The sequence below is a fragment of the Actinoplanes sp. NPDC051859 genome (assembly GCF_044452725.1).
Lineage (GTDB): Bacteria > Actinomycetota > Actinomycetes > Mycobacteriales > Micromonosporaceae > Actinoplanes.
Genome location: NZ_JBITBX010000009.1, coordinates 1 through 112195, shown reverse-complemented (window position 1 = coordinate 112195; position 112195 = coordinate 1). Strand labels below are relative to the sequence as shown.

At 69.3% G+C, this 112195-nt stretch carries 111 protein-coding genes, 3 tRNA genes and 1 pseudogene (1 of these 115 cut by a window edge); 51 read left to right on the top strand and 64 right to left on the bottom strand.

The window, feature by feature from the left end:
* The 3 genes from ACIA1L_RS22905 to ACIA1L_RS22895 all read right to left on the bottom strand — a co-directional run.
* Window positions 1–103: the 5' portion of a hemolysin III family protein gene (locus ACIA1L_RS22905; protein ID WP_396074905.1), read on the bottom strand. Its footprint begins 575 nt before the window's first position; only the first 103 of its 678 coding nucleotides appear in the window; it begins with the start codon at window positions 101–103; its stop codon lies beyond the left edge, outside the window.
* 125 nt (window positions 104–228) lie between these two features.
* Window positions 229–2007 carry an NHL domain-containing thioredoxin family protein gene (locus ACIA1L_RS22900; protein ID WP_396075115.1) on the bottom strand — a complete coding sequence of 593 codons (1779 nt, stop codon included), beginning with the start codon at window positions 2005–2007 and terminating at the stop codon, window positions 229–231.
* 40 nt (window positions 2008–2047) lie between these two features.
* Window positions 2048–2782 (bottom strand): hypothetical protein, encoded by a 735-nt coding sequence (locus ACIA1L_RS22895; protein ID WP_396074904.1) that lies wholly within the window; start codon window positions 2780–2782, stop codon window positions 2048–2050.
* Window positions 2783–3362: 580 nt separating this feature from the next.
* On the opposite strand from ACIA1L_RS22895, the gene ACIA1L_RS22890 reads away from it, so the two are divergent.
* Entirely contained in the window at window positions 3363–3644 is a 282-nt protein-coding gene (locus ACIA1L_RS22890; protein WP_396074903.1) for a hypothetical protein, read from the top strand.
* Between the two features lie 162 nt (window positions 3645–3806).
* Complete coding sequence (locus tag ACIA1L_RS22885) at window positions 3807–4064, top strand: hypothetical protein (protein WP_396074902.1); 258 nt, start codon at window positions 3807–3809, stop codon at window positions 4062–4064.
* Window positions 4065–6251: 2187 nt separating this feature from the next.
* Here ACIA1L_RS22885 and ACIA1L_RS22880 read toward each other — a convergent pair.
* The 4 genes from ACIA1L_RS22880 to pdhA form a co-directional block, all read right to left on the bottom strand.
* A complete protein-coding gene (locus ACIA1L_RS22880) occupies window positions 6252–6389 on the bottom strand; it encodes a hypothetical protein (protein ID WP_396074901.1) in 138 nt (45 codons plus the stop codon).
* A 240-nt stretch (window positions 6390–6629) separates the two neighbouring features.
* Entirely contained in the window at window positions 6630–8144 is a 1515-nt protein-coding gene (locus ACIA1L_RS22875) for a dihydrolipoamide acetyltransferase family protein (protein ID WP_396075114.1), read from the bottom strand.
* Window positions 8145–8149: 5 nt separating this feature from the next.
* Window positions 8150–9136, bottom strand: coding sequence for an alpha-ketoacid dehydrogenase subunit beta (locus ACIA1L_RS22870; RefSeq protein ID WP_396074900.1), 987 nt, complete (start codon window positions 9134–9136; stop codon window positions 8150–8152).
* Window positions 9136–10275 carry a pyruvate dehydrogenase (acetyl-transferring) E1 component subunit alpha gene (gene pdhA, locus ACIA1L_RS22865; RefSeq protein ID WP_396074899.1) on the bottom strand — a complete coding sequence of 380 codons (1140 nt, stop codon included), beginning with the start codon at window positions 10273–10275 and terminating at the stop codon, window positions 9136–9138. Before pdhA ends, ACIA1L_RS22870 begins: the two co-directional genes overlap by 1 nt.
* Window positions 10276–10689: 414 nt before the next feature.
* Between pdhA and ACIA1L_RS22860 the strand changes: the two genes are divergently transcribed.
* A complete protein-coding gene (locus ACIA1L_RS22860) occupies window positions 10690–12327 on the top strand; it encodes a hypothetical protein (RefSeq protein WP_396074898.1) in 1638 nt (545 codons plus the stop codon).
* Window positions 12328–12411: 84 nt separating this feature from the next.
* Here the strand turns inward: ACIA1L_RS22860 and ACIA1L_RS22855 are convergent, their stop codons facing one another.
* The 3 genes from ACIA1L_RS22855 to ACIA1L_RS22845 are packed head-to-tail and all read right to left on the bottom strand — an operon-like array spanning window position 12412 to window position 16999.
* On the bottom strand, window positions 12412–13635 hold the full coding sequence (locus ACIA1L_RS22855; protein WP_396074897.1) for a hypothetical protein: 1224 nt from the start codon (window positions 13633–13635) through the stop codon (window positions 12412–12414).
* A gap of 35 nt (window positions 13636–13670) precedes the next feature.
* Window positions 13671–15365, bottom strand: a complete 1695-nt coding sequence (locus ACIA1L_RS22850; RefSeq protein WP_396074895.1) for a GTPase — start codon at window positions 15363–15365, stop codon at window positions 13671–13673.
* Window positions 15362–16999, bottom strand: a complete 1638-nt coding sequence (locus tag ACIA1L_RS22845; RefSeq protein WP_396075112.1) for an ABC transporter — start codon at window positions 16997–16999, stop codon at window positions 15362–15364. The genes ACIA1L_RS22850 and ACIA1L_RS22845 overlap by 4 nt, the downstream gene beginning before the upstream one ends.
* A gap of 1044 nt (window positions 17000–18043) precedes the next feature.
* Between ACIA1L_RS22845 and dnaK the strand changes: the two genes are divergently transcribed.
* The 4 genes from dnaK (at window position 18044) to ACIA1L_RS22825 (ending at window position 22301) form a co-directional block, all read left to right on the top strand.
* Window positions 18044–19942, top strand: coding sequence for a molecular chaperone DnaK (gene dnaK, locus ACIA1L_RS22840; RefSeq protein WP_396074894.1), 1899 nt, complete (start codon window positions 18044–18046; stop codon window positions 19940–19942).
* Window positions 19939–20565 carry a nucleotide exchange factor GrpE gene (gene grpE, locus ACIA1L_RS22835; protein ID WP_396074893.1) on the top strand — a complete coding sequence of 209 codons (627 nt, stop codon included), beginning with the start codon at window positions 19939–19941 and terminating at the stop codon, window positions 20563–20565. The genes dnaK and grpE overlap by 4 nt, the downstream gene beginning before the upstream one ends.
* Window positions 20566–20632: 67 nt before the next feature.
* Window positions 20633–21823, top strand: a complete 1191-nt coding sequence (gene dnaJ, locus ACIA1L_RS22830; protein ID WP_396074892.1) for a molecular chaperone DnaJ — start codon at window positions 20633–20635, stop codon at window positions 21821–21823.
* Window positions 21824–21857: 34 nt separating this feature from the next.
* On the top strand, window positions 21858–22301 hold the full coding sequence (locus tag ACIA1L_RS22825; RefSeq protein WP_396074891.1) for a heat shock protein transcriptional repressor HspR: 444 nt from the start codon (window positions 21858–21860) through the stop codon (window positions 22299–22301).
* Window positions 22302–22343: 42 nt separating this feature from the next.
* On the opposite strand, the gene ACIA1L_RS22820 is transcribed toward ACIA1L_RS22825, so the two are convergent.
* The 4 genes from ACIA1L_RS22820 to ACIA1L_RS22805 form a co-directional block, all read right to left on the bottom strand.
* On the bottom strand, window positions 22344–22790 hold the full coding sequence (locus tag ACIA1L_RS22820; protein WP_396074890.1) for a hypothetical protein: 447 nt from the start codon (window positions 22788–22790) through the stop codon (window positions 22344–22346).
* A gap of 220 nt (window positions 22791–23010) precedes the next feature.
* A complete protein-coding gene (locus ACIA1L_RS22815) occupies window positions 23011–24216 on the bottom strand; it encodes a cation:proton antiporter (RefSeq protein WP_396074889.1) in 1206 nt (401 codons plus the stop codon).
* A gap of 1 nt (window position 24217) precedes the next feature.
* A complete protein-coding gene (locus tag ACIA1L_RS22810; protein ID WP_396074888.1) occupies window positions 24218–24715 on the bottom strand; it encodes a cation:proton antiporter regulatory subunit in 498 nt (165 codons plus the stop codon).
* 4 nt (window positions 24716–24719) lie between these two features.
* Entirely contained in the window at window positions 24720–25913 is a 1194-nt protein-coding gene (locus ACIA1L_RS22805; protein WP_396074887.1) for a sugar efflux transporter, read from the bottom strand.
* 127 nt (window positions 25914–26040) lie between these two features.
* Between ACIA1L_RS22805 and clpB the strand changes: the two genes are divergently transcribed.
* Window positions 26041–28635 carry an ATP-dependent chaperone ClpB gene (clpB, locus tag ACIA1L_RS22800; RefSeq protein ID WP_396074886.1) on the top strand — a complete coding sequence of 865 codons (2595 nt, stop codon included), beginning with the start codon at window positions 26041–26043 and terminating at the stop codon, window positions 28633–28635.
* A gap of 38 nt (window positions 28636–28673) precedes the next feature.
* Here clpB and ACIA1L_RS22795 read toward each other — a convergent pair whose 3' ends face one another.
* Complete coding sequence (locus tag ACIA1L_RS22795) at window positions 28674–28853, bottom strand: hypothetical protein (protein WP_396074884.1); 180 nt, start codon at window positions 28851–28853, stop codon at window positions 28674–28676.
* 342 nt (window positions 28854–29195) lie between these two features.
* On the opposite strand from ACIA1L_RS22795, the gene ACIA1L_RS22790 reads away from it, so the two are divergent.
* The 5 genes from ACIA1L_RS22790 (at window position 29196) to ACIA1L_RS22770 (ending at window position 33983) form a co-directional block, all read left to right on the top strand.
* Window positions 29196–30275 (top strand): hypothetical protein, encoded by a 1080-nt coding sequence (locus ACIA1L_RS22790; protein WP_396074883.1) that lies wholly within the window; start codon window positions 29196–29198, stop codon window positions 30273–30275.
* Window positions 30276–30387: 112 nt separating this feature from the next.
* Window positions 30388–31509, top strand: a complete 1122-nt coding sequence (locus ACIA1L_RS22785) for a hypothetical protein (protein ID WP_396074882.1) — start codon at window positions 30388–30390, stop codon at window positions 31507–31509.
* 354 nt (window positions 31510–31863) lie between these two features.
* Window positions 31864–32256 (top strand): hypothetical protein, encoded by a 393-nt coding sequence (locus tag ACIA1L_RS22780; protein ID WP_396074881.1) that lies wholly within the window; start codon window positions 31864–31866, stop codon window positions 32254–32256.
* Window positions 32257–32313: 57 nt separating this feature from the next.
* Window positions 32314–32691: a helix-turn-helix transcriptional regulator gene (locus ACIA1L_RS22775; RefSeq protein WP_014440216.1), complete on the top strand. Its 378-nt coding sequence runs from the start codon at window positions 32314–32316 to the stop codon at window positions 32689–32691.
* Between the two features lie 620 nt (window positions 32692–33311).
* A complete protein-coding gene (locus tag ACIA1L_RS22770; RefSeq protein WP_396075111.1) occupies window positions 33312–33983 on the top strand; it encodes a class II aldolase/adducin family protein in 672 nt (223 codons plus the stop codon).
* A 100-nt stretch (window positions 33984–34083) separates the two neighbouring features.
* On the opposite strand, the gene ACIA1L_RS22765 is transcribed toward ACIA1L_RS22770, so the two are convergent.
* From ACIA1L_RS22765 to ACIA1L_RS22745, 5 genes are read right to left on the bottom strand one after another with little or no spacing between them, the layout of a single operon-like run.
* Entirely contained in the window at window positions 34084–35034 is a 951-nt protein-coding gene (locus ACIA1L_RS22765; RefSeq protein WP_396074880.1) for a DedA family protein, read from the bottom strand.
* A 54-nt stretch (window positions 35035–35088) separates the two neighbouring features.
* Window positions 35089–37566, bottom strand: a complete 2478-nt coding sequence (locus ACIA1L_RS22760; protein ID WP_396074879.1) for a polynucleotide kinase-phosphatase — start codon at window positions 37564–37566, stop codon at window positions 35089–35091.
* Window positions 37563–38975: a 3' terminal RNA ribose 2'-O-methyltransferase Hen1 gene (locus tag ACIA1L_RS22755; protein ID WP_396074878.1), complete on the bottom strand. Its 1413-nt coding sequence runs from the start codon at window positions 38973–38975 to the stop codon at window positions 37563–37565. Before ACIA1L_RS22755 ends, ACIA1L_RS22760 begins: the two co-directional genes overlap by 4 nt.
* A gap of 48 nt (window positions 38976–39023) precedes the next feature.
* Window positions 39024–40496: a hypothetical protein gene (locus ACIA1L_RS22750; protein ID WP_396074877.1), complete on the bottom strand. Its 1473-nt coding sequence runs from the start codon at window positions 40494–40496 to the stop codon at window positions 39024–39026.
* A gap of 42 nt (window positions 40497–40538) precedes the next feature.
* On the bottom strand, window positions 40539–40712 hold the full coding sequence (locus ACIA1L_RS22745) for a hypothetical protein (protein WP_396074876.1): 174 nt from the start codon (window positions 40710–40712) through the stop codon (window positions 40539–40541).
* A 157-nt stretch (window positions 40713–40869) separates the two neighbouring features.
* On the opposite strand from ACIA1L_RS22745, the gene fbaA reads away from it, so the two are divergent.
* Both fbaA and ACIA1L_RS22735 read left to right on the top strand, forming a co-directional pair.
* On the top strand, window positions 40870–41895 hold the full coding sequence (fbaA, locus tag ACIA1L_RS22740; RefSeq protein ID WP_396074875.1) for a class II fructose-bisphosphate aldolase: 1026 nt from the start codon (window positions 40870–40872) through the stop codon (window positions 41893–41895).
* Between the two features lie 102 nt (window positions 41896–41997).
* Window positions 41998–42528, top strand: coding sequence for a hypothetical protein (locus tag ACIA1L_RS22735; protein ID WP_396074874.1), 531 nt, complete (start codon window positions 41998–42000; stop codon window positions 42526–42528).
* Window positions 42529–42530: 2 nt separating this feature from the next.
* Here ACIA1L_RS22735 and ACIA1L_RS22730 read toward each other — a convergent pair whose 3' ends face one another.
* Entirely contained in the window at window positions 42531–42728 is a 198-nt protein-coding gene (locus ACIA1L_RS22730; protein WP_396074873.1) for a hypothetical protein, read from the bottom strand.
* Window positions 42729–42766: 38 nt separating this feature from the next.
* Entirely contained in the window at window positions 42767–43945 is a 1179-nt protein-coding gene (locus ACIA1L_RS22725; protein WP_396074872.1) for an LOG family protein, read from the bottom strand.
* Here ACIA1L_RS22725 and ACIA1L_RS22720 point away from each other — a divergent pair.
* Together ACIA1L_RS22720 and ACIA1L_RS22715 are read left to right on the top strand one after the other, a co-directional pair.
* Window positions 43925–44953, top strand: a complete 1029-nt coding sequence (locus ACIA1L_RS22720; protein ID WP_396074871.1) for an ADP-ribosylglycohydrolase family protein — start codon at window positions 43925–43927, stop codon at window positions 44951–44953. The genes ACIA1L_RS22725 and ACIA1L_RS22720 overlap by 21 nt on opposite strands.
* A 29-nt stretch (window positions 44954–44982) precedes the next feature.
* The gene (locus ACIA1L_RS22715; RefSeq protein WP_396074870.1) at window positions 44983–45405 is read left to right on the top strand and encodes a DUF3151 domain-containing protein; all 423 of its coding nucleotides are present in this window, start codon (window positions 44983–44985) and stop codon (window positions 45403–45405) included.
* 229 nt (window positions 45406–45634) lie between these two features.
* On the opposite strand, the gene ACIA1L_RS22710 is transcribed toward ACIA1L_RS22715, so the two are convergent.
* The 3 genes from ACIA1L_RS22710 to ACIA1L_RS22700 all read right to left on the bottom strand — a co-directional run bounded on the left by ACIA1L_RS22710 (window position 45635) and on the right by ACIA1L_RS22700 (window position 50480).
* Window positions 45635–47308: a chromosome partitioning protein gene (locus ACIA1L_RS22710; RefSeq protein WP_396075109.1), complete on the bottom strand. Its 1674-nt coding sequence runs from the start codon at window positions 47306–47308 to the stop codon at window positions 45635–45637.
* A 793-nt stretch (window positions 47309–48101) separates the two neighbouring features.
* A complete protein-coding gene (locus tag ACIA1L_RS22705) occupies window positions 48102–49184 on the bottom strand; it encodes a hypothetical protein (protein ID WP_396074869.1) in 1083 nt (360 codons plus the stop codon).
* A 3-nt stretch (window positions 49185–49187) separates the two neighbouring features.
* A complete protein-coding gene (locus ACIA1L_RS22700; protein ID WP_396074868.1) occupies window positions 49188–50480 on the bottom strand; it encodes an adenylosuccinate synthase in 1293 nt (430 codons plus the stop codon).
* A 227-nt stretch (window positions 50481–50707) separates the two neighbouring features.
* Here ACIA1L_RS22700 and purD point away from each other — a divergent pair, with 227 nt between their 5' ends.
* The gene (gene purD, locus ACIA1L_RS22695) at window positions 50708–51949 is read left to right on the top strand and encodes a phosphoribosylamine--glycine ligase (RefSeq protein WP_396074867.1); all 1242 of its coding nucleotides are present in this window, start codon (window positions 50708–50710) and stop codon (window positions 51947–51949) included.
* A 63-nt stretch (window positions 51950–52012) separates the two neighbouring features.
* Here the strand turns inward: purD and ACIA1L_RS22690 are convergent, their stop codons facing one another.
* Window positions 52013–52465 (bottom strand): SCP2 sterol-binding domain-containing protein, encoded by a 453-nt coding sequence (locus ACIA1L_RS22690; RefSeq protein ID WP_396074866.1) that lies wholly within the window; start codon window positions 52463–52465, stop codon window positions 52013–52015.
* Between the two features lie 131 nt (window positions 52466–52596).
* On the opposite strand from ACIA1L_RS22690, the gene ACIA1L_RS22685 reads away from it, so the two are divergent.
* The 3 genes from ACIA1L_RS22685 to purB are packed head-to-tail and all read left to right on the top strand — an operon-like array spanning window position 52597 to window position 55876.
* Entirely contained in the window at window positions 52597–53130 is a 534-nt protein-coding gene (locus tag ACIA1L_RS22685; RefSeq protein WP_396074865.1) for an ArsR/SmtB family transcription factor, read from the top strand.
* Window positions 53127–54458 (top strand): MFS transporter, encoded by a 1332-nt coding sequence (locus ACIA1L_RS22680; RefSeq protein ID WP_396074864.1) that lies wholly within the window; start codon window positions 53127–53129, stop codon window positions 54456–54458. The genes ACIA1L_RS22685 and ACIA1L_RS22680 overlap by 4 nt, the downstream gene beginning before the upstream one ends.
* Window positions 54455–55876, top strand: coding sequence for an adenylosuccinate lyase (purB, locus tag ACIA1L_RS22675; protein ID WP_396074863.1), 1422 nt, complete (start codon window positions 54455–54457; stop codon window positions 55874–55876). Before ACIA1L_RS22680 ends, purB begins: the two co-directional genes overlap by 4 nt.
* A gap of 83 nt (window positions 55877–55959) precedes the next feature.
* On the opposite strand, the gene ACIA1L_RS22670 is transcribed toward purB, so the two are convergent.
* Window positions 55960–56643: a S1 family peptidase gene (locus tag ACIA1L_RS22670; RefSeq protein WP_396074862.1), complete on the bottom strand. Its 684-nt coding sequence runs from the start codon at window positions 56641–56643 to the stop codon at window positions 55960–55962.
* A gap of 321 nt (window positions 56644–56964) precedes the next feature.
* Between ACIA1L_RS22670 and purS the strand changes: the two genes are divergently transcribed.
* The 3 genes and pseudogenes from purS to purL all read left to right on the top strand — a co-directional run.
* Window positions 56965–57231 (top strand): phosphoribosylformylglycinamidine synthase subunit PurS, encoded by a 267-nt coding sequence (purS, locus tag ACIA1L_RS22665; protein ID WP_396074861.1) that lies wholly within the window; start codon window positions 56965–56967, stop codon window positions 57229–57231.
* Window positions 57228–57941: a phosphoribosylformylglycinamidine synthase subunit PurQ gene (gene purQ, locus ACIA1L_RS22660; RefSeq protein WP_396074860.1), complete on the top strand. Its 714-nt coding sequence runs from the start codon at window positions 57228–57230 to the stop codon at window positions 57939–57941. The genes purS and purQ overlap by 4 nt, the downstream gene beginning before the upstream one ends.
* Window positions 57938–60475 (top strand): annotated as a pseudogene (gene purL / locus ACIA1L_RS22655) (phosphoribosylformylglycinamidine synthase subunit PurL); the annotation flags it as partial. The gene purQ and the pseudogene purL, both read left to right, overlap by 4 nt.
* A gap of 484 nt (window positions 60476–60959) precedes the next feature.
* Here purL and ACIA1L_RS22650 read toward each other — a convergent pair.
* Both ACIA1L_RS22650 and ACIA1L_RS22645 read right to left on the bottom strand, forming a co-directional pair.
* Window positions 60960–61742: an inositol monophosphatase family protein gene (locus ACIA1L_RS22650; protein WP_396074859.1), complete on the bottom strand. Its 783-nt coding sequence runs from the start codon at window positions 61740–61742 to the stop codon at window positions 60960–60962.
* Between the two features lie 67 nt (window positions 61743–61809).
* Window positions 61810–64026: a carboxypeptidase regulatory-like domain-containing protein gene (locus ACIA1L_RS22645; RefSeq protein WP_396074858.1), complete on the bottom strand. Its 2217-nt coding sequence runs from the start codon at window positions 64024–64026 to the stop codon at window positions 61810–61812.
* Between the two features lie 160 nt (window positions 64027–64186).
* On the opposite strand from ACIA1L_RS22645, the gene ACIA1L_RS22640 reads away from it, so the two are divergent.
* The 5 genes from ACIA1L_RS22640 to amcA all read left to right on the top strand — a co-directional run bounded on the left by ACIA1L_RS22640 (window position 64187) and on the right by amcA (window position 69052).
* The gene (locus tag ACIA1L_RS22640) at window positions 64187–64549 is read left to right on the top strand and encodes a sterol carrier family protein (protein WP_396074857.1); all 363 of its coding nucleotides are present in this window, start codon (window positions 64187–64189) and stop codon (window positions 64547–64549) included.
* 79 nt (window positions 64550–64628) lie between these two features.
* Window positions 64629–66239, top strand: a complete 1611-nt coding sequence (gene purF, locus ACIA1L_RS22635) for an amidophosphoribosyltransferase (RefSeq protein ID WP_396074856.1) — start codon at window positions 64629–64631, stop codon at window positions 66237–66239.
* A gap of 103 nt (window positions 66240–66342) precedes the next feature.
* Entirely contained in the window at window positions 66343–67494 is a 1152-nt protein-coding gene (gene purM / locus ACIA1L_RS22630) for a phosphoribosylformylglycinamidine cyclo-ligase (protein WP_396074855.1), read from the top strand.
* Between the two features lie 270 nt (window positions 67495–67764).
* Window positions 67765–68868, top strand: a complete 1104-nt coding sequence (gene amcB, locus ACIA1L_RS22625; protein WP_396075108.1) for a cyclophane-forming radical SAM peptide maturase AmcB — start codon at window positions 67765–67767, stop codon at window positions 68866–68868.
* Complete coding sequence (amcA, locus tag ACIA1L_RS22620) at window positions 68837–69052, top strand: multiple cyclophane-containing RiPP AmcA (RefSeq protein WP_396074853.1); 216 nt, start codon at window positions 68837–68839, stop codon at window positions 69050–69052. The genes amcB and amcA overlap by 32 nt, the downstream gene beginning before the upstream one ends.
* 827 nt (window positions 69053–69879) lie before the next feature.
* Here the strand turns inward: amcA and ACIA1L_RS22615 are convergent.
* Window positions 69880–70095, bottom strand: a complete 216-nt coding sequence (locus tag ACIA1L_RS22615) for a DUF3073 domain-containing protein (RefSeq protein ID WP_396074852.1) — start codon at window positions 70093–70095, stop codon at window positions 69880–69882.
* Between the two features lie 179 nt (window positions 70096–70274).
* Window positions 70275–71357: a Glu/Leu/Phe/Val dehydrogenase gene (locus ACIA1L_RS22610; RefSeq protein WP_396074851.1), complete on the bottom strand. Its 1083-nt coding sequence runs from the start codon at window positions 71355–71357 to the stop codon at window positions 70275–70277.
* Window positions 71358–71521: 164 nt separating this feature from the next.
* On the opposite strand from ACIA1L_RS22610, the gene ACIA1L_RS22605 reads away from it, so the two are divergent.
* Both ACIA1L_RS22605 and ACIA1L_RS22600 read left to right on the top strand, forming a co-directional pair.
* Complete coding sequence (locus ACIA1L_RS22605) at window positions 71522–72361, top strand: hypothetical protein (RefSeq protein WP_396074850.1); 840 nt, start codon at window positions 71522–71524, stop codon at window positions 72359–72361.
* 303 nt (window positions 72362–72664) lie between these two features.
* Window positions 72665–72874, top strand: coding sequence for a BldC family transcriptional regulator (locus ACIA1L_RS22600; RefSeq protein ID WP_014687221.1), 210 nt, complete (start codon window positions 72665–72667; stop codon window positions 72872–72874).
* 106 nt (window positions 72875–72980) lie between these two features.
* On the opposite strand, the gene ACIA1L_RS22595 is transcribed toward ACIA1L_RS22600, so the two are convergent.
* Complete coding sequence (locus tag ACIA1L_RS22595) at window positions 72981–73352, bottom strand: PPOX class F420-dependent oxidoreductase (RefSeq protein ID WP_396074849.1); 372 nt, start codon at window positions 73350–73352, stop codon at window positions 72981–72983.
* Between the two features lie 18 nt (window positions 73353–73370).
* On the opposite strand from ACIA1L_RS22595, the gene ACIA1L_RS22590 reads away from it, so the two are divergent.
* The 4 genes from ACIA1L_RS22590 (at window position 73371) to ACIA1L_RS22575 (ending at window position 76386) form a co-directional block, all read left to right on the top strand.
* A complete protein-coding gene (locus tag ACIA1L_RS22590; RefSeq protein ID WP_396074848.1) occupies window positions 73371–74147 on the top strand; it encodes a class I SAM-dependent methyltransferase in 777 nt (258 codons plus the stop codon).
* A 130-nt stretch (window positions 74148–74277) separates the two neighbouring features.
* On the top strand, window positions 74278–74847 hold the full coding sequence (locus ACIA1L_RS22585; protein WP_396074847.1) for a hypothetical protein: 570 nt from the start codon (window positions 74278–74280) through the stop codon (window positions 74845–74847).
* A gap of 52 nt (window positions 74848–74899) precedes the next feature.
* Window positions 74900–75094 carry a hypothetical protein gene (locus ACIA1L_RS22580; RefSeq protein WP_396074846.1) on the top strand — a complete coding sequence of 65 codons (195 nt, stop codon included), beginning with the start codon at window positions 74900–74902 and terminating at the stop codon, window positions 75092–75094.
* A complete protein-coding gene (locus tag ACIA1L_RS22575; protein WP_396074845.1) occupies window positions 75091–76386 on the top strand; it encodes a PrsW family intramembrane metalloprotease in 1296 nt (431 codons plus the stop codon). The genes ACIA1L_RS22580 and ACIA1L_RS22575 overlap by 4 nt, the downstream gene beginning before the upstream one ends.
* A gap of 3 nt (window positions 76387–76389) precedes the next feature.
* Here ACIA1L_RS22575 and ACIA1L_RS22570 read toward each other — a convergent pair whose 3' ends face one another.
* Complete coding sequence (locus ACIA1L_RS22570; RefSeq protein ID WP_396074844.1) at window positions 76390–76635, bottom strand: hypothetical protein; 246 nt, start codon at window positions 76633–76635, stop codon at window positions 76390–76392.
* 147 nt (window positions 76636–76782) lie between these two features.
* Between ACIA1L_RS22570 and ACIA1L_RS22565 the strand changes: the two genes are divergently transcribed.
* Genes ACIA1L_RS22565 through ACIA1L_RS22555 form a run of 3 tightly spaced genes read left to right on the top strand, consistent with a single transcriptional unit; the run spans window position 76783 to window position 78250 of the window.
* The gene (locus ACIA1L_RS22565; protein WP_396075107.1) at window positions 76783–77133 is read left to right on the top strand and encodes a hotdog fold thioesterase; all 351 of its coding nucleotides are present in this window, start codon (window positions 76783–76785) and stop codon (window positions 77131–77133) included.
* Window positions 77134–77169: 36 nt separating this feature from the next.
* Window positions 77170–77562, top strand: a complete 393-nt coding sequence (locus ACIA1L_RS22560) for a hypothetical protein (protein ID WP_396074843.1) — start codon at window positions 77170–77172, stop codon at window positions 77560–77562.
* Window positions 77563–77569: 7 nt separating this feature from the next.
* On the top strand, window positions 77570–78250 hold the full coding sequence (locus ACIA1L_RS22555) for a DUF2786 domain-containing protein (protein WP_396074842.1): 681 nt from the start codon (window positions 77570–77572) through the stop codon (window positions 78248–78250).
* Here the strand turns inward: ACIA1L_RS22555 and ACIA1L_RS22550 are convergent.
* The 4 genes from ACIA1L_RS22550 to ACIA1L_RS22535 all read right to left on the bottom strand — a co-directional run bounded on the left by ACIA1L_RS22550 (window position 78228) and on the right by ACIA1L_RS22535 (window position 81304).
* A complete protein-coding gene (locus ACIA1L_RS22550) occupies window positions 78228–78545 on the bottom strand; it encodes a hypothetical protein (protein ID WP_396074841.1) in 318 nt (105 codons plus the stop codon). The two genes, ACIA1L_RS22555 and ACIA1L_RS22550, sit on opposite strands and share 23 nt — an antisense overlap.
* 89 nt (window positions 78546–78634) lie before the next feature.
* Entirely contained in the window at window positions 78635–79651 is a 1017-nt protein-coding gene (locus ACIA1L_RS22545) for an SGNH/GDSL hydrolase family protein (protein ID WP_396074840.1), read from the bottom strand.
* A gap of 94 nt (window positions 79652–79745) precedes the next feature.
* Entirely contained in the window at window positions 79746–80939 is a 1194-nt protein-coding gene (locus ACIA1L_RS22540; protein WP_396075106.1) for an RNA polymerase sigma factor, read from the bottom strand.
* Window positions 80933–81304 carry a YciI family protein gene (locus tag ACIA1L_RS22535; protein WP_396074839.1) on the bottom strand — a complete coding sequence of 124 codons (372 nt, stop codon included), beginning with the start codon at window positions 81302–81304 and terminating at the stop codon, window positions 80933–80935. Before ACIA1L_RS22535 ends, ACIA1L_RS22540 begins: the two co-directional genes overlap by 7 nt.
* Before the next feature lie 86 nt (window positions 81305–81390).
* Between ACIA1L_RS22535 and ACIA1L_RS22530 the strand changes: the two genes are divergently transcribed.
* Window positions 81391–81807, top strand: coding sequence for a nuclear transport factor 2 family protein (locus ACIA1L_RS22530; RefSeq protein WP_396074838.1), 417 nt, complete (start codon window positions 81391–81393; stop codon window positions 81805–81807).
* A 6-nt stretch (window positions 81808–81813) separates the two neighbouring features.
* On the opposite strand, the gene ACIA1L_RS22525 is transcribed toward ACIA1L_RS22530, so the two are convergent.
* The 3 genes from ACIA1L_RS22525 to ACIA1L_RS22515 form a co-directional block, all read right to left on the bottom strand.
* A complete protein-coding gene (locus tag ACIA1L_RS22525; protein WP_396074837.1) occupies window positions 81814–82116 on the bottom strand; it encodes an STAS domain-containing protein in 303 nt (100 codons plus the stop codon).
* A gap of 11 nt (window positions 82117–82127) precedes the next feature.
* Window positions 82128–82556: an ATP-binding protein gene (locus ACIA1L_RS22520; RefSeq protein ID WP_396074836.1), complete on the bottom strand. Its 429-nt coding sequence runs from the start codon at window positions 82554–82556 to the stop codon at window positions 82128–82130.
* Between the two features lie 588 nt (window positions 82557–83144).
* A complete protein-coding gene (locus tag ACIA1L_RS22515; protein ID WP_396074835.1) occupies window positions 83145–83345 on the bottom strand; it encodes a hypothetical protein in 201 nt (66 codons plus the stop codon).
* A gap of 224 nt (window positions 83346–83569) precedes the next feature.
* On the opposite strand from ACIA1L_RS22515, the gene ACIA1L_RS22510 reads away from it, so the two are divergent.
* From ACIA1L_RS22510 to ACIA1L_RS22485, 6 genes are all read left to right on the top strand, one after another.
* Entirely contained in the window at window positions 83570–84337 is a 768-nt protein-coding gene (locus ACIA1L_RS22510) for a hypothetical protein (protein WP_396074834.1), read from the top strand.
* Window positions 84334–85194, top strand: a complete 861-nt coding sequence (locus ACIA1L_RS22505; RefSeq protein WP_396074833.1) for a tyrosine-type recombinase/integrase — start codon at window positions 84334–84336, stop codon at window positions 85192–85194. The genes ACIA1L_RS22510 and ACIA1L_RS22505 overlap by 4 nt, the downstream gene beginning before the upstream one ends.
* A gap of 303 nt (window positions 85195–85497) precedes the next feature.
* The gene (locus ACIA1L_RS22500; protein WP_396074832.1) at window positions 85498–86025 is read left to right on the top strand and encodes a hypothetical protein; all 528 of its coding nucleotides are present in this window, start codon (window positions 85498–85500) and stop codon (window positions 86023–86025) included.
* A 1107-nt stretch (window positions 86026–87132) separates the two neighbouring features.
* A complete protein-coding gene (locus tag ACIA1L_RS22495; RefSeq protein WP_396074831.1) occupies window positions 87133–87489 on the top strand; it encodes a hypothetical protein in 357 nt (118 codons plus the stop codon).
* 807 nt (window positions 87490–88296) lie between these two features.
* Window positions 88297–88959, top strand: a complete 663-nt coding sequence (locus ACIA1L_RS22490; protein WP_396074830.1) for a DUF433 domain-containing protein — start codon at window positions 88297–88299, stop codon at window positions 88957–88959.
* A 19-nt stretch (window positions 88960–88978) separates the two neighbouring features.
* Window positions 88979–89383 carry a hypothetical protein gene (locus ACIA1L_RS22485; protein WP_396074829.1) on the top strand — a complete coding sequence of 135 codons (405 nt, stop codon included), beginning with the start codon at window positions 88979–88981 and terminating at the stop codon, window positions 89381–89383.
* 68 nt (window positions 89384–89451) lie between these two features.
* Here the strand turns inward: ACIA1L_RS22485 and ACIA1L_RS22480 are convergent, their stop codons facing one another.
* From ACIA1L_RS22480 to ACIA1L_RS22415, 14 genes are all read right to left on the bottom strand, one after another.
* Window positions 89452–90087, bottom strand: a complete 636-nt coding sequence (locus ACIA1L_RS22480) for a hypothetical protein (RefSeq protein WP_396074828.1) — start codon at window positions 90085–90087, stop codon at window positions 89452–89454.
* Window positions 90084–90482: a hypothetical protein gene (locus tag ACIA1L_RS22475; protein WP_396074827.1), complete on the bottom strand. Its 399-nt coding sequence runs from the start codon at window positions 90480–90482 to the stop codon at window positions 90084–90086. The genes ACIA1L_RS22480 and ACIA1L_RS22475 overlap by 4 nt, the downstream gene beginning before the upstream one ends.
* Window positions 90469–90759, bottom strand: coding sequence for a hypothetical protein (locus ACIA1L_RS22470; RefSeq protein ID WP_396074826.1), 291 nt, complete (start codon window positions 90757–90759; stop codon window positions 90469–90471). The genes ACIA1L_RS22475 and ACIA1L_RS22470 overlap by 14 nt, the downstream gene beginning before the upstream one ends.
* A complete protein-coding gene (locus ACIA1L_RS22465) occupies window positions 90746–91156 on the bottom strand; it encodes a hypothetical protein (protein ID WP_396074825.1) in 411 nt (136 codons plus the stop codon). The genes ACIA1L_RS22470 and ACIA1L_RS22465 overlap by 14 nt, the downstream gene beginning before the upstream one ends.
* A gap of 140 nt (window positions 91157–91296) precedes the next feature.
* Complete coding sequence (locus ACIA1L_RS22460) at window positions 91297–91953, bottom strand: hypothetical protein (protein WP_396074824.1); 657 nt, start codon at window positions 91951–91953, stop codon at window positions 91297–91299.
* Window positions 91954–91962: 9 nt separating this feature from the next.
* A complete protein-coding gene (locus tag ACIA1L_RS22455) occupies window positions 91963–92133 on the bottom strand; it encodes a hypothetical protein (protein ID WP_396074823.1) in 171 nt (56 codons plus the stop codon).
* Between the two features lie 18 nt (window positions 92134–92151).
* Window positions 92152–92955, bottom strand: coding sequence for a hypothetical protein (locus ACIA1L_RS22450; protein ID WP_396074822.1), 804 nt, complete (start codon window positions 92953–92955; stop codon window positions 92152–92154).
* A complete protein-coding gene (locus ACIA1L_RS22445) occupies window positions 92952–93356 on the bottom strand; it encodes a hypothetical protein (RefSeq protein ID WP_396074821.1) in 405 nt (134 codons plus the stop codon). Before ACIA1L_RS22445 ends, ACIA1L_RS22450 begins: the two co-directional genes overlap by 4 nt.
* Window positions 93353–93955, bottom strand: a complete 603-nt coding sequence (locus tag ACIA1L_RS22440) for a hypothetical protein (protein ID WP_396074820.1) — start codon at window positions 93953–93955, stop codon at window positions 93353–93355. Before ACIA1L_RS22440 ends, ACIA1L_RS22445 begins: the two co-directional genes overlap by 4 nt.
* Window positions 93952–94239 (bottom strand): hypothetical protein, encoded by a 288-nt coding sequence (locus ACIA1L_RS22435; RefSeq protein ID WP_396074819.1) that lies wholly within the window; start codon window positions 94237–94239, stop codon window positions 93952–93954. The genes ACIA1L_RS22440 and ACIA1L_RS22435 overlap by 4 nt, the downstream gene beginning before the upstream one ends.
* Window positions 94236–95990, bottom strand: a complete 1755-nt coding sequence (locus ACIA1L_RS22430) for a hypothetical protein (RefSeq protein WP_396074818.1) — start codon at window positions 95988–95990, stop codon at window positions 94236–94238. The genes ACIA1L_RS22435 and ACIA1L_RS22430 overlap by 4 nt, the downstream gene beginning before the upstream one ends.
* On the bottom strand, window positions 95987–96484 hold the full coding sequence (locus tag ACIA1L_RS22425) for a hypothetical protein (protein WP_396074817.1): 498 nt from the start codon (window positions 96482–96484) through the stop codon (window positions 95987–95989). Before ACIA1L_RS22425 ends, ACIA1L_RS22430 begins: the two co-directional genes overlap by 4 nt.
* A gap of 411 nt (window positions 96485–96895) precedes the next feature.
* Window positions 96896–97102 (bottom strand): hypothetical protein, encoded by a 207-nt coding sequence (locus ACIA1L_RS22420; protein ID WP_396074816.1) that lies wholly within the window; start codon window positions 97100–97102, stop codon window positions 96896–96898.
* A complete protein-coding gene (locus ACIA1L_RS22415; RefSeq protein WP_396074815.1) occupies window positions 97099–97326 on the bottom strand; it encodes a DNA-binding protein in 228 nt (75 codons plus the stop codon). Before ACIA1L_RS22415 ends, ACIA1L_RS22420 begins: the two co-directional genes overlap by 4 nt.
* A gap of 89 nt (window positions 97327–97415) precedes the next feature.
* Here ACIA1L_RS22415 and ACIA1L_RS22410 point away from each other — a divergent pair, with 89 nt between their 5' ends.
* Entirely contained in the window at window positions 97416–98021 is a 606-nt protein-coding gene (locus ACIA1L_RS22410) for a helix-turn-helix domain-containing protein (RefSeq protein WP_396074813.1), read from the top strand.
* A gap of 24 nt (window positions 98022–98045) precedes the next feature.
* Window positions 98046–99380: a tyrosine-type recombinase/integrase gene (locus ACIA1L_RS22405; protein ID WP_396074812.1), complete on the top strand. Its 1335-nt coding sequence runs from the start codon at window positions 98046–98048 to the stop codon at window positions 99378–99380.
* A gap of 118 nt (window positions 99381–99498) precedes the next feature.
* Here the strand turns inward: ACIA1L_RS22405 and ACIA1L_RS22400 are convergent.
* The 7 genes from ACIA1L_RS22400 to ACIA1L_RS22370 form a co-directional block, all read right to left on the bottom strand.
* Window positions 99499–99575, bottom strand: a tRNA-Phe gene (locus ACIA1L_RS22400).
* Window positions 99576–99610: 35 nt separating this feature from the next.
* Window positions 99611–99684 (bottom strand) — tRNA-Asp (locus ACIA1L_RS22395).
* A 57-nt stretch (window positions 99685–99741) separates the two neighbouring features.
* A tRNA-Glu gene (locus ACIA1L_RS22390) sits at window positions 99742–99814 on the bottom strand.
* Between the two features lie 428 nt (window positions 99815–100242).
* Window positions 100243–101367, bottom strand: a complete 1125-nt coding sequence (locus tag ACIA1L_RS22385) for a MerR family transcriptional regulator (protein WP_396074811.1) — start codon at window positions 101365–101367, stop codon at window positions 100243–100245.
* The gene (gene idi / locus ACIA1L_RS22380) at window positions 101357–101929 is read right to left on the bottom strand and encodes an isopentenyl-diphosphate Delta-isomerase (RefSeq protein WP_396074810.1); all 573 of its coding nucleotides are present in this window, start codon (window positions 101927–101929) and stop codon (window positions 101357–101359) included. The genes ACIA1L_RS22385 and idi overlap by 11 nt, the downstream gene beginning before the upstream one ends.
* Window positions 101926–103440: a phytoene desaturase family protein gene (gene crtI, locus ACIA1L_RS22375; protein ID WP_396074809.1), complete on the bottom strand. Its 1515-nt coding sequence runs from the start codon at window positions 103438–103440 to the stop codon at window positions 101926–101928. The genes idi and crtI overlap by 4 nt, the downstream gene beginning before the upstream one ends.
* A gap of 45 nt (window positions 103441–103485) precedes the next feature.
* Entirely contained in the window at window positions 103486–104658 is a 1173-nt protein-coding gene (locus ACIA1L_RS22370; RefSeq protein ID WP_396074808.1) for a polyprenyl synthetase family protein, read from the bottom strand.
* A gap of 67 nt (window positions 104659–104725) precedes the next feature.
* Here ACIA1L_RS22370 and ACIA1L_RS22365 point away from each other — a divergent pair, with 67 nt between their 5' ends.
* Window positions 104726–105631 carry a phytoene/squalene synthase family protein gene (locus tag ACIA1L_RS22365; protein ID WP_396074807.1) on the top strand — a complete coding sequence of 302 codons (906 nt, stop codon included), beginning with the start codon at window positions 104726–104728 and terminating at the stop codon, window positions 105629–105631.
* A gap of 1 nt (window position 105632) precedes the next feature.
* Window positions 105633–106967 carry a cryptochrome/photolyase family protein gene (locus ACIA1L_RS22360; RefSeq protein WP_396074806.1) on the top strand — a complete coding sequence of 445 codons (1335 nt, stop codon included), beginning with the start codon at window positions 105633–105635 and terminating at the stop codon, window positions 106965–106967.
* Window positions 106968–107085: 118 nt separating this feature from the next.
* On the opposite strand, the gene ACIA1L_RS22355 is transcribed toward ACIA1L_RS22360, so the two are convergent.
* Window positions 107086–107919: a hypothetical protein gene (locus ACIA1L_RS22355; RefSeq protein ID WP_396074805.1), complete on the bottom strand. Its 834-nt coding sequence runs from the start codon at window positions 107917–107919 to the stop codon at window positions 107086–107088.
* Window positions 107920–108106: 187 nt separating this feature from the next.
* Between ACIA1L_RS22355 and ACIA1L_RS22350 the strand changes: the two genes are divergently transcribed.
* On the top strand, window positions 108107–109468 hold the full coding sequence (locus ACIA1L_RS22350) for a dihydrolipoyl dehydrogenase family protein (RefSeq protein ID WP_396074804.1): 1362 nt from the start codon (window positions 108107–108109) through the stop codon (window positions 109466–109468).
* On the opposite strand, the gene ACIA1L_RS22345 is transcribed toward ACIA1L_RS22350, so the two are convergent.
* Window positions 109465–109914 carry an ATP-binding protein gene (locus ACIA1L_RS22345; protein ID WP_396074803.1) on the bottom strand — a complete coding sequence of 150 codons (450 nt, stop codon included), beginning with the start codon at window positions 109912–109914 and terminating at the stop codon, window positions 109465–109467. The two genes, ACIA1L_RS22350 and ACIA1L_RS22345, sit on opposite strands and share 4 nt — an antisense overlap.
* Window positions 109904–110764, bottom strand: coding sequence for an MEDS domain-containing protein (locus ACIA1L_RS22340; RefSeq protein WP_396074802.1), 861 nt, complete (start codon window positions 110762–110764; stop codon window positions 109904–109906). The genes ACIA1L_RS22345 and ACIA1L_RS22340 overlap by 11 nt, the downstream gene beginning before the upstream one ends.
* A gap of 91 nt (window positions 110765–110855) precedes the next feature.
* Here ACIA1L_RS22340 and ACIA1L_RS22335 point away from each other — a divergent pair, with 91 nt between their 5' ends.
* Window positions 110856–111710 carry a Rieske 2Fe-2S domain-containing protein gene (locus ACIA1L_RS22335; protein WP_396074801.1) on the top strand — a complete coding sequence of 285 codons (855 nt, stop codon included), beginning with the start codon at window positions 110856–110858 and terminating at the stop codon, window positions 111708–111710.
* Window positions 111711–112195 lie beyond the last annotated feature (485 nt).

The window sequence follows — 112195 nt, the reverse complement described above, 5'->3', positions numbered from 1 at the left end:
CGCAGACCAGCGCGACGTAGAACGCGTACTGGTGTAACCGACCGCGCATCCGCGGCTTGCCGAGATCGGCCGGCTTCATCCGGAACGGGGTCGAGGTCGTCACGCGATCCAGGTTACGGCACCGTAGGTTACTAGCAAGTAATTCGATGGTCGCCGACTCGCGAACGCGGGGTGTTCCGGCCGCTTTGTCGGCGGCGGGCCTTGTGGCGAACCCGCCGCCGTCCCAGGTCAGGCGTCCAGACCGCGCAGGATCAAGGGCAGTCGGTCCGGGCCGCTCGGATCCAACACGATGGGCACGCCCCAATCCTGCCGAGTGAGATGGCAGGCCGCGTGCTCGACGTCGACATCGCAGGTCGCGGCCTGTGCCACGACCTGCAAAATCCCCTGGGGTACGGCCGGATTGAGCACCAGCCGCCGGCTGAGATCGGTGCCGGTGCCGGCGCCTTCGACCAACAACTCCGCCGGGGCCGCCGACACGACCAGGCGGGTGGACGGCCCGTACGTGGTGTCGAGCTTCTGGCCCGGCGCCGGTGTGAACACGATCTCCAGTGTCACCTCGCCCGGTGCCAGCGGCGACGCCGGCCGCTCGGTGCGGTGCCGCTCGCCCGCGACAGACTGCACCGCACCCGGCGAAAGTCGGACCAGCCGGTGCGCCGCAGACTCGACCACGAGCACGTCGCCGGAGCGGGTCACCAGCACATCACTCGGCTCGGCCAGACCGGAATCGACAGTGGACACCTCATCGCTCGCCGGGTCGTAGCGCCGGACCGCGCCGTTGTACGTGTCCGCGACCAGCACCGAACCATCGGGCAGTGCCGCAACACCGAGAGGGTGCTGCAACAGCGCGGTCTCGCCGACACCATCGACATGGCCGAAATCGAACAGGCCCTGCCCGACCGCCGTGTGCAGCTCGCCATTGGAGATCCAGCGCAGCGCGGATGTCTCGCTGTCGGCGATCCACAGCTTGCCCCCGTACGCGGAAAGGCCAGAAGGTTGCGCCATCCACACATCCGGAATCGGGCCGTCACGCAACGACTCGACTGTCGTGCCGGCGTAGACGCCCGTGCTGCCTTCGGCCGGGTCGAACCACCAGAGTTGGTGGATACCGGCCATCGCGATGATGACCCGGCCGTCGTACCAGGCGACGTCCCACGGCGAGGACAAAGCGATGCCGTCGTCCTCGGCGGACCGCCAGGGGCTGCCGGTGCCGACGAGCGTACGCACCACGCCGGACTCCAAGTCAACGCCGCGGAGCAGGTGATTGACGGTGTCCGCGACGACCACGGTCTGCTCATCGGGCAGCAGGCAGAGGCCCTGCGGTTCCGAAAAACTCGCTTGGTCGGCCGGCCCGTCGGCACGCCCGCGCGCACCGGACCCGATCCGACGAACGAGCACAGTGCCGTCCGGTGTCAGCTCGGCCAGCGAATGCCGCGCCGAATCGGACACCAGGAGGTTGCCGTTGGGCAGCTCAATGGCCTTGCCCGGGAACCGCAGCAGCGTGTCGTCCGCGGGCGGCGCCACGTACGGGCCGTCGCCGCGGCGCAACGTGCCCTTGGCCTCGTGCGTGACGATGAGCTCGTCGACCAGCCGGGCCAACCCCTCGGCGTGCCCCTCACCGGCCATCGACGCGACCACGTAACCCTCGGGGTCGATGACGCTCAGGGTCGGCCAGGCCTTCGCGGCGTACTGCTGCCACATCACCATGTCGGCGTCGTCCAGGACGGGGTGGTGCACGCCGTACCGCTCGACGGCCGCGGCCAGCGCAACCGGGTCACGCTCGTGCTCGAACTTCGGCGAATGCACCCCGATGATCACGAGCGCGTCACCGTACTTCTCCTCGAGCGGCCGCAGCTCGTCCAGCACGTGCAGGCAGTTGATGCAGCAGAAGGTCCAGAAGTCCAGGACACAGATCCGGCCCCGGAGGTCGGCCAGCGTCAGCTCCTTGCCGCCGGTGTTCAACCAGGCTCGGCCCCGCAGCTCGGGAGCCCGTACGCGCGCAGTCATGATCCCATCGTGCCTGACCGGACCCGCCCGCCCCGGCGGCGGGTCAGCGTTGCTTGAGGCAGAGCACCTTCGTCTTGTTGTCCGTCAGGACGTAGGGCTGGGCCGGATCGGTGCACTTCTCCTTCTTGTCCACCACCGCCGTCACCTCGAACGCCCCGGCGTCACCGCACTTGGCGGTCACCGCGGTCTTGCCGTCCTGCTTGACGCAATCGCCGACGCCTACCGAGAAGCCGCTGTCCGAACCACGGGCGATCAGCCAGGTGATACCGAACGTCAGGCCGACCAGCAGACCCGCGCCGAGAATCACACCCAACAACACCGGCAGCATCCGTACGTGCGGAGTCTCGGGCTTAGCCACCTCGGTGGCTACCTGCTCGGGCTGGAAGGAGTTGAACTGGTCCGACGTGCCGCCGTCCGGGCTGGCGGTGGCCGGCCAGCTCGCCGTCGACTCGTTGTCCGGCGGCGCGACCGTGGCCCGGCTGGCCGCATTCGGCCGTTCCCCGAACGGTTGGGTGCTGTCCGGCCGTTCCCCGAACGGCTGCGTGCTGTCGGGGCGTTCGCCAAAGGTCTGCATGCTGTCCGGCCGCCCACCGAAAGCCTGCGTGCTGTCGGGCCGGCTACCCAACGGCTGCGCGTTGCCTGCCCCGGTTTGCGGCCGCTCGCCGAACGTTTGCGTGGCGTCGTTGCTGGGCCGAGCGAACGGCGAGGTGGAACCCGGGTACTGCCCCTGCCCACGACCCGACACGTCGGTGGTGTGCTCGCTGTAGTCCGCCGGCATGTTCCGTGTCACCGGGCTGCCAGTGCCCGAATCACCGGGTTGTCCCGGCCGACCCCGACCGGCGATGTCCGTCGTGAACTCACTGAACGCTGCCGCAGCAGCCCCACCCCGTGCGGACGAACCGGGCGCAACCGATCCCGACGCGCCGGCGCCGCCGGGTCCCGAAACGGGCGCTCCAGAAGCCGGCGATGCCGCTCCGAATGCGCTCGGAGCAGCGCCGTGCGTGCCGGAGGCGGGCGAGCTAGGGCCTGAGCCGTAGGTGCCGCCGGAGGCTAGGGAACTCGGTGCCGAGCCGTAGGTGCCGGAGGCCGGAGAGCTGGGGGCCGAGCCGTAGGTGCTGGAGGCCGGGGAGCTGGGGGCCGAGCCGTAGGTGCCGCCGGAGGCGGGCGAGCTAGGAGCTGAGCCGTAGGTGCTGGAGGCTGGGGAGGCCGGGGCCGAGCCGTAGGAGCCGCTGGCCGAGCCGAAGGTGCCGGGAGTTGAGGCGGCCGAGCCGAGGGCCTCGGGGGCAGAGGCGGCTGATCCGAACGAGCCCGGGGCGGGTGAGGCCGGGACCGTTGACGCCGATCCGTAGGTGCCGGGAGTGGACGGTCCTTGGGCCGGGGACGACGGATCCGCCGAGGTCGAGCCGGGCGGGAACGGTGGGGCCGGCGGTGCTACCCGGGCGCTGGCCGAGGCGCGTCCCGCAGTGCGGCCGGACTCGTCGCCTTCTGCCGCTGGAGCCCCACGGAATGACGGGCTGCCTGCTGGCGACTCACCGTCCGGCGAACCTGCTGACGGGCTGCTGAAGGGCGAGCTGCCGAAGGATGGGCTGCTGGAAGTCGGAGTGCCCGAAGTGGGGCTGCCGGCCGGCGGGGTGCCGTAGGCGCCCGGCTGGTGTGCAGGTCGCTGGAAGCGATCCTGAACGGGGTCGCTCGATCCCTCGGCCCCGGGCGTTGTGCCGCTGGAAGTGGGCCGCGCGCCAAACGGATTCTCGGGGAGCGCCGCCTCGGACCGTGCTCCGAGGCCGCCCGAGCTGGGGGCTGCGTTGAAGCTGTCCGAGCTAGGGGCCGCGCCGAAGCCGGCCGCGCTGGAACCGCCCGAGCTGGGGGCCGTGCCGAAGCCGGCCGCGCTGGAACCGCCCGAGCTGGGGGCCGTGCCGAAGTCACTTGCAGAGGGGGCCGAGCTGGAACCGCCCGCGTTGCTGGTGGCGTCGAAGCCGCCGTATGCGGAGCCGAAGCTTGAGCCGCCTGAGCTGGGCGTAGTTGATCCGCTGGGGCTTGGCGAGATGGGTGTGCTGCCGTAGGTCCCGGCGTGGGCATCCTGCTCGGGAGCCTCGGTGGCTTGATCGGCTGTGGCTGCCGGCCGGCCGTAGACGCGGGCTTGCGGGGCCGGAGTTGAAGGCGGAATCTCGTCCGGCTTCACCGGCTCCACCCGGCTGGCAACGGGCACCGACGCACTCGCGGACACGGGACGGGCCGAACCCTTCGCGGGTGTGCCCGACTCCGAGCCGGCCGCGGAGTGTTCTGCCGGGTCACGCGGCTGCGGTACAGCCGAGTCCGACGTGGGGGAAGCCGAAGAGGAGGGCTCACGCGTGAAAGCGGCCTCGCGCGACTGCGCCGAGTCGCGGGATGCCGCGGCGTCGCGGGACTGCATGGGGAAGGCCGGCTCCTGGGGGCGCGACGGCAGCGACTCGCGTGCCTGGGCTGGGAAGGCCGAGTCGCGAGGCGGGAAGCTGGAATCACGGGCTGGAACAGCCGATTCGCGTGCCGACACCGCCGATTCGCGGTGCGGGAGTGCCGATTCGCGGGCCGGGAGAGCTGAGTCGCGGGCTCCGAGAGCTGAGTCGCGGGCAGGGCGAGCTGAGTCGCGGGCTCCGAGAGCTGAGTCGCGGGCAGGGCGAGCTGAGTCGCGGGCTCCGAGAGCTGCGTCGCGGGGCGGGAGATCTGAGGGAGTGGTGGCGCCGCCAGTGCTGAGGGCGGCGCCGGGAATCCGCTGGGGATATGCGAGGGCATCAGCGCGGCCGTCTGTTGTGCCGAAAGCGGCACCGGGGATGCGTTGCGGGTAACCGTTCGCATTCTCCGGGCCATCACTGCGCGTGCGCGAGGGAAGATCACTGGCTGTGCTCGGCGCTGCGAGGGTGCGGGGTCTCGCGTCGATGCGGCCCGGTAGTTCTGGGTCGCGGGTGGGCTGAGCCGGGGCCGAAGGGCCACGGTCGTCACGGCTGCCGAAGCTCCCGGTGTCACCCGTGGAACTGCCGCGGAGGGGGAAGCTCGCACCCTCGGGAGCTTGGCCGCGTACCGGAAAACCGGACGGACCGTCGGGCAGGTCGGTGAGCGTGGCACCGGGGATGCGGGCACGCTGGTCGCCGAAGGCTGAGAGACCGGGTGTCTGCCGCTCGTCGTTGGCGGGCTGTCGCCTGGCGAGGTCTGCTGCCGGGGCGGAGGACCGGGCCGGGGTGAAGCCGTTGAAGTCGCCGACGGGTCCGGCGAGCGGGCCACCGGCGACACCGGGAGAACGTTGCGGGAGGTCGCCGCCTTGCGCTCGCTGATAGGACTGCGGGGCCCACGGCGACTGCGCTTCGTTCGAGCTGCGGTCCGGTGAAGTACGCGACGGCAAATCAGTGGGGGTACGCGCCGGGAGGTCACTCGCCGGGAATTGGGCGGCGCCGGGGCCGAAGGCCGGTCCGGGTGGCGTGGGCTGACCTGCCGGTGGCACGGCTGGCACCACGAACGGCGAGCCGCCGTTGGGCGCTGCCGGTGGCGGTGGGCCGTACGCGCTCGGGATGGACTCCTGGGCGTGCGGGTACGACGGGGCGGGCGGGTTGGTGTCCGGCGGGAACGTGCCCGCGCGGAAACCGTCGCCGCTGCCCGACGTGGCCCCCGGCTGGCGGCCGGTTTGCTGGCCCTCGGACGTCATATCCGCCTCCTCCATGACTGTCGGCCGTGCCACCTTACGCGCGGACGCGGCCGACTTGCAGAGCTGGGCGTGACCCCGGTCACTTCCCCGGCCGGCCGAGCCGGGGTGGGTGACCGTGCCCCACCGTACCGGTCGAGGGCTACGGCCGGTATCCCGGTGTACGCCGTCCGGAGCGGTGCAAAGCCGGGAAAACCACCGAACGTGATCATGCACACGTCGTGCCCAGGCTCGGAAGAATGCCCTGAAAGCCTGATTTGTTCAGGGCATTCGCCGATGATCGGCGAACCTCCACTGCGGAGTGTGCCGCGCAGATGTGACAAGGCGTTGAAGATACGGCGAAGCCCCGGCCGATACGTCGACCGGGGCTGCACACGTGCGTCGCTCGAAAGTGCTCGAAGACGCCGGGGGTGGGGACGGAGGGTGTCCCGCACGGGTGCACCGCTCGCCGGCGGGCGAGACTGGTGGACCCGAAATCTGTGGGTTCGCCGAGCTGGTGAATCGCTCGAGGCGAGGCCCGGCTGACGGGCGGTCCCGATCTTGTGGATCGGGACCGGGCGTCAGTACCGGAGCGGAATCAGAAGACGCGCTGCTGGGCGAAGATCGTGATCTCGTTACGCATGGACTGCGTAGGAGCCGACTTGTACGCCCGCTCGATGGCACGCGCCTCGCGCTTGGCAAGCCGGCGGCTACGGATGCGGTCGATGGTGCTCATCGTGGTACTCACTCCCTGGCCTTGTGGGCCTCGTCGGTGGTGGCCGGTGGTTTCTGGCCTGCATTCATTTAACCGCGCCAGGGGCTTGACTGCCAACGAATCATGGGGTGAGCCCGCTTACATGCCTAAGAATCTAAGGTCGAGTGGTCTCCCTGCCGATGAACCTATGCCAGAACCTGTGCCAGGAATGACAACAGCCCCCGGGAGTGAACTCCCGGGGGCTGCGTGGTGCCTGGGGCATTACGTCCAGGAAAGCAGCGCGCCTTCCGGATCCTCGAGGAAGGCGCCGATGTCCCGGAGGAACTTGGAGCCCAGCTCGCCGTCCACGATGCGGTGGTCGAACGAGAGCCCGAGGGTGGTGACCTGGCGAATCTTGATCTTTCCCTTGTGGACCCAGGGCATCGGGCGGACCGCGCCGAAGCACAGGATCGCCGACTCGCCGGGCGGGAGGATCGGGGTGCCGGTGTCGACGCCGAAGACGCCGACGTTGGTGATCGAGAAGGTGCCACCGGACATGTCGGCCGGCGGCGTCTTGCCCGACTTTGCCACCTGGACCAGGCCGTTCAGGGCCTCGGCCAGCTCGCGCAGGGATAGCCGGCCGGCGTCCTTGACGTTCGGCACGATCAGCCCGCGCGGCGTAGCGGCCGCGATGCCCAGGTTGACGTAGTCCTTCACGACGATCTCGTTGGTCGCGGCGGACCAGGCCGAGTTGATCATCGGGTGCCGCTGGATCGCGAGCAGGACGGCCTTCGCCACGAACAGCAGCGGCGAGACGCGGACGTCGGTGAACTCGCGACGGGCCTTGAGCTTCTCGACCGCCTTCATCGACCGGGTCACGTCGACGGTCAGGAACTCGGTGACGTGCGGCGCGGTGAACGCCGACGCCACCATGTTCTCGGCCGTGAGCTTCCGGACGCCCTTGATCGGAATCCGCTGCTCGCGCGACGCGTCGAACACCGGCACCGATGTCGAAGCTGTCGCGCCATTGCCCAACATAGTGGGTGCGGCTGTCGGAGCGGCCGCTGCCGCGTGCACGTCGTCCCGCGTGACCGAACCCATCGGCCCGGTCCCGGCCAGCGAGAACAGGTCCACGCCCAGGTCCTTGGCCAGCTTCCGCACTGGCGGCTTGGCCAAGACCGGCTCAGCAGTCCGCACCCCAGCCGGAGTACCAGAAGCCGGAGCGACGGAGGCGGGGGCCACGGGAGCCGGGGCAACCGGAGCCGGAGTCACGGGCGCTGAGGCAGCGACCGGAGCAGGGGCAGCAGCGACAGGGGCAGCGGCAGCCGGTGCCGAGGCGGCACCCGCGCGGGGGCGGCGCTTCGCGGTGACCGTACGCGGTCCGTAGCCGACCAGAATGGCCGTGCGCCCACCGGGAGCCGGACCACCGATCAGGCCGGGCTCGATCGCACCCTCCTCGGGCGCGACCTCCACCGCAGCCAGCGTCTCCGCCGACGGCGTAGGCAGGTTCGGGCCGGCGACCGGCCCGGAGTCGGGCAGCGGTCCCGCGGACGGGTCGGTGTCGATGGCGATGATCGGCGAACCGACCTCCACCGTCGTCCCCGCCTCGTGGAAGATGCGGGTGACGACCCCGCCCCACTTCGCCGGGATCTCGACCGCGGCCTTGGCGGTCTCGACCTCGACGATCGGCTGGTTCAGCTCGATCGTGTCGCCGACCTTGACCAGCCAGGCGAGGATCTCGCCCTCGGTCAGGCCTTCGCCGAGGTCGGGCAACGGGAATTCCTTGATCCGAGACATCTGGGTCACCAGCCGAACGAACGGTCGACGGCGTCCAGGACGCGGTCCAGGTCGGGGAGGTACTCCTCCTCGACGCGGGACGCCGGGTACGGGGTGTCGTAGCCGGTCACGCGCAGGACCGGGGACTCCAGCGAGTAGAAGCACTCCTCGGTGACCCGGGAAGCGATCTCGGAACCCATGCCCAGGGTGCCCGGGGCCTCGTGGATCACCACGGCGCGGCCGGTCTTGCGGACCGAGGCGAACACCGGGTCGAGGTCGAGCGGCGAGAGCGTGCGCAGGTCGATGACCTCGAGGTTCCGACCGTCCTCCGCGGCGGCCTGGGCGGCGTCGAGCGCCACGCGGACCATCGGGCCGTACGCGAGCAGCGTCGCGTCGGTGCCCTCACGGACCACCCGGGAGGCGTGCAGCGGGTAGGCCTTCGACACGTCGACGCCGAGGTCGACCTCGCCCTTCTCCCAGTAGCGGCGCTTGGGCTCGAAGAACACGATCGGGTCATCCGAGGCGACGGCCTGCTGGATCATCACGTACGCGTCCGCGGGGTTCGAGCACGTGACGACCTTGAGGCCGGCGGTGTGCGCGAAGTACGCCTCGGGCGACTCGGAGTGGTGCTCGACGGCGCCGATGCCTCCGCCGTACGGAATCCGGATCGTGATCGGGATCTTGACCTTGCCGTTGGAGCGGTAGTACATCTTCGCGACCTGGGCGACGATCTGGTTGTACGCCGGGAAGACGAACCCGTCGAACTGGATCTCGCACACCGGGCGGAAGCCGCGGATGGCCAGGCCGACCGCGGTGCCGATGATGCCGGCCTCGGCGAGCGGGCTGTCGATGACCCGGTTCTCGCCGAAGTCCTTCTGCAGGCCGTCGGTGATCCGGAAGACGCCGCCGAGCTTGCCGACGTCCTCGCCCATGATGACGACCTTGGCGTCGTTTTCGAGCGAGCGGCGCAGGCCGTGGTTGAGGGCTTTGCCCAGGGTGATCGTGTCAGCCATCAGTGGGCACTCCCGTCGAACGATGCCTGGTAGGCGGCGAACTGCTTGCGCTGCTCGTCGATCTCGGGCGAGCCAGTGGGGTAGACGTTGTCGAACATCGAGATCGGCTGCGGGTCCGGCATGGCGAGCACGCGCTCGCGCAGGTCGAGGGCCAGCGTCTTGGCGGACTCGTCGACGTCGCCGAAGAACGTGTCGTCGGCGATCTTCTGCTTGGTGAGGAACGCCTTCATCCGGCTGATCGGGTCCTTGGGCTTCCAGGACTCGACCTCGCTCGCGATGCGGTAGCGGGTCGGGTCGTCGGAGCTGGTGTGCGCGCCCATCCGGTAGGTGTAGGCCTCGATCAGCGTCGGGCCCTGGCCGTTGCGGGCGTTGTCGAGCGCCGCGCGCGTGACGGCGTACGTGGCGAGCACGTCGTTGCCGTCGATCCGGATGCCGGGGAAGCCGAAGCCGTCCGCGCGGCGGTAGAGCGGGATGCGCGTCTGGCGCTCGAGCGGCTCGGAGATGGCGTACTGGTTGTTCTGGCAGAAGAACACCATCGGGGCGTTGAAGACGCCGGCCCAGACGAACGACTCGTTGACCTCACCCTGGCTGGTGGCGCCGTCTCCGAAGTAGGCGATGACCGCTTCACCGTCGGGCGTGCCGGTCTTGCCGTCGATGGCGACGCCCATGGCGTAGCCGGTCGCGTGCAGCGTCTGCGAGCCGATCACGATGGTGTAGCTGTTGAACTTGTACTTGTTGGCGTCCCAGCCGCCCTGGTCGACGCCGCGGAACAGGCCGAACGGCATGATCGGGTCGATGCCCCGGGTGTAGAGGACGCCGTGCTCCCGGTAGGTCGGGAACGCCATGTCCTGCGGGCGCAGTGCGCGCCCGGAGCCGACCTGCGCGGCTTCCTGGCCCAGCAGGCTGGCCCAGAGGCCCAGCTCGCCCTGCCGCTGCAGTGCCGTCGCCTCGGCGTCGAGCCGCCGGACCGTGACGAGGTCCCGGTACAGCTCCTTGTACTCGTCGTCAGTGAAGTCGACCGAGTAGGTCGTGCCGTCCGCCGTGGTGACGCTGTCGATCCGCTCGCCCTCGGGGGTGAGCAGTTGGACGAAGCCGCCGGCCGGGGCGTCTGCCCCGACTTCGCTTTCGTCGTTCGCCATCCGTGTCTCCCTGTTTCATCTCTGCGCCCACGGCGGGTGTTGCCCGTCCGCGCGGCTGAACGCTGGTACGCCGCGCCTGGCCGGGTGAGGTTCCGCGCGGTGGGTTCGGCGGGTCTCGACCCGGCCGGGGAGTGACGACCCCGACCGCGCCCCGCCGGTTTGGCGGAGGGCGACGGCGGTGCCGTCGCCCCCATCCTCGCAGAGAACGTGAGTGGCGCCACAGGTCAGGTCGATCACAGTTCCAAAAATCCGCGCTGAGTGGCAGGTGCCCGTATTTGTCCATTTAAGTGGTTTTCGTGCCGTCACTTCCGTCTGAACGGCCCCTTTTCACCGCTCCCGAACGCACTCTTGGTCGTTTCCTCCTGCAAGCCGAGAGATCCACGTGGATCTTCAAATCCTGGGGAGGGTGCCGGCGTGCCGGAGCAGCCGCACGACGACGGATTCGTGCCACCGATCAAGGTGTTGCGCAAACGCCTCAACGGCGTCTACAGCGCCGAAGGCCTGACCGGACCGACCCGCCGTTACGTGCTGATCGTCGTGATGCTGGTGGGGCTGGCCTCGCTGCCGACCCTCGCCGCCATCACCGCCGGCTCGAACGAACTCGCCGATGGCGGCTCCACCATCACCGACATCCCGTTCATCCCCCCGCCGTCCGCCGGCCCGGTCCGCACCTCGCCGCCGGCTACGTCCGGCACCGGCTCGCCACAAGGCCAAGCCCCAAAAAAGAAGCCCCATAAGTACGCGCACAGTCGCCAAAACCGCAGCACACCCGCCGACACATCAGGCAATCCGCAGGCGCCGACGCCGCAACGGCCGCCCATCTTGGGCGCGGGTGCCGTGGAGACCCCGGAGAAATGGCTCAGCCCGGCCGTTCCCATCGGCCCGAACCAACCCCCCTACCCCACCAGCCCGCCCCGCCCCCACCACCCCACGCCGACCCAGCCCAGCGAGCCGGACCAGCCATCGGATCCGAACCACCCCAGCGAGCCCGAGCCGCAGGAACCCGGTGAGCCGCAGGAACCCGGTCAGCCGGGCGATCCCGGTCAGCCGCAGGACCCGGGTGAGCCGACGGAGCCGAGCGATCCCGGTCAGCCGAGCGATCCCGGTCAGCCGAGCGATCCCGGTCAGCCGAGCGATCCCGGTCAGCCGCACGAGCCCCACGAGCCGAACGAGCCGGGGGAGCCCGATCAGCCGCACGAGCCGGGGCAGCCGCACGAGCCGGGGCAGCCGCACGAGCCGGGGGAGCCCGGTCAGCCGCACGAGCCGAGCGATCCCGGTCAGCCGGGGGAGCCTTCGGTGCCGGGCCAGCCGGGCGATCCCGATGAGCCGGGTCAGCCCGATGAGGAACCGACTCCGCCCGGTCAGCCGGATGGCTCCGACGATGACGATGCCGACTCGGATGACGGCGGCCAAAGCGGCGGAAACGACGGCTCGGACGATTCCGACTCACCCCAGCCGCCGGCGAAGCCGCCGTGGTGCGCGGACCGCGGGCAGTGCTCGTCCCGTCCGTCGCACCACCACCGGCCGGACCGGTCACCGCACAAGCACTGCGAAGACGCCAACCACCGTGCCCACTGGTCCCATCACCGGTCCGGCACCAGCCGCTCCATCACCGTCCACATCGCACCCACGGGCCGGCACGGCCGCTGGACGGCCGTCACCGAAAACCAGCCCAGCGCCGGCAAACACAACGCGGACCAGCGCATCAAGCAGCCGAAAAGACTGACGAACGCGGTCAGCAACGGCACCAAGAAGATCGTCAGCCTTGCCCGGGTGCAGTCCGCCCGGACCGACAGCAGCCGGAGGTCCGCTATGACCGAACGCCCGCACAATCTTCGCACCGACCGCACGCCCAGCCGGACCCACAACGGCCATCGCCACCAGGCCGTTGCCGAGCAGGCAGACGGCACCCAGTTCGCCGCTCGCGCCTACCGGGGTAGCCACCGCGCCGAACGGATGCACCGCGCCGAGGACAACCGCACGGCCTCGATGGATCGGATGTCCCGGGTGGGCCGCCACCACGCCGACCCGGATCACACCAACCGCTGGTAGACACGCCGCGGACGCCATGCGGCCGGACCTCTGCCGTCCGCAGGCCCGGCAAGCCAGGAGTCGTCGGCCCGCAGGCCCGGCGAGTCAGGAGTCGTCGGTCAGGCGGTGGCGGTTGGTTTCGATCCAGGCGTCGATAGCCTCGGCGTCGTTCGGGTCGACGCCTTCGGAGATGAGCTGCGCGACCGCGGCCGTGGCCGGGCTGCGCTTTTCGCCGGTCGCGTACAGGCGGGCGAACTCGGGGATCATCTCTTCGACCACCGTGTCCGTCTGCTCGGTCGCGGTGTCCGGCAGGCCCTTCTTTCGCAGGGCGTACGCCGTCCAGGCCCGAGTCACCCGGGGCAGCATCGCCGCGTCGTCCATGTCCAGGACTGCGCGCCGGTGGACCCAGTCGAGCAGGAAGAGGCCGGCCACCGCGGGACTCCAGCGCAGCGGGTCGGTGTCGGGCAGGCTGGCCGCGTGGTCGAGGAGCAGGCTGAGGCAGAAATGCAGTGAGGCGAGCTCGTCGTCTGCGGCCACCGCGTCGAGACCGAACCGGGCGGCCTCAGGGGCGGCCAGGAAGTCACGGAGGAGGCGCTCGCGATCCGGGCCACTGAGCTCGGGCGGCTCGATCAGCGCCGGGACGGTCGACTTGGGCAGCAACGACAGCCGGGCGGTGGCTAGCGCGCGGTCGGTGGCGAGGTTGCCGTCCTGGGGGAGGTCGCTCAGCTCATCGGTCAGTTCGAGGTGCCGGCTGACCTCGGTGCGCAGCCGGCCCGGGTCTTCCTCGCGGAACCAGGTCAGTTCGTCAGCGGCGCACATTTCCCGGACCTGGCCGAGGATGCGGTCCGCCGGTCCGCCCACGAAGACGTCCTTGGTGATGCCGATGTTGTGGTCCACCAGGGCGACGACGGCGTGCTCCGGCCCGCCCTCTTCGGTGTCCTCGTAGGCGAAAGTGACCAGATAGGACGTCTGGTCACCATAGACGTCGCCGTACGCATAGCAGCCGGTCGCGCGGACCCGGCCGAGTTGCTCCGTCCAGGCCGGCGCTTGGGCGCCGCGACGGACCTCCGCCGCGCCTTCGGCGTCCGGGACGAGCGTCGCGAAGACCTCACGGATCGTCGTCGCCGAGGCGGAGCGCCGCCGGCTGGTCGCGGCGAGGAACTGTGTCACGAACTCGCGAACCGCCGCCGCACGTTTCGTCGTGGCCACCGAGTACACGCTGCCCAGCAGGGCGGTGCCCAGCATTTCGGCATCCAGGGCACAGTCGAGTTTCGCCACGTCGCGGGCCGCGTGCAGGACCGCGTCGTACGGATTCTGAGGTGCCGCCATGCGTTCGAGCCTACTAGTAGTGCAGGCCCGCGGCCCTATTCCGAACGGACGACGGCCAGCGCCTCCCGGGCCTGGGCGTAACCGTTGAGCACCTCGCGTACGGGAGCGACCACATGCTCGCGCCCCACTTCGGTGACTGACGCGCGCAGCCGTTGTTCGGCTCGTCGGCCCGCCCGTCTGGCACCCGCGTTGACGATCGGGCGCAGCAGAACAGCCAGCAGCAAGCCGAGGGCGAGGCCGCCGAGTAACAGCAGGGTGGGCAGCGGCACTTGGCCGACCTTCGGGGTGTCGAAGGCGGGCAGGCCGAGCACCCGAACGGCGTAGCCGGCCACCAGCCAGCCGAGTCCGGCCACCGCGGCGATGGTGAGCAGCCATTGGAGCAGGCCGACCGCCGTCCACCAGAACGGTTTGCGACTCATGCCCAGGTCGGTGCGGGCGACGGCGCGGTCGAGCGCGTCGGGCAGATCGGCCAGTTTGGACCGGGCTGCGGTGTTCAGCGCGGGCGCCCAGACCTCGGGAAGCGGCGCGGCTGCCCGGGCGGCTACCGCGCGCACGGACAGGCCCACCGCGGACTTCTGTGCGGCGTCCGCCGCGGGTATCGAGGTCCGCGGAGTGGGCACCAGATCCTGCGCGGCAGCGTGCTGCTCGGAAGTCTCCGGCGTGGGAGCCAGATGGAGTCGTTTGAGCGGATCCGGCCGCAACTTGCGGGCACCGCGCAGCAGCGGCCATCCGGTGTTCGCAATCGCCCGGTGCCGGTACGAGCCGGCGGTGGCCGCAGCGACCGCCGGCACCCCCGCCGAGGCGGCAAGAGCGTCGGTGAGCTGCCGTACGGTCGCCCGATCGACCTCGTCTTCGGCGGCCGGCGGCCCCATCGTCACACTCAGCTGCTCGGCAACCGTGTCGAGATCACCGGCGAGGCGGCGCAGGGCGGCCTGGCGTTCGGCGACCGTCTTCTCCAAGGCTGACCGCAGCTCGGTGAGCATGCCGGGCTGCTTTGCCGAGGTAGCCAAGGCCGGCACGCCGGTCAGGCCGTCCTCATCCAGCAGGCGCTTGAGGTCGGTCAACACCAGCTCGGTGTCGGCGGGGCTGAGCCGGTCGGCCTGATTGAGCACCACGATCGTGACGTCGCCGTGCGAGCGGAACTGGCGCAGGTACGCGTTGTGCAGGATGCGGTCGCCGTACTTCTGCGGATCCACCACCCACACCACCTGGTCGACCAGGCCGAGCAGCCGGTCCACCTCGAGCCGGTGGCCGTGCTCGACGGAGTCGAAGTCGGGCAGGTCGAGCAGCACGAGGCCGCGCAGCGCAGCCTCGTCATCACCGTCGAGCGCGCTTTCCCGCACGAAACGTTGCCGGGGCAGCACACCCACCCAGTCGAGGAGGCGGTTGGCGGGCTCCAACGGACCCCACACGCAGGCGTGCGCCACTCCGGTGGTCGGCCTGCGTACGCCCACCGGCGACAGTTTGAGCCGGGCGAGCGCGTTGAACAGGCTGGACTTTCCACTTCCCGTGCTGCCAGCCAGCGCCACCACCGTGTGGTCCTGGGACAGCGCGAGCCGGCTGCCCGCCCGCTCGACCAGCGTGTGCGCGGCGACGAGATCGCTGTCCGGCAGGTACGGGTCGGTGGCCCGCAGGAAGCGTTGCAACGCCGACAGCCGTTCGGAAAGCTGCTGGGCGTCCACCCGGTCGTCGCCGCTCAGCAGGCGGCTGACCCGCTCGGCGAGGCTCATGTCGGCGTACCGGTCAACGCGAGTTCCTCCCTGGCGTTCTGCACGTCGGTGGCAGCCTGCCGCAACGCGGAGCCAGGCGCCAGCGCGAGCCGCGCGGCGCCGGTCCGGTCGGTGAAACGGGCCGCCTCCTGGTCGAGCAGCACGCCGATCCGGGTCACGAGATCCTCGCGTGCCCGGGCGGCCAGGGTACGGATCGCCTGGTCACCGAAGATCGCCTCGAGCACCTTCTGCGCGGCGACCGTGGTGCCCGCCCCGACCGCCACCTCGATGCCGGTCGGGATCAGCGCCGTCGACGTGAAGACTGCGATCATCACGGCGAGGCCGACGCCGTTGACCGCGTACGCCGCGCCGCGCGCCACGAACCGCTTGTCGCCGGCCTCGGTGCGCACCAGGTCGAGCACCCACTGCTGCCAGTCGCGGATCGCCCGCTCGGCGCGTTCCGGCAGGTCAGGTGCGGGTTTCTGCAACTCCGGTGCCAGCAGTTCGGACCCGGCGGGATGGGCCTGCCAGGCCGCGTACGCCTGCTCGGCCGCGTCGGAGGCCACGCCGCGGACCAGCGTGACCAGCTGCGATTCGAGCGCGATCTGCAAGTTGCGGCCGGGTGCGGGGCGCCCGGTGACCGCCGCGACGATTTTGTCGCGTACCTGGCCGATCCGGGACTCCAGCGAGCGCAGAAACTCTCCGGTGCCGATGAATTCCTGCCACCGTGCCAGCACCTCGCCGCGCAGCAGCCGACCGTCCTGCAAACCGTCCGCGAGGGTCCGCCCGGCGTTGCGGTAGGCCACGGTCACCCGCTCCTCCAACGTCTTCGCCGCGACCTCTTGCTCATCCGCGGCGGCAGCCAGCCCCGCCACGGTCGGGCCGAGCGCGGTCAGCGCGCCGTTGAGGGTTTGCCGCACCACTGCGGCCCGGGCGTCGGCGTCCGCGGCAAGCTGCACAAACCACTCGTGCAACTGCCGGATCTCCTCCTCGGGAACCAGCCCCTGCCCGTCCAGAGTGGTCTCCGGCAACACGAACAGCGGCGCCGCACCCATGTCATGTTCGGTCAGCATTTCGGCCAGATGCGCCGACACCTCACCCGCGGCTTCCGCCGGCACGCGATCCAGCACCAGCGCAATCACCGTGCCGCGCAACCGCGCCGTCTTCAACAATTCCCACGGTACGGCGTCCGCATAGCGCGCCGCGGTCGTCACGAACAACCACAGATCCGCCGCGGCCAGCAGTTGCGCCGCCAACTGCCGGTTCCGGTCGACCACCGAGTCGATGTCGGGCGCATCCAGGAACGCCAGCCCCGGCCCGAGCGCCGGCGCGGCGACCAGTTGCAGCGTTTCGGGGTCGTGCCCGGGCTCCGTCGTCCGGATCAGCCCTGGCAGCAAATCACCTTTGCGGAACCACGACGCATCCGCCGGATGGCTCACCAGGACCGGCGACCTGGTCGTCGGCCGCAGCACGCCGGCCGCACTGACCGGCGCCCGCACGAGGCTGTTGACCAGAGTGGACTTTCCGGCGCCGGTGGACCCGCCGACTACCACGAGCAGCGGTGCGTCGAGCCGCGCGAGTCGCGGCAGCAGGTAGTCGTCCAGCTGCGCCACCAGCGCGGCCCCCACCCGCCTGGCCTCTTCCGCTGACGGCATGACCAGCGGATAGGTTGCCCCACCGATTGCCGCCCGCAGCTCCGACAGCGCCGTCGCCAGCCGCCCGACGGCAGGTGGCGGCTCGGTGGGTAGTGGTTCGGTGGGCGGCGTGCTGTGATCGGTGCTGCCTTGGGGGTCGCCTTGCTCGGCGGGCTCAATCGCGGCTGCGGGCTGAGTTGTCACGACGTTTCCCGAGGTGGATGCGCTCGGCGGCGGCCACTCCGGAGTCGCCGGCCCCGCTGGAGCCGCCGCTTCTCCCTGCGCCTCGGACTGAGCCTGTGTAATCGGCTCTGCTTGCGCCTCGGGCTCAGCCTGGGATGTCGGCTCTGCTTGCGCCTCGGGCTCAGCCTGGGATGTCGGCTCTGCTTGCGCCTCGGGCTCAGCCTGGGATGTCGGCTCTGCCTGCGCCTCGGACTCGGCCTGTGTCGACTCGGCTTGCACGTCCGACTCAGGCTGCGTTGCTAGTTCTGGCTCAGCCTGTGTTGCTGGTTCAGCTGCCTTCGTCGCTGCTTCCGCATCTTGCGTCTGCACGCCGGACTTACTGGAAATCTCCGACATCGTGTCGGAGTCAACGGGCGCCGAGGAAGACGGGTCGGACCGCGTGGACTGAGGGGAGGGCGCGGTAGTGCCTCGTTCGTCGGGTTCGCCGGTGTTGGTCCGTGAGCGCTGTTCGGGGGGTCGTGCGGTTGGGGGCGCTGTGGGCGTACCTGAAGAATCCGCGGTCGTGGCGGACCTGGCCGGACCGCCGCTGGTCTGGGGTTTCGTCGGCGGGGTGTCCGTCGCGGCGGGAGTGGCCGACGGACCGACCGCGTCACCGTGCGTCGTCACGGGTAAAGCGTGCCCGATCTATGCATCACAGACAACAGGTGACCCTCCCGTCGTGACCGGACGGGAACCTTCTTCGCAGGGTTGCGTCGAGTTGACTCAACTTCGACTTGCGGTCTGGCAAAGCCGTGGCATCATTGAGTCCGGTCCGCTCAACTTGGGACCCGGAAACGTGTTAGACAGCTAGTAAGACGCCCGGTGAGAAGCGAGGAAGCGAACATGGCACGAGCGGTCGGCATCGACCTCGGCACCACGAACTCCTGCGTCAGCGTTCTGGAAGGAGGCGAGCCCACCGTCGTCGCCAACGCGGAGGGTGCTCGGACGACCCCGTCCATCGTCGCCTTCGCGCGCAACGGCGAGGTGCTCGTCGGTGAGGTCGCCAAGCGCCAGGCGGTGACCAACCCGGACCGGACCATTCGTTCGGTCAAGCGGGAGGTGGGCACCAACTGGTCCATCGACATCGACGGTAAGAAGTACACCCCGCAGGAGATCTCCGCGCGGGTGCTCATGAAGCTCAAGCGGGACTCCGAGGCTTACCTCGGCGAGACCGTGACCGACGCGGTCATCACCGTGCCGGCCTACTTCAACGACGCGCAGCGGCAGGCCACCAAGGAGGCCGGTGAGATCGCGGGCTTCAACGTCCTGCGCATCGTCAACGAGCCGACCGCGGCCGCCCTGGCGTACGGCCTGGACAAGGGCACCAAGGAGCAGACCGTCCTGGTCTTTGACCTCGGTGGCGGCACCTTCGACGTGTCCCTGCTGGAGCTGGGCGAGGGCGTCATCGAGGTCAAGTCTACCTCCGGTGACAACCACCTCGGTGGCGACGACTGGGACCAGCGGATCATCGACCACCTGGTCAAGACGTTCCGCGGCGAGAACGGCATCGACCTGTCGCAGGACAAGATGGCCCTCCAGCGTCTCCGCGAGGCCGCGGAGAAGGCGAAGATCGAGCTGTCCGCGGCGACCACGACCAGCATCAACCTGCCGTACATCACGGCCGGTCCGTCGGGCCCGCTGCACCTGGACATGAGCCTGTCGCGGGCCGAGTTCCAGCGGATGACGCAGGACCTGCTGGACCGCTGCAAGGCGCCGTTCGAGCAGGCGATCAAGGACGCCGGCGTCAAGGTTTCCGACGTCGACCACGTCATCCTGGTCGGTGGCTCGACGCGTATGCCCGCCGTCTCCGAGCTGGTGCAGCAGCTCATCGGCCGCGAGGCCAACAAGGGCGTGAACCCGGACGAGGTCGTCGCCGTCGGCGCCGCCCTGCAGGCCGGTGTGCTCAAGGGCGAGGTCAAGGACGTCCTCCTGCTCGACGTGACCCCGCTGTCGCTGGGCATCGAGACCAAGGGCGGCATCTTCACCAAGCTGATCGAGCGCAACACCACGATCCCGACCAAGCGCTCCGAGGTCTTCACCACGGCCGACGACAACCAGCCGTCCGTGCTGATCCAGGTCTTCCAGGGTGAGCGGGAGATCGCGGCCTACAACAAGAAGCTCGGCACCTTCGAGCTGACCGGTCTGCCGCCGGCGCCGCGCAACGTGCCGCAGATCGAGGTCACCTTCGACATCGACGCCAACGGCATCGTGAACGTCCACGCGAAGGACCTGGGCACCGGCAAGGAGCAGAAGATGACGATCACCGGCGGCTCCGCGCTGCCGAAGGACGACATCGAGCGCATGATGCGCGACGCTCAGGACCACGCCGACGAGGACAAGAAGCGCAAGGAAGACGCCGAGGCGCGCAACCTTGCCGAGCAGCTGCAGTGGCAGACCGAGAAGTTCCTGGCCGAGAGTGGCGACAAGCTGCCCGAAGACGCCAAGACCGAGATCGGTGAGGCGCTGGGCGACCTGCGCGGCGCACTGGGTGGCAGCGACATCGAGAAGATCAAGGCCGCCCACGAGAAGCTGGCGACGGTTTCCCAGAAGGCCGGTTCCCTTCTGTACGCCCAGCAGCAGCAGGAAGGCGCCGAGGGTGCCCCCGGCCCAGACGGTGCTCCGGGCGCGCCCGGTGGCGCTGCCGGTGGTGCCGCGGGTGCGAGCGCCGGCCCGAACGCCGGACCGCAGGGTGGCGCTGACGACGTCGTGGACGCCGAGATCGTCGAGGACGACAAGAAGTGAGCCGGGCGGACGACGAGAACGACGGTCAGGCGACCGAACGGGTCGTCATCCGCGATCGCCGCAAGATCGATGTGAAGGGTAAGGACACCACGGTGACCAGGGAAGCCGAGGAGTCCGCGGAGGCCAAGGGTGGTGCGCACCGCGCCGCCGAGGAACCCGCGGACGAGGTGACCACCACGCCGGGTCTCGGCGCGGAGCTCGCGGCGCTGCGGACCGAGCTGGAGGAGCGCACCCGCGACCTCCAGCGGGTCACCGCCGAGTTCGCGAACTACCGCAAGCGCGTCGACCGGGACCGGTCCGCCGCCGCCGAGCAGACCACCGGCACGGTGCTCACCGCGCTGCTGCCGATGCTCGACGACGTCGACCGGGCCCGCGAGCACGGCGACCTGGTCGGTCCGTTCGCGACGGTGGCCGAGGCGCTGGGTGCGGCCGTGGGCAAGCTCGGGCTGGTCGCCTTCGGTGAGAAGGGCGACCCGTTCGATCCGACCCGGCACGAGGCGGTCGCGCACCTGACCTCGGCCGACGTCACCGAGCCGACCTGCGTCGAGGTCATGCGCCGCGGTTACACCCTGGGCGAGCGGCTGCTGCGGCCCGCCATGGTCGCGGTCGCCGACCCCGCGTGACGATGATCTGTCCCGCCCACCAACTGGTGGGCGGGACCTCTCGCATTCCCAGAAGGGGGTGGGCCGGATGAGCTCGAAGGATTGGCTGGAGAAGGACTTCTACGCCGTTCTCGGGGTGGGCAAGTCCGCCTCCGCCGACGAGATCAAGAAGGCATACCGGAAGCTGGCTCGGGAGAACCACCCCGACCACAACCCCGGTAACACGGACGCCGAGGAGCGGTTCAAGGCCGCATCCGAGGCGTACGACGTGCTGTCCGACGACAAGAAGCGCAAAGAGTACGACGAGATGCGCTCGCTGTTCGGCTCCGGCGCGTTCCGCCGGGGTGCCCGATCCGGCGGCAGCGGGCAGTTCGACCCGTCCGACCTGTTCGGCGGGTTCAGCGGCGCGGGCGCGGGCGCGGGCGGCCCCGGCGACCGGCGGTTCGGCGGTGCCGGCTTCTCGGACATATTCAGCTCGATATTCTCCGGCGGGGGTGCGGGCGGTGGCCCGCGCCGAGGCCCGCAGCGCGGCCGGGACGTCGAGGCCGAGGTGACGTTGGACTTCGCGCACGCGGTGCAGGGCACGACATTGCCGCTGACGCTGCGCTCGCCCGGAGTGTGCGACACCTGCCACGGCAACGGCGCGAAGCCCGGCACGGTGCCGCGTACGTGTTCGCAGTGCTCGGGATCGGGCCTGATCTCTCGGAACCAGGGTTCGTTCAGCTTCTCCGAGCCGTGCCGGGAATGTCAGGGCGCGGGTTCCGTCGTCGAGCAGAAGTGCCCGGAATGCCGCGGCACCGGCGGGGTCACCAAGAATCGCACTATCAACGTCCGCTTCCCGGCCGGTGTCGCCGACGGGCAGCGGATCCGGCTCAGCGGCCGGGGTGAGCCGGGCGAGCGCGGCGGTCCGGCCGGTGACCTGTACGTCCAGGTCCGGGTGCGGCCCGACGACCTGTTCGGCCGGGTCGGCGACGACATCACGTTGACCGTGCCGATCTCGTTCCCCGAGGCGGTGCTCGGTTGTGATCTACGCGTGCCCACCCTGGACGCCTCCGTGACGCTACGGGTGCCGCCGGGGACGCCGAGCGGGCGCAAGCTGCGCGCGCGGGGCAAGGGTGTGCAGCGCCGCGACGGCCAGGTCGGCGACCTGCTGGTCACCGTCGAGGTGCAGGTGCCGTCCGGCATCTCGGACGAGGCCCGCGATGCGCTGGAGCAGTTCGCCAAGCTCAGCCCGAGCCCGGAACGAGGACGTATCGAAGCTCGGCTGCGCCGGGGATAATCGCTCGGAGCAGGACCGTTCGAGGAGGTGGCAGATGTACGAAGAGATCAGTGTCTCGGTGGAGCAGGCCTCCGATGCGAAGGTCCTGATCATCTCCGTCGCCGCGAAGTTGGCCGGGATGCATCCGCAGACCCTGCGCCAGTACGACCGGCTCGGCCTGGTGCAGCCCGGCCGGGCCGGTGGTGGCGGTCGTCGTTACAGCGAGCGGGATGTCGCTCTGCTGCGCGAAGTGCAACGGCTGAGCCAGGAGGACGGCGTCAACCTGGCCGGCGTCAAGCGGATCATCGGCCTGGAACAGCTCGCCGGTGAGCTGCAGGAGCGGGTCGCCGAGCTGGAGGCCCAACTGTCCGCGGCGTACCAGCGGATTGCCCAGCTGGAAACTTCGGTCGGTCCCTATCCCAGCCGCGATCTGGTGCGGCAGGAGCGGCCGTCGACCGCGCTGGTCGTTTGGCGGCCGCGGCGCGCCGGGGAGCGCTGAAATCCGGCCCGCTGAGTCGGGTGCGCTGAGACACCGAGCCGGTCAGCGGCGCCCGAACATGGCAAGTCGACGAGGGTGGCGCACCAGGCCACCCTCGATCCACTCCTGGTAGTCGAAGAGCTCCGGGCGGTTCATCAGCACCCGACAGTTGTGCGCCCAGATCGACATCGGCTCGTCACCGACCTCCTCGGCCCGCTCCACGTACTTCTTCAGCCGGCGCTTGCGCTGGGTGGACGCGTTGGGACGCACGCCGTCGGCCGCGTAGATGTACATGCAGTGCAGGGCGAAGCGGCGGGCCGGGCACTGCCGGTCCATCGCCAGCTCGAACAGGGTCGGGGCCAGCACGTCACCGGCGATCAGCAGGTCCCAGTCCGACGGCATCGCGTCGAGCGGCACGGCCTCCGGGTGGTAGGCCCACGCCTGCAGCTCCTCCGGTCGGGGGTCGACCGGGTTGGCGAATCCGAAGAAAGTCGACTCACGCACGGTCACGATGCCGCCCCACTACGCTCGATCATCCGCTCGCCTTCCTGAAAGGCTCAGGGTCCGCGCCTGCGCCGAGATCTCCTGGTACCCGGCGTGTCGCTGGTCACCCTGTTAACTCGTTGTTGTCGCGGCGACACGGTAGCGCGTGAGATCGCTTCGGCGGAAGTGATGAGTTATCACTTTCAGATACCGGTCAGTAGCATTGCGCAAAACGGCAATGCCCAGGTCAGTCCGCCGCGGGCAGGGGCTCGACCGGACGCTGCACGGCCATTCGCCGGCGCACGATCGTCTTGAACCAGGCGTAATCCGGCAAACGTGCCAGCAGCGGGCCGCTCACGACCGTGATCAGCACGTATGCCGTGGCGAGAGGGGCCAGCTCCGGTTCCACACCGGAGGCCACGGCCAGCCCAGCGATGACGATGGAGAATTCGCCCCGGGGCATCAGGGCCAGTCCGGCGCGGACCTGACCGGGCAGGGCGATGCCGCTGCGCCGAGCCGCGAAGATGCCGGTCATCGCCTTGGTCAGCATCGTCAGGGCGGCGAGCCCCAGCGCGGGCAGCAGCACCGGCGGCATAGCGGCGGGGTCGGTGGACAGGCCGAAGAAGACGAAGAACACCGCGGCGAAGAGGTCCCGCAGCGGTGACAACATCTGCACGGCGCTGTGCGCGACCTGGCCGGACAGGGCGATTCCGACGAGGAACGCCCCGACAGCGGCGGAGACGTTCAGCTCGGCTGCTACCCCGGCCACGAAAAGCGTCAGTCCCAGCACGCTGAGGAGCAACGCCTCGGCGTCCTTCACCGACACGAAGCTCGAGATGGCGTGGCCGTACCGGATCGCCACGACCAGGACCGCGACCACCGTGAGCACCGCGACGGCCAGGGCTTTCGCTCCGCCCATCAGCCCGGCCCCAGCCAGGACGGCGGTGACCAGCGGCAGATAGAACGCCATGGCCAGGTCCTCGATGACGAGCACGGACAGGATCACCGGGGTCTCCCGGTTGCCGAGCCGGCCCAGGTCGGCGAGCACCTTGGCGATGACGCCGGAGGACGAGACCCAGGTGATGCCGGCCAGGACCAGTGCCGCCTCCCAGCCCCAACCGAGCAGGAAGGCGAAGGCGGCCCCGGGCAGGGCGTTGAGCACGGCATCGATGAGACCGGCCGGGGCCGCGGCCCGCAGGTTGCCGACGAGCTCGGTCGCCGAATACTCCAGGCCCAGCATCACCAGCAGCAGGATGACGCCGATCTCGGCGCCGACCTCGATGAACTCCTCGCTGGCCGCCAGCGGCAGCAGGCCGCCGTGCCCGAACGCGAGCCCGGCCAGCAGGTAGAGCGGAATCGGTGAGAGGCCGACCCGCCGGCCGAGCCGGCCCAGCATGCCGAGAGCGAAGAGCAGCGCGCCGACCTCGATCAGCAGGATCGTCGTTTCGTGCACCTCAGTCGCCGTGATCGCCGGCGAGGATGGCGGTCAGGCCACCCAGGCCGTCGCGGGTGCCGACACCGACGACCACGTCGTTCGCCTCGAAGACGAACGACGGCTCCGGGGACGGGACGACCTCACGATCACGCAGCACTGCCACGATCGAGGCACCGGTGCGGGTGCGGGCCCGGGTATCGCCCAGCCTGCGGCCTACGAACGGGGACCCCGCCGGCAGGGCGACCTGCTCGGTGAGCAGGCCCGCCGCCTGCTCCCGCAGGCCGGACAGTTGGCCCAGCATGAGAGACGCGCCGAGGACATCGGCCAAGGCCTCCGCCTCGTCGTCGGTCAGCGGTATCGAGGCGAGGCACGAATCGGGGTCGTCCACGTCGTACAGCACCAGGTCGCGGCGGCCGTTGCGGTGGGAGACCACGCCGACCGTACGCCCGGACGACGTCACCAGATCGTGGCGGACACCGATGCCAGGAAGGGGAGTCTGCTCTACCCGTACACGCACAGGGTCAACGGTAACGGGTGCCGGGCCGCGCGAGTGTCAGCACCACCAGGCCGGCGAGGCACAGGCCGGTGCACAGCACGTACGCGAGCCGGTAACCGAACTGCTGGGAGAGGCCGAACAGGGGCCCGGCCAGCATCGCGCCGAGCGGGAACGAGTTGGTGAACAGCGTGGTGGCCCGGCCAGGCTGTTCCGGCAGCATGTTCTGCATATAGGAGATGCCGAGCCCGGACACCGCCGCGATGAACAGGGCGTTGAGGATCTGCGCGGCGAATAGCACCCACACGCTGGTGGCGACCGCGGCCGCCCCGTAGTACGCGACCCCGCACGCTCCGCCCGCGAAGAGCAGCGCACGCAAGGGCAGCCGGGTGGACAGCACACCCAGGCCCAGCATCAGCGGGATCTCCAGGGCCGCGCAGAGGCCGAGCACCAGGCCCGCGGCGGCGGCGTCTCCGCCCAGCTCGGTCCCGATGAGCAGCGGCAACGCCTGGATGCCCAGCGTCAGCGGGGTCTGCAGCAGGGTGAAGGCGAGGGCGGTCAACAGCAGCGTCCACCGGGTCGTGCCAGGCTCGTCCGCCGCGGAGTCGACGGGTGCCGGGGCTGCGGGACCTGCCTTGTCGAGCCAGCCGAGGCCGATCGCGGCGGCGATGGCGTACATGATGGCGGCGCCGCCGTAGACGAGGGCGAATCCGCCGGCGTCGAGCAAAAACGCGGCGAGCGGCGGCCCGGCCACCCAGGCCAGCGAGAAGACGGTCCGTAGCGCGCTGATGCCCATCGCCGCCCGCTCTGGCGCATCGCGTTCGAGGACCTGTCGGGCGTACGCGAAGGATTGCGGGAAGAGTGAGTTGGCGACGGCCAGGGCCGTGACGGTCAACCCGAGCAGCACCCAGTAGTCGCGGACGACCGCGGTGAACGCGCAGCCGATCGTGCCGGCCAGCGCGCCGCCGATGAGCAGGGCACGCCGGATCGGCCAGCGGTCGGACAACCGGCCGATCAGGGTCGAGCCGAGCACACCGGAGAGCGGCGCGACGACCAGGAAGATCGTGACCTCGATCGGGCCCGCGTCGACCTCGGTGCTGAGGAAGAGCGACAGGAACGGCCCGACGAGCGCGGTCGAGACGCCGACGGCGAGGAAGACGAGACCCAGAGGAAGCAGTGCGCGGGTCAGCGGCGGCGTGCGCCGCGCCGTGCCGAGGGACATGTGGCGCACGTTACGGCCCTTCCGTCCGAATCGCTCGCCGACCTAGAGTTGAGTGGAATACGCTCAAGTCTCCGGGCGCTGTACCTCGCGGATCCGCATTCTCTGGAAAGTTCGATCAGGGGAGCTCATGAACGCCGAACGTCTGACCACCAAGAGCCGCGACGTGATCACGGGCGCGGTCGCCGATGCCAACCAGCGCGGGCACGCCACCGTCGAGCCGTGGCACCTGCTGCTGTCGCTGCTCGACACCGGCGGATCCACCGCACCGGCCCTCCTTCGCGCGGTCGGTGCCAACCCCGCGGACGTACGCCGCGCCGCCGCCCGAGCGGTCGAGCAGCAGCCCTCCGCCCGGGGCTCCAGCACCGCCGAGCCCAGCCTCTCGCGCGAGTTCGTCAACGCCATCGGTGAGGCCGAGTTGATCGCCAAGCCGCTCGGCGATGAGTACGTGTCCACCGAGCACCTGCTCGCCGGCCTGTCCCGGGTCGGCGGACCGGTCGGCGCGGCCCTGCACGACGTGGGCGCCAACGAGGAAGCCCTGGTCGCGGCGTTCCCGTCCGTGCGCGGTGGCGAGCGCCGGGTCACCAACCAGGACCCGGAGCAGACCTACAAGGCGCTGGAGAAGTACAGCGTCGACCTGACTGCGCAGGCACGCGAAGGCAGGATCGACCCGGTCATCGGGCGGGACGCCGAGATCCGTCGCGTGGTGCAGGTGCTGTCTCGGCGTACCAAAAACAATCCGGTCTTGATCGGTGAGCCTGGTGTCGGCAAGACCGCGATTGTCGAAGGCCTGGCCCAGCGCATCGTGGCCGGTGACGTGCCCGAAACGCTGCGGGACAAGAAGCTGGTCTCGCTCGACCTCGGCGCGATGGTCGCCGGCGCGCAGTACCGCGGCCAGTTCGAGGAGCGGCTCAAGAGCGTCCTCGAGGAGATCCGCAATTCCAACGGCCAGGTCGTGACGTTCCTGGACGAGCTGCACACCGTCGTCGGCGCCGGCAAGGGCGAGGGCTCGATGGACGCCGGCAACATGCTCAAGCCGATGCTTGCCCGCGGTGAGCTGCGCATGGTCGGCGCGACCACACTGGACGAATACCGCGAGCACATCGAGAAGGACCCGGCCCTGGAGCGCCGCTTCCAGCCGGTCGTCGTCGGTGAGCCCACGGTTGAGGACACCATCGGCATCCTGCGCGGCCTGAAGGGCCGTTACGAAGCCCACCACCGGGTGCAGATCACCGACGCTGCCCTGGTCGCGGCCGCCGCACTGTCCGACCGCTACATCAGCGACCGGTTCCTGCCGGACAAGGCCATCGACCTGATCGACGAGGCGGCCTCCCGGCTGCGCATGGAGATCGACTCCCGGCCGGTCGAGCTGGACCAGCTGCAACGACAGGTCGACCGGATGCGGATCGAGAAGCTGGCGCTGGAGAAGGAGACCGATCCGGCGTCGATCGCCCGCCTCGAGCGCCTCGAGCGGGACCTCGCCGACCGCGAGGAGGAGCTGACCGCCCTCAACGCCCGCTGGGAACGCGAGCGCGGTGGCCTCAACCGGGTGGGCGAGCTGAAGAAGAAGCTCGACCAGACCCGCGCCGACCTGGAACGCGCCCAGCGCGAGGCTGACTGGGAACGGGCGTCCCGCCTGCAGTACCAGGAGATTCCCGCGCTGGAGACGGAGATCGAGAGCGCCTCGGCTGTTGAGGACGAGAAGACCGAGCCGCCGATGGTCAAGGAGGAGGTCGGCGCCGACGACATCGCCGAAGTCATCGCTTCCTGGACCGGCATTCCGGCCGGCCGGATGATGGAGGGCGAGACCGCCAAACTGCTGCGGATGGAAGAGTCACTGCAGGCCAAGGTGGTCGGCCAGGCCGAAGCCGTCGCTGCCGTGTCGGGTGCTGTCCGCCGGGCCCGCGCCGGCGTCGCCGACCCGGACCGGCCCACCGGAAGCTTCCTCTTCCTCGGCCCCACCGGCGTCGGCAAGACCGAGCTCGCCAAAGCCCTCGCCGGCTTCCTCTTCGACGACGAGCGGGCCATGGTCCGCATCGACATGAGCGAGTACGGCGAAAAGCACTCCGTCGCCCGCCTCGTCGGTGCCCCACCCGGGTACGTCGGCTACGAGGAGGGTGGTCAGCTCACCGAGGCGGTCCGGCGTCGGCCTTACAGCGTGGTGTTGCTGGACGAGGTGGAGAAGGCGCACCCGGACGTGTTCGACGTGCTGCTGCAGGTGCTCGACGACGGCCGGCTCACCGACGGTCAGGGCCGTACGGTCGACTTCCGCAACGCGATCCTGGTGCTGACCTCCAACCTGGGTTCGTCGGTCAGCTCCGACTTCACCCTCGGCGAGGACGAGCGTCGTGAGGAGGTCATGGCGTCCGTACGCGGGCACTTCAAGCCGGAGTTCCTCAACCGGCTGGACGACATCGTGGTCTTCCACGCCCTGACCGCACAGGACCTGGCCGCCATCGTCGACATTCAGCTCGGCCGGCTGCGGTCCCGGCTCGCGGACCGCCGGCTCAGCCTGGACGTCACCGAGGCGGGGGTGCTGTGGCTGGGCGAGCACGGGTATGACCCGATCTACGGCGCCCGGCCGCTGCGCCGGCTGGTGCAGTCGGCGATCGGCGACTCGCTGGCGAAGGCGCTGCTCGCGGGGGAGATCGTCGACGGGGACACGGTCCTGGTGGACCTGAACGATCAGAAGGATGGGCTGCGCGTGACCCGCGCTGTCGCCTGAGCAAAAGGGCCCCCTCGGGTGGGAGGGGGCCCTTTTCGCTATCTGTTGTTCGCCGTCCGTTGGCGGTAGGCATGGGTCATCAGGATGTCCGTGACGGTGTGCTCGCCGTCTTCGGACCAGATCTTGATGCCGTCGCGGTGGAGCTGATATCGGACGTCCTTGTAGCGGGTCCTCGTGTCGTCGTGGTGCACGACGGTCAAGGTGTCTGCGTGGGGCATGGGACTCACCGGTCCTAACGGGTTTGGGCGGTCGCGGCATGGACACGCGACTCGCGAACTAGGGCGCCCTGATCCGGTCTGCCTCGGCCCCAGCGATAGGTGAGCGGGGGCGGCGACTCGGTCGGGCAACCGACGGCGCCGAGGGTTTCTGTTGCCTGCGGCGCGCCACGAGATGGAAGTGTATGAGGCGGGATCGACTCCTGTCGCCCCTCAAACGAGCGACCTATTTCATCCGATTTCGTCCTACGTTGGGCGATGTTGCCACACATCCCGCGTCGCGTCCTCGGGTCCGCAGATCTCGCGCCAACCCGATACCGTGAGTGGATCTAGAAGGGAGCGCCGATGTACCCCGGAGTACCGGCACCGCTTTCACGCCCCACGGTCGTGACCGTTTCGTCGTACCTGCTGTATGCCACTGCTGCGGCGTCCCTGATCGCCTCGGTGCTGTCGCTGGTCACCGTCTCGACCATCTCGGACGTCTACAGCGACCTTTACAGGGGCACGAGCCAGCAGGGCACCGAGTCATTCATCGTCGTGGTGAGCGTCATCGGCGTGGCTATCAACGTCCTCATCGCCGCCGGCCTCGCCATCCTGGCGATTTTCAACAACCGGGGTCGGCAGGGCTCCCGCGTCACCACCTGGGTGGTCGGCGGCATTTTCCTCTGCTGCAGCGGATTCGGCCTGCTCGGCACCGCTGCGACCAGCGGCATGAACCTCGACACCACTTCCACCGGCGGACCCAGCGCGCGGGAACTGGAAACGGCGATGAACAACGCCCTGCCCAGTTGGTACATGCCGCTCAACACGACGCTCACCGTCCTGATCGTGCTGGCGCTGCTGGGCGCCCTCATCCTGCTGATGCTGCCGGCCGCGAACGCGTACTTCCGTAAGCCGCAGGCTGCCTGGGACCCGTCGATGCCGTACCCCTACCCGGGTTACCCGCAGGCCGGCCAGCCGCAGGGCTACCCCGGATACCCGCAGCCTGGTTACCCGCAGCCCGGCGGTCAGCCCGGTTACCCGCAGCCCGGTTACCCGCAGCAGCCTGGTTATCCGGCAGCGCCCGGGCACCCCGGTTACCCGCAGACGGGCGACCCGCTGACGGGTCAACCGCAGTCCGGTGGGTTCACAAATACTGGGCAGCCGGCTTACCCCGGCAGTGCTGAGCCGACGCCGCCGCCGGTCGGCGGTTCGCCGCACGCCGGCAGCGTGCCGGCGACCGACCCGTGGGGCGTGCCGGCACCGTCGCCGTCGCCGTCGCCGTCGCCGGCACCTTCGCCGTCGCCGTCGCCGTCGCCGTCGCCGTCGCCTGAGCCGTCGTCTACTCCGCCGCCTGCTGACCCGACCGCGCCGCCGGCAGTGCCGGACGCCACGCCGCCGGCAGCGCCGGATCAGCCCGGACACCGGCCGGCCGACCCGTCCTGACCAGGGCTGGCTGACGCACCACCTTCGGTTATCCACACGCCGCCGGGTAAGCCCGGCGGCGTGTGTCGTGTCCGGGTAGGTTCGTCCGCAACGGATCACCGGGAGACCTTTTATGACGTACGCAGTGCAGCCCGCACCCCCCGCGGCGCCCCGCCGCCCGGCCTCCGTCGGCTTCGCCGCCGCCCTGCTCATCGTCATGGCGGTGGTGGGCCTCGCTTATGCCGTTGTTGCGGTCACGGTGGCGCCCGGCACGGTCGACCGGTTCCGTGCAGCAGCCGGCGCTGGCGAGGACGTCGACGGCATGGTCACCGTCCTGTGGATCATCGCTGCCATGGGCGCGATCCTGGCCATCATCCTGTTCGCCCTGTACGTAGTGCTTGCCCTGGGACTGCGTCGAGGCAGCAACGGCATGCGCATCGCCAGCCTGGTGGTGTGTGGGCTGGGCGTGTTTGGGGGCTGTGCGTCTGCCACGACGACAGCTCTGCAGAACGGCGGCGGCGGGGCGTCGGGATCGCTCGGCCGGGCGCTGTCGGACGCGTACCCGGACTCGTGGCTCACCCTGAACGTGGGGCTGGGGCTGGCTCAGCTGGTGGGCTACGTGCTGGTGGCCGTACTGCTGCTGGTGGCGCCGCGGGAATTTTTCGGTAAGGCTCCCAAGCCCGCCCAACCGGCGCCGTTCGTTCCCGGGGCTGTGGCAGGAAGCGGCTACGGCGCGGCGCCGGCCGGATTCCCGCAGGGCGTGCCGGTTTACGGGGCGCCGTATCCGTCCGCTCCCGGTGTGGTGCCGCCTGGCGTCGGGCTTTCCGGAGCTGCCCATCCCGCGCTCCCCGGAGCTGCCCACCCCGCGCTCCCCGGAGCTGCCCACCCTGCGTTCCCCGGAGCTGCCCACCCCGCGCTTCCGGGAGCTGCCCATCCCGCGTCCCCGGAGGAGCCGAGTCCGTGGGCTGCGCCGCGGCCGATGACGCCGACCGCCCCCGAGCCCGTTTCCGACCCGTCGCCCGCCCGGCCTTCACCGTCTGTGACGAACGTCCCGCCCGCAACGATCTCTGTGGGGGAGCCGCGCGGCACCGAGTCGGATTCGCCCTCTGTGGCGCCAGAGTCGCTCTCTGCAGAGAACGCTGCATTTCCCTCGACGGTGGCGGAGTCCACATCGAATATTTCCGAGGGAAGTGACGGGTCTGAATCGGCCTCGCACCACCCCGATGTGTCTTCTCCCGAGCAACGGTCCAGTTGATCAAGGCTGCGACATCGACGGTGATGGGTCACCCGAACGGGTAGCGTTGTGCGACGTGAGTCTGATTACTAACGCTGACTGGTTGGGCTGTCCCTGATAACGGGCAGATGTGCGCCGATGACATCGGTGTCAGTGCGTACTCGGTTGATGACCGTCGTTGTCTCGGACTGCGAGACCAGCACCCGCCAAAGGCGCTTTGAGCTGCATCTATGCCCTGAACAGCGGAGTGGCAGCGTAAAGTTCTGTTAACAATATTTCCTGTTACTCACGAGTTAACTACATGTGTCAATCGTTCCTTTCCGCCCTGCCAGGGCAGATCGTTCCAGTTTTCGTCTAGCCAGTACGCTCGATGTCATGGAAGCCCACCACGACCTGCGTAAATTCATCACTGAATTGCCCGTCGCGCAGCGTTGTGCCGTGCTTTCATCGGGTCGTGAAGGCGACTGTGACGCACCACCGCACCGTGTAACCGTGCACTACACGGTGGGTTCAGTGAGCGGGCGGCCGCTGGTTCGCCGGCGTACTGATCGCGAAATTGAAATGTGGGGTCCCTCACTCCCGGGGTGGGGATCGAGGAGCTCGACGGCGATGGACAGCGACCAGACGGCGGCTGAGGCGTTGCAGGAGGCAGAGACCGAAGTCGGTGTCGCGGAATTGGTGGATCGGGGTGCAGGCGCCGCCGTGCGGGGTGCCGGACTGGCGTACCGATCAACCTGCCGTTCGATCGACTTCGGCCTTACGGCCTGAAAGTCAGCCGGTTCGTTCCTGCACACATGCAGGAGAATCGATGCAGTTGGTGGAAGGATGGAGATCGTGGGAACTGCGTTGGCGGAAATGACAATGCCTCAGATCTCGCCGCTGGCCGGCGAGCCTATTGAACGTGCGGATGCGGAGCGGTTGGCCGGGGTGCTCAAAGCACTCGCGGACCCCGCTCGCCTCCGGCTGCTCAGCCTCATTCAGTCCGCTACGGACGGTGAAGCGTGCGTCTGCGACCTCACCGCTCCGCTGGGGCTGTCGCAGCCGACCGTGAGTCACCACCTGCGGATCCTGACCGAGGCAGGCCTGCTCGAGCGCGAGAAGCGTGGCGTGTGGGCGTACTACCGCCTGGTCCCGACGGCGATCGCCACGATCGCGGACCTGCTCACCCCGCCGCGCAAGCGGGCCACGAAGAAGGCCCGCTGACGTCGGACGAGTTCGGGAAGGCTCGTCCCGCCAGGACGGGTCGAGGCTCGTCCTGATTGGACGGGCCGCGGGGAAGGCCCGCTGCCACGGAACTGCCGCTCGGCAGCACCGTAAGGCGGGTCGCGGAGGTACCTCGCCGACGTCAGCCAGTCGCCGACGTCCGTGGCTCACCCACGGACTGCTGAAGCGACTGCCCTGACGACGGGCCCACCGAGGGAGAGGCCCGCTCCGACCTGACGGGCCACGGGCAGGCCCGATCAGGGGAGGGCGGGCGGCGCGCTGCACGTTCGGCGCGACTCGTCACCGACGAACAGCTACGCTCCGCCGGCCGGCAGCAAGGCCGCCGACCGGCAGAACTGGGCACGGCAACCGGCAGGAAGAGTGCCAAGTCGGCCGCGACCGGCGAAACGGCACGCCAGCCGGGACAGTCGAGCCGGCAAGCCCTGATACAACGGGCAGCAGAAGCAGGAAGCTCGGATACCGCGAGTTGGCAGTGGCAAGACCGTCGGACATCGGCGGATTTAGGTGCCTGGCGTCACCGGTCATCGAGCGTGACGCCAGGCGGGACACCTCCATCAGGATCCACCCCCGAGGACCCGAGGAGTCGACGGTTGAACTACGTGCCCGGTGATCTGCGCGACCAGCTCGCGCACGTGGGCTACGACGTGGTCCAAGCCGGCCTGGTCTGCGGCTCGGGCGGCAACCTGTCCGCCCGGATCCCCGACGAGGACGCCTGCTGGGTGACCGCTAGCGGCACTTGGCTGGATCGGCTGAGCCGCACATCATTCGCGCCGATCCGCATCGCTGACGGTGCACCCGCGACGTTGGGCGCCGGCGCCCTGCCGGCCCCCCGGCTGGCACCGACCAGCGAACTGGCGTTGCATCTGGCGCTTTACCGCGCGCGTCCAGACGTCAACGCGATCGTTCACCTGCACCCACAGACGGCCCTCCTGTTGGACGCCCTGGGCGAGCACATTCGGATCGTCACCACCGACCACGCCTACTATCTGGCTCGCGTCTCGACGGTGCCGTTCCGGCTGCCCGGCGGCGCCGAGGTGGCGGCGCTGACCGCGGCGATGGCTGCAGACGGCACCAACTGCCTGGTGCTGAGCCAGCACGGGTGCGTCGTCATGGCGGACACCGTGGAGCTGGCCCACAAGCGGGCGCGCAACCTCGAAGAGGCCGCCCAGCTCACCTACCGGGCGCTGACGCTGGGGCGTCTCGACAGCCTCCGCGAGGTGCCGGAGGAATTCCTGGACCGGCTGGCCGGTCCCGAGCCGGTCTCCGTCTGACCGCGGCGGCGCTGGCTCCGCGGCGCCGTCACCTCGTCGGTGTCGAACTCAGCGGCATGCGACGGCCGGCCACCGAAGTGGCCGGCCGTTTGCCGCTTGATCAGGCCTGATGCCGCGGCCGGTGTCGTCGCGAGTCGTCCTCATCGCCGCCGTATCCACCGCTCGCCTGGCCGTAGCCGCCGGTCTGGCCGCCGTAGGTGCCGGATCCATAACCCGGCTCTGCGCCGTGACCAGGCTCGGATCGGGAGCCATGCTCCGGGCCGTGCTCGTGGTGGTGGACGACCTCGTCCGCAATGCCGGCGACGGTGGCCGCGGCGACCACGCCGATAGCGGTTGCCGGGCCGGCCTCCTCAGGCTTGCCCTCCGCGGCGGCGCGCTTCTTTGCCTTGCGTTCGCGGATGATCTCGATGAGGATCGGCAGGATCGAGATCAGGATGATCAGGGCCACGACCGGCAGAATGTAGCGGTCGATCTTGTCGCCGATCGCCTTGTAGATCCGGTCGGCCAGCAGGTAGCCGATCAGCACGATGCCGTCGCACCACAGGATCGCGCCGACCACGTTCCAGAGGAAGAACTGCTTGGCGGGCATGCCGAGGGTGCCGGCGACCGGATTGAGGAAGGTCCGGACGATCGGGATGAAGCGGGCCAGCACCACGGCCTTCGCCGGGCCGAACTTCTCGAAGTAGAACTCGGCCTTCTGCACGTACTCCCGCTTGAACAGCTTGCTGTCCGGCCGGTCGAACATACGGCGGCCGTACTTGGCGCCGAGGAAATGGCCGAGTTGGGCGCCGATGATCGCGCACAGCGGCGCACCGATGAGCAGACCGATCAGCGACAGCCGGGTGCCGTCGCCAAAGATGGCGTCGGCCACCGGTGACGCGGCCACACCCGCCAGGAACAGCAGCGAGTCCCCTGGAAAGAAGAAACCGACCAGAAGGCCGGTTTCCGCGAAGAGGATCGCCCAGACCCCGATCAACCCGAAGTTTTGCAACAGGTCCTTCGGGTCCATCGGGTTCAGAGCAAGCTGCTCGGTGAGCGCACTGTAAGTCACGAGAAGGAAGGGTACCGGCACCCGTCGCGCCGGCAGCTGTATGAATGCTGTGGATTACAGTCGGGGATCCACCGGCTCCGACTCCGCAGCCAGGATGGCGAACACCAGTTCGTGCACTCGCCACAGCGGCGCGCCCTCGCTCAACCGGTCCAGTGCGGCAAGCCCCAGGCCATGCTCACGCAGCGCAAGGCTGCGCTTACGCCCTAGGTGTCGCTGGCGAAGCCGCTCGAGCTGTTCGGGGCGGGTGCACTCCGGTCCGTAGATGATCCGCAGATACTCCCTGCCGCGGCATTTCACCCCCGGCTGTACGAGCTGTCCCTTACTAGTGGTGGCGCCGAGTCCCGCGTACGGCTTGACGACCATGCCCTCACCGCCGGCTGCGGTCAGCGCGAGCCACCAGTCGGTCGCCGCCTGTTCCGCCGCGGGATCGGCGAGGTCCACGACCATTCGGCGGGTTGGCGTGAACAGGATCGGGTCCGCCGCGACAAGCCGGTCCGCGATGTCGAGGTGCCAGCCGTGATCCTTGTCCTTGTGGCTGACCCCAGGCCCCGCAAGGACGGCGAACGGCGCCAGAGTCACGCCGGTCAGACCGTCGGTCGGCTTGACGTAGGCACGGTAGGCCGCCGAATAGCCGGCGATCTCCGCCGCCCGGAGCTGAATGCGGTCCCGGAGATCGCCAACGTCGAGCCCGCGAGCCGCCACCCGGTCCAGCACGGACAGCGCGGCGGGGAGAGCGGCTCGTCCGGCGGCACCCACGCCGGCGTACCGGTCGCGGATCAGGCCGTCCGCCTTTGCCGACCAGGGCAGCAGTTCGCTGTCGAGCAGCAGCCAACCCTCATCGAGCAGACCCGCGGTGACTGCGGCGGCGCGGACCTTGGTCAGCATGGCCTCGTTGCGGGCGGCGTCGAAGAACGGCCGCCCGGTGCGGGTCCAGATGGCGTCGCCCGCCCCGTCCTTGGAGACGCGTACGACTGCACGTGACCCCATGTGCTTCTCCTCGCACACGACGGTGCCGACACCCGCCGACCGCAGATCGGCGAACGCCGTCGACGGGTGTTCGAGGTAGCCCTCGACCGTCGCCGTCGAACACGGTGCCATCGTGGGCGGCAGCCACACCAGCGTTTCCGGGGCCAGCGCGAAGCGGCTCATCACTTCGAGTGCGGCGGCGGCGTTCTCGGCGGCGACCGTGGTGCGGCCGTACCCGTAATCGAGGTGTCGCCGGCCGGTCACGTCCGCCAGGTCGAGGCCTTCGTCGGGCCGGGTGTTTTCGGCGACGAGCGGGCGGACCGGGGCGTAGTACTCCCGGGCGGCCGGCACGGAGACCAGCTCGCGGGCCGGCCAGCGCAGCGCGGTGAGCTTGCCGCCGAAGACGCAACCGGTGTCGAGGCAGATCGTGTTGTTGATCCACTCCGGTTCCGGGGTGGGGACGTGGCCGTAGACGACGGCTGCCGAACCGCGGTAGTCGCGGGCCCACGGGTAGCGCACGGGCAGGCCGTACTCGTCGGTCTCGCCGGTCGTCTCGCCGTACAGTGCGAAAGAGCGCACCCGGCCGGAAGCGCGACCGTGGTAGGCCTCCTTGAGTCCCGCGTGGGCGACCACCAGCTTGCCATCGTCGAGCACATAGTGGCTGACCAGGCCGTCGATGAACTCCCGGACCTCGGTGACGAACTCGGGCGGCTCAGTTTCGAGCTGCGCCAGCGTCTCGGGGAGGCCGTGGGTGAGCTGCACGTTGCGGCCGTTGAGCTTGCGGGCGAGCTTCTGCTCGTGGTTGCCCGGCACGCAGATCGCCGAGCCGGCCTTGACCATGGTCATGACCAGGCGCAGCACGCCCGGCGAGTCCGGGCCGCGGTCGACCAAGTCGCCGACGAAGACCGCCGTGCGGCCCTCCGGGTGCACCGCGGAGTCGCCCGAAACGGCGTAACCCAGCGTGGTGAGCAGCTCGTCCAGCTCGGCGCGGCAGCCGTGGACGTCACCGATGATGTCGAACGGGCCGGTCAGCTCACGCTTGTCGTTGAACAGCTTCTCGGGGCGGATCGTCGCCGCCTCGATCTCCTCGATGCCGCGCAGCACGTGGATCTTGCGGAACCCCTCGCGGGCCAGCTGACCGAGTGACTTGCGCAGGTCGCGGTGCATGCGGGTGAGGACCTGGCGGCCGAACGTACGGTCGTCGCGTGCCTGAGTGCGTTCCCAGGCCAGCGCTTCGGGTACGTCGAGCACGATGGCGACCGGCAGCACGTCGTGCTCCCGGGCGACCTTGACCAGCCCGGCGCGCGCGTGCGACTGCAGGTTGGTGGCGTCCACGACGGTGAGCCGGCCCGCGGCGAGCCGCTTACCGGCCACGTAGTGCAGCACGTCGAAGGCGTCACCGGACGCCGACTGGTCGTTCTCGTCGTCCGCGACCAGCGCACGGAAGTAGTCGGAGGACAGCACCTGGGTCGGCAGGAAGTGCCGCCGGGCGAAGGTGGACTTGCCGGATCCGGAGATGCCGACGAGCGCCACGAGGGAGAGCTCAGGGATATCGAGCGCGGTCATGCGGCCTCCTTCCGGGTGAAGATCGCCAGCTGGGTGGGGTTTCCGTACGTGTCGTCGGTGTCGCCGACGCCCCGCAGACTCACGTCGTAGCCGTGCGCTGCGGCGATGCGCGCGGACCATTCCGCGAACTCGGCGCGGGTCCATTCGAAGCGGTGATCGCTGTGCCGCATCCCGGTCAGGCCCTCGTAGAGCACGTTGTATTCCACGTTCGGCGTGGTCACGACGACCGTCGCGGGCCGGGCGTGGCCGAAGACCGACGCTTCCAAGGCGGGTAGCCGGGGCGGGTCGACATGCTCGATGACCTCCATCAGCACCGCGGCGTCGTAGCCCTTTAGCCGGTCGTCACGGTAGGTCAGCGCCGACTGCCACAGTTTGACCCGGTCACGCTGCCGTTCCGGAACCCGGTCGAGGTGCAGACGCTGGTGGGCGAGGTCCAGGGCCCGGGAAGACACGTCGGTACCGACGATCTCGGTGTAACGCTTGTCCTTGATCAGGGCGCCGAGCAGGGCACCACCGCCGCAGCCGAGGTCCAGCACCCGAGCGGCCCCCGACTCGGCGAGCGCAGCCACGACCGCCTCCCGGCGCTGCACCGCGAGTGACTGCTTCCGCGCCACCGGCAGCTCGGCTTCCTCGTCGGCGCCGGTGTCCTCGGCAACGTCGACGGTGTCTCCCTCGGTGCGGTCGAGCTGCTCCAGCGCGCTCGTGGCGTACGAGCGGCGGTGAGCCAGATAGCGGCGGGCGATCAGTTCCTTCTCCGGGTGCCCGGCCAACCAACCCTCGCCCGCCCGCAGCAGCTTCTCGATCTCGTCCGGGGCTACCCAGTAGTGCTTGGCGTCGTCGAGCACAGGCAGCAGCACGTACAGATGATTGAGCGCTGCGGCGACCGTGAGGTCACCGGAGAGACGAAGATCGACGTAGCGGCTGTCGCCGCCGAGCTCGAGCTCCAGTGGGATGGGTGCCGCCGTGACGCGCCAACCGAGCGGGCCGAACAGGCTGGTGACCAGCTCGGTCGTGCCCCGCAGCACGGGAACGTGGATCTCCAGCGGGAGCGGCGTCGCCGCCAGCTCCGGCCGGTCCTTCGACTCGCCACGCAGGGCGCTGCGGAACACCTTGGCAAGCGCGCTCGCCAGCAGGCTGGACGCCGCATACGGCCGGTCGTTGACGTACTGGCCCAGCGTGAACGACTCCGGCGCCGACTGCTGCCGGCGACCACCGCGTGCGGCGCTGAGCCGTTGGGGGTCCACGTCGAGCAGGAGTGCGGCGGTGCAGCGGTCGTCGGCCGAGTCCGGGAACAGGACGTGGGCCGTACCGGTCGGCACGTCGAAGGAGTGCACCCGGTCGGGGTGCTTGACCAGCAGGAAACCGAGGTCGGTCGCCGGCCGGTGCGTGGTCGTCAGGGTGAGCAGCACCGACTGATGATCGCAGCGCCGGACCCCACCCAGCGACCGATTTGCTGGTCAGCTCGGTCGGCGACCGAGCCGCAGCAGCGCGGCACCCAGCACTACGAGCAGCAGCCCCGGCAGCACCGTCGGACCACTGATCGCCAGGCCGCCGCCCGCGCCGCTGCTGGCGGCGCTGATCCGTAGCTTTCGCGTGGTGCCGAGCAGTTCGCCTTCGAAGCGCACCCGTGCGGACCCGCCGGTGAACCCCTTGGCCGCCGTCAGCCGGAACACGAACGTCCGGGCCCGGCCCGCGGCCAGGGGGGAGTCACCCGGGTAACACACCCACTCCCGGCCGCCGGTGCCGAAGCAGCGCTTGTCGGCCTTCGCCACGGTGACGCCCTTCGGCAGGGTCAGCCAGGCAATCGTCTGGGTATCCGGGAACAGCTGAGGGTAGAGCGTGCCCGGCCCGCGGTTGGTCACGCCGAACCGCATCGTCGCGGTCTTTCCCGGTGCGACGTGCGCTGCGGGCACGGAGGCGACCAGTGCGGGCCGCCGTGCTCCCTTCACGGTGAAGGTCACCGTCGCGTTGTCGTTGCCTTCGTTCACGTCGACCTGCGGGACTTCGGCGGAGTTCGCCAGCGGCACCAGAGTGAGCGGTGCGCCACGGCCCGGCTTGCCCTGAATGGAGGGGAATCTCGTCTTCAGGTCTTCGTAAGCGGCGAGCGTCAACCAGCTGAGCCCGACATAGGTCCGGCTTCCGGCTGCCGCGTCGCCGGGCGTGAGCAGGGAAAGCGGAGTTCGGAGAGCATAGGTGCGCCCAGGCTGGAGGACGGTGTCGAAGCCGCAGAAGACCTGGTAGGCGTAGAAGCAATTCCGCGCATCGGTGCCGATGAGCCGGGGGTCGGCCGGGGAGATCTGCAGGACCGTGCCCTTGACCGGTGCTTTGCCAACATTGCGCACCCGGGACGCGACCCGGACGGTCCGGCCGGGGGCGGCGGCCACCTTCGCGTTGCCCAGGGTGGACAGGTTGACGCTCTCGCCGATCCGGACCTGCGAGGTACTGGTGGTGACCGGACCGTCGTCGACCTGGGCGGTCACCTTGATCCGCCCCGCGTCGCCCTTCTGCGCCGCCGAGGTCGGATTCACCAAGAAGTCGCCCAACTGGATGATCCAGCCCGCAGTGGGCGTGATCCCGGTCCGGCGACAGTGCAGGACCGTCAGCCGAAGCTTGCAGGGGGACTCATCGGTCGCGGCGGCGACCACGTCGACCGAGTTGAACCCGGCGAACGTGAACTCGATCAGGTCGGAGACCTCGGTCAGGTCGATCGCATACGTGATGCGGTGCGGCCGGGCAGGCACCTCGCGCTGCGCGAGCACGCCGTGGAGGTTCGCCTCGAAACTGTTCTCCGGTGTGCCTGGCGCGATGGTGATCGGTTCGAGCACGGTGTTGAGCCGAAGTGCCGTCGCCGCCGAAGCGGGAGCGGCCGGAGCCACGACCACGGCGAGGACCACCGCCACGAACAGGGACGAAAGACGGCACGAGCGCATGATCGGAGACTAAAGCTCCGATTAGTGCTGGATGATGCAGTTTTAGCGGTAATCGTCCTCAAGCTCGACGATGCGGTCCAACTCGTTGCCGTTCCAGTCAGATCCGGCGGTCACCTCAGCGTCCTCGCTGTCGAACCGGCCGGGCGCCGCCTCGGTGGCCTGCTCCACCGCATCGGCCTCGGGCGTTTCCAGGCTCACACTGCTCGGGTACGTCATCGTCGCCTCCCCAGTTGCGTCGCACGCACCTTCATCGTGCCGGGTCCCCGGTCGTCACGGTGGGTAAACCGGTACGCGATTTCCTCCCCCCGCCCGGGCTGCGCGATACTGCCTGCTGGAGGGCCCACTCCCGTCTGCAGATCAAGGAGCGCAACCGATGCCCATCGCTTCCCCTGAGGTCTACGCCGAGATGCTCGACCGCGCCAAGGCCGGCGCATTCGCGTACCCCGCGATCAACGTCACGTCGTCGCAGACCCTCAACGCCGCCCTGCAGGGATTCGCCGAGGCGGGCAGCGACGGCATCATCCAGATCTCCACCGGCGGCGCCGAGTACGTCTCCGGCCCGACCGTGAAGAACATGGTCACGGGCGCGGTCGCGCTGGCCGAGTTCGCCACCGAGGTCGCCAAGCACTACCCGGTGAACATCGCGCTGCACACCGACCACTGCCCGAAGGACAAGCTCGACAAGTTCGTCCGCCCGCTGCTGGCGATCAGCAAGGAGCGCGTCGACAACGGCAAGGCACCGCTGTTCCAGTCGCACATGTGGGACGGCTCGGCCGTACCGCTCGACGAGAACCTGCAGATCGCTGAGGAGCTGCTGGCCCTGTCGGCGGCCGCGCACATCATCCTCGAGATCGAGGTTGGCGTCGTCGGCGGCGAGGAGGACGGCGTCTCCGCCGCGATCGACGACAAGCTGTACTCGACCGTCGAGGACGGCCTGGCTACCGCTGCCGCGCTCGGCCTGGGCGAGAAGGGCCGCTACATGACGGCCCTGACCTTCGGCAACGTGCACGGCGTCTACAAGCCGGGCAACGTCAAGCTGCGCCCGGAGATCCTGAAGGAGATCCAGCAGGCCGTCAGTGCCAAGAGCGGCAAGGAGAAGCCGTTCGACCTGGTCTTCCACGGCGGCTCGGGCTCACTGCTCTCCGAGATCCACGGCGCCCTGGACTACGGCGTGATCAAGATGAACATCGACACCGACACGCAGTACGCGTTCACCCGCCCGGTGGCCGACCACATGCTGCGCAACTACGAGGGCGTCCTCAAGGTGGACGGCGAGGTCGGCAACAAGAAGCAGTACGACCCCCGCGCCTGGGGCAAGCTCGCCGAAAACGGCCTGGCGAAGCGGGTCGTCGAGGCCTGTGAGCACCTGCGTTCGACGGGCACCACGCTCGCGAAGTAATCCCATCGATGGTGGCCGGTCCTACGAAGGTGGGGCCGGCCACTGTCGTGTTGGGACTCCCCGCGTACCCATGGGTACGATCGTCTCTGGCTCACAGAGGCGGTGATCTTGCTCGGCATCGAGGGTTACGCACCGGAGTGGCACTACGAAGCCGGTGCCCTCGCCGCCGTCCACCGTGCACGTTTTGCCCGGCTGATCGGCCGGAAACTCCTGCACGGCTGGCTCATGTGGGACCTGGCGGAACGCGGCTGGTTCGCCGACGGGCCGGTGGTCCTCGGCTTCGGCGGCGCCAACGTCGAGATCACCCACCGCAAGTTCGACGAGTGTGCGATCACCTGGAACCAGGTCGACATGACCGCCGACATCGACTGGTACGCCACCGGCATCCAGCTCGACTGGCGCGCTGACCCGCACGCCGCCCTGCGCAACGCCCGCGGGCGGGTGCTGCGCGAGGTCAACATCGTCGAGCGGACGACGGTGGCGCCGTGGCGACCCCGCATCCTGCACGCCGTCGAGTTCCTCTTCGACGGGGCGCGACTCGCGGTCTACAACGCGATGGACGAGAACGGGCTGACCGGCGTACCCGAAATGGATCTGCCCGTGACCAGCTGGCGCCGCGTCCACGTCGCCTGACCTCAGTCGCAGCCGCCCCCGCCGCCCCCGCTGCTGCCTCCGCTGTCACAGCTGCCGCCGCTGTCGCCCCACGAGCCGCCACCGTCGAACCAGGTGCCGCCGCTGTCCGACGACCGACGGGACTTGGCAGGGCGCCGGGCAGACACGAGAGCCAACGCCACCACCAGAACGATCACCACCACGAACGCGATCATCATCATGGCCGCAGTGTGACCTATCGGTGCCACACCGCAACAAACTAGGTGCCCAGGGCAGCCATCGCCTCGTCCAGCGAGTCCGTCACCACGAGCAGATGCGACTGGTCGCCGTGCGGAGATCGAGCCAGGAGCGGCCTGAGCAGGGCCTCCACCGGCAGCTCGGCCCAGTGCCCGACACCGAGAAAGACAAAAGCGCCAGACGGTCCATCCGTACGGTAGAAGGTCTTCGTGGCGGCCTGGAACACCTCCTGCACCGTGCCAGCCCAGCCCGGCGCGAAAACGATGCCGCCGCGGGACAGCCGCAGGATGGAGTCCTCCCGAACCGCGTTCGAGAAGTACTTGCCGATCTGGCCCGCGAAGAGGTTCGCCGGCTCGTGGCCGTACAGCCAGGTCGGGAGCGACAGGCCGCCGTGGGTGAGGTGCCCGACCACGTCGTGGGCGACGGCGGCCGGCACCGGGTATTTTGCCCGGACCGCAAGCGCGGCCGCGGTGAACGGCTCATGATCGCGAAAGTCCGGGACGGGCGCGAGCTGGTCGATCGCGGTCGACAGCTCGGCCTCAGAGCGGGTCGCGAAATACGCGCCCAGGTTGGCCGCCTCCATCACGCCCGGCCCGCCACCCGTCACGACCAGGCGACCCGCCGCGGCCAGGCGGTGCGACAGCGTCGCCGCCATTCGGTACGCGTCCGAGCCACGCGGTTCGGCGTGCCCACCCATGATCCCGACCGCGCCGCGCTGACCGTGCGCCCCGAACCACGCGGCCAGCGCTTTGCCCAGGGCGTTGTCGATCCCGGCGTCGTGCAGTCGTTGGGCGATCGCCTCCCGCAAGTCCGGTGCCGCACCGCCGTGCTCAAGAAAATGCTGGTAGACGCGGGTGTCGTACATTCCGGCGAAGCCGTCCTGGGCGAACCCGAACGACAGGTCCTCCGGGGTGTACAGCAAAGCGGGATGCGTCGGGTACGGCCGCGCATCGAACGGCGGGATCAGGTGCGCACCCCGCCGGATGAGATCCACTTCCACCTCCGCCGAAGCCACCTTGCAGCCGACGAACAGGGTGCCGTCGACGTCGACCTCCGTGAGGTCGGGCGGGTTCAGGTCAAGCCGCAGCCCCAGAACGATCAGCCCGGCCAACGACCGCTTAGCCAGATGGGTGTCGAACTCGGCCCGCGACTCGACCTCGAACTCGGTCGCATCGAACGGATGGGAGAGGTCACCGAACATCTGAGTAGGGTAGCCAGCGTGCGAAAAGCCTCAGGATCGTTGTTCGGGCTGGCCTACGGGGACGCGCTCGGTAAACCGACCGAATTTCAGGAGTACGCGACAATCGTGGCGCGGTACGGCCCCGCCGGACCGACCGAACTCGACGGCGATCCGGCGCTCGTCACCGACGACACGCAGATGATGCTCGCGGTGGGGGAATCGCTGCTGTCCCTCAGCCCCTTCACCGCGGCCACCTACGAGCCTCCGCTCCGGAAGGCGTTTCTCGCCTGGGCGAGCAGCCCCGACAACAATCGGGCGCCCGGCATGACCTGCCTGCGGGCCTGCGCCGACCTGACAGACGGGCGGCCCTGGCAGCGGGCATCCCAGCTCAACTCCAAGGGGTGCGGAGCGAACATGCGGGTCACGCCGCTGGGCTTGGCGCCGGGGCTGACCGAGGACGAGCGGGCCGGCGGGGCGCAACTGCAGGCCGGGCTGACACACGGCCACGCGACCGGGCTGGCGGCGAGTGAGCTGACCGCTTTCGCCGTACGGTGGCTGGCCGACGGTCTGACCCCCCGGGAGCTGGTGGCCGCCCTCCGCGACCGATGCGCCATCCAGCGCGGAATCTATCGCGAAGACTGGCTCGGCGACCTCTGGCAGCGACCAGGGGTGGACAGCCCGGAGCAGTTCATCACGCGCGGCTGGGACGAGACGGACGCAGCACTGGCCCGAGTGACCGACGCCCTGCGCCGCGGCGCCACCCACGGCGACCCCTGCCTCGCGACCGGCGCCGGCTGGATCGCCGAAGAAGCCCTCGCCACAGCGCTGTACTGCTACCTGATCTCGCCCGACGAACCGGTCCGGGTGCTCGGCCGGGGCGCGGCCTCGTCCGGCGACTCGGACTCGATCGCCTGCCTCGCCGGAGCCTTCGCCGGCGCGGCGCTCGGCCTGGCAGCCTGGCCGCCGGAGTGGCAGGAACGCATCGAATACGCCACCCGGCTGCGGGCGCTCGGCGACGCCTGGGACTGAGCGCAGGGCGGGTCCGGTTGAATAGGGACATGCAGAATCTCCTTCCCGAGCCCCCGGCCACGAAGCTGCCCGCCGACGAGGCAGCTGACGCGGCGCTGGCCGAGGCGGCAAAGTCCGGAACCGACGAGGCATACCAGGAGGTGGCGGCGCGGTTCCCGACCTTCAGCGGGGGCTGGGCGGCGCTGGCCCAGAACGCGCTGGCCGCGCAGCAACCGGTGACGGCATACGCGTACGCCCGTACCGGCTACCACCGCGGACTGGACGCCCTGCGCCGCAGCGGCTGGAAGGGACACGGCCCGGTGCCGTGGGAGCACGCGCCCAACCAGGGCTTCCTGCGCTGCCTGCACAGCCTGTCGCTGGCGGCAGCGGCGATCGGCGAAGCGGACGAGGCAGCCCGCTGCGCGCAGTTCCTTCGCGACAGCGACCCGGCGGCCGCCGACGCGCTTTCCTGAGCCTGCTGACCGTTGCTGCTTGGGCCGCTTTGGCGGTGCTGCCCGGCCGGGGCTGGCGCTTTGGTGGTGCTGCCCGGCCGGGGCTGGCGCTCTGGCGCTGGTGCCGGCCGGGGTTGGCGTTCATGGGCTTGCTGCCGAGGCCGAGGCCGGCCTGGGCAGCAAATGCTCGTTGCTGCTGGCGTTCGCAGCCCGGCTTTCTTGGGGCAGCTCCCCTCCGGTGACCGCGTTCCTAGAGGCCTTCGGCGACAGCTGCCGCGATCTTGAGCCAGGAGTCGCGGGTGCCGCTGGAGAGCTGGCCGTAACGCAGCGGCTCACCCGAGTCGATCAGCTTCTCGTAGGGCGCCAGCAGCACTGCCCGGGTGCGGGCCGCGAAGTGGCGTTGGATCGCCGGCAGGTCGATGTCCTTGCGAGTGGGTGGCATGGTCACGACGCTGACCGCTTGCCGGACCAACCGCTGCCGCCCGCTCTGCTCCAGGTGGTCCAGCATGCGTGCGGCCGTCTCGGCGGAGTCGTTACGCGCCGACATCGTGATCACCAGCTGGTCGGTGGCGTCCATGGCCGCCTGCCAGTTCTGCGCCCGGACATTGTTGCCGGTATCCACGAAGATCAGCTTGTAGAACCGGCTGACGATTTCGCGGATCTCCGCGAACGCACTGGCCGTGAGCATCTCACCGGCGGTGGCCGACTCGTCGGACGCCAGCACGTCGAACATGCCCTCGCCCTGCGCCCGCACATACTGCGACAGGTCGCCGACGCGCCCGTGTGAGCCACGGAAGAGGTGCAGGTCACGCATCATGTCGCGCACCGTACGGGCGTGGAAGTCCTGTTGGGCACGCATGCCGAGAGTGCCCTGGGTCTCGTTGTTGTCCCAAGCCAGAACGTAACCGCCACGCTTCTGCCCGAACGTCATGGCCAGCAGTAGCACGGCGACCGTCTTCCCGGCGCCGCCCTTCGGGTTGACGACGGTGACCTGGCGCAGGCCGCCGAAGTTACGCCGGACCATTTCGACGTCCTGCTTGTACTCCTGCTCGCGTTTGCCGGGTGCCAGACGGACCAGGCCCATCGTCCCCCGCTGCAGCATCGCCCGCGCACCCATGGTCGCCACCGGCTCGGCCGGCTTCGCCAGCCGGCGCCGCGCGAACTCCTCCGCTGTCGGAGTGCCGTCAGACACCCAAGGCAGCTGCTGGTACGGGTCGACCGGCGGCGGATTCTGCCCGGATACCGGCGGCTGCGGCGGCACGACGGCTGGTGGGAACGGCCCCGGCACGTGCTGCTGCCCCTTGTCCCGCCACGACACAGGCGGTCCGGGCTGCGGTGCGGCGGGAGCTCCGGGCTGCTGCGGTGCCATGGGGGTCGTGGGCGGTGTCGCGGGGAATCCGGGCTGTGGTGGCATCGGCCGAGCTTGATGTGCGCCGGGTCCTGCGTCCGTAGGAAATCCACTGTGCGGCGCGGGTCCGCCTGTCGGTCCGGGTGGGCCGGTTCGCGGTTCAGCTGGGCTGGCCTGCGCTGTGGGCGGGCCGGTGTGGGATGTGAGCGGGCCGGTTGGGCTGGCCTGCGCTGTGGGCGGGCCGGTGTGGGATGTGAGCGGGCCGGTTGGGCTGGCCTGCGCTGCGGTCGGGCCGGTGTGGGATGTGAGCGGGCCGGTTGGGCTGGCCTGCGCTGTGGGCGGTCCGGTCGGCGGCGTTGCTGGTCCGGAAAGGGTGTCCCAGGCGTTGACGTCGGAGGGCGTCGAGGATGCGGGTCCGGCCTGAGCTGGGCCAGCGGAAGGCTTTGCGGCCTCTGGTGTGTGTGGTGGAGTCGGGAGGCTGCCCGGCTCGTCGTGGTGTGGAGCAGTCTCGGCACCGGAAGGTGCCGGTGAGTTGGCGCCCGCCGGCACGGGGCCGGGGCGGTACACGGCTCCGATGCTGCGCGGCTCGCTGCCGTTCTCGTCGGGTCGCTGCGGCGTAGCCGTGGGATAGAAGATGAGCTCTTCGGACACGGAGTCGGTGGCCTCGGGGCTGCTGGTCGCCGTCGTCGGTACGGATGGTCCGACACCGGAGGTCGGAACCGGCGCAAAGCTGGCGCGGCCCTCGGCGGGAAGGACAGCAGGGCGTTGCGGTGGTTGCGCCCACGGGGATTCGGCCGCATGACCGGACCCGGTGTCGCTGGTCTTCGCCGCGCCGGTGGCCGAGCCTGGCTTGTCTGCAAGCGGCGCGGTTGCGGCTGTAGGCAGCACAGTGTTGTTGTCGGGCAGCGCAGCGTCAATGAACGGTGCAGTCTCACCGGACGGTGCAGCGTTGGTGGTGAACGGCGGCGCAGCACCCTTGAACGGCGCAGCGTTACTGAACGGCGCGGCGTCGTCGTTGAATGGCGGCGCGGTGACGGGAGCGGGCGGCACAGCCGCCGAACCGGTCGCGGAAGCATCGGCAGAGGTGCGATCCGCAGGGCGGTATAAGCCGTGATCGCCGGTTTGCGGCGTACGAGGCGGGACTGGCGGCGGAAGGTGCAAGGTCGGCGACGCCTCGTGTGGCACTGGCCGACCGCCGTGAATCGGGGCGGCCAGGTCTTCTGGCGGCCAGAAGGGCTCGACGTCCCGGTCGGGCGGCGAGCCGTTCGTACCCGGGACGTAGACGCGTTCGGCGTTCTCGTCCTCCACGGATGTGACCTCCAGCGTTGCGGCTTCGTACCTGCGTGCTATCCCAGACTCGCACAGAGATTCATACCGCGTACACCGCCCAAGCGCCCGGTTCGGTCCACCAGGAGCGTTTGCGAGACATGGTTCCCGCCACACCGTCGTCGAGGAACTGGAGTTCGCCGTCGCGGGGGAGTACGGCGACTGCTCGCCCGTGGGCTCGGCGTACTTCGATGCGTACCGTCGGCTTCTTGAATCGCTGCTTGGTCACGACCGGGACGGCGACCGCGACCTCGACCCGACCGTCGGTGGGGTTGCCGGCGGCGAGAAGTTGCAAGCCGTCGAACTCGGCATAGCCACGACTGTTACCGATTGCGCAGGCGAGAACACCCTCGGTGCCGTCGGTGAGCACTGCATCGTCGACCTCGACCCGACCGCGCCACGGCACCGCCCGCCCGGCGTCGTCGACGCCGCCGACCAGTGCACCGTCGATGGTGACCGAGCCGCCGTCGTTGCGGAGCAGGTCGAGGCGGCGCACTCGGCCGCCCAGCACCGCAGCCGCCACCTTGGCCGGCTCCCGGGGTAGGCCCAGCTGGGCGGCCAGGTCGGTCTGGTCGTGCGGGTTCAGCGGCAGGATCGCCACGGGCGGAAGATCCGGCACCGTACGGTTCTCGGCCAGGTCACCGGGCCGTTTGCTGGGTGGCGGCGCATACCGTCGAACCAACCGGCGGATCACCGCTCGGAGTTGACCGTCCGCTGCCGTGGCGACGACTAGCCGGAGCTTGGTGTCCGGATCAGGCCAGGCGAGCCCGTCTTCCCGTGGCGCGGCGTCGAACCGGGCGAGCACCGCGTCGATGTCCGCATCCGAGGACGCGACGACGGTCTCGACCCTTGCCCCGGCCTCGACCAGCGCATCCGCGCATTTCAGCACCGGCACGCGGGGGGTCTCACACGCCTGAGGCCCGCCCGTGCCGCAAGCCAACGCGTGGTCGCCCGAACTGGCGGCGTGGTCGCCCGCGCTGGCGGCGTCGTCGCTCGCACTGGCGGCGTGGTCGCCCGCGCTGGCGGCCGCGTCGTTGGTCGTTCCGCAGCCGCCGCAGGCTGCACCGCATGCTCCGGCCGCTGAGCCGCCGCCCTCGGCGAGGCTGAGCAGGATGACGTCGTACACAGGTCAGGCCTCGCTCAGCACCGAGTGCCGCTCGATGACCTCTTCGCGGCCGGGGCCGACGCCGACGACGGAGATGCGGGCGCCGATCCGGCTCTCGACGTACTCCACGAAGCGCTGGGCGTTTTCCGGCAGGTCGTCGAATCGGCGTGCGCCGCTGATGTCCTTCTTCCAGCCGGGCAGGGTTTCGTAGATCGGCACCGCGTGGTGGAAGTCGGACTGGCTCACCGGCATCTCGTCGTGCCGCACGCCATTGACGTCGTACGCGACGCAGACCTGAATCTCGTCGAGTCCGTCGTAATTGTCCAATTTGGTCAATACGAAGTCGGTGACGCCGTTGATGCGCTGCGCGTAGCGACCCATCACCAGGTCGAGCCAGCCGATCCGACGGGGGCGGCCGGTGGTGGTGCCGTACTCGTGGCCGACCTCGCGCAGGTGGTCACCGGTCGCGTCGTGCAACTCGGTGGGGAAGGGGCCTTCGCCGACCCGACTGGTGAACGCCTTGAGCACCGCGACGACGCGATCGACCCGGGTGGGCGGGATGCCGGAGCCGGTGCAGGCGCCGCCGGCGGTGGCGTTGGAGCTGGTCACGAATGGGTAGGTGCCGTGGTCGACGTCGAGCAGCGTCGCCTGGCCGGCCTCGCAGAGCACGACCTTGCCGGCGTCTAGCGCCTCGGACAGCTCCAGCGCGGTGTCGGCCACCATCGGCCGCAGGCGCTCGGTGTATGACAGCAGCTCGGCGATGACCTCTTCCGGCTTGATGGCGCTCCGGTTGTAGATCTTCGACAGCACCTGGTTCTTGAACGACAGGGCCGCCTCGACCTTCTGCCGGAGGATCGACTCGTCGAACAGGTCCTGGATGCGCACGCCGAGCCGGTTCATCTTGTCGGCGTAGGTCGGGCCGATGCCGCGGCCGGTGGTGCCGATCCGTCGGGCGCCGAGGAACCGCTCGTTGACCTTGTCGAGCGAGCGGTTGTATGACGCGATGACGTGGGCGTTGGCGCTGATCCGCAGCTTGGAGGTGTCGATGCCGCGCGCCTCGAGGCCGTCGATCTCCTGGAACAGCACGGCGAGGTCGACGACGACGCCGTTGCCGATCACCGGAGTGACGTGCGGGGTGAGGATGCCGCTCGGGAGAAGGTGCAGGGCGTACTTCTCGCCCTTGATCACCACGGTGTGGCCGGCGTTGTTGCCGCCGTTGAACTTGACCACGTAGTCGAGCCGGTCGCCCAGCAGATCCGTCGCCTTGCCCTTGCCCTCGTCGCCCCATTGGGCGCCGACCAACACGATCACCGGCACTTGACTGACGCCTTCCGTTGACACACGTCGTACGCGGAGAGGCCCGGGTACTGCCGAAGTTTACGTGACCCTGGCCCGGACCGGCGTCCGGTTGTCCACAGGTCGGACGGGTTATCCACAGGCTGGGGCAGTTATCCACAGGGGGTGAGTCCGCTGTTGCTGCGCGTGCATTGTGGAGCTGTGGACGACCGCAGGCGTGATCGTCGGCAGCCCGTAGGATCTGCGGCGTGCGTGTACTTCTGATCGGATCCGGCGGACGTGAGCATGCCCTCGCCGTCGGCCTCGCTGCGGACCCTTCGGTGGACGACATCATCGCGGCCCCGGGCAATCCCGGCATCGCTGCGGTGGCGAAACTCCGGGAGGTGGTGGTCACCGACGCTGCGGCAGTTGCAGAGTTGGCCGTCGAGGTCGCTGCTGACCTGGTGGTGATCGGCCCCGAAGCGCCACTGGTGGCGGGTGCGGCCGATGCCGTGCGTGCCAAGGGAATCGCGTGTTTCGGCCCGAGCGCGGCTGCGGCCCAGCTGGAGGGCTCCAAGGCCTTCGCCAAGGAGGTCATGGTCGCCGCCGGCGTGCCGACCGGCCGATCCGCCACGTGCACGACCGAGGGCGAGGTCGGCGCCGCGCTCGCCGAGTTCGGCCCGCCCTATGTGGTGAAGAACGATGGCCTCGCCGCCGGTAAGGGTGTGGTGGTCACCGATTCCCTCGCCGTGGCCCGGCAGCACGCCGAGGAGTGTGGCCGGGTCGTCATCGAGGAGTTCCTGGACGGTCCCGAGGTGTCGCTCTTCGTGGTCACCGACGGGACGACGGCCGTGCCCCTCATGCCCGCCCAGGACTTCAAGCGGGTCGGCGACGGCGACAGCGGGCCGAACACCGGCGGTATGGGCGCTTATGCCCCGCTGCCCTGGGCGCCGGCCGACCTCGTCGAGCGGGTGCTGGCGGAGACCGTGCAGCCGACGCTGGCCGAGATGCGCCGGCGGGGCACGCCGTTCGCGGGTCTGCTCTATGTCGGCCTGGCGCTGACGACCAACGGCCCTAAGGTCATCGAGTTCAACGCGCGCTTCGGTGACCCCGAGACCCAGGTCGTTCTCGCCTTGCTGGCGTCGCCGCTGGGCGGGTTGCTGCACGCCGCGGCCACCGGCACGCTGGCCGACCTCCCGCCGCTGCAGTGGCGCGAGGGTGCCGCGGTGACGGTCGTGGTGGCGGGCCACAACTATCCGGGCACGCCACGCACCGGAGACGTGATCGAGGGCGGTGAGCAACCCGGCGTGATCCACGCCGGCACGGCCCGGCGCGCGGACGGCGCCCTCGTGTCGGCAGGCGGACGGATCCTCAGCGCGACAGCCACCGGCGCCGACCTCGCGGACGCGCGCACCGCTGCCTACAAGCTGATCGACGGCATCACACTGCCGGGCGCCCACCACCGCACCGACATCGCCCTCGCGGCCGTGGAAGGCCGCATCACAACATGAGCCAGGCCGACGCCGGCCCGATCGAGGAGATCAGGGCCGGCGTCGGAGGAAATGTGGTGCGGGTCAGCCCTTCGGGATGTCGAAGAGCTTGGCTACCTGGGCCGCGAGGCCGAGGTCACCCTTCGCCTTGATCTTGCCGGTCATGAACATCATCATCGGGTTGCCGTCGCCCGACACGACCTTGAGGAAGGTCACCGGGTCCATCGTCATGGCGAGCTTGGGCTCCCGGACGGCCTGGTTGGTGACGGTGCAGGCACCGTTCTCGATCACCGTCTCGTAGGTGTCGGTCGCGCCGCCGGGGCCGCCAGTGATGTTCCAGTGGATGACGGCCTGGGTCGATCCCGCCCGGTCCGCCCGGAACAGCGTGGGCATCCGGTTGAACACCTCGTCGAGCACCTTGCCGCGGTTGTCCGAGCCCATGACCTCGGTGATCTTCGAATCCGGGGTGGACTTCACCAGAGCGGCGAACTCCTTCGGACCGATCGAGGCGAGCGTCTCGGGGTTGAATTCAGTCATCGGTGGACCTTTCGGGATGAGCGCTAGACCTACTCACGAGTAACCTTAGCGATAACCCGCGTCGAAGTGCAGTGTCTCAACCACCAAATAAGCATTGGACAGTGAGCCCCGTCTCTCTTAGACTGCCCAACATGTCTTTGAGGGATGAGCAAGCCACGCTGCGCGCGATGGCGCATCCGGTGCGTCTGCGCATCCTGTCGCTGCTCACCGGGGCTGCGCTCACCGCTGCCGACATCTCCCGCGAGCTCGGGCTCACCCACGCCAACGCCAGCTATCACCTGCGCACGCTGCTGGCCGGCGGCCTCATCGTGCCGGACGGCGAGGAGCGAATCCGCGGCGGCATTGCCAAGCGTTACCGGTACGACGCTGCCCGTGATCGAGAACGTGATCGAGAGTCCGGCCGAGCCGTCAACGCGGACGTCCAACGGCCCTTGTTCGCCACGGTCGCCAACGAGCTGATTCGGCGTACCGCGGAGGCTGACTGGTCCGTCGGCGGCACCATGACCGACGCCGAGCTCTGGGTGGATCCCGAGGTCTTCCGGGATGTGCGCGATCGCATTGCTCGGGCCAGCCGCGACCTGCACGATGCGGCTCGCGCACCCCGAACCCCGGGAGCTGTCCGTACGAGCACCACGATCGCGATGTTCAAGATGGTGGATCCGTGAGCGCCCTTGCGCCCCTGCGGCACTCCGGGTTTCGGTGGTTGCTAGCGGGCCGGACCGTCGCCGCGTTCGGTAACGCCGTCGCGCCGATCGCGCTCGCCTTCGCGGTGCTGGATCTGACCGGCTCGGCCGGGGACCTGGGCCTCGTCGTGGGTGCCCGGATGATCGCGCACGTCCTCGTCCTGTTGATCGCCGGTGCGCTCGCTGATCGACTGCCAAAAACCCTGCTCATGGCGGGCTCCAGCGCCGCTGCGGCGGTCACCCAGGGTGCGGTCGCAGCCCTCGTTCTGACGGGTACGGCCACAGTCCCCCTGCTGATCGCCCTCGCCGCGGTCAATGGTGCAGTCGCGGCGCTGGCTCTGCCGGCCTCGTCGGCGATCCTGCCCCAGCTCGTCCCGGCCGAGCACCGGCAGCAAGCTAACGGCCTCAACCGCCTGGTCTTCAACAGCGCCTACATCGTCGGCGCACCGGTCGGCGGGATCCTCGTGGCGGCAGTCGGCCCCGGCTGGGACATCGCAGTCGACGCTGTCACTTTCCTCCTGGCCGCTGCCTTCTTTGCCGCCCTCGGCCGGTCGGCTCGACGGGCCGACCCGGCGGGACCGGCCGCCAAGCGTGGCCTGGCCGTGGTGGCGCCGGTGCCTGATGCTGTTGCCGGCGCCGTTCTCCGTACCGAAAAAAGGAGCATGATCACCGATCTGCGCGAGGGATGGACCGAATTCCGGTCGCGGACCTGGCTCTGGGTTGTGGTGGCAGGCTTCTGCCTGATCAATGCCGCGCTCAGCGGCGGTTTCAATGTGCTCGGACCGCTGGTCGCCGATGCGACCGTGGGCCGTCAGGCCTGGGGTTTCGTGCTTGCCGCGCAGACCGGTGGAATGGTGCTCGGCGCGGTGGTGGCAATGCGCTTACGGGTGCGGCGGCTGCTGTTTGTCGGAGTCCTGTGTACTGCTTGTGAAGCATTTCCGGTGCTGACCCTCGGGATTGCGCCGCACCTGGGCTTGCTGCTCGGCGCCGCATTTCTCGCGGGGTTCATGATCGAGCAGTTCGCCGTCGCATGGGAGACGACGATGCAGGAACATGTGCCCGCGGATCGGCTGGCGCGCGTGTATTCCTACGACATGGTCGGGTCTTTCGTGGCGATTCCGCTCGGGCAGGTCGCCGCCGGGCCGATTGCAGCGGCGGTCGGGGTCACCCCGACGTTGGTCGGTGCGGCCGTGCTCATCGTGTTTGCCGTGGTGGCGATGGCTAGCAGTCGCGCCGTCCGCACCCTGCGGCACGGTTATCCACAGGCCGATCGGAGCGACCCGCGGCCCGTGGAAGAATTGGCCGCGTGAGCATCCCTAACGTCCTCGCCAGCCGTTACGCCTCCGCCGACCTCGCCGGCCTCTGGTCGCCCGAGGAGAAGATTCGGATGGAGCGCCGGCTGTGGCTCGCCGTCCTGCGCGCCCAGCGGGATCTCGGGGTCGCGGTGCCCGACGGGGTCGTTGCGGCATATGAGCGGGTCGTTGACGACGTCGACCTCGGCAGCATCGCCGAGCGGGAACGAGTCACCCGGCACGACGTGAAGGCTCGCATCGAGGAGTTCAGCGCGCTCGCCGGGCATGAGCACATCCACAAGGGAATGACCTCCCGAGACCTCACCGAGAACGTCGAGCAACTGCAGATCCTCGCGTCGCTCAAGCTCGTTCGGGGTCGGATCGTCACCGCGCTTGCGCGCCTCACCGAGCGGGCGGTCGAGCACAGCGACCTGGTCATGACCGGGCGGTCGCACAACGTTGCCGCGCAGGCCACGACGCTGGGCAAGCGCTTCGCCAGCGCCGCGGAGGAGCTGCTCATCGCCTACGAGCGGCTGGATGAGCTGATCAGCCGATATCCGCTGCGCGGTATCAAGGGCCCGGTCGGGACCGCCGCTGACCAACTCGACCTGCTCGACGGCGACGAGGAGAAGCTTGCCGAGCTGGAACGCAAGGTCGCCCATCACCTTGGCTTCGAACGGGTGCTGACCAGCGTCGGTCAGGTCTATCCGCGGTCGCTCGACTTCGACGTGGTGTCTGCGCTGGCCCAGGTGGTTGCCGCGCCATCGTCGCTAGCCACCACGATCCGGCTGATGGTGGGCCAGGAACTGGTCACCGAAGGCTTCAAGCCGGGCCAGGTGGGCTCCTCCGCGATGCCGCACAAGATGAACACCCGCTCCTCGGAGCGGGTCAACGGCCTCGCCGTCATCGTCCGCGGCTACCTGTCGATGGTCGGCGAACTCGCCGGCGACCAATGGAACGAAGGCGACGTTTCTTGCTCGGTCGTGCGTCGCGTTGCGCTGCCGGACGCTTTCTTCGCCACCGACGGCCTCTTCCAGACCTTCCTGACGGTGCTCGACGAGTTCGGCGCCTACCCCGCGGTGATCGCCCGCGAACTGGACCGCTTCCTGCCCTTCCTGGCGACGACGAAGATTCTGGTCGCCGCGGTCCGCAAGGGCGTGGGTCGCGAGGTCGCCCACGAGGTCATCAAGGAACACGCGGTCGGTATGGCCCTGGCCATGCGCGAAAAGGGTGCCGCCGAAAACGACCTCTTCGACCGCCTCGCGGCGGATGAGCGCCTCGGCCTGTCCCGCGCGGAAATCGACACGTTGGTCGCCGACCGAGCCGCTTTCGTCGGGGCGGCGCCGGCGCAGGTCCGGGAAGTAGCAGACCGAGTTGCCCGGATCGTCGCCGCCCACCCGGAAGCGGCGACCTACACGCCCGGCCCGATTCTGTAACCACGTCGGGCCGAGCAGGGTGAGCGGAGCCGTCCGAGCTTCGCCCACCCTGCTCTACGACAGCTGGGCTTCGACCTGGAACGTCACACGCCGGCGATGGAGCGGATCCATGGGCGGTTGTAGGCGACGCTGCCGTAGTACTGGCGGCTGACGCCGTCGGCCGTCGACGCCACGCCTACCTGGGCGCCGTTGTAGAACTGCGGACCGCCAGAGTCGCCGCGCCAGGCCGCACCGCTGATGCCAGTGCTGCCGATGGCGCGCCCGCCGTAGGCGTCGGTCTGGTTGGTGGTGGTGACGCGGACGGTGGCCGTCTTCAAGGTGACGGAGCCGTCGCAGCCTTCGTAGCAGGTGCGGCCCCAGCCGTAGACCGAGTTCGTCGAGCCCACCGGCGGGTAGGAGCTCGACAGCTTCGCGTAGCTGGTGGTGATGGGGCTGCTCAGGCGCATGATGGCGAGGTCGTAACGGGTCGACGTCGCGGTGACCGAGCGGGTGACTCCACCGGAGGTCCGGTTGGTGCTGCCGACGCGGACGGACATCTCGCCCTCGATGCAGTGCTTGGCGGTGAGGACGTACTCCGCCGCGATGATCGTGCCGGAGCACATGAATTCGCCGTCGCTGAAGACTGCGGCGGCCCACGGCGCCGAGGAGACGGTGCTGCCACCGATGATGTGCTGGGGGCCGTCGTCAGCCGCGTTCGCGACGGCGGGGACGGCGAGAGCGCCGGTCAGGGCGGCGGCCAGCGAGACGACAGCGATGCGAGTGCGCACGCCTTGCTCCTTCGGTTCCGTCGATGCACGAATGGCATCGAGCTTGATCGAATGAACGTAGGGTGGCTGTGGTTTTGCATCTACATTTCAATTGAGACCTATCACGATGTGATGGTCCGGTTGCGACTTAATGTCATCGGATAATTGCATTCCGTATTCGTACCGTGTGCGAGATCACTCTAGGGATGCCCAGCTCAGCCACGTGTACGTCCGCCTGCCGACACCGGCCGATGGGTCGATCGGCGGCCGTACAAGGTAGGCTTTGGCCGCTCGCCCCTTAGAGGGCCACCCAACTGCGCGCCTAAACAGTCAGGAGTGCCCGTGGCTCGCGTCGTCGTCGACGTCATGCTCAAGCCGGAGATCCTCGATCCGCAGGGCCAGGCGGTCGCCAACGCGCTGCCGCGGCTCGGGGTCAGCGCTGTTTCTTCCGTACGGATCGGCCGCCGTATCGAGATCGAGTTCGACGGTGAACCCGACCTGGAGACCGCCCGCGAGATCGCCGACAAGTTGCTCGCCAACCCGGTCATCGAGGACTTCTCGATCCGGGTCGAGGAGTCGGCCGACGACGCCGCGCAGATGAGCGCGTGACCATGCGGATCGGAGTCGTCACCTTCCCGGGTTCGCTCGATGATGGCGATGCCGCCCGCGCGGTGCGCATCGCCGGGGGTGAAGCCGTGCGTCTCTGGCACGGTGACCCCGACCTGCACGGTGTGGACGCCGTGGTCCTGCCCGGCGGCTTCTCCTACGGCGATGCCCTGCGCTGCGGCGCGATCGCCCGGTTCGCCCCGGTGATGGAGACCATCATCGACGCCGCTCGGGGCGGCCTGCCCGTGCTGGGCATCTGCAACGGTTTCCAGATCCTCTGCGAGGCCCACCTGCTGCCCGGCGCGCTGACCCGCAACCAGCACCTGCACTTCCGCAACCGCGATCAGTACCTGCGGATCGGCGGCGCGCAGACTGCCTGGACCAACAGCTTCTCCGACGGCCAGGAGATCCTCATCCCGGTCAAGAACGGCGAAGGCTGCTACGTCGCCGACGAGCGCACCCTCGACGAACTCGAGGCCGAAGGACGGGTCGTCGCCCGCTATATCCGCGGCAACCCGAACGGCTCGCAGCGTGACATCGCTGCCATCACCAACGCGGCCGGCAACGTCGTCGGCATCATGCCGCACCCGGAACACGCGGTGGAGGCGCTGACCGGCCCGTCGCTCGACGGCCTCGGTTTCTTCACCTCCGCCCTGCGGCACCTGGCCGGGACGGCCGCGGGCGGGCAGCTCACAGGGGGAGCCCAGCGATGACCACCCAGCCCGACATCGCGACCAGCGGCGCCCCGACGCCGACTCCGGTGCCGAACCAGGCGCCGGCCCGCAGCGGATTCGCCGCCACCGACGTGCTGGCCGACGAGTTCGGCGCGGTGGACACCGTCCAGCTGGCGTTCGACACGCCCGAGGACCTGCAGCCGCACACCGAGCTGGGTCTCAAGGACGACGAGTACGACCGCATCCGGCAGATCCTGGGGCGCCGCCCCACGGCCTCCGAGCTGGCGATGTACTCGATCATGTGGAGCGAGCACTGCTCGTACAAGTCGAGCAAGGTGCACCTGCGCCAGTTCGGCGAGAAGGCGCCCAAGAACACCCGGATGCTCGCCGGCATCGGTGAGAACGCGGGTGTCGTGCAGATCTCCGACGAGCTCGCCGTCACCTTCAAGGTCGAGTCGCACAATCACCCCAGCTACGTCGAGCCGTACCAGGGCGCGGCGACCGGCATCGGCGGCATCGTGCGCGACATCCTCGCCATGGGCGCCCGCCCGGTCGCGGTGATGGACCCGCTGCGCTTCGGTGCCGCGGACCATCCCGACACGGCCCGCGTGCTGCCCGGCGTGGTGGCCGGCATCGGCGGCTACGGCAACTGCCTCGGCCTGCCCAACATCGGCGGCGAGATCGTCTTCGACCCGTGCTACCAGGGCAACCCGCTGGTGAACGCGCTGTCCATCGGCGTACTGCCGGTCGAACGGTTGCAGACCGCCAAGGCAGCCGGCGTTGGCAACGTCGTCGTGCTGCTCGGCGCGCGGACCGGCCGGGATGGCATCGGCGGCGTCTCTGTGCTCGCCTCCGCCACCTTCGACGAGGGTGCCGAGCAGCGCCGCCCGTCGGTGCAGGTCGGCGACCCCTTCATGGAGAAGCTGCTCATCGAGAGCTGCCTCGAGCTGTACGACGCCGGCCTGGTCGTCGGCATCCAGGATCTCGGCGGCGCCGGCCTGACCTGCGCGCTCACCGAGACCGCCGCCGCGGCCGGCACCGGTATGCGGGTGTGGCTGGAGCGCGTGCCGCTGCGCGAAGCGTCCATGTCGCCCACCGAGATCCTCGCCAGCGAGTCGCAGGAGCGCATGCTCCTCATCGTTTCGCCGGAGAAGCTCGACCAGGTGCTCGCCGTCGCCGAGAAGTGGGGCGTCTGGGCCACCGCCATCGGCGAGGTGACCCCGAGCGAGGCCCCCGGCCAGCCCGGCCGGCTGGTGATCACCTGGAACGACCACGTGGTCGTCGACGTGCCGCCCGGCTCGCTCGCCGACGACGGCCCGGTCTATGCGCGCCCGATAAGGGAACCGGCCGACCTCATCCTGCTGCAGGCCGACCGCGCCGAGACGCTGCCGCGTCCGACCACATCGGACGAACTGCGCGAGACCGTGCTGCGCATGATCGCATCGCCGAACCTGTGCGACAAGACGTGGGTCACCGAGCAGTACGACCGGTACGTCCTCGGCAACACCGTGCTCGCCCAGCCGGAAGACGCGGGCGTGCTGCGGATCGACGAGCGCACCGGCCTCGGCGTCGCGCTGTCCGTCGACGGTAACGGGCGGTACACCCGCCTCGACCCGTACGAGGGGGCGCGGCTGGGACTGGCTGAGGCGTACCGCAACGTCGTGGTGACCGGTGCCGAGCCCATCGCGGTCACCGACTGCCTCAACTTCGGTTCGCCCGAGGACCCGTCGGTGATGTGGCAGTTCGCCGAGGCCGTACGCGGGCTCGCCGACGGCTGCCAGCAGCTGGGCATCCCGGTGACCGGCGGAAACGTCAGCTTCTACAACCAGACCGGTGCCGCCGCGATCCACCCGACCCCGGTGGTGGGTGTGCTGGGCATCCTGCAGGACGTGGCGCGCCGGGTGCCGATGGGCTTCCCGCCGCCCCCGTCCGCGGACGGCGACCTGCTGTTCCTGCTCGGCACCACCGAGTGCGAGCTGTCCGGTTCCGAGTGGGCGTGGGTCACCCACGGCCACCTGGGCGGCCGGCCGCCGAAGGTCGACCTGGCCCACGAGCAGCGCATTGGCCGGCTCATGGCCCAGGCCGCGGAGCGCGAGCACGTGGTGGCGGCACACGACCTTTCGGACGGTGGCCTCGCGCAGGTCCTGGTCGAGTCCTGCCTGCGCCGCAACGTCGGCGCCCGGATCACGCTGCCGGAGCACGACGCGGCGACCACGCCGTTCGTGTGGCTCTTCAGCGAGTCGGCCGGCCGGGTTCTCGTCGCAGTGCCACGCGGGCACGACATGGCGTTCGTGGCGCTGGCCGCGGAGCACGGCGTGCCGTGCACCCCGATCGGCGTGACGACCCGGGAGTCCTCGCTGGAGATCCAGCACCAGTTCACGCTTCCGCTGGACGAGTTGCGGGAGGCGCACACCGCCACCATGCGCAACCTGTTCGGCAGCCCGGCTGAGCTGGGACCCCGCCCGGCGATGGTGTCGCCGGTGGTCGCGACGGCTTCGGTTGCCGGCGCAACGGCTCCGTTTGCCGGTGCGGCTGCGGAGATCGCGACTGATCTCACCTCGGCGACGGTCGACCTCGCGTCGGACACCACGTCTGCGGAAGACGCGCCGCTGGCTGCGGGGATTGACGCGCTGGCGGCGGGGGCTGACCCGGCCGACGGGCTGGCGGCGAGCACGGGCCTGGCCGACGGGCTGGCGGCGAGCACTGGCCCGGCGGCGGGTGCTGGCCCGGCCGATGAGCTGACCGACAGCGAAGCCGCGCCGGTCGAGGGCACGGTTGAGCCGACCGAGGGTGCCGGCCCCGCCGACTCCCTGATCGAGGACGAGGGTCCGGCTGCCGAAGTTGCGGGTCTGCCCACAGCGGTGGACGCGTCGAGTGCCGATAACTCAGATGACGTCGCCGACGTCGCTGAACCGGAGGCTAAGGCCTGACCCGAGCACCACACTCACAGAACGCCACGGCTATTTCTTCGCCGTGGCGTTCTGCTTTGCCAGCCTGGCCGACGAGCGCATGACGCCTAGCCGGGGAGGGCTGGTTCCCAGCACCGCGCGGCCCGGATCAGCCGCGAATCAGCCCCAGCAGGGCGGCATGTGTCTCCTCGTCAGCTGCTACGACCAGTCCACCCCGTCCGGTGTGCACCGGCTGACCGTCGATCCCGGTGAGCACGCAACCGGCCGCCTCGCAGAGAGCGATGCCCGCCGCGAAGTGCACGCTGTCCTGGAGGTGGCCGTCGGTCACGTACGCGGCGCGTCGTCCGGCAGCAACCCAGGCCACCGCCAGCGTGGTGGAGACCACGCGCGGCCGGAACCGGGCTACGAAGCCTTCGTCGGCGAGCCTGCGGGCCGCCGAGAACACCTCCTTGTTGGGAAAGGGCGGGTCGAGATTGAGATCGACCAGGCCAGAGGCGGCGGACGGTGCAAGTCGTTGATCCTGCTCGGCGTGGCGGACGTATGCGGCGGTGCCATCGGTCCAAAACACCTCGCCGGTGAACGGATCTGCGGAGGCAGCGGCGGTGCAGCGCGAGTTGGTGATCAGAGCGACGTTCACCGAGGCCAGCATGGTGCGTACGGCGAAGTTCAACGTTCCACACAGTGGATCGACGAGCCAGCGACGGTGGGAGTGAGCGTTACCGGTCTGCCCGCTTTCCTCGCCGACGACGGGATCGTCCGGCCGGGCAGCGCGCAGGACGGCGAGGACGGCCTGCTCGGCGTCAAGGTCGGCGCTGGTGGCGAAGTCGCCCGCGGACTTCTCGTACCGGGTCAGCTCGGTGCCGTAATGGGAGCGAACGACACGGGCGCCGGCTTGTGCCGCGGCGATGGCAAGATCTGCATCGGTGATCATGGCTGTCCACAGTAAAGGCCAGCCCTGTCGTGGTGACAGGACCGGCCTTTAGCGGATAGCTGTGCGGTTAGCCGTCGTTCCAGTCGCCCTGCCGCCGCTGCCCGGGGTGCGAGCCCTCGGGGGCTTGCGGCCGCGGAGCGCCACGCCGACCCTGGTCGCCGTCGTAGCCGGTGCCCCCGTAGGGACCGCCGCTGTAGGAGCCGCCTCGCTGGTCGTAGCCGCCCTGGTCGTAGCCGCCCTGATCGGCGTAGCCCTGGCCGGCGCCGTAGGTGCCACCCTGAGCCGGGTTGCCACCGTACGTGCCGCCACCCTGTGCGGGGCCGCCGTAGGTGCCCGCCGGCGCAGCTCCGCCGTAGGTGCCGCCGGCCTGTGGCGCGCCGCTGTAGGCATTGCCGCCCTGCTGACCGCCGTCGTTGTAGCCGCCGTACGAGCCGCCGCCGTAGGTGCCGCCGCCCGGCTGGTCGTAGCCACCTTGGTCGTAGCCGCCCTGATCGGCGTAGCCACTCTGCCCGGCGTTGCCGTAGGTGCCGGCCTGCTGCGGGGCGCCATAGGTGCCGCCGCCCTGCTGGGGAGCTCCGTAGTTACCGCCAGCCTGGGGGCCGTACGCGTTGCCGCTGTCGATCCCCGCGCCCGGGCCGTCCCAACCGCCGTAGCCGCCCTGGTCGGCGGACTGCTGGCCGTAGCTGCCGCCCTGGTAGCCGCCGGCCTGGTACGCCCCGCCCGCCTGCTGGTCCTGGCTGGCGTACTCGCCGGCGCCGTATCCGCCGTCGTAGCCCTGCTCGGGGCCGTACGCGTCCGGCGTCGGCCGGTACATGCCGGTCGGCTCGTCGAAGCGCTGCTGGTCGCGACCTTGGTCGTAGCCGGTCTGGTCGTAGCCGGCCTGATTGTTGTCGTACGCGGTGCGGTCGTCGTATCCGCCGCTGTAGCCGTGTGCGTCGCGGTCGTCGTAGCCGCCGCTCTGTGCGGGGACGGGTGCACCGCCGAACTGAGTGGCCGTTCCGTAGGCGGCACCCGCGGCACCGGCCGCGCCGGCTGCCGGGGTGGCACCCCAGCCGCCGGGTGCGTTGTAGGCGCCGTTCTGCGGCAGCGGGGCGCCGTACGGGTCGGGGAACTCGTCGACCGGTTCGGCAGCGGCGGGACCGCGATGGATCATGGTCGGAGCATCCGACATGGACGGTGCGCCGGAGCGCGGCGCGATGATCGTGGCGTCGCCGCCGCGGACACCGACCGCCGGTGCCATCCGGGTCTGGTCGGCGCCGCTGTATCGGCTCGGGGCCGGTGCGAGCGGGCTCTTTGCCAGGCCGCTGTCCGAGTCGTCCGATTCATCCGGGTTGGACTTGCGGCGCATCAGCATGAGGACGATGGCGCCGATGCCGCCGGCGACAAGGAGCCCGCCCATGATGATGAACAGCATCGAGCCGGAGCTGTCGTCTTCGCTGGCTGCCTTCTTTTGATCACTCGTCGCGGCGGGGGTTTCGGCACCCGCATCGGCCAGCGTCGCATCGTCCGCCGTTTCGGCACTGGCGGCCGGGGTCGCGCTTGCCTGCGCTGACGGCGTGGCCGACGTCGGCGTGGCCTTGGACTTGATCGTCAGCGGAACGTTGACGGACCGGCCGGCGCCACCCTCGGCGTTCACCGCCACCGTGTCGTAGCCCTGCATCGCCGCGCCGACGGTGAGCTGCCCCGTCGAGATCGGTGCGCTGTCGGAGGACGTGAAGGAGTAGCCGCCGTCGCTGTTGCTGGCGGTGCTGTACGTGTGGCCCTGGCTGTCCCGCAGCCCGACCTGCGCGCCGGCGACCGACTTGCCGTCCTGGTCCTTCACCTTGCCGCTGACCTGACGCACCGTCTGCGGCTTGTCCGGGCCGCGCACGATGACCGACCGGTCTGCGCTGCCGCTGGCGCCGTCGATCGTCGCGACGATCCGAACGGTGATGTTCTTCGTCTGTCCCGCGTCGACAGATCCGGCGGTGAGCGTGGCCGTGAACGTCTTGTTGGAGCCGGCCGGGATCGTGTCACTGAGGTTGCACTGGCCGGAGCAGGCCATCCCGCCGGCTTCGATCACCACCGAGACGCCTGCGTCGGCGCCGGGGACGTCGACGTTCTTGTTCGCGACGGTGTATGTCAGGGTGGTCTTGCCCCCGGAGGGAATGTCTCCGGACGACAGGCTGGTGATGGAAACCGAGGGTTCCACCGCCGCCAGTGCCGCCGAGGGGGCGGCGACGAGAACGCCACCGAGCATGGCCAGGAATGCACCGGCCTGGAGAGCCCGTAGGTGCGTTGTCACGTCCACCGCCTTCCGGTCGCGCGGTCCTTGGGCAGCATGAGGATTGCCCACTGGATTCCGCGACGAGTACACACCGTCGGCCACTATGCCCTGTCGGGGGACATTCGCGCGACCCAGGGCCGCGGGGTTGTGGTCGAATGCCGGGTCGTATTGTCCCGACGTGTCTCCTGCGCACAATAAATCCGAGTCGGTCGGCGCGGCGTTGGACGCGCTGGACGGTGGCGGCGAACCCGATCGTTCTGTGCTCCGTGACGCTGTGCGAGCGCTCCTGTCCGACCTCGCGCGCACCGCGCCGGGCCGATCGGTGGAGGTCCGTATTCCACCTTTCGGTGCGATTCAGTGTGTGGCCGGTCCGCGGCACACCCGCGGCACACCGCCCAATGTGGTCGAGACCGATCCGCTGACCTGGCTACTCGTCGCGACGGGCCGGCTGGGCTGGGCAGATGCCGTGGAGTCCGGACGGGTACGGGCCAGCGGAACACGCACCGACCTGGCGCCGTACCTGCCTGTGCACCCGGGCTGATCGCTGGTCACCTCGCGTACACTGGGCGCTCGGTACAGCCCCGCATAGTCCGAGCAGATCAGCATGAGGGAGCAAGCGCGTGCCCCGAGGCGACGGCCTGTTGACCGACGATCTCGACCCCCAGGACCGCGGACCCCAGGATGCCTGTGGCGTCTTCGGCGTCTGGGCTCCCGAAGAAGAGGTCGCAAAACTCACCTATTTCGGCCTTTTCGCCCTGCAGCATCGCGGGCAGGAGGCTGCCGGCATCGCCGTCAGTGACGGGTCCGGTGTCGTCGTCTACAAGGATCTCGGCCTGGTCTCCCAGGTCTTCGACGAGCCGACCCTGGCCAGCCTGCGCGGACACCTCGCGATCGGGCACACCCGCTACTCCACCACCGGCGGCTCCAACTGGGAGAACGCCCAGCCGACGATCCGAGCCACCACGGCCGGCACGACGATCGCTCTGGCGCACAACGGCAATCTGGTCAACACCGCCGAGCTGGCCCGGGAGGTCGCGGAGCGCGGTCTCGAGGCCGACTCCGCCACCTCCGACACCGCTTTCGTCACGACCCTGCTGGCCGCTCGCCCCGACCTGTCGGTCGAAGCCGCGGCCATGGAGGTGCTCCCGCGGTTGAAGGGCGCGTTCAGCTTCGTCTTCATGGACGAAAGCACCCTGTACGCCGCCCGCGACGCGCAAGGCGTCCGTCCGCTCGTGCTCGGCCGGATGGAACGGGGCTGGGCGGTCGCTAGCGAGACCGCGGCTCTCGACATCGTCGGTGCGAGCTTCGTCCGCGAGGTGGAGCCCGGCGAGATCCTGGCGATCGACGAGCACGGCCTGCGGTCGACCCGGTTCGCGACGCCGGAGCCCAAGGGCTGCCTTTTCGAGTACGTCTACCTTGCCCGTCCGGACACCACGATCGCCGGCCGCAACATCTATGCCGCGCGGGTTGAGGTCGGGCGCCGGCTGGCCAAGGAGCATCCGGTCGAGGCCGACCTGGTCATCGGCGTACCGGAGTCGGGGATCCCGGCCGCGATCGGATATGCGGAGGAGTCCGGCATTCCGTACAGCGCGGGCTTCATGAAGAACGCGTACGTCGGCCGTACCTTCATCCAGCCGTCGCAGACGATCCGCCAGCTGGGCATCCGGCTGAAGCTGAACCCGCTGCGCGAGGTGGTCCGCGGCAAGCGGATCGTCGTCGTCGACGACTCGATCGTCCGCGGCAACACCCAGCGCGCCCAGATCCGGATGCTGCGCGAGGCCGGCGCGCTCGAGGTGCACGTCCGCATCTCCTCGCCGCCGGTGAAGTGGCCGTGTTTCTACGGCATCGACTTCGCCACCCGCGCCGAGCTGATCGCGAACGGCCTGGAGATCGACGGCATCCGCCGCTCGATCGGCGCCGACAGCCTCGGCTACGTTTCGCTGGACGGTCTGGTCCAGTCGACCGAGCAGCCGAAGACACGACTCTGCATGGCCTGTTTCGATGGGCAGTATCCGATCGAGCTGCCGGCCGGGCACTTGATCGGCAAGCACCTGCTCGAGAGCGTCGGCAAGCGAGCGGCCATGCCCGACGCCTCGCCCGAGGCGGCCACCGCTGCGGTGGCCGGGCTCGAGCAGGACTACGAGGACGAGCAGTACGTCGAGGGCGAGCGCGACCAGGCGACGCCACTCGTCGGCAGCCCGGGCGGCGTCGACGCCCTGCACCGCCCGTAAGCTCCGGCCGACCGGAACCAGCTCCGGCCGACCGGAACCAGCGCACCACCGCGAACGTCGTAACCAGCGGCACAGCCGAGCACCACCACCAAAGGGGAGAACCGTGACGCACGTGTCCGAGCGCAACAGTGCCGGATCGAACGGCAACGAGGGCGCCGACCGTCAGCCGTGGTCGGCGGGAGCCGCCCGCAGCGGCCGTAAGCGCACGGTCACCTACGCGGACGCCGGCGTTTCGATCCACGCCGGCGAGCGCGCGGTCGAACTGTTGAAGTCGAAGGTGAAGAAGACCAGCCGCCCCGAGGTCATGGGCGACCTGGGCGGCTTCGCCGGGCTGTTCAAGCTGAACACCCAGAAGTACAAGAGCCCGATCCTCGCCTCGTCGACCGACGGCGTCGGCACCAAGCTGGTGATCGCGCAGCAGCTCGACATCCACGACACGATCGGCATCGACCTGGTCGCCATGGTGGTGGACGACCTGGTGGCCTGCGGCGCCGAGCCGCTGTTCCTGCTCGACTACATCGCGTGCGGCGAGGTCGTGCCGGACAAGGTCGCCGAGATCGGCGCGGGTATCGCGGACGGCTGCCGCTACGCGGGCTGCGCGCTGCTCGGTGGCGAGACGGCTGAGCACCCGGGCGTGCTGCGCCCGGACGAGTACGACGTCTCCGCGACCGGTGTCGGCGTGGTCGAGGAGAGCGAGATCCTGGGCGCGCACCGGGTGGAGATCGGCGACGCGGTCATCGCGATGCGCTCCTCTGGCCTGCACTCCAACGGTTACTCGCTGGTGCGGCACGTGCTGCTCGGCGCGGGCCGGATGCGCCTCGACACCGTGGTGGACGACTTCGGCAAGCAGCGCACCCTCGGTGAGGAGCTGCTGACCCCGACGAAGATCTACGCCAAGGACTGCCTCGGCCTGATCGAGGAGACCGACGTCCGGGCGTTCTCGCACGTCACCGGCGGCGGCATCCCGGGCAACCTGGTGCGGATCCTGCCGGAGACCGTCGACGCGGTGGTGGACCGTTCTTCCTGGCGCCCGCAGTCGATCTTCGACCTGATCCAGGCGAAGGGCCGGATCGAGGACACCGAGATGGAAGCCACCTTCAACATGGGTGTCGGCATGTTCGCGATCGTCTCCGCCGACGACGCGGACCGTGCGATGGCCTACCTGACCGGGCGTGGCGTCGAGGCCTGGCAGGTCGGCGAGGTCATCGAGGGCAGCGGCCAGGTCCAGATGATGGGTCAGTACACCCGCGGCTGAGTCGTGTGACAACGGCGCCCGCCCCACGCAAGCCGGGGGCGCGGCGCCGTTTTCGTTTCCGGTTACACCTTGTCTACGGATACATCACAGACGGGAGTTTTCCCGCGCGAGGTGTGCAATGATCCACGGGTGTCGATGGATTGAACCCGTGGGATCTTTTCTTCGTGAAGGGGAGAGGCAGGGCACACACGGGTGGACGTCGACGCCTAGCCTGGCCTGAGTCGACGACGACGGGGGACGGAGGTGTCCGTGGGAGCGCCCTGGAACGGGATGCGCGGGATCGCCTCGGTGCCCACGTACGTCGTCATGCAACCCACCACCCTCTGCAACCTCGACTGCTCCTACTGTTACCTGCCGTTGCGGCGAGTGGACCAGAAGATGCCCGTCGAAGTAGCCGGCGCCGTGGCTGCGGGTGTCGCCGACTGGGCCCGTACCGGAAGATTCTCGGTCGTGTGGCACGGCGGTGAGCCGCTGACGGCGGGCCGGGAGCACCTGGCCGCGCTGATGCGGCCGTTCCCGGTCGAGGTCGAACATCACGTGCAGACCAACGCCACCCTGATCGACGACGCCTGGTGCGAGTTCTTCGTCGAGCACCAAATGCGGGTCAGCGTGAGCGTCGACGGACCCGAAGAGCGTAACGGTGACCGGGTCACTCGGGGTAACAAGCCCGCCTACGACCGGATCGTGCGGGGCATCGCTGCGCTGAAGCGGCACGGCATCCCGTTCTCCGCGCTCTGCGTGGTCGGCCGACCCGAGCCCGGCCTGGCAACCGAGCTCTACGACTACTTCCTCGGCCTCGGCTGCGACGTCCTCGGCGTCAACGTCGAGGAGTTGGAAGGCGTCAACCTTCGCGCCAACAAGCACCCTGAGCAGGACGTGACCGCCTTCTGGGCGGAGCTGGTCGGCGCCTGGCGCCGTGATCCCCGCATCCACCTGCGCGAGGTCGAATGGTCCCTGCGCTACGCGGCGGCCGTCCTCGACGGCAGGTCCGACGACGTCCTGCCCCGGCAGCTCGACCCGATCCCGACCATCGCCCACGACGGCAGCGTCGTGCTGTTGTCGCCCGAGTTGGCCGGCTTCACCGACCCCCGGTATGGCGACTTCAGCAGCGGAAACGTGCTGACGACCCCGTTGCCGGAGATCATCGCGGGAGCGACCGGGACACCCTGGATCCGCGAGTTCCTCGACGGAGTGGAGGCCTGCCGCACGCAATGCCCCTACTTCGGCTTCTGCGGCGGTGCGCACGCGGCCAACCGCTACTTCGAACAGGGCCGGTTCGATGTGACGACGACCGACCACTGCCGGAACAGCAAGATTCGCCTACTGGAGGGAGTGCTGGACCATGCCCGAGACCACGAGCCCACGGCCGTCTGACCGCACGGAACCGGATCCCGTGACGGCGCGGGTGCGGGAGTCCGGGCCCGGTTTGCGCGCCCTGCTCGACGAAGCGCAAGCGGCCCGCCACGAGCGCGCCGAGGCTGACGGGTCGGCGGTGTGCGCCTGGAACCACTTCGAGAACATCCCGACCTTCTACAACTGGAACAACCGGCCGAGATAGCTTCGCTTTTTATAGGTACGGGCACAGCAGAGTTCCGTGGCGCACAGCGCCGGCTGGCTGCCGTCCCGACCACGACCCGCGGCCGCCGGCCGGGTCGGGGGGACATGCGCTTCCCCGGGCACGGCGATGATGCGTGGGTGAGTGCACCGACCGGGCGTCGGGCGGCATCCGGGCCTAGACCGATTTCGGCCATGGCGGCTGTCGCCGTTCCGGTCGACCTGGGCAGCCTTGTCCGATGTCGCTCGAGCTCTGATGCGGCTCCGATGGGCAGCATTCAGAGCTGCGCGGTGGGGCGTGTTGCGCGGGGTCGCTTGGCCTGTTCGAGGCTGCGCGGGTGGGCGTGTTGAGCGCGGGACGATGGGTTCGTTGGGCGCAGCGTTGGCGGGCCTTGAGCGCAGTACAGACCCACCCTTGGCACGCGGATTGAGTGGGCGTGTCGGCCGCCAGCTTGGTGGGCAGCTTTCAGCCCAGCCTGGTCTGCGGAGAGCGTTCGCGCAGCGTGCGGCGACCCCATGTGGGGAGCGTTCAGCGCGGCGTGCGGCGACTCCCGTGAGGAGCGTTTGCGCAGCGTGCGGTAACTCCGTGGGTGGCCCCGGGTGGCAGCTGGCCGGTCCGAGCCTGGCGTCCGGGGGACGGCGGGCATGGCGGAGGGCGGCGTGGCGCTGGGGTTCAGTCGGTGCGGCGGCGGTGCCGCGGTGACTGCGGAGGGGAGAACGCTATGCACAGGCCATGATGCCCGCGCGGTCAGACCGCGTGGGCATCATGAACTGTCGGACGACCACGACATGCCAGAGCACGCGGAAGCCGCGTGCTCACTGCAATACGGGTCAACGCCTTGGCGGCGGCCAACTGTCGTGCTCGTCGTCCGCATCGTCATCATCTTCGTCATCGACAAGCTCATTGTCGTCGACTTCGAAGTGATGGTCGGACTTACCAGCACCCCCCAGTTCGCGCTGCAAGGCGGTGAGGTCGGTGTTCGGGGAGTGGTACTTCAACTCCCGGGCCACCTTTGTCTGCTTGGCCTTAGCACGGCCGCGCCCCATGGCTCGACCCCCTCGCACAGAATTCGGGGCAGCCCGAAGGCGGGCCCCGATGACGTCAGGCATCTCTCGTGGGTCTTACGGTACATGGACGATGCCGCCTTCGGCACCTCGGGTTACGTGTACCACCGCCGCGCGTCGTGACCGGGGTGGGACGCGACGCGCGACGGCGTACAAAAGGCTCAGCCGAGGTAGATGCTGCGGAGCCGTCCGACTTCGGCCATCCGGCGCTCGGCGAGGCGGTCCGCGGCCACGGCCGGCGGCACGCCCTCGTCGGAGGCGAGGCGCAGGATCTGGCCGGTGGTGTCGAAGATCTTGGTAGCCCGGAGCTTGGCGCGCTCGAAGTTGAAGCCCTCGATCTCGTCGGCCACCTGGATGACGCCGCCGGCGTTGACTACGTAGTCCGGGGTGTAGAGGATGCCGCGCTCCTCGAGCATCTTGTCGATGCCGGGGTGGGCGAGCTGGTTGTTCGCGCCACCGGTGACGATCTTGGCGCGCAGCACCGGGACCGTGTCGTCGTCCAGGGCGCCGCCGAGGGCGCACGGGGCGTACACGTCGATGTCGCTGGTGATCAGCGTCTTGGTGTCCGGGACGATGTCGATCTGCGGGTACGTCGCCCGGGCCCACTCGAGCGCGGCCGGGCTGACGTCGGTCGCCACGACGGTGGCGCCGTCCTCGATCAGGTGACCCGCGAGGTACTTGCCGACCTTGCCGAGGCCGGCGATACCGACCCGGCGGCCGGCCAGGGTGGGCCGGCCCCAGGTGTGCTCGGCGGCCGCGCGCATGCCCTGGAAGACACCCCAGGCGGTCAGGACGGACGAGTCGCCGGCGCCGCCGTGTTCGACGCTGCGGCCGGTCACGTAGCTGGTCTCGCGGGCGATGACGTCCATGTCCGGCACGTAGGTGCCGACGTCACAGGCGGTGTAGTAGCGGCCCCGCAGGGTCTCGACGAAGCGGCCGTACGCGCGCAGCAGCGCCTCGGACTTGTCCAGCTCCGGGTTGCCCCAGATGACCGCCTTGCCGCCGCCGAGGTCGAGGCCGGCCAGGGCGTTCTTGTACGCCATGCCGCGCGAGAGGTTCAGCACGTCGGTGACGGCCGCCTCCTCACTCTCGTACGGGTAGAACCGGGTGCCGCCCAGCGCGGGCCCGAGGGCCGTGGAGTAGATACCGATGATCGCCTTCAGGCCGGTGTGCCGGTCCTGACAGAAGACGACCTGCTCGTGCCCGGCGGCCTCGATGCCGTCGCTGCTTACGAACACGCCCATGACTGCTCTCTCCTGAGTGTGTGTTTTGTCGAGCGCCCTCGTGGGACGCCCTGCCTGGTCCGGCGGGGTGTTGCCGGACATCGCGAGCCTAGCCGTGCATGTTGCCACCCAAATGGCTGCGTGAGGGGAGTCAATCGGGGGCAGTTTCGTGAAAGGATCGCGCCGTGCCGTCACTGTTCGCGTCGTACCTGCGCGTTTATGAACCGCTGACCGCCTTCGACCGAGACCGCCAACTCTTCTGGCGGCGGTACGCGCGGGAGGGGCGGGCGCTGGGCCCGGTCGAGGGACCGGTCCGGCAGCGCACTGCCGTGCTGGAGGCGCTGGGTGCGGGCTGGACCCGACTGCCCGACCTGCCGGACGAGGCGTACGTGTTGGAGTGGGGCGATTCGCTGCTTGTTTGTCCTTGGAATCTACGGCTCCGGGTGGCTGAGGCGGCGCTGAATGCCCGGGACGGGGTGCCGAGCGTCCTGGCCGACGCTTTCGTGCCACCGGTGCTGGCCGGCCAGGCCAAGGCTGTGGTGGAGGATTGGCGCAGCGGGGCGAAGGTGCTGGAGCACGGCGTGCCCCGGGTGCACGAGCAGGTCGCGACGTGGGGTGTGCCGTTGCGTTGGTTTGTCTTTGTGGACCTGGACGAGCGGGAGATCAACCTGTCCGGCGGCCGGCGCTCGCTGGTTTACCGCACGGAGATCTCGAAGGCCCGGCGGCGGGCGCACCGGGGTGTGTCGGTGCTGCGGAAGTCGTTGGGGGACGCGCCGATCACGGAGGCGGTCGAGGAAGGCACGCGGTGGTTGGAGGAGTTTCACCCGCGGTCGATCGTCGAGCTCGACTATGGCGGCTTGACCGGGCTGCTGCAGGACGACGCGTTGCGCGAGGACGATTCACCCGGACTGGTGGCGGCCGGACTTTCGGCACTGTCCCGGGGGGATGCGGAAGCCGCGACGGAGGCGTACGAGAAGTTGGTCGCCCGGTGGCGTGCGGTGCAGTTGCTCGAGCGCTGCAACTAGGCCGCCGGGGGTAGCGCCGTGACCAGCCGAAACGGGACGAAGGGTCACGGAAGGGCGCGCCAGAGAGCGCTCTCAAGGCGAATACTCTTCGTAATCACCGATCCGCGAAGCGTGATTTTCGGTCCAAACAAGACACTTTCTGGCGTAGAAAACTTGCATAAATCGGGCATGCTTCAACCGTCTATCTAGGGACGTTCGGCCGTTCGGCCCATGTCGGACATCGGGGACTAGCCGGACCATGAGAGACGCACCGGCCGGCGGGACCCCGGCCGATGTCTATAGGTACCTGTGGAGGAGTGACCCATGGCATCGCGTACGCATGATCCTGAGCCGCTACTGACCCCGGCCGAGGTGGCGTCGATGTTCCGAGTCGACCCGAAGACCGTCACCCGGTGGGCAAAGGCGGGCAAGCTCAGTGCAATTCGCACTTTGGGCGGGCACCGTCGCTACCGGGAGTCGGAAGTTCGGGCCTTGCTGCAAGGACAGATTCCGACGCAGCGTCAGGGCGACTGAACAAGGTCGACGACGAAGGATCGATAGAAGGGGCGAGCGCCGGGGAAGGCGAATCGCCCCTTCTCCGTTTTCCGGAGGGGGTAAGACTCCGGAAGCACGGAAAATCTCAGGACACCAGGATGGTCGTCGTGCCGTGCACACCACGGCGCAGCCGGCTTCCCAGCATCGTCAGGTGGCCGAGAAGGCCGTACTTGCGGGTCAGGGCCTTGCCGATGCGGATCCGGTCGGCCTCGTCGCCGATCCGCGCGGTCGCCTCGACCGCCTCGCCCGACGGGTTGCCCCGCAGGTCGCAAGCCGTGACCGTGACCCGGCCACTATTGCGGATGCGCTTCAGCTTGCCGGTGCCCTTGGGCGTCCAGAAGGCGATCCCGGCGCCGTCGGGGACCACCCAGAGCGGCGTCCCCACCGCTCGGCCGTCCCGGCGGAACGTCGTCAGCAGGGCGTACTTCTCGGTACCGAGTTGCTCCAACGTGGGCATGCGTCAAGAGTAGTGACAATGGATCAGCCACCGCTCGGGGACGTGTTCGGCGAGATGATCCGGGACGCGTACGCCGTACGCACCGGAGTCGGGCCACGGCCCCTGGCCGGCGGGCGAGTGCCCCGGCCCGTCATCGAGATCATCGAGCGGGACGACGGGCTGATCAACGGCGCCCCTGCCGATCACTATCTCGCCGAGCCCGAGCACTGGCAGCCACACGACGTGCGTGCGCTGCGGCTGTGCCGGGGTGCCGTGCTCGACATCGGCTGCGGAGCTGGGCGTACGGCGATCGAGCTGCAACGCCGTGGCATGGCTGTGACCGGGTTGGACACCTCGCCCGGGGCCATCGAGATCGCGCGCAAACTCGGGCTGCGTGACACCGTCGTCGCCGCCGTCGACGAGTACGCGCGGGCGGAGACCCGGTACGACACGTTCCTCTTGCTGGGCAACAACCTCGGTCTGCTGGAGGGCCCCGAGCGCGCCCCGACCTTTCTGGCGGCGCTGGCGGCACTGGCCCAGCCGGGTGCGCGGATCGTCGCGCAGGGCACCGACCCGTACGGCACGACCGATCCGGTGCATGTGGCCTATCACCAGCGCAACCGGGAGCGGGGCCGGATCGGCGGCCAGCTGCGGCTTCGGCTGCGCTACCGGCTGCACGCGACGGACTGGTTCGACTATCTGAACTGCTCGGTCGAGGAGCTGGCGGAGCTGCTGCGGGGAACTGGCTGGACGCTGAAATCCGTCGACACCCAGGATCGGCCTTACTACCTTGCGGTCATGGAGTTGACCTCATGACCACCGCAGCGCTAACGGTGTGTGGTTGACCTCGGTCGTGCCCGCTGGATTCCTGTGCGCGCAAATCTGAGTAAACGGACAAAATGCTCTCTATCTGAGGTCTTTGTGCGCTGGCGGTTAGCGTATGGGGATGGGAGGCGTTACGCGCAGTCAGCGGACGAACCTCCTCGGTGCCGTCGCGCTCGTTGCCGCCCTGAGCGGACTTGCCTTCGGACTGCCCGCCCTCAACCACGCTCTACCCGCCGACCGTGCGGTGCCGACCGACCGGCCGTACGCGATCGGGGGCGGGGTCACTGTTGTTCCACCGCCCGGCGCGCGGATCGATGTCACCGAGACCCGGCCGGCAAATGACTCCGGGACCGTGCTTTTTCGGCTCGGCCCGGTGCGCTACCTGGTCAGCGTCCAGCCCTACCACGGCACGCTGCCGACCGCGGTCGCGCGACTGCGGCAACGCATCACCGGCACCTCCGGCTATCAGGTAACCGGCACCGAGCTGACCGTGGCGACCGCGAGCGGCCTGACCGGCCTCCAGGGCGGTTACAGCGGCCCAGGCCGCGGCGGGCGCTACGCCGTCTTCGTCACAGCCGGGCGCGCCATCGAGGTCACGGTCAGCGGCGACGACCTGGACCTGGGCCGAACCCTGCCGGTCATCGACGCCAGCACCGGCACCCTCACGTTCGTGCCGGAGCGGTCCCGATGACCGCGGAGCTGCCGGAGCGGCCGATGACCGCGGAGCTGCCGGAGCAGACCCGATGACCGCGGAGCTGTCGGAGCGGCCGATGACCGCGGAGCTGTCGGAGCGGCCGATGACCGCGGAGCTGTCGGAGCGGGCGATGACCGCGGAGCTGTCGGAGCGGCCGATGACCGCGGAGCTGTCGGAGCGGCCGATGACCGCGGAGCTGTCGGAGCGGCCGATGACCGCGGAGTTGTCGGAGCAGACCCGATGACCGCGGAGCCTCGGTTGCGCAGCGCCCGGTCCGCGCCCGTGCAGCCCGGCGCCGAGCCGGACCGGGGCGTCCTGCGCCAACCCGCATTCTGGATCGTCCTGGCGGTGCTGCTCGCCGGAGCCGCTCGGATGTCCGTGATTGCGGTGCGGTTCGCCCAGGCGTACCCGATTGCCTTGGTCACCGCGACCGCCCTCTTCGCCCTGCTGGCGGTGCCGTTCTGGTTTGTGGTTTCTGAGCTGGACTTTCTCGAGCGGGAGCCGCCCGCCCTGCTGGCGCTCGCGTTTGCCTGGGGTGCGCTGGTGGCGACAGCCGTCTCGATCCCGGGCAGTGCCGCCCTGGACGACCTGATCGCCAAGCTGGGTTCGACGCATCTCGCCGCGGGCTGGGGTGCCGCGCTGGCCGGGCCGACGGTCGAGGAGATCGCCAAGGCGCTCGGCGTGGTCGCCATCGTGCTCGTCGCCCGCAGCCAGGTGAACAGCGTGCTGGACGGCGTCGTCTATGGCGCGATGGTCGGGCTGGGATTCCAGATCGTCGAGGACATCGTGTACGCGATGAGCGCGGTGGCCCTGGCCGGTCGGGGCGACCACGTCGAACCGGTCATCACCACGTTCCTGCTGCGCGGCTTTCTGTCCGGCGTCTGGAGTCACACCCTGTTCAGCGCGTTGGCCGGGGCGGGGATCGGCTACCTCGTCGTGCGCGCCGACCGCACCGCCCGGTTCCGGATCGGCGTGGCAACCCTAGGAGTTCTCGGTGCGTGGGCGTCACACATGTTGTGGAATTCGCCGCTGCTGCGCGATGGGCTGGGTAACGGCGCCGTGGCGCTGCTCGCCGTACTCGTGCTCAAGGGCTTGCCGCCGTTGCTGTTGATCTGGCTTCTGGTGCGGGCGGCGCATGACCGGGAGGCGGACTATTACACCGCGCAGCTCGCGACGCTCGACGATCCGGAGCTGGTGACACCCACCGAGCTTGACGCGCTGCGGTCCGGATCGCGGCGGGCGAGCGCGCGGTGGCATGCCCGAGTGCAGGCAGGGCTGCGGGCGCGGGCGGCGGTCCGGCGGCTGCAGCGGGCGCAGGCCCGGCTGGCCGTCGAGATCAGCCGGGGTACGCCCGATCTCAGCCGCTGGTGTCGCGAGGTGCGCCGGCACCGCCGCACGTTGACCCGGCTGGGCCACCCCGAAGCTGTCGTCCCGGCCGGCAGGGGGCCGTGGCGGCGAACCGCCTCGGCAGCCTTCTCCACCGCCCTCGCCCTGGCCGTCCTCTGGGCCGCCGTCAGCGCTCTGGGCGGCGGCTGAGGGTCAGGATGCGGGAGGGAGCCCGCCGTCGCCGTCGACGATGAGGTCCGGGGTGCCGTCCTGATCCAGGTCGACCATGGTGATGTCGACCTTGCCGTCGTTGTTGGTGTCGAACTGGAAGAGGTCGGCCTTGCCGTCACCGTCGGTGTCGGCGACCCACACGTCCGGCTTGCCGTCGCCGTTGGTGTCGGAAGCGAGCAGGTCAACGCGGTCGTCCCCGCGGGTTTCCACGATCTCGGGCTCGCTCATGCTGTCTCCTCGCTCGGGGGTCCGTCGGTGTTCGTACCAACGTAGGACCTGTCTTCTACCCTTACGAGCCGAGAACGGAACTCGCCGGTAGCCTTGCCGAACGTGACTTCAACGTTGAACGGCCTGCACGGCGCCCTGGCCGAGCGCATGGGCATCCAGATCACCGAGGCGACCCCGGAACGCGTCGTCGCCAGGATGCCCGTCGAAGGCAACACCCAGCCGTACGGGCTGCTGCACGGTGGAGCATCCTGCGTTCTGGCGGAGACGCTCGGCTCGGTCGGCGCGGTGCTGCACGGCGCGACCGTCGACCGCCCGTTCGCGGTGGGCGTCGACATCAACGCCACCCACCACAAGGCGGTCCGGTCCGGAACGGTCACCGGCGTCGCGACTCCCGTGCACCGCGGCCGAACTGCAGTCACCTATGAGATCGTCATCACCGACGAGGACGGGGACCGCGCGTGCACTGCCAGGCTTACCTGCCTTTTACGCGGCGCATGAGAGCACCTGTTGACGAATCCGCGTACCTTTCTAGACGTGACGGACGTACCACAGCACGCATTCGACGACGCGGCGCAGGTGCTCACTTGCGCGCTCTCCGGCGACAGTGACGCTGTGGTCTGCACCTTCGACGCGGTCGTGGACCGGGCGGGTGTCGTCGGCGCGTACGACGTGGCGTGGTGTCTCGCCGCGACGATGGTGGGACGCAACGTGCCCACCGGCGGGCTCTGGACCCTGGAGTTCCCCGGAATCGACGACGCACGTTACGACAAGCGGTGGGTGGCGCGGTTCGTCAGCGCGTACGTGAACGGTGATATTCCGACCGGCGAGGCGCTCTTCGGTGCAGCCATCGCCGACGGCCAGCTCCCGGACTGCCTACTGGCTCTCGCGGGTTCAACGGTGGCAACCCTGCGCCACCGGGCAGCCTGAACTGCGGATGGCCGAGGCTCCGCTGCTCGCTCGCGTTCGCAAGCTGCTTGCCAAGGCTGAGGATCCCGCCTGCACGCCGCCCGAGGCCGAGGCGTTCACCGCCAAAGCCGCCGAGCTGATCGCGAAGTACGGCATCGACCAGGCTTTACTGGCCGGCGCGGACCCGGCCCTCGACCCGGTCGGCGATCGGGTGCTCTCGGTGGAGCCGCCGTACTCCCGGGACAAGGCCGCCCTGCTCGGCGCGGTCGCGCTCGCCCTGCGCTGTAAAGCCGTCCATCTGGAGCGGCGTGGCACCGCGCGGGTGCACCTGTTCGGGCACAGCGCCGACCTCGAGCGGGTGGAGCTGCTGTTCACGTCGCTGCTGATCCAGGCGGCGCACGGGCTCGCCGCGGCGGTGGTGCCCCGGCACGACCATCCGGCCGCATTCCGCCGGTCCTGGCTGGTGGGCTTCACCGAGGCGATTCGGGCCCGGCTCACGGTCACGGAGCAAGCGGCGGCTGCTGCGGCACCGGGCGCGGGGCTGGTCCTGGTGGACCGGGCTGAGGTGGTCGAGCGGCGCCGTGACGAGACGTACCCGAAGCTGGCCCGGCTCGGCCCGCGCCGGCTGACCGGCACCGGCCGCGGTCAGGGATATGCCGCCGGCCGGACTGCCGATCTGGGTGGCGCTAGGAGCCTGCACCGTTCTTGAGGTAGAGCGCCTTGGCGTACTGCGTCGCCGCTGCCGCGTTGTACATCGACGCCTGAGACATGTACCAGCCGTTGTCCGTGAGGGCTTTCTTGGCCCGGGTCGTGCCGGACCAGCGGATGTCGGCGTCCACTTCGGACAGGCCGCGAGCCTTGAAATTGCGCCGCATCTGTTGCTTGCCGAGACGAAAATTCTCCGCGGCCAGTTCGGCCTCGCGCATGCACCCCATCGCCTTCTCGCTCAACGCCTCGGCGAGGGTCCACGCGGCTTGTTCTTCCGCACTGCTGAATTTCGGCACGTGCTTCCTCCCGGGAACTCGGTTCCCGGTTAGCACTACGGAACACGTGCCGAATCCGCTAGCTGTCTGCAAATTCCGGCAAAGAGGACTCAGACGTTGAGCAGGTTGCCCGGACCGGTCCAGCGCTGGACCGTACGCGTGCGGGTCTCGACCTTGCCGTTCACGCGTACGCGATAGGTCTGGTTCGTCGCCCGCAGCGTCAGCCAGACGCCGTCGCGCAGCTTCCAGGTGCGGCATTCGGTGCGGTGGTGCTTCTCGCCGTCGATCATCACCTTGTTGGCCAGGCAGCGGACCGTCTCCCGGGCCAGGTAAGGGTTCGGGCCGGTGTCGCCCGAGGCGCCGAGGACCGGAGCCATCGCCTGGTACCAGTTCCAGGCCATCTTCGAGTAGCCGAAGTCGTTCGGGTGGCGCAGGTCGTGCAGGTCGATGCCGCGCACCGAGGACTGGTCGACCACGGTGATCCGGTCGTCCTGCTTCTCGGCCACGAGCTTCGGGATCAGCCGGTTGTAGACGCGGTCCTGCGCGGCTTCGGTCGGCATCCGCGACGTGGCGATCTGCGCGACGAAGATGTACGCCGTCGGTGCCTTCGCCCGAATCTGGTCGAGCATGGCGGACAGCTTGCGGGCGGTCGCGGTCGGGCCGTGGCCCTGGGTGATGTTGTTCGTGCCGGCGTGCACCAGCACCACATCCGGCCGGTACGTGTCCAGCCAGCCGTCCAGCTCCGCCGACAGCTCGTCGATGGTCCAGCCGCCGTGACCCTCGTGGTTGACGTCCGAGCCGGTGCCGTTGCGCTGCGAGCCCACGTAGTTGATCTGGATGCCGCCCTTGAGCAGCCGCTCGGCCAGCGCCATCCGGTAGGAGGAGCGGGTCGGCGAGCCGGTGCCGCGGGTGATCGAGTCGCCGAGCGGCAGCACCCGCAGCCCCTCGAAGCCCTGAGTGCCGGTTTCGCTCGCCGTCGCGACGGGTGCGGGCGGGTTGACGATCGCCACCGCCGAGGCCACCTGCGGCGCGCCGACGCCCACCGCGAGGCCCGCGGCGAGCACACCGGTCATGGCCTTGACGCCCAGCCGGCCGGCGCCGGACAACTTCTGCCCAAGGACCCCCACGGTGTACCCCTCCCGATCAGTTGCGGCTCGTTGCCAGCACTGATCGGTCGTGACGCCACCCACACGATTGTCGGTCGGTAGCCGTGGGTTGTGATCACGGTGCGAGTGCGGCCGCCCGGGACGTCAGGTAGCGCTGCTCAGGCACGCTCAAGGTCAGCCGGGCGGCCGCCAGGTAGGCGGCATGCGCGGCGGCCAGGTCGCCCGCCTTCTCCAGCAGATGCGCGCGGACGGCCAACACCCGGTGCTGCGGCTCGAGCTGTGCCAGCTCGGCGAGCGCCGCGGCGGGCCCGCGGACCTCGGCCAGCGCGACGATCCGGTTCAGCGTCACCATCGGGCCAGGCGCCAGCGCAGCGAGCATCTCGTAAAGCCGAAGGATCTGCGGCCAGTCCGTCTCCGCCGCGCTCGCCGCCTCGTCGTGCACGGCCGCAATGGCGGCTTGCAGCTGATAGGGGCCGATCGGCGCCCGCGCCAGCGTCGCGGTGATCAAAGCGACGCCTTCGGCGATCGCGGCGTGATCCCACACCGCCCGATCCTGCTCGGCGAGCGGAACCAGCGCCCCATCCGCCCGGGCCCGCGCCGGGCGACGCGCGTCGGTCAACAACATCAACGCCAGCAGACCGGCATTCTCACCGTCAGCGGGCAGTCGCGCATGCAACTGCCGAGTCAACCGTACGGCCTCAGCGGTCAGTTCCACCCGGTGCAGCCGCGCGCCTGAGCTGGCGGTATACCCCTCGTTGAAGATCAAATACAGCACCTCGCGTACGGCGACCAGCCGCACCGCCAACTCACCCGCCGGCGGCAGCGTGAACGTGGCCCCGGCCTCCCGGATCCGCTGCTTCGCCCGACTGATCCGCTGGCCGACCGTGGCCTCCGGCACCAACAGCGCCCGGGCGATCTCCGCCGTCGTCAAACCACCCACCGCCCGCAACGTCAACGCCACCTGCGAGGCGGTGGTCAAGGCGGGATGGCAGCACAGCAGCAACAGGGTCAGCGAGTCGTCGACCGCAGAGACCGGAGCGGCCGGCGGCTCGTGTCCAACGGCATCCTCCCGTCGCCGCCGGGCATCCTCGCTGCGCAGCATCTCGATCCGGCGCCGCGACGCGACCCGGATCAGCCAGTTTCGCGGCTGTGCGGGCACCCCGTCACCCGGCCACTGCTGGGCGGCGGCGAGCAGAGCCTCCTGGACGGCGTCCTCGCAGGCGGCAAAGTCGCCGTACCGGCGGACGAGCGCCCCCAGGACCTGCGGCGCATGCTCCCGCAGCAGGTCCTCCAGCGCCGGCTTCAGAATTCCCAGCCGCTCATGTCGAGCACCGGCCGCACCTCCACCTGCGTGTACGCCGCGTCCGGCACCTTCGCCGCCCAGGCCACCGCCTCTTCCCGATCGGCGCAGTCGATCAGATAGAAGCCCGCCAAGTGCTCCTTCACCTCCGCGTACGGGCCGTCGGCGGAGATGGTTTTCCCGTCGCGGACCGACACCCAGGTGGACAACTCGGGATCGGCCAGCCCCTCCGAGGCGACATACACGCCCGCCTCGCGCATCTCCTCGGTGAGTTTGCGGTGCCCCACGCCGAAGTCGGTGCGCTGCTGGTCGGAGAGGGTCTCCCAGACCGCCAGGGACCGCTCGTTCGACTGGATCAGGATCAGATATTTCATGACGCCCTCCTTCTTCTCGTCCGGGACGTCGAAGCTGAAGCGGCAGCTTCTACCTACCGCTGACAGCCAATCACGAGGAGAAGACCATGGAAGAGATCCGTACGCTCGTCCACGCCCGCGCCGCCGCCGTCGCCGCGAAAGACCCGGCCGCGATGCTCCAGCACAACGCGCCGCAGACCGTCGAATACACGCTGGCACCGCCGCTGCGGCAGCAGGGGAGCACGATCGAATCGGTGCAGGCCTGGCTCGACACGTTCGAGGGACCGATGAGCCTCGAGGTCACCGACCTGGAAATCACCGCAGGGGGCGACGTGGCCTACTGCACCAGTCTCAACTGCCTGAGCGCCACCCCGGTCGGCGGCTCGGAAAGCTTCAGCCTCTGGTTCCGGTCCACCCTGGGCCTCAGTAAGCGCGACGGACGCTGGCAGGTGACGCACGAGCACGAGTCGGTGCCGTTCGAGATGGACGGCTCGTTCCAAGCCTCGGTCAACCTCAAGCCCTGACCCGCTTCAGTCGCAGAGCTCGAGCACCCCGGATACCTCAAGCACCCGGTGCACGAGGCCATGGGCGTTGACGATCGACACCCGTACCCCCGCGTCACGCCCGGCAACGATCCCGTCGATCAGCGCGCCCATGGCCTCACTGTCGAGAAAGGTCACCCGGTCGAAATTCACCACGACCCCCGAGCCGTCGGCGGCTTCCACCGCCCGCACCAGCACCGACCGCAGCTCGTCCCGCGCGTTGATGTCGAAATCACCGGACAGACCGACGTTGCCGGCGTCCTGGCTGATCTGAAAAGAATCGCTAGCCATCACTGGTGATCTTAAGCGGGTGCCGGGAACTCCGCCCATACGTGTTTGGTGTCGTTCTCGACATACCAGCCCATGTCCAGCGAGAACTGCTTCGCCAACTGCAACCCCAGCCCACCCGCCCCGAGCGGGCGACCCACGCTGTACTCCGGCGGCGCCTCCGGCGAATGATCAGCTACATCCAGCACAAACCGATCCCCGGCCCGCCCCAACCGAACAATCGTCGGCGGCAACCCGTGCCGCAACGCATTGGTAGCCAGCTCCGTAGCCACCAGAACCACCTTCTCCGGCACCTCATCCAGCGCGGCGCCCTCGGCCAACACTTGGCCGGTCAACGCCTTGTGCAGCGAAGCCCGCAGGACTTTCAACTGGGTGGGACTGTCCAACACCCACCGCTGCAACTCGGTCATCCGGGGCGGGCTCTGCGCACTGATAAAGGCCATGCGCGCCTCAATGCCCGCCCAGCCCGCCGATCATGTACGCAGATCCCCCATCCCGGTGAGCCGTCGGCAAGCCCGAGCTGCGCCCTTCGCGCCGTCGCGGCTCATCCGCGGACAGCCGATCGAGCGGAGACCGGCCGACAGCCTTACCTGACTGGTCAGCCAGTGCAGGTGAGACCGGCGTGGAACCGCATCAGTCGCTCAACGCCACATCCCACGCCGCCCAAGCGCGTGAGGCCGCCCGCCCTGGGTGGCGGGGGAGCGTGCATCGAGCGTGCAATGCCAGAGGGTGATCAAGGGCAAACGTGCTACCAGAGGTCAACCGTGCGCCGAGATCAGGAAGGGGAGAAAGCAAAACGCCCACCGTGCGTTTCCGCAGGTGGGCGGTGCTCAAAGCCCGGCGAGAGGCTTGGTGGCCAGGGGCGGGGTCGAACCGCCGACCTTCCGATTTTCAGTTAAGCGCTGATCATCCCGGTTCGTCCCCGCCTGTGCCACAGCGGTGTTTTGCCTGCCATTCCCTGGATCGGCGATGCGGCTCGATCCCGGCCTGTCCCGGAAGATCTCGACGGGTTCCCTAGCAGAAACCTAGCGCTAGGAGCCCGATTCGACCCCGGCCGCTCGGCAGATCTGCCGTACGCGCTCGCGGGTGTAGCCGGTGATGCTGACGATCTCGCCCTGCCGCCTGCCGCCGCGGGCAGCAGCGACGATCGCGGCGGCGAGGCGCGGCCGTACGGCGTCGAGCACCTCCTTGGCCTCGCGGTACTCGCGGGCGACCTCTTCGAGCTGATCCACGTCGGCAGTCTCCCACAACCCAATTTGCCAAACAACTAGGCCAACACGCTTGACGCGCAAGCGGCGACCATGCCAACCTGTTTGGCATAACGCAAGGCGGGCTCGGCAGGAGGGCTGCAACCCCCTGAACCCCGAGCCCTTGATCGCCCTGGGAGGCGACCCATGAGCATCGTATGCACCCCGTCCACCCCCGCCCCGCGGGCCGCCGCGACGGCGGTGACCCGATGACGCGCTCTGCTCTCGAGCACCCCGACTGGTGTGACCTGGCAGCGTGCACCGCCGGCCAGCACGGCATGCACCGCTCGGCTGCCACCGTGGCAGCCGCCGGACTCGCTGCCACCGTCGCCGTCTACCTCGTGCTGTTCGCCCGCTTCGACGAGTCGCAGTCGCTGCTCGTGCTGGCAACCCGTGCTGGCAGCCAGGTCAAGGAGTTCGTGCTCGGCCGATGCGCTGCCACGACCGCAGCCCTGGCCAGCCTCCTGCCACGACCAGAAGCCGCTGTTGGCAGACGGGCACCTGCCCGTGCCACGGCCGTTGCTGGCAGTGCCACGAACGTTCGTGGCGCTGCCACGGATCCTGGCATCCGTGCCACCAACCTTGCTGGCAGCGCCAGCGACCTTGCCAGCCAGCTTGCCAGCTTCGTGGCAACGCCCCGCGTCGTCGACTGCCCACCGTGGTGCGCCACGCACTGGCTGAACGCCGACAACCGCCTAGAGCATGTCGCGGTCGAGCAACTCGTCGCCACCACCCTCGGACGGTGGGGCCGGCACGGGCCGAACGAAGTCTCCGTTGGCCTGGACCAGGTCCACGGCGAGGCGCCGCTGGTGCACCTCGACTCCAACCGTCAGCCGTTCACCCCGCCGGAGGCGCTCGCCCTGGCCGACGTCCTGCAGGACGTGGCCCTGGCCGCCCTGGCGTCCGAACCGACCGGCAACCTGCCTGCCATGAATCTCGACAGCACCTCGACCAGCACGACGGAGACCAGCCGATGACCGTCCACTTCCTCATGCCCAGCTTCACCGCCCTGGACCTGCGCAAGCTGCTCCCGGACTCCGTGAACGCCTTCATCGAGGACTCCCGCGCCCAGGGCCACTCGGAGAAGACGATCTACGTGCGCGTCGAGCTCCTGACCCGGGTCAACTCGATCGTCATCAGCGAGGGCCTCTCCGGCCTCGAGGACATGACCCGGCAGGACATCGCGCGCTGGCTGGCCGGCCTGAAACTGTCGTCCACCAGCAAGGCCACCTACTTCTCGCACCTGCGCGCCTACTTCAACTTCCTCGTTGTGACCGGCCGGCTGCCGGCCAGCCCGATGGAAGGCATGAAGCGGCCGAAGGAGAACCAGACGGTGCCGCGGCCCCTCCCCGCCGCCGACGTAGCCCGCCTCCTCGCCATCGAGGAAGAGCCGTACCGGACCGCGGTCCGGCTCGCCCTGTACGCCGGACTGCGGGCCATGGAGATCGCCAAGCTCACCCGCGAAAACATCACCGAGGACTCCATCTCGGTCGTGGCCGGCAAGGGCGGCAAGAACGCGCACCTGCCCACCCACCCGATCATCTGTGAAATGGTCCGCGACCGCGGGCCGGGTCCGGTGTGCCCGGACCCGGTGACGGGCGGGCACATGAACGCCGACCAGATGTCGTGCCGATACGCCTACTACGTCACGCGGCTCGGTATGCCGAAATGCGGCCTGCACCGTCTCCGGCACACGTACGCGACCAAGCTGCTGCGCGGCGGGGCGAACATCCGCGTCGTCCAAGAGCTGATGCGGCACTCCTCCCTCGCGACGACCGCCCGGTACACCGCGGTGGACGACGACGAGAAGCGCGCCGCGCTCGCCGTCCTCTGACCGCTGCCCATCAACTCCTGGGCAACCGTGAGCGCCTGGCCCACCGTTGCCCAGGACAGATGGTCGGACGCACTGCGCCCGGACTTCGGACGCACCGCGTCTGTCGATAGACGCACCGGGTGCGTCCCGCTCCGGACGCACTGCGACCCGAGCGCCCACGACGCACCTAGCCAGAATTGCCAGCCGCGGCGGCACACGCCCCCGAGCAGCACAAACACAGGTGTGCCAGCGAGTACATAGCGGCTTGCCCAGCACCTGCCGCACCTCTTCTGACCTTCCCGCAATGATCGAAAGGCGTCACCGATGCGTAGCCCCGAGAAGCCCCGGCGGAAGAGCATTGAAGCCACCTGCCCGCCCGGGTGCATCGAGCACTACACCGGCGTCGACGGCTCCACCAACCACGCCACCGCACCGCGATACGTGACCGGGGCCTCCGCCACCCACGCGGACCACGCCGTCACCGTCAGCACGTGGATGGAGCAGCGCCACGACCAAACCACTGGCGTCGTCCAGACCGTCGGCATCGTCGAGAAGGTGCGCGAGGACGTCGAGCTGCACGCCTGCCAGATACGCGAGCTCGCCCAGCACCTCCTCGCGGTCGCCGACCAGGTCGACGCCGCCGGCACGGCAGGCTGGGCAATCACCGGCGTGACGACGGTGGTTGTGTCAGCGGTCAGCGAGTTCGTCGGAGCCACGCCCCTCGAAGTGCGCGCCAGCACGATCGACGGCCGGTCGGTGCACCTGCACACCGGCACGTCCGGCGAAGACCTGATGCTGCAGCCGGCGGACGCCCGCGAGTTGGGTGTCGCTCTCATCAGAGCTGCAGGATAGAGCTACGAGCTGACGCGCAGCTCCTCGCCGAGACCCTCTACGTACATTGGCGCTGACCTGCCAAAACTCGAACCTGCTCGGCAGTTCGGTCCAGACCAACCGATCGAGTTTTTCCCGGCGCCTGGAAAAGCTGGGCGACCCGCAAGAACGCGGATTCGGGGCCACCCCCAACCGGGCCAGCAGCTCGGGGCCTCCACACCATCGACCGCCGTACGACCACCTTGTCCCCGTCCCCGGGGACAACGCTGGTCAGAGCCGCCATCAAGGTTTCTGCCCGCGCACTCAAGGACTCCCGAACTAGGCAGGTGCCTGCTGCCCTCGGCAGTGACGAGGGCAGCAGGTGTGATGGTGACGCCGGCCCGCTACCACGCTTTCGGCCGGCGCGGCAGTCAGGTTCGAACCGCAGCAGCGCCGAGCGCGTGGCGACATCGCGTCTGCGCCGACGAACCAGGGCTCGCCGTCGCGCACCACAGCGCGGACATCGGTGTCCGCGTACATGCGTCTTGACCTGCGGCGGAAGGGTGCCTTCCGCGGCATACGGAAGGGTGCCTTCCATCGGCGCCGGTTGGCCTTCCGCCACACCTCGACATGCAGGCGCGGGAGTACACGCTCCGTGACCTGACGGGTCTGACGGGGGTCAGCCCCCGTCAGACCCGCCCCCTAAACGCGCGCACGCGCATGCGACCCCGTCAGCCCCGACTGTCGGGGGTCTGACGGCCTTCTGACCCCTCCGCTGACGGGTCTGACGGGTGCACGAACAGTGATCAACGAGAGAGGCTGACCGATGTTGTCGAGGCGCGAACGGCGGCAGATGTCCGCCGACATGGAACTCGGACGCCGCCACCCCTACCTCTACGGAGCGAGCGGGCTGATCGCAACCGTGACGATCGCCGCCGCCGCGGCGCTGCTCCACAACGGATCCCCGGCTGCCAGCCGCCACCACGGTCGTAGTAAGCCGTCCGGGCGGCACCTCCTAACGATCATCCGAGATGCCGCCGCGCCTGCTTCGCGCCGCCGCGCGTGCAGTCCATGGTGGGCGCGCGGCCGGTCTCGGGCTGGGGCCGGCCGCGACCACCAGCCCACCCAGCCCGGATCTTCGAGGTCGCCATGACGCACTACCAGGCCTATCCCCAGCAGGCCCCCGATCCCCGCTACCAGGTGCCCGCCGTGCCCAGCGCCCCACCGATGTCGCCGCTGCCGTATGGCCAGCCTTATGCCGCGAGCGTCCTCGACGTCGAGGTCGCCAACCACGTTCGTTCCGGATGGGCGGTCGAGTCGCGTTCGGAGACGATGGCGGTGATGGTGTCCGGCTCGCGACCCAACCACGTGCTGCACCTGCTTCTGACGCTGCTCACTTGCGGGTTCTGGGTGTTCATCTGGCTGCTGGTGGCGGCGACGAGCCGGATGTCCAGAGTGGCGCTGGTGGTCAACCCCGACGGCACCGTGGCCCGGACAAAGCACTGAGCGCGCAGAAACGCCCCCTCACCAACTCGGTGCGGCCGCGAGCGTCTTCCGCATTGGCAGGCCACGATGTCCAATCGGCGTTCTCGCAGGTCAGCTAGGTTTTTACCGGCGCCGGTAAAAACTCGATCGGACGTCCAGGGCTGAACTACCGCCTCACCCGGTACACCGCCTACCTGATCACCATGAACGGCTACGTACACGAGCCGGAAATCGCCGGAGCCCAGGCCTACTTCGCGGGAGACCCGCGAGGCCGAGGCCATGCTCGCCGACCTCGGAACGGCCGAGCAGAAGGGCCCGGATCCTGCAGACGCTGCGCGGCCTGGTCGACGATTCGCGGCTACGCCGCACCGAACGGCACACGTACCGCATCCTCACACCCGAGACGGTGTGACGCAGCGTGCCCGCCACATGCGTTCGTCCGGGGCCCGTGCACACGGTTCCGGACGGGCGCGTGTTGGTCCTGGCAGAACCCCGTGTGTACGGCCGGTGCACACGATTTCCGAGGCCCGTGCACACGATTCGTGCGCACGGCACGACGTCAACGGAGTGTGATCATGGGAGCAGTAGTCGCGTTCGACCGCGCGGGAGGTCACCGGCAAGCCTCAATATGACAGCCAGGCGGCAGCAATCACCTGGGTTGCAGCCCAGACGCCCACGGCTGCGAAACAGGGAGCCCCGAGAAGGTCGGATGCAACCTCTATGTGTCGTGTCCCTGACAGTCTGGTCGGTGCTCTGACAATGTGCTTTCATGTGCCAGATATGACAGGCTCATGAGCGGAAACGAAGCTGGCGGGGAAGGGGGCGACGGTGAACGACCTACGATTCACCGAGGGCCTGCTTAACCTGGCGCAAGCCGGCAGATATCTGCGGGTTCCCCAGCAGACGTTTCACAACTGGGCGCGGGGATACCGCCGCGGGGAGCCGCTGCTGCACGTAGTCGACCGAGAGTCGACCCGGCTGCCGGTCTCCTTCATTGCCCTGGCCGAAGGGCACGTGCTCGAGGCGTTACGTGATGCCGGCATGCGGATGCAGAAGATTAGGCCCGCTCTGGTGCGGCTGCAGGCGGAGTTCGGGCGGGAATACGTTCTAACCTCGCGCGAGCTGGCCACCGACGGCATCGACGTACTGTGGGACTTCGCGCGGAGCAAAGAGGGCGAAGGCCTCATTGCGGGCGATACCGGCCAGCATGTCCTTAGAGACATCGTTCAGGACTACATGACCTATATTTCCTGGGACGACAATGACATACCTCGCCAGCTCGAGCTGCGCCATTGGCTGCCGTCCAAGGTTGTGGTGGACGTCCGTCGTTCGTTCGGGCAGCCGATCTTCGCTGGCTCGGGCACTCGCGTGGCAGACGTCGCCGGCATGATGAAGGCAGGTGAAGACGCTGGCACGGTCGCAGAAGAGTTCGGGCTCGACATCGCCGACGTCCGTACCGCCGCCCGCATCCTCCTGGGCCGCGCCGCCTGAGTTCTACATCGACGAGAATATGGCCGGACGATCAGTCCGGAACTTCCTCGCCGACCTCGGCTACACAGTCCACACCGCCAGTTCGGTCTTCGGCCGGGAACGTCTCCTGGAGACGCTGCATGACGAGGACTGGCTTGCACTAGCCGGCCTTCGGGGATGGGTAGTGTTCTGCCGCGATCAGCACATCATGGACCGGCCCGCAGAACTGCAGGCGTACCTTGACGCCAAGGTTCACATGTTCATGTTGCCTGGGAGTGCCCTACGCGACCACATCCTGGAGTTGCTCGGAAGTAACCTCGCCGAAATCTGCTCGCTCGCGAGCGCTCGGCGCCCCGGTGTGTACTGGCTCATGCCGCAGAAGGTTGTCAGCTACGAACGGCGCCGGGCTGAGCTCAACCGAAAGCGCCGTAAGCCAACCACATAGGGCCAGGTCCACCGCCCCACTGCCGGGACCCTGCATAAGTCTCGGCAGCGGGCAGCCCGGAATTGTCGTCAGCGCACCATCAGTTCGGCGCGCTCGCCATGTACCAACGCCACATCGGACAGAGCTGACTCCGGCTCGTACAGCTCCTTCGGCCGGGCCACGTCCATCGCCAGGCGATCCGCGAAACGCTCCGTCGCCGAACGCGAGCCGGACACAGCAGCGAGCTTCTCCAACTCCCCGCCCGCGTTCGGGTTCTGCGCCCCGTACTCCGCGACCAGCAAACCCCACCCGTCCGAGGCGAGCGGCTCCCGCGACCGCTCCCACGCCCGCCCCGCCGCCGCCCGGAGCAGCATGTCGTCGCCGGCCGCGGCGGCCCGCACCATCAACTCGCCCAGCTCCTCAGGCCGTTTCGCCTTCGCAACCCGGTCCGCGGCGTCGCGGAACGACACCACGTCCGCAGCCGACGCGTTCGCCGGCAGGCCGAACAGGCTCCGCTCCAGCTCCTGACGGCCTACGTGCTCGGACCGGCCGAGTTGCTTCTTCAGCTCGGCCACAACCGGCTGGACCTGGCCGTAGGCCGCCTCGAGGGCGCGACGCTTACCCAACGGCGACAGCGTCTGGTCGCCGCGGATCTGCGCCACCTGGGCACGGTAGGCGGTGGCGTGCTGGACGATCTCGTCCCGAACTCCCGCATCACGGGTCATCGTTCTCTCCTCACCTTGAGGCGCGACTGGAACGCGCCGAACAGTTCGTGGTCGACGGCATCGGAGCGCAGACACCCCGGCACCTCATACAGCTCCGGGTGGCGATCCCAAGCCGCCAGCTCAGCGGCGGTCAGCGCTTCCCGCTGGCGCAAGAACTCAGGACGGACTGCCTGCCACCACATCTGCGCGACAAAGCCCCGCCCCGGCCCGGTCCCGGTGAACCCGTCGTAGCTCCACGACGGGCGGGCGCACGTCGACCACGCCGCCACCGCGGCATCCTGACTCGACAGCGATGCGGGGCCGCCCAACACTGACCAGGTCGCCGAGGTCCGCTCGAACAGACCGACCACGCCGGTCGCCGGATCCGGCCGGGCCGGGCTCTTACGTCGCGCCACGGCCGGCACCTAGAGGGACCATCCGCGATCGGGCGTAATCCTGCGTCAGCCGGAAGAACTCCTTCTCACGGCCGCCGTGCTTGGCCAGCCACGCCTTCGCCGCTGCAGCCCACCGATCCCGCTGCCGGATCTCGAAGTACATCCAGGGCGGATGACCGAAGTCCTGCGGCGCCACGTCATCCGTGCTGGACCAGTCCGCCGCCTCGAAGGACAACACCCACTCCGGCACCACCGCACCTGCAGCGGTGGTGGCCGGCGGGGGCTTACGCCGTGCCACTGAGCACCTTCAACGCGGCCTCCTTGACCGCCTGCCGGTCACGATGGCGTTGAGTCGCGGCGCGCTGCGCCCGCCGCTGCGCTGGCGTCGAGCCCGCATCCTCATCCCCAGCCGGCAGGTTCAGCCGCTCCAGCAACCGGGCCAGCAGCTCGCGGTGGCGGCGAGCCTCAGCAAGCAGCGGATGCGCAACGATCTGCCCCTGCGAACCGGTCACCGTCAACGGTGCATCCTTCAAGGCGGTGCGGATGTCTTCCAACTCGTCCAGGGTCCGGCAGGCCTCAGAAAGAGCTCCGATCTCGTCCGGACCGAGGTCGAAGTCGGCCTGCACCGCAGCCCAGAGACGCTTCCCGGCCTCCCGCAGATCACGAGGCCGTGGCTGTTTCCGCTGGTCACTCACCGTGAACTCCCCTCCCGGGAGGGCAAAAATGAAGGGTCGGGCATTACAGAAATTCCTTTCGCCCTCCCTCGCGGTTCCCACTAGATATAGACAAGGGGCTATGTCCCCACCCCTTCATGCATCGATGTAGCGCAGGGTGATCAGAGGTCGTGTGCGTCGGGCAGGTCGGGGAAGGCTTCGCGGCAGGCGCGCGAGTAGTTGCCGACGTGCAGCTCCGGTTCCCACTCCATGCCCCGTGCCCCGGCCGCGAGGCGCTGCGCGCGCTGCTGGTGCAGCAGCACCGCGGTGGTGTGCGCGACGACGCGGGCCGCGCCGGCCCGCCGGTGGGTGCGCATCGGACCGCTGGCGGTGGGCGTGGCGAAGCCCCACATGGAGACGTCCCGAATGCCCGCCGCCGAGAGTTCCTCGGTCTCACCGTTCTGCTCGGCGAGGGCCGCTAGGTCCGTGGCTTCAGTGTGCAGCTGGGCGAACGCGGCGTCGTGCTGCTCGGCCAGCTCCCAGAGCTTGGTCAGGGCGGTGAGGGCTTGGTCGAACGCCTCGGTGACTGCGTTGCTGTCCTGACCGGCGAAGGCTGCCGCGCGTTCGGCGAGCTCGCGGTAGGCAGCCACCCGTCCGACGTGGGCCGATGCTTCAGCGTTGCGGGCGGCCGCCTCGGCCTGCAGCCCGGCGAGTTCGTCGGCGCCGTGCGCTGCGGTGAGCTGTTCGGCGGTGATGCTGGTGTCGCCCTCGAGGACGCGTTCGGCGAGCGCGCTGGCGTGCGTGCGGCTGGCCGGCTGGGCGGTGTGGACCGGTGGCATGGTGTCTCCTCAACGAGGCTGGGCGGGTTGGTTGCGCTGCTGCCGGAGCCGGTCGACGCCGGGCTGCAGGGCGTCGTTGAGCGCCTGGGCGAGCGGGTTCAGGCGCTTGCCCTGCTGGTCGGCCTGATGCGCGGCAACAGCGGCGGCGAGGTCGAGCGGCTTCGGGTCGGGGTCGGTCATCGCGTTTGACTCCCCGGCTCAGGCGGCGATGGTGGCTGCGGGGTTCAGCAGGGTCTCGAGGTCGACCGGCTGGCGTGCCGTCCACCCGGGACTGCGGACCTTGCTGAGGTTGTGGGCGTACACGGCCTTGTTGTGCTCGTCGACGAGCCGTGGCAGTTCGGTTGCCTCGTCCGGCACCGGCGGGACGACGAAGCCTTGCCGTTCGAACAGGTACTCGGTGCTGCCGGTGTAGCCGTCCTGGAGCATGCGCAGCTGCTTGCGTTCCTCGAGGTGGGCGCCGGTCTGGGGCGCGTACTGCTGCGTCCAGGACTCGAGGGTCTTGTGGTCGCTGGTGTCCAGGGCGGCGGTGAACACGGCCCGGCGGGTGAGGTCGTCGCCGAAGCGTTCCGCCTCGGCGAGCATCTTCTGCCGGGCCGCGGGGCTAGCGGTCCGTGCCAGGGCCAGGGCGGCGGTGAACCCGGCCTGCAGCACAGCCCGGTCCGCAGCGGTCGCTCCGATCGGAACACCTGGGCCGAGGGGCAGCTGCTCGTCGAGCCATTCCAGGCGGGCCTGCCGCCGGCCGCGCAGATCCTGACGGGCGGCCGAGATCGCGGCGGTGGCGGCCCGGTGCGCACGGGTGACTGCGGCGGCCGCGCCGATGCGGGAGGTGGTGCTGTCGTTGCGGGCGGCGATGACCGCCTGGTCGTAGCGCTGGCGGGCCTGCTCGGCGGCAGCCCAGGACGGGTCGTCGCGGATGTGGCCGAGCGGCTGCGGAGTCGCCGGCTGCGGCGCGACCTTGTCGAGCAGGTAGGCGAGGGCTGCGGCCTCACTGTCAACGGTCATCGGTGATCCCTTCGTATCTTCGCGAGCAGCTCGGCGTCTTCACGGGCCCAGCAGTTGGGGGCAAGTGAGCGAACGCCGTGGGTGCCGGCGAGGCGTCGGGCGTGACGTTCGCTGACGCCGAGCCGGATTGCGAGGTCCCCGGTGCTGAGCACCGCGTTCTTCACCGATCTTGAGGCGATGTCCGCTGATGTCCGTGAGCTGTGTCCGCTGGCGGTCGCGTCGGCGAACGCGGCCAATCGCAGGGCATCAAGGGCGTTCGCGACGTCGGGATGCGGCTGGCGTCCAGCAAGTAGTTCCAGGACCAGCCGCCAGAGCCGTGCGGCCGCAGGGCCAGGGATGAACACCCCGCCGGCAGGTAGGTACGCCGCCGGCGGGGTGTTCGAACCGTCGACACTGATCACCGGCGCCCGCCTCTCCCGCGGCGTCCGCGCGCCGCGCGGCGGCGACGAGGGGTGTCGGCATTGCCGACGCCCTTGGCTTGCGGTGGCAGGCAGTCGCGGCAGACGCCGTACTGGTAGACCAGCGGCCCGAACTGCACCATGGCCGGGCAGATCGGGTCGCCGGCGGCGACACCGGTGCAGCGGTGACCGCAGCGGTCGCAGGTGGCGTCCGCGTCGGTGTCGGAAGGGATGGCGAACAGGTAGCCGCAACACGCGCCACACGAGACGACGCCGGGCCGCCAGGCCGCGGCGAACACCGGGATGGGTGCGCGGGGCGAGGGGCTATGGCGGCAGGTGTCGGCGCGGCCGGCGAAGTAGGTGGCGACGGCGTCCATGACGGATAGGCGCAGCCAGCCGGGAATGTCCTTCGGCGCCGACAGGATGAGGCCGCCGGACCCGGGGCTCTCGGCCATCTTGGTCAGGACATTGAAAGCCTGGCCGGTGGCGATGTCCGCCTCGTCGATCACCGCGGCAGGCGCCAAGGCCCTTGCCTGCTGGACGATCCGGTCGTAGTGGGGATGCAGCATGATCTGCTCGAGATCCAGCGCGCTGAGGGTCATGCCCGGTCTCCTTGCATCAAGCCGAGGTAGGCGCGGTGCCGGTCCGCCGTGTCGGCGTCGGTGTCACAGCCGGGGTGAGTGGTGAATCCGCCGGCCTGCGCGGCGGTGCCGACAGGGTTGTGGCAGACGGAGCAGAGGGCGGCGATGACCTCGGCCTTATGGGCGAGCAGCTGCTGCACGAGGTCTGTCGCGGACCGAGGGCCACGGATCACGAGTCGGTCGTCGCGTACTCGGATGGTCAGACCAGCATCCGCGGCCGCTTCGATCAGCCGAAGTGCGGTCATGCGGACCATTCCCCGTGGTCGACCGGGAGAGAAGGTGCGTTACGTCCTTCGCAACCTTCGGAAGCTTCGAAAGTGCTGGTCAGAGGGGGTGAAGCTTCTTTCCCGGCAAGCTTCGGGCCGTCAGCGGCGACGGAGTTGCCGGAGGCTTTCGAAGGTTCCCCCGCGAGAACCTTCGAGGCGCTGACCTGCGGTTTCGAAGCTTCCGAAGGTTCCGAAGGCTGGGGGGCACCTTCTCTCCGGATTCCCGCTGGGCGGGGACCGAGGCCGTACACGGCGCGACGAGTTACGGGGTCTTTGCGGTCCGGCTCGACGACGTAACCCAGCTGCCGGAGCGCGGGCGCAGCCCGGCGGATCCGCCCGCCGACGGCCTGTCCGGTCTTAGGCCAGTCGCGCGGCTTGGGATCGGGTACCGGCATGGTCTTCAGCAGCGTGCCGGCATCGCCGGTCCACGGCTCAGCGAGTTCGTCCATGAACTTGGCGAGGTGCTCTGCGAACTGGTCGGAGTTGACCACCGTCTCGGCGAGCGACTCGAAAGCACCCAGGTAGGTCTTGAGGGTGGTCCAGCCCTGCACCTCGTCGACCGCCGCCAGGACGCGGGCGAAGTCGGCCATGCGTGGCAGTTCGTCGAGCTTCACGTCGGGAAGGACCTTGAGGACTTCGACGAGCAAGTCGAGGAGCGCGCCGAACGCCAGAGGGTACGCGGCCGCGGCTGCCTCCATGACTTCCTCGTCGCCGCGGCGCTTAGCTCCCGGGATGACTTGCAACTCCACCGGCAGGAACCGGTCGGCGAGGTCGCCCTTGAGGCTTCCGATGCTGATGCCGTTGATGGCAAGCACGCGGCGGAAGCGGAGCACGGCAACGTCGTCGTCGGAGTAGAGCGCGCGGTCGACGTGGCCGTCGCCGGTTACGGCCTTGCAGAGCAGGTCGGACAGCCAGGGTTGGACGTCTGAGACATTGTCCAGGGCCACGGTCCAGGAGGCGTTGGCGGTGACAGCCCACTGCCGGATGTCCCGCGGCGGGGAGCGCAGTGGCGCGGTGGACGGGTCGACGAGCTGCATCAGCAGCTTGGTGGCGGTCGACTTGGCGGTGCCCTGCTCGCCGAACAGCGCCAGGATGGTGTGCGGCATGTTCGGGATGAGCGCGCCGACGAGCCAGCCGACGAGCGTGCGCCGGCGGTCCTCATCGGCGTTGATGAGCCGCAGCAGCGGATCCAGCGACCCGCCCCGGACCGGGTCCGGCATCGGCGCGGTTAGGTTGGTGCGGCGGAACAGCACCGGCGCCCGTTCGGTGATGATCCAACCGTGCTGGTCGACGAGCACGCAACGGCCCTTGGCGTCGCCTAGGTCGATGGCGACGCCTTCGCGGTAGGGAGCCACGCGCAGATGCACGTCCTCGGGGTCGGCGTCGGTGGCGTATCCCTCGAGGACGGTCAGCGCGTCAGCCAGGCTGCCCTGCGACGGCGCTGTGCCTCCGCGTTCCTCGGCGTAGATCCGGGCGAGGAACTTGCGGAGCCCGTTGGCGCCTCGCAGCGGCCGGGCGACGCCGGAGCCGTCGCGGGCCTGGGCGTATGGCCGGCCGTCGTCGCCGTTGACGAAGCGGAACCGGTCCCGCGCAAGTTTGACCAGCTCGGTGGCCTGGGACGGCTTGCGCTTGGGCTCGGACCCTCCGGCCTCCGTCTGGTCCGGCTCGTCCGGACCAAGCTCCCACTGGGCGTGCTCGGCGGCCTGAGTCTCGGGATCGAATGGGTTCAACGCGTGGCTCCATGATGGCTGCGGGCATAGCGCCGGCAGAAGGCGATGTCCTCGGAGCTGAGCCATGCGGCCTGCTCGGCGAGGTTGGGGAACTGGGGCTTCGACCGGTGAGGTTCGGCCGGGTGCAGCGAGGATGGCTGGGCGTCCAGGGCTTGACCGGCTCGGCGCCGGGCCATCCCGGTCTCCCAATCGACGGGGCCACCGGTGTACTCGTAGCCTTCGGGCCGGTCGAGTCGCCGGTGGTTGGCTCGGGCGGCCTCGGTCATCTCGGCGACGCGGGACGCGATGCGGGCAGCTCGGGTGCGTCGAGGCTCGGCGTGTTCCTCCCAGCAGGCGACCGTCTCGGCCACATCCTCGGAGTAGCCGTGCAGCCGGCCAGTCTCGTAAGCCAGATGGACGAGGTACGCGACCTGCGCGTCCGACCACGACTGACCGCGACGGTGGCGCAGCGCTTCGGCTGCGCCCAGCGTGATGCCCGGCTCAAGGGCGGTCACGGTTCCAGCAGGCCGCCGTGACACCGAACCAGCTTGTTTCGAAGTACATTGGGGCTGGCCTGCGGAAACTCGGTCGGCACGCAGGCGTCCTTCTCCCTGGACCGGCACCGAGGCAGGGCTCATGCCGCCGACCTTCCGCGCTTGCAGCGCCTTCCGAGTGTCGGGCGGAGAAGGGGTCATGGCAGCCGCAGGCCAAGGGCGGCAAGCGCAGCGATGCCTCACGTCGTCGACGCAGAGCGGCAACGGGATCCCAGGAACGCGGCAGATAATCGATCGAATCCATGCGTGCCTGGTCACCGGCCGTCTGCTGGGACGCTGCCTGAGCAGGGGTTACGCTGTCGGTGGTCCGGTCGACCAGCTTGTGTGCCGTCTCGTTCGCTGCCAGGCGGGCGGGGCGGCTTTGCTGTTCCGTCATACGCCGGCCTCGTCGGCCATGCCGAGAGCTGCCAGAAGGCTTGCACGAGTGACCCGAAGCGAACGACCTAGCTTCAAGACCGGGACCGGAAGCGCGTCCCTCCTGGCAAGCTCGTAGGAGGCATTCCGCCCGAGGCCGAAACACCGACCGGCAGTCGGCACGTCGACGGTCACTGGTAGAGCAAGGACCTGCTCGGCCTTCATACCGTCACCCCAGGTGCGTGCACTCCGAGGATCCGAAGGACCTCGGGCGTGGCGATCCGGTACCGGTTCCCGTGCCTCATCACCGGAACCGGAAACTCGCCCTTGCGGGCCAACTCGTGCGCCAGGGTGCGGCCGATGCCGAGCGCCCGTCCGGCGGTCTCAAGGTTGACCGTGGTGGGGAGAGAAAGCAGATCGTCGATGGACATCGCTGATTGTGTCTTCACGACATAGCTCCATGGCTAGTTGTGTCCTATGGACACGACCATGCCGCGTCGTGTTGTGTGATGTCAAGTAGGCTGCCTATGGTGTCGCCATGACACAGGATGATTGGTCGGCGCGGCTTACAAGCGCCTTCGCTCGCAACATCAGGCGTCGGCGGAACGGCCGGGGGCTGAGTGCCCAGCAGCTTGCGGATGCATGTGCGGGCATCGGCCACGCGATCCCGCGATCCGTGCTGGCCAATCTTGAGAGCGGTCGACGGGAGGTGGTGAACCTGGCCGAGGTGCTCGTCTTGGCGGAGGTCCTTGAGGTCTCCCCAGTCGAGCTGATGATTCCGCTGGGTGACGTCGCCGATTTCGAAGTTCTACCCGGGCGGACCGTGCCGGCTACCGCCGCCATGCAGTGGATTCGAGGCGAAGCTCCACTACCGGGGAGCACATGGGACGGAGGATCGGACGGGTCGAGCGTGGTCGCGAGCTACCTGGTTCACCAGCAGACAATCGACCGTTGGCACTGGAACCGCGCGTATGCCGAACTCATTCGCAAGGGCGAGCGCGAAGGCACTGAGACGGATGCTCAACGCCACGACCAAGAGGCAGAACGAGCCCGATCTGAGCTGGTCGGATTGCGCCGTCTGATGAAGCTTCGTGAGCTCTCTCTGCCGGAGCCCCCTCCCTTGATGGCTCTGCCTGGCGCGTAGAGAACATGGAACGAGGAGACCAGAATGAATCGACCCTTCATCTACCGAGGCAGGCCCGTAGCCGGCGTCTTTCAGCGCTGCACTAAAGACTGCCCAGCCGAGATCTGCATGCGGCACCGCTGGGCGTACACGATCGAGCTGCCCGCCGGGGCGGACGGCATTCGCCGGCAGCGCACCAAGTCCGGCTTCACCACCGGCAAGGACGCCATGGAAGCCCGCGCCGACCTAGCCAAGTCGCACCGCGACGGCACCCTCGCCCAGGACGACCGCAAGACCCTCAGCCAGTGGCTCGACGAGTGGCTCGAGGGCAAGACCACCCGCAAGGAGATCGGCCGCTCCACCCGCCGCGGCTACTCCGACAACATCGAGAAGTACATCAAGCCCAAGCTTGGCGCCAAGAAGCTCCGGGACCTGCGCGGCCTTGACCTCACCCGCTTCTACGAGACGATCATGGCCGACCGGGAGAAGGAGCGAGCGACGGCGCTCGCGCGTAACGAGGAGATCGCGGCCGAGGAGAAGCGCATCAACGACGCGCGCCAGCTGGCCGGCAAGCGCCGGCCGAAGCGCCTCGCCAGGGTTGCCGTGCCGCGCACCCTCGCAGCGGCCTCCGTCGCCCGCATCCACGCCTGCCTGTCCGGAGCGCTTGGCGACGCCGTGCCCGACCTCGTGCCGCGCAACGTCGCCAAGGACGCCAAGCTGCCCCAGGCGAAGAAGCGCAAGGTGAAGCCGCCGAAGCCCGAGCAGCTGGGTGGGTTCCTGGACGCGGCTCATCAGGAGCGGCTGTACCCGCTGCTGGTGCTGGCCGGCTACTCCGGCCTGCGTCGGGGGGAGCTCGTCGGGTTGAAGTGGGACGACCTCGACATGGCCACCGGCCGGATCGTGGTTGCGCGGCAGATCTCCTCGGTGGGCTACCAGCTCGAGGAAAAAGACGCGAAGAGCGAGGCCGGCCAGGACCGGGTCGTGTTTATCGACCAGGTGGTCCGCGAGATCCTCACCGGGTGGGCGGCGACCCAGCTGACCGAGAAGGCAATGTGGGGAGAGGCGCATCAAGACGGTGGGTGGATGTTCACCCGTGAGGACGGGCAGCCGCTGCACCCGGACCGGGTGACGAAGGTGTCGTCGCGGCTGCTGCGCCGTCACGGCCTGGACGCCACGCTGCACGGCCTGCGGCACTTCTGGGCGTCAGCGCTGATCTCCTCCGGCGCGGACATCTCGGCTGTCTCGAAGGCGATGGGCCATGCCTCGATCTCGGTCACGTCCGACATCTACGGGAGCCTGTTCGACAAGGCATCCGCGGAGATGGCCACCCGGGCGGCCGCGCTGATCCCTCGGCGAAGCACCGAAAAGGTCGCTCCCTAGCAAGTCCCTTGCAAACGGGCCTGAGCGGATCTTGAAAGCGGCTCTCCGGAGCCCGAACAGCAGAACGCCCACCGTGCGTTTCCGCAGGTGGGCGGTGCTCAAAGCCCGGCGAGAGGCTTGGTGGCCAGGGGCGGGGTCGAACCGCCGACCTTCCGATTTTCAGTCGGACGCTCGTACCAACTGAGCTACCTGGCCGTGCCGCGCGATGAATCCGTGCGGCTGGGCACTTGCGGTCCTGACGGGACTTGAACCCGCGACCTCCGCCTTGACAGGGCGGCGAGCACTCCAACTGCTCCACAGGACCTTGCTGTGTACTGCTTATTCTTACCACTTGCGCTTGCCCTGACCTAAGTCAGGTCCGTACCCCCAACGGGATTCGAACCCGTGCTACCGCCTTGAAAGGGCGGCGTCCTAGGCCACTAGACGATGAGGGCAACTCCGCCATCATTGCACATTCACAATTGCTGCGGTGTGTGCCTCAACCGGCCCCGCTTGAGGCTTGGAAAGCATACGTGATCCGCACCCTGACATCCAAACCGGTATCCCCCTCGCCGCGCCGAGGGTTCTGACCAGGGAAAACGCGGCGATCGCCGACCTTGCGATGCGGGGGTGTGCCGCGCGCCACTCTGCCGAATCCGCGACGGCTCGGGACCTGGTGCCGTCTGACCGTCTGGGAGGGATGCGGTCTGCTCAGGCCCCGGGCCGTTGCGGACGACAATCTCATCCTTGCGAATCGCGGGCGAGCGGCCGCTGAGTACCGCCGCGGTCGAGGCGGCCGCTGAATGCCGCCGCGGGTCGAGGTGGCCCCAGATACTGGCAGGTGTGGTCGAGGCGGCCTTAGGTGCTGGCCGCCGCGGCGGCGTCAGAGTGCGGCTCGCTTGCCCCGCGTGGTGCCTCTGACTTCGGCCGGCGGGACTGTCGCAGCGATGAGCTGGACTGCCTCGGCAAGGCTGCTGATGAACACCACGCCCGCCGGCAGCCGCTCGGCGGGCCATCCCGGTCCGGCAGCCGCCGCTAGCAGGGGCCCGTGGCCCGCGGACAGTAGTCGAGTCCACTGGGCCGGGTCACCCGTCTCAGGCAGTTGCGACCACAGCACCACCACCTCCGGGCCGGTTCGCGCGACCGCGTCCGCTAGGGCCTGTGTGGGCACCCGGGCGCCTAGCAGGCGGCTCGGAACTCCGGCCTCGGCCAAAGCTGCGGCGAGGGCTTCCAGCGGCAGGGTGTGTTGTTCCTCGTCTGCTGCGGCGAGCATGACGCGGGGGTTGTGGCTGCTGTGCGGCCGGGCGATCGTGCCGAGGACCTCGGTGATGCTGCGGGACACCAGGTGCTCGACTTCGATGAAACGTCGAGTGGCTTCGTAGCGGTCGCCGATCCCGATCAGCACCGGCATGATCACTTCATGCCACGCGTCGACGACGCCTCGGTTGGTAACGGCCATCTCGAGGATGTCGCGCAGGGCGGGTCCGTCGAGGCGCATGGCGGCCCGGGCTAGGCCGCGGGCTGCCGGGCCGGCTCTTCCGGTCCGGATGGAGTGTCCGCCGCCGTCTCGGGTCGTGACCGTGACCGGCCCGGCGATCTCAGGCCACACCACATCAATCGGCGTTCCGCGAAGTCGACCGCCGACCGGCTCGGGCTGACCACCAGCCGACTCCGACGAGGGGAAAGAAGCGGACTCCAGCCCAGGAACAGCAGCGGAATCCAGCCCAGGAACAGCGGCGGCATCCGGCCCAGAAGCCGGGGCGGACTCCGGCGCGGGCAGCGGCATGCGCTGTGCCCACGCTGCGGCTTGAGCGGGCGGTACGCCCTGGGCGGTGAGCCGGCGCATGATCTGCAGGCGGTCGAGGTCCTGAGCGGTGTACCGGCGGTGGTGGCCGGGCAGGTGCTGGCTCGGCCCCAGCCCGTACCGCTGGTGCCAGGTGCGCAGGGTGGTAACGGCGACGCCCAGCCGGCGCGCCGCCGCTCCGGCCGTCAGCGCCTCATCGGCCACCTGACCGCTCCGCCTCATGGTCGGACTGGTGGTGACGCAGCCGCTCGGTGACTCCGGGCAGCCAGGGCGCGTACGTTCGGGGCTCCTGCTCCAGAGCTGACCGCAGCTCGTCGAGGGTCACCCAGCGCACTGCGGCGACCTCTTCGGGGTCGAGCAGCAGCGGGGTGTCGGCGTCCAGGCGGCCGAGGAGGACGTGGTCGTATTCGTATTCGACCCGGCCGGTGGCGGGGTCCTCCGCGTAGTACGAATACACCCCCACCTCGGTCAGGTCGACGCCGTCAGCCCCGATTTCTTCGACGAGTCGGCGCTTGGCGGCGACGTCGAGCGGCTCGCCGGGGAGCGGATGACCGCAGCAGGTGTTGGCCCAGCGCAGCGGAAAGCGGGTTTTGGCGATCGCCCGTTGTTGCAGCAGCACCCGACCTGAGGCGTCCTGGAGGAACACCGAGAAGGCGCGGTGCAGCAGTCCCGGAGCGCGGTGGGCCTCGTCGACGGTGACTTCGCCGGTGGCCGTGCCGTCCTGGTCGACGAGTTCGACCAGGTGGATTTCGCGGGATCGGGTCATGCCGGCCTCCCTGTCAACTGCCCGGACTGCTGCGCGGCGCCGGTGATGCGGGAGGCTGCCAGTTTTCCGGAGATGAGGACCATGGGCACGCCCACTCCAGGTTGAGTCCCCGAGCCGGTGAACACCACGTTGGGTAATGCCGGGTGGAGGTTGCCGGGGCGGAATGGGCCGGTCTGTGCGAACGTGTGCGCGGCCGCGAACGGGGTGCCGGCGGCCATGCCCTGCTCCGCCCAGTCGACCGGCGTGATGATCCGCTCGACCTGGACGCCGTCGCGGAATCCGACGTATCCGCGCTGTTCCAGGACGCGCAGCAGTTCGTCGGCGTATCGCCGGCCGAGGCCGTCTCGCCAGGCGAGGGGCGCCACGTCGAGGTTGGGCGCCGGGGCGAGCACGTAGTAGGTCTGTTTGCCGGCTGGCGCTGCGCTCGGGTCGGTGTGCGTCGGGTTGGTGACGAGCAGTGACGGGTCGCTCATCAGAAGGCCCCGCCGGATCACCTCGTCGAACGTGCCTTTCCAGGCCGTCCCGAAGTGGATGTTGTGATGCGCGATCTTGGAGTAGGCCCGGTCCGAACCGAGGTGCAAAACCACGCAGGACGGTGAGTAGCGCAGCTTCCGGGGCCGCGCTGCAGGCGGCAACAGGTCGCGATAGGCCACGGGCAGGTCGGGGTTGAGCACAACGACGTCGGCGGCGATGCGCTCGCCGTTCTCAGTGATCACCCCGGTCGCCCGCCCGCCGGACGTCTCGACCGAGGCGACAGTTGTCCCGTAGCGGAACTCGACGCCGTGCTTTTCCGCCGCGCCGGCCAGCGCCTTCGGCACGGCATGCATGCCGCCGCGCGGGAAATAGACCCCGGCCACCGAGTCGAGATACGCGATCACCGCATAGATCGCGAGAGCGTCATGCGGCGCGAGCCCGGCATACATGGCCTGAAAAGAGAAGATCCGTTGGGTACGCGGGTCGCGAAAGAACTGATTGATCTTCGGCTGCAGCCGGCGGAACCCGCCCATCCCCAGCAGTTTGACGAGACTGAGGTTGAGCAGGTCCAGCGGGGTGTCGAGATTGCGGTCGATGAAGTTGTCGCGTTCGAGCTGCCACAGCCTGCGGGCATAGTCCACGAAGCGCAGGTAGCCGTCAGCCTCCCGTGGCCCGCACACCCGCGAGATTTCCGCCGCCATCTCGACAGTGTCGGTGCGAACGTCCAACGTGGACCCGTCCGGATAGTACGCCCGGTAAGCCGGACTGAGCGGGGTGAGCTCGAGCCAGTCGGACAGCTTCTCCCCGACGGCGGCGAGGGGTTCGGCGATGAGCTCCGGCATGGTCAGCACGGTGGGACCGGTGTCGAACTCGTACCCGTCGACGGAGAGTCGGCCGGCCCGCCCACCCGGCACCGCCTCGCGCTCGATGACTGTCACCTGGCGTCCTGCGGCGGCGAGGTGCAGCGCGCACGACAAGCCGCCGAGCCCGGCGCCGACGACGATCACCCGGTCGGTCGGTCCTGTCACTCGTCGCACGTCACCAGCTCCATCGGGTCGGGGGGAGTGAGCGGGAAGATCTCATCATGCTGGCCGGTGGGTGGCGGTGATCGCCAGGTCGGTCAGCGCGAGTCGGGCGGCGTCGTGGATGGGGGCGGCGCGGATGGCCGAGACGGCCTGATCGACCCGGTGCCGGATCATGGCCTCGATCCGGGCGACCGCGCCGGTCTCCGCGATGATCTCCGCCTGCCGGGCGATCTGCTCCGGCGTGGGGGAATCAGCGGCGGGGGACCCGCCGGAGCTGTCGGCGGGGATGACGGCTCCGGCGGGAGTGTGCGTGAGCTCGGCGAGCTGGGCCGGCGTCGCGAGCTGTCGGGCAAGCATGAGCAAGGCGGTCGGCTTGCCGGTGCGCAGGTCGTCGCCGGCCGGTTTGCCGGTCACTACGGGGTCGCCATAGACGCCGAGCAGGTCGTCGCAGAGCTGGAACGCCTCACCGATCGCCTGGCCGTACACCTGGTAGGCGTCGTTGATCTCCTGGGCCCGGGATCGGATCGGACCGGCCAGTGCGAGGCCGAATTGCAGCGGGCGTTGGACTGTGTAGCTGGCGGTTTTGTGGCGGGCGACGACCATCGCCCGGTCGACCGACCACTCGCCGGGCTGCGTTTCGCCGAGCACGTCGAGGTATTGCCCCGCGACGGTTTCCACTCGCATGCGGTCGTAGCAGGCGCGCACGGAGAAGAGCGTCGCCGTGGTGAGCGCGGCCTGAGCTAGCAGCTGATCGGCCCAGACCAGGCAGAGATCGCCGACGAGGATCGCCGCTGTCGTGCCGAACTGGTCGGCGTCGCCGAGTCCATCGCCGGCCCGATGTTGCGTGGCGAAGCGGCGATGGGCTGTCGGTCGCCCGCGCCGAGTGGCCGAGCCGTCCATCACGTCGTCGTGCACCAGCGCGAAGGTGTGCATGAGCTCGAGGGCTGCCAGTGCCGGAAGCACCGGATCGACGGGCTCGCGAGCGCCGATCATGCCGCGCCAGCCCCAATAGGCGAAGGTGGGGCGGAGTCGTTTGCCGCCGGCCAGCACCAGGTCGCGGCTGGTCCGGGCAAACCGGCCGAGCGCCGGGTCGACCGCGTCCAGGGTGGCGATCTGGCTGCTCAGGAACTCGGCCAGCGTGCCCTCCACGGCGTTGGTCAGCCCGTCCGAGGGAATCGGCTGACAGGGAATCGCGCAGCGGCTGCTTCCCTCGAGGATGTCGTTGGCCACGAGGGGGAGATTACCGTAGGCTGCGTGTTGCGTCGATTCGTGCGTCGATTCTCTTCGAGGAGGTCCGGTGGACACCGATCTGGCAGCGGCCTACGAACGCTGCCGTGAGCTGCATCGGCGCCATGGCCGCACCTACTACCTGGCCACTCGGCTGTTACCCGCGTGGAAGCGTCGCCATGTCCACGCGCTCTACGGATTTACCCGGTATGCCGACGAGATCGTCGATCGCACCGAGGATCTGCCGCCGGCCGAACGCGCGGCCCGGCTGCGGGAGTGGACGGACGACTTCGTTGCCGGCCTCCGCGGCGGGCCCGTCGACGACCCCTTGCTTCCGGCGGTGCTGCACACCATCGCCGTCTTCGGCCTCAGCATCGATGACTTCGACGCGTTCCTGCGCAGCATGGCGATGGACCTGACGGTCACCTCTTACGCCACCTACGACGATCTTCTCGCGTACATGGAGGGCTCGGCCGCGGTCATCGGCACCATGATGTTGCCGATCCTCGGCGCGACCGATCCGGCCGCCGCGCGTGAGCCGGCCCGGCAGCTCGGCCTAGCCTTCCAATTGACCAACTTCATCCGGGACGTCGGCGAAGACCTGGATCGTGGCCGCACCTACTTACCGGATGCGCACCTGGCCGAGTTCGGCATCACCCGGGCCGACCTCCTGGCCGCCCGGGCCGCGGGCCGCGCCACCCCGGCTATCAAGGCACTGATCAAGGCGGAGGTGGACCGCGCCGACGAGCACTACGCCGCGGCGGCCCCCGGAATTCCGCTGTTGCTGCCGGGGTCGCAGGCGTGCATGCGCACTGCCTATCAGCTCTATGCCGGCATTCTCGACGAAGTGGTCGCCGCGGACTACGACGTGTTTGCCCGCCGGGCCACAGTGGCCGGCCGGGAGCGTGCGCGCGTGGCGATGCGGTCCCTGCTGACCCGGCCGGGCAGCCCGGTGCCGGCTCTGGTGCGTGCCTGATATGCGTACGCTCATCGTGCTCTTCACCCGCGACCTGCGGGTGCACGACAACCCGGCACTCGCAGCCGCCTGCGCCAATGCGGAACGTGTAGTGCCGCTCTTCGTTCTTGACCCGACGTTGGGTGAGCTCTCGCCTAACCGGTCCCGTTTCCTGCACCAGAGCCTCGCCGACCTCCGGGAAAGCCTGCGCAAACGCGGTGCCGACCTGGTCATTCGCACGGGCGAGCCGGTGGCCGAGACCATGAAGCTCGCCGGCGAGGTGCAGGCGGACGGCATTGCTCTCACCCAGGACGTCAGCGGGTACGCCCGCCGCCGGGAGCGTCGCCTGGCACAGGAATGCGACCGGCATCGCCTTTCGCTGCGGCTCTTTCCGGGGACGACGGTCGTTCCACCCGGGGAGGTGCGACCGTCCGGCGGAGGCGGTCACTACAAGGTCTTCTCGCCCTACTACCGCGCTTGGGAATCGGCGAAGTGGCGGGACGAGGCGACGACACCACGCAAAATCACCATCCCGGACGGGCTGAGTACCGGTCGGTTGCCTGCGCTGCCGCGAGGAGAGTCCCCGGACGCGCTGGACGGCGGCGAGAGCGAGGGCCAGCGACGGCTGAAGACCTGGCTGCGGCACATCGGTCCCTATGACGAGCTGCACGACGACATGGCGGCGGACAGCACTTCGCGGCTGAGCGCGTACCTTCGATTTGGTTGTCTTTCGCCCTTGGCGGTGGCGAACGCGGCGCGCGGTCACGACGGTGCCGGACCTGCCGCCTTCGTCCGCCAGCTCGGCTGGCGCGACTTCTACTACCAGGTCACGCAGGCGTTTCCGAAGATCTCGACCAAGGCTTACCGCAAGTCCGGCGACAGTGAGTGGCGCACCGATCAGGACGCGTTGCAGCACTGGCAGGACGGGAGCACCGGCGTGCCGATCGTTGACGCCGGCATGCGGCAGCTGCAGGCCGAGGGCTTCATGCACAACCGTGCCCGGCTGATCACCGCGGCGTTCCTGACCAAGCACCTCGGGCTCGACTGGCGCGAAGGCGTCCAGTGGTTCTTCCGCTGGCTGAACGATGGCGACGTCGCCAACAACTCGGGCAACTGGCAGTGGGTGGCGGGCACCGGCAACGACACCAAGCCCTACCGGCGATTCAATCCCATCCGACAGGCCGAGCGCTTCGACCCCGACGGAGTGTACGTTCGTCGCTACGTACCGGAGCTGTCCTCGGTCTCGGGAAAGGCCGTACATCAACCCTGGCGCCTGCCGGATACGGTGCGGGCAGGCCTGGACTATCCCGGACCGCTGGAGTCGCATCGCGACGAAGCGGTCTGGCTACGGCCGTGAGTTTCCGTTCGGCGTGCCGAGCGGAAAGCGGGCCCTGCCGGCCTGTTGCGTTCGTCCGTTGAAGGCCGGCAGGACCCGCGACAACCTGCCCGCGGCCTCCGGGCCGGAAACCTGGCCCTCAGGGGCGCAACGCCCGCCACGTGCCGTAGCGGTGCACCGCGATCCCGGCGAAGGCTGCCGAGGACCGCATGGCCGCGTCGACCTTGGTCAATTCCTGGTGCATACGAGTCGCGCTTTCCTCGGCGAAGGTGCAGTGCCCGCAGTCCGGCAGAGCCTCCGTCTCGGCACCGAGGCGCACGCGCTTCCCGGCGGCCTTGCCCCGCGCGAGCCAGTCCTGGCTGACCGCGGTCATGGAGTTCGGGCCGGTCGCAAAGTCGCGATAGCTCATGACCGTCACCGCGTTGACTCGCCGCAGCACCTCGTCGGCGAAGTTGGCACGGCCGTACTTGTACTCGCCGTACCAGAACGGCACGTCCGCCTCGAGCGGCAGCGTGCTGCCGGTGCGGAGCTTGTCCAGCAGCTTGAGGAACGCGGTCTGGGTGCCGGTCAGGTTCGTCGTCCAGCCCGGTGTCACGTAGGGCTCGACATCGAGGTGAATTCCGGAGAAGACGCCCGTGGTGACGACGGCCCGCTGCCAGGCGAGTGCGGCGGCGGGGTCGGTCAGCCAGGCGGGATCGCCGCCGAGCGCCCGGAGCTTGATCTTCAGGGGAACGGCTCGCGCCTTCATTTCCTGGAGCCGTTCGAGGTCGCCGTTGGTCAACACGTCCGGCATGACGTGGACGAAGATCTCCGAGACCTTGCGCTGTTTCGCCCACTCCACGACCTCGGCAGCCGGTTGATCACCCCAGAGCCACATGGCCCGGGTGCCGGCCGGTGCGGGAGTGAGCCCGGCGCCGCCCGCGGACGAAGCCGCGGGCAGCGCCAAGGCGGCGGCCATGAGGATGGCAGACACCAGCCCGGTCTGCCATCGCCCCCTCACAACCGCCCCCTACTCGGTAATTCCTCTTCCGCGAGGGTTCAGAATCGGACGTCACCGGGGCTAGTTGAGCGAATCCACCGAGCCGATCGCCGCGTCCGGCTATCCACAGGTCTGCAGACACGACGCGCACCGCATGCGGAATTGGTGGAAAGCTGGCGGCATGGGTGATGCAGAGCAGGTCGACGTGGTCGTGATCGGTCTCGGCGTCGGCGGCGAAGAAGCCGCCGGCCGGCTCGCCGAGGCCGGGCTGACGGTGGTCGGGATCGAACACACGCTGGTGGGCGGTGAGTGTCCCTACTGGGGATGCATCCCGACGAAGATGATGATCCGCGGCAGCAACGCGCTAGCCGAGGCGCGGCGGGTCGCCGGCCTGGCCGGCACCGCGCAGGTCCAGCCTGACTGGGCGCCGATCGCGCGCCGCATCCGGCAGGAAGCGACCGACTCCTGGGACGACAAGGTCGCCGTCGACCGGTTCACCGGCAAAGGTGGGCGATTCGTTCGCGGCCGGGCGACGCTCACCGGTCCCGGCCGGGTCCAGGTCGGCGAGCAGACGTTCCTCGCCAGCCGGGCGCTGGTTATCGCCACCGGCACGGCGGCCGTGGTCCCGCCGATCGACGGCCTGGCCGGCACCCCGTTCTGGACAAATCGGGAGGCAGTCGAGACGGAAACGCTCCCCGCCTCCCTTGTCGTCCTGGGCGGCGGTGCAATCGGCCTCGAGCTGTCGCAGGCACTGGCCCGCTTCGGCGTGGCCGTGACGATCATTGAAGGCAGCGACCGCGTCCTCGCCATGGAAGAGCCGGAAAGCTCCGAAACGGTGGCCGCCGCCCTCGCTGAAGACAACATCAAGATCCACCCTGGCGTACGCGCCCAGCACGTCGAACACTCCGGCGACCTCTTCACTGTCACGCTGTCCGACGGCTCCACGGTCACCGGGGAACGGCTGCTCGTCGCCACCGGCCGGGCCGCTCGCCTCGACGGCCTCGGCCTGGACTCCGTGGGCATCGACCCCTCCGCCCGCTTCCTGACCACCGACGAGTGGATGCGCGCCGGCGACCAGATCTGGGCCGTCGGTGACGTCACCGGCAACGGCGCCTTCACTCACCTCGCGATGTATGAGGCCGACGTCGCCGTGCGCGACATCCTCGGCCAGGGCGGTCCGCCGGCTGACTTCCACGCGAGACCGCGGGTGACCTTCACCGACCCGGAGATCGGCGCGGTCGGCCTGACCGAGAAACAGGCCCGCGAGGCCGGCGTCGACGTGGGAACCGGCTACGCGAGCCTGCCGGCGTCCTCCCGCGGTTTCATTCACGGCCCGGGCAACGCCGGCTTCATCAAGGTGATTGCTGACCGCTCCCGCGGCGTCCTCGTCGGTGCCACCAGCGCGGGTCCGAGCGGCGGTGAGGTGTTGGGTGCCCTGTCGGTCGCGGTCAAGGCGGCAGTGCCGATCACCGAGTTGCAAGCGACCATCTGGGCCTATCCCACGTTCCACCGGGCGATCGGGGACGCGCTGCGCCAGCTTTAGGAGCCGGTTGGCGGCGTGGGGTGCAAAGCGACGACGGCCGTGACGGTCGAACCCGCTCGGCTGGTCGAGATGTGCAGGTCGGCCAGCCGGCGGATGATCCACAGGCCGCGGCCGCCCGGCCGGGACGGCAGCGGCATGCGTAACCCGGCGCCGGCCGGGTCGGCAATGCCCGGCCCACGATCGACGACCTGGCAATACACGGCGCCGCCGGTAACCCACAAGCGGAGCCGCCCCGACCCGCCGCCGTGCCGCACCGCATTGCTGGCGAGCTCATGGGCGAGCAGCACCACGATGTCGACGGTGTCTCGGTCCGCGAGGTGCGCGGCCACAGCGGCACGCACGCCGTACAGGCTGCTCTCGGTGAACGGCTGGTCGAGGAGGTGCCCCGCCGGGTCGGGTTCCGGGCTGTCGTGGACCGGTGCTGCGCCGGTCGGGTCACCGTTCACGGTCGCGCACCAGCATCCGCAGGCCGGGGACGTCTGCGGCGCCGGCGACCGTCAGGGTCCGCTCGACCGGTTCGGCGCACACCACCACCATGCGGCGGCCGCTGGGCAGATTCGCCGCCGTCCGCAGGATCACCGTGGCGGCGCCCGCGTCGAGGAACCGGAGCTGGTTCAGGTTCACATGAACGTCCTGATCCAGTCGTACCGCCTCGGCCAGCGCGTCGCTGAGCACACCCGCCCGGGTGTAGTCGAGCTCGCCGGCCACCCGTACCCCCGGCGGCACGTGCTGGCGGCAGATTCGCAGCACGGGGTCCTCGTGGTAGACCGTGGCCGCGACGGTACGGCGATGCACCCGCGCGGCGTAGCCCAGCGTCACCGGGTCGAAGCTCTCCCGGTCGTACTCGCAGATCGCCGTGAGTCGCCCATCGGCGAACAGCTTGCCCACTTCCGACTCGAAAACCAGCAGCTGCTCCGCGTTCGCCTGCGGGCGAGCCGCCCAACACATGTCCGCCGTGATCCGCAGACCGTGGTAGCCGTCAGCACGGGCCCGCTGCAGTTCCCGAGCTAGCAACTCGACCATCGCGGCAGCGGTGGGCGCCTCGACAGCGCCGTCGTCCCAGAGCCGGTCGCTGGGTTGCACGCTCACGTCCGAGCCGGCGGCAAGGCCCCGTTGCACCAGGTCGGCGCGGAGATCGTCGGCGCTCACCGCATCGGTGAAGCACATGACCCGATCGCCGCGGTCCCGCCCAGCCGAGACAAAGGCGGCCAGGATGTCGAGCCGTTCGTCCTGGTCGGTATAGGTCAGGCACGCATGATCACCCGGGCGGAGCCGATCCACCGGCGTCGTAACCATGGGTCCCTCCAATCTCGGGAGTCCCTTACGTACCCGAATGCCGCGGCCGTCATGCGGCATGAACCTGCTCGGTCGGGGTACACCGAGCGACATGTTGCGGCAGCTGGTTTCTCGGCTCGAGAAGTTCACCGCGCTGGACTCGGTGAGCGACCGTCTCCAGGAGAAGGTGCAAGCCGTGGCGCGGCCTGAGCGCCTTCGGGACGTCCTGCATGGCACCTGGCTCGGTCATCCGCTGCATCCCGTCCTCGTCCAGCTCCCCGTAGGCGCCTTCCTCAGTGCCGGGGTGCTCGACGCGTTGCCCGGCCAGCGGAAGGCCGCCACGACCCTGATCTGTGTCGGCGTGGCTTCCGCAGCGCCAGCCGCCGCGGCAGGCTGGGTCGACTGGTCCTCCCTCTCGCGTGACCAACGCCGGGTGGGCCTGGTCCACGCCGCGGCCAACGCCGTCGCGCTCAGCCTCTACGTCGGATCCCTCGCCGCGCGTTTCACCGGCCGGCAGGGTTGGGGACGGCTCCTCGCGTACGCGGGACTGTCCGTCGCCGGCAGCGGCGCCTACCTGGGCGGTCATCTGTCTTTCGAACAGGGTGCCGGCATGAACGTGGCCTCGCCGGACAAGCTGCGCTTGCCCGCGGACTGGGCCGAGGTCGGTGACATCGCCGAGCTTCCCGAAAACCGTCCGACGGTACGCACGATCGACGGCGTCCGGGTCCTCCTGTACCGCGTCGGCAATGACGTAACCGCGATGGTGGAGCAGTGTGGACACCAGGGTGGGCCCTTGGGGGAGGGCGAGGTCGTCGGTTCAGGAGCCGAGGCGTGCGTGGTCTGTCCATGGCACGGGAGCACGTTCCGCCTAACTGATGGCGTCGCGCAGCACGGCCCGGCAGCAGGGGATCAGCCCACTCTGCGCACCCGCGTCCGAGACGGTGTGCTGTCCGTCGCCACGCCCTGAACCACCGTCGTTCATCCGGCCTGAAGCGGGGCCACGTCGGTGCGCTGCCCTGTTTTCCCTGGTCAGCGCGGTGTGCGCTGGAACACGGGGGGCCGATTTGGCGCCCTGGGAACGACCGGGTAATGTTTTGGGAGCCGGCAGGGAAACGGGCGAGGCAAGCAGAGCGAACTGGGAAGCCAGGGAGATCAGCTACCGGCCGTCCTGCCAAATCCTTCGAACTTCGGGATCGTAGCGGTGCTGCCTTGTGTAGCTCGCCCCGGGCCCGGAACGAAGGGTGCGCTAGGAACGAACGGCACGAACCGGGAGATACCGGTTGACAGGGCCAGGAAGACCTAGTAAAGTTGAACGAGTGCCCCGGGGGCAAGCCGCCAGCTAAGGCGGCGGGTTTACCGGTGTGTGGTTGTTCTTTGAGAACTCAACAGGGTGCTTGATAAGCCAGTGCCAATTAGTTATACCCCGGCCATGCTTTTCGGAGTGTGGTTGTG

Coding starts and splice junctions, on each gene's coding strand:
- ACIA1L_RS22850 (WP_396074895.1), bottom strand. CDS start 15,365: ATGAGCCTCGCCGAGCGGGTCAGCCGCCTGCTGAGCGGCGACGACCGG.
- ACIA1L_RS22760 (WP_396074879.1), bottom strand. CDS start 37,566: ATGACCGCGCTCGATATCCCTGAGCTCTCCCTCGTGGCGCTCGTCGGC.
- ACIA1L_RS22875 (WP_396075114.1), bottom strand. CDS start 8,144: ATGTCTCGGATCAAGGAATTCCCGTTGCCCGACCTCGGCGAAGGCCTG.
- ACIA1L_RS22575 (WP_396074845.1), top strand. CDS start 75,091: ATGACCGCGGAGCCTCGGTTGCGCAGCGCCCGGTCCGCGCCCGTGCAG.
- dnaK (WP_396074894.1), top strand. CDS start 18,044: ATGGCACGAGCGGTCGGCATCGACCTCGGCACCACGAACTCCTGCGTC.
- amcA (WP_396074853.1), top strand. CDS start 68,837: ATGCCCGAGACCACGAGCCCACGGCCGTCTGACCGCACGGAACCGGAT.
- idi (WP_396074810.1), bottom strand. CDS start 101,929: ATGACCCGATCCCGCGAAATCCACCTGGTCGAACTCGTCGACCAGGAC.
- ACIA1L_RS22505 (WP_396074833.1), top strand. CDS start 84,334: ATGACCGTCCACTTCCTCATGCCCAGCTTCACCGCCCTGGACCTGCGC.
- ACIA1L_RS22780 (WP_396074881.1), top strand. CDS start 31,864: ATGGAAGCCCACCACGACCTGCGTAAATTCATCACTGAATTGCCCGTC.
- ACIA1L_RS22730 (WP_396074873.1), bottom strand. CDS start 42,728: ATGATGATGATCGCGTTCGTGGTGGTGATCGTTCTGGTGGTGGCGTTG.
- ACIA1L_RS22520 (WP_396074836.1), bottom strand. CDS start 82,556: ATGGCCTTTATCAGTGCGCAGAGCCCGCCCCGGATGACCGAGTTGCAG.
- ACIA1L_RS22570 (WP_396074844.1), bottom strand. CDS start 76,635: ATGAGCGAGCCCGAGATCGTGGAAACCCGCGGGGACGACCGCGTTGAC.
- ACIA1L_RS22350 (WP_396074804.1), top strand. CDS start 108,107: ATGGGTGATGCAGAGCAGGTCGACGTGGTCGTGATCGGTCTCGGCGTC.
- ACIA1L_RS22590 (WP_396074848.1), top strand. CDS start 73,371: ATGGATCAGCCACCGCTCGGGGACGTGTTCGGCGAGATGATCCGGGAC.
- ACIA1L_RS22340 (WP_396074802.1), bottom strand. CDS start 110,764: ATGGTTACGACGCCGGTGGATCGGCTCCGCCCGGGTGATCATGCGTGC.
- ACIA1L_RS22535 (WP_396074839.1), bottom strand. CDS start 81,304: ATGAAATATCTGATCCTGATCCAGTCGAACGAGCGGTCCCTGGCGGTC.
- ACIA1L_RS22725 (WP_396074872.1), bottom strand. CDS start 43,945: ATGTTCGGTGACCTCTCCCATCCGTTCGATGCGACCGAGTTCGAGGTC.
- ACIA1L_RS22600 (WP_014687221.1), top strand. CDS start 72,665: ATGGCATCGCGTACGCATGATCCTGAGCCGCTACTGACCCCGGCCGAG.
- ACIA1L_RS22555 (WP_396074842.1), top strand. CDS start 77,570: ATGGCCGAGGCTCCGCTGCTCGCTCGCGTTCGCAAGCTGCTTGCCAAG.
- ACIA1L_RS22720 (WP_396074871.1), top strand. CDS start 43,925: ATGGGAGAGGTCACCGAACATCTGAGTAGGGTAGCCAGCGTGCGAAAA.
- ACIA1L_RS22495 (WP_396074831.1), top strand. CDS start 87,133: ATGACGCACTACCAGGCCTATCCCCAGCAGGCCCCCGATCCCCGCTAC.
- ACIA1L_RS22595 (WP_396074849.1), bottom strand. CDS start 73,352: ATGCCCACGTTGGAGCAACTCGGTACCGAGAAGTACGCCCTGCTGACG.
- ACIA1L_RS22880 (WP_396074901.1), bottom strand. CDS start 6,389: ATGAGCACCATCGACCGCATCCGTAGCCGCCGGCTTGCCAAGCGCGAG.
- ACIA1L_RS22410 (WP_396074813.1), top strand. CDS start 97,416: ATGACACAGGATGATTGGTCGGCGCGGCTTACAAGCGCCTTCGCTCGC.
- ACIA1L_RS22440 (WP_396074820.1), bottom strand. CDS start 93,955: ATGACCCTCAGCGCGCTGGATCTCGAGCAGATCATGCTGCATCCCCAC.
- fbaA (WP_396074875.1), top strand. CDS start 40,870: ATGCCCATCGCTTCCCCTGAGGTCTACGCCGAGATGCTCGACCGCGCC.
- ACIA1L_RS22450 (WP_396074822.1), bottom strand. CDS start 92,955: ATGACCGTTGACAGTGAGGCCGCAGCCCTCGCCTACCTGCTCGACAAG.
- ACIA1L_RS22685 (WP_396074865.1), top strand. CDS start 52,597: ATGTCTTTGAGGGATGAGCAAGCCACGCTGCGCGCGATGGCGCATCCG.
- ACIA1L_RS22610 (WP_396074851.1), bottom strand. CDS start 71,357: ATGGGCGTGTTCGTAAGCAGCGACGGCATCGAGGCCGCCGGGCACGAG.
- ACIA1L_RS22510 (WP_396074834.1), top strand. CDS start 83,570: ATGACGCGCTCTGCTCTCGAGCACCCCGACTGGTGTGACCTGGCAGCG.
- ACIA1L_RS22615 (WP_396074852.1), bottom strand. CDS start 70,095: ATGGGGCGCGGCCGTGCTAAGGCCAAGCAGACAAAGGTGGCCCGGGAG.
- pdhA (WP_396074899.1), bottom strand. CDS start 10,275: ATGGCGAACGACGAAAGCGAAGTCGGGGCAGACGCCCCGGCCGGCGGC.
- ACIA1L_RS22825 (WP_396074891.1), top strand. CDS start 21,858: ATGTACGAAGAGATCAGTGTCTCGGTGGAGCAGGCCTCCGATGCGAAG.
- ACIA1L_RS22870 (WP_396074900.1), bottom strand. CDS start 9,136: ATGGCTGACACGATCACCCTGGGCAAAGCCCTCAACCACGGCCTGCGC.
- ACIA1L_RS22895 (WP_396074904.1), bottom strand. CDS start 2,782: ATGCCGGCGGACTACAGCGAGCACACCACCGACGTGTCGGGTCGTGGG.
- ACIA1L_RS22775 (WP_014440216.1), top strand. CDS start 32,314: ATGGAGATCGTGGGAACTGCGTTGGCGGAAATGACAATGCCTCAGATC.
- ACIA1L_RS22715 (WP_396074870.1), top strand. CDS start 44,983: ATGCAGAATCTCCTTCCCGAGCCCCCGGCCACGAAGCTGCCCGCCGAC.
- ACIA1L_RS22750 (WP_396074877.1), bottom strand. CDS start 40,496: ATGCGCTCGTGCCGTCTTTCGTCCCTGTTCGTGGCGGTGGTCCTCGCC.
- ACIA1L_RS22435 (WP_396074819.1), bottom strand. CDS start 94,239: ATGACCGCACTTCGGCTGATCGAAGCGGCCGCGGATGCTGGTCTGACC.
- ACIA1L_RS22485 (WP_396074829.1), top strand. CDS start 88,979: ATGGCCGGACGATCAGTCCGGAACTTCCTCGCCGACCTCGGCTACACA.
- ACIA1L_RS22500 (WP_396074832.1), top strand. CDS start 85,498: ATGCGTAGCCCCGAGAAGCCCCGGCGGAAGAGCATTGAAGCCACCTGC.
- ACIA1L_RS22455 (WP_396074823.1), bottom strand. CDS start 92,133: ATGACCGACCCCGACCCGAAGCCGCTCGACCTCGCCGCCGCTGTTGCC.
- ACIA1L_RS22460 (WP_396074824.1), bottom strand. CDS start 91,953: ATGCCACCGGTCCACACCGCCCAGCCGGCCAGCCGCACGCACGCCAGC.
- amcB (WP_396075108.1), top strand. CDS start 67,765: ATGCGCGGGATCGCCTCGGTGCCCACGTACGTCGTCATGCAACCCACC.
- ACIA1L_RS22525 (WP_396074837.1), bottom strand. CDS start 82,116: ATGGCTAGCGATTCTTTTCAGATCAGCCAGGACGCCGGCAACGTCGGT.
- ACIA1L_RS22845 (WP_396075112.1), bottom strand. CDS start 16,999: ATGCCGTCAGCGGAAGAGGCCAGGCGGGTGGGGGCCGCGCTGGTGGCG.
- ACIA1L_RS22585 (WP_396074847.1), top strand. CDS start 74,278: ATGGGAGGCGTTACGCGCAGTCAGCGGACGAACCTCCTCGGTGCCGTC.
- ACIA1L_RS22405 (WP_396074812.1), top strand. CDS start 98,046: ATGAATCGACCCTTCATCTACCGAGGCAGGCCCGTAGCCGGCGTCTTT.
- ACIA1L_RS22480 (WP_396074828.1), bottom strand. CDS start 90,087: ATGACCCGTGATGCGGGAGTTCGGGACGAGATCGTCCAGCACGCCACC.
- dnaJ (WP_396074892.1), top strand. CDS start 20,633: ATGAGCTCGAAGGATTGGCTGGAGAAGGACTTCTACGCCGTTCTCGGG.
- ACIA1L_RS22795 (WP_396074884.1), bottom strand. CDS start 28,853: ATGCCCCACGCAGACACCTTGACCGTCGTGCACCACGACGACACGAGG.
- ACIA1L_RS22690 (WP_396074866.1), bottom strand. CDS start 52,465: ATGACTGAATTCAACCCCGAGACGCTCGCCTCGATCGGTCCGAAGGAG.
- ACIA1L_RS22785 (WP_396074882.1), top strand. CDS start 30,388: ATGACGTACGCAGTGCAGCCCGCACCCCCCGCGGCGCCCCGCCGCCCG.
- ACIA1L_RS22580 (WP_396074846.1), top strand. CDS start 74,900: ATGACCGCGGAGCTGTCGGAGCGGCCGATGACCGCGGAGCTGTCGGAG.
- ACIA1L_RS22565 (WP_396075107.1), top strand. CDS start 76,783: ATGGGCATCCAGATCACCGAGGCGACCCCGGAACGCGTCGTCGCCAGG.
- ACIA1L_RS22420 (WP_396074816.1), bottom strand. CDS start 97,102: ATGAAGGCCGAGCAGGTCCTTGCTCTACCAGTGACCGTCGACGTGCCG.
- ACIA1L_RS22650 (WP_396074859.1), bottom strand. CDS start 61,742: ATGATCACCGATGCAGATCTTGCCATCGCCGCGGCACAAGCCGGCGCC.
- ACIA1L_RS22530 (WP_396074838.1), top strand. CDS start 81,391: ATGGAAGAGATCCGTACGCTCGTCCACGCCCGCGCCGCCGCCGTCGCC.
- ACIA1L_RS22855 (WP_396074897.1), bottom strand. CDS start 13,635: ATGGCGGCACCTCAGAATCCGTACGACGCGGTCCTGCACGCGGCCCGC.
- ACIA1L_RS22360 (WP_396074806.1), top strand. CDS start 105,633: ATGCGTACGCTCATCGTGCTCTTCACCCGCGACCTGCGGGTGCACGAC.
- clpB (WP_396074886.1), top strand. CDS start 26,041: ATGAACGCCGAACGTCTGACCACCAAGAGCCGCGACGTGATCACGGGC.
- ACIA1L_RS22335 (WP_396074801.1), top strand. CDS start 110,856: ATGTTGCGGCAGCTGGTTTCTCGGCTCGAGAAGTTCACCGCGCTGGAC.
- ACIA1L_RS22790 (WP_396074883.1), top strand. CDS start 29,196: ATGTACCCCGGAGTACCGGCACCGCTTTCACGCCCCACGGTCGTGACC.
- ACIA1L_RS22745 (WP_396074876.1), bottom strand. CDS start 40,712: ATGACGTACCCGAGCAGTGTGAGCCTGGAAACGCCCGAGGCCGATGCG.
- ACIA1L_RS22805 (WP_396074887.1), bottom strand. CDS start 25,913: ATGTCCCTCGGCACGGCGCGGCGCACGCCGCCGCTGACCCGCGCACTG.